This is a genomic window from Streptomyces sp. NPDC107546, assembly GCF_055639175.1.
Genome location: NZ_JBVKBA010000007.1, coordinates 55,222 through 167,108 on the forward strand (window position 1 = coordinate 55,222; position 111,887 = coordinate 167,108).

General features: G+C 71.6%; 105 protein-coding genes, 1 tRNA gene and 3 pseudogenes (2 of these 109 only partly in view). 58 read left to right on the forward strand and 51 right to left on the reverse strand.

The window, feature by feature from the left end; genetic code table 11:
- The 3 genes in view from ACZ7L1_RS12395 to ACZ7L1_RS12405 are tightly spaced (at most 46 nt apart) and all read right to left on the reverse strand, a layout consistent with a single transcriptional unit that may run on beyond the window.
- Positions 1-456, reverse strand: partial view of an LLM class F420-dependent oxidoreductase gene (locus ACZ7L1_RS12395; RefSeq protein ID WP_471436510.1) — the 5' portion only. It extends 435 nt beyond the left edge of the window; 456 of the gene's 891 nt are visible here — the first part of the coding sequence; the start codon lies at positions 454-456; its stop codon lies off the left edge, out of view.
- Between the two features lie 46 nt (positions 457-502).
- On the reverse strand, positions 503-3,076 hold the full coding sequence (locus tag ACZ7L1_RS12400; protein ID WP_471436512.1) for an ABC transporter permease: 2,574 nt from the start codon (positions 3,074-3,076) through the stop codon (positions 503-505).
- A gap of 21 nt (positions 3,077-3,097) precedes the next feature.
- A complete protein-coding gene (locus ACZ7L1_RS12405; RefSeq protein ID WP_471436514.1) occupies positions 3,098-3,907 on the reverse strand; it encodes an ABC transporter ATP-binding protein in 810 nt (269 codons plus the stop codon).
- A 577-nt stretch (positions 3,908-4,484) separates the two neighbouring features.
- On the opposite strand from ACZ7L1_RS12405, the pseudogene ACZ7L1_RS12410 reads away from it, so the two are divergent.
- Positions 4,485-4,686 (forward strand): annotated as a pseudogene (locus ACZ7L1_RS12410) (fic family toxin-antitoxin system, toxin component); the annotation flags it as partial.
- A gap of 3 nt (positions 4,687-4,689) precedes the next feature.
- On the opposite strand, the gene ACZ7L1_RS12415 reads toward ACZ7L1_RS12410, so the two are convergent.
- The 4 genes from ACZ7L1_RS12415 to bioB form a co-directional block, all read right to left on the reverse strand.
- Positions 4,690-5,376, reverse strand: coding sequence for a class I SAM-dependent methyltransferase (locus tag ACZ7L1_RS12415; protein ID WP_471436516.1), 687 nt, complete (start codon positions 5,374-5,376; stop codon positions 4,690-4,692).
- A gap of 155 nt (positions 5,377-5,531) precedes the next feature.
- Complete coding sequence (gene bioD / locus ACZ7L1_RS12420; protein WP_471436517.1) at positions 5,532-6,248, reverse strand: dethiobiotin synthase; 717 nt, start codon at positions 6,246-6,248, stop codon at positions 5,532-5,534.
- Position 6,249: 1 nt separating this feature from the next.
- Positions 6,250-7,530 (reverse strand): adenosylmethionine--8-amino-7-oxononanoate transaminase, encoded by a 1,281-nt coding sequence (locus ACZ7L1_RS12425; protein WP_471436519.1) that lies wholly within the window; start codon positions 7,528-7,530, stop codon positions 6,250-6,252.
- A complete protein-coding gene (bioB, locus tag ACZ7L1_RS12430) occupies positions 7,523-8,713 on the reverse strand; it encodes a biotin synthase BioB (protein WP_471436520.1) in 1,191 nt (396 codons plus the stop codon). Before bioB ends, ACZ7L1_RS12425 begins: the two co-directional genes overlap by 8 nt.
- A gap of 146 nt (positions 8,714-8,859) precedes the next feature.
- Here bioB and ACZ7L1_RS12435 point away from each other — a divergent pair, with 146 nt between their 5' ends.
- A complete protein-coding gene (locus ACZ7L1_RS12435) occupies positions 8,860-9,987 on the forward strand; it encodes an 8-amino-7-oxononanoate synthase (protein ID WP_471436522.1) in 1,128 nt (375 codons plus the stop codon).
- Between the two features lie 172 nt (positions 9,988-10,159).
- Here the strand turns inward: ACZ7L1_RS12435 and ACZ7L1_RS12440 are convergent, their stop codons facing one another.
- Positions 10,160-10,378 carry a DUF397 domain-containing protein gene (locus ACZ7L1_RS12440; RefSeq protein ID WP_471436523.1) on the reverse strand — a complete coding sequence of 73 codons (219 nt, stop codon included), beginning with the start codon at positions 10,376-10,378 and terminating at the stop codon, positions 10,160-10,162.
- Between the two features lie 9 nt (positions 10,379-10,387).
- Positions 10,388-11,248: a helix-turn-helix domain-containing protein gene (locus ACZ7L1_RS12445; RefSeq protein WP_471436525.1), complete on the reverse strand. Its 861-nt coding sequence runs from the start codon at positions 11,246-11,248 to the stop codon at positions 10,388-10,390.
- A gap of 251 nt (positions 11,249-11,499) precedes the next feature.
- On the opposite strand from ACZ7L1_RS12445, the gene ACZ7L1_RS12450 reads away from it, so the two are divergent.
- Positions 11,500-11,961: an ATP-binding protein gene (locus ACZ7L1_RS12450; protein ID WP_471436527.1), complete on the forward strand. Its 462-nt coding sequence runs from the start codon at positions 11,500-11,502 to the stop codon at positions 11,959-11,961.
- 53 nt (positions 11,962-12,014) lie between these two features.
- On the opposite strand, the gene ACZ7L1_RS12455 is transcribed toward ACZ7L1_RS12450, so the two are convergent.
- The 4 genes from ACZ7L1_RS12455 to ACZ7L1_RS12470 all read right to left on the reverse strand — a co-directional run bounded on the left by ACZ7L1_RS12455 (position 12,015) and on the right by ACZ7L1_RS12470 (position 14,746).
- Positions 12,015-12,560, reverse strand: coding sequence for a DUF6328 family protein (locus ACZ7L1_RS12455; RefSeq protein ID WP_471436528.1), 546 nt, complete (start codon positions 12,558-12,560; stop codon positions 12,015-12,017).
- Positions 12,561-12,809: 249 nt separating this feature from the next.
- Entirely contained in the window at positions 12,810-13,283 is a 474-nt protein-coding gene (locus ACZ7L1_RS12460) for a C40 family peptidase (protein ID WP_471436530.1), read from the reverse strand.
- A 514-nt stretch (positions 13,284-13,797) separates the two neighbouring features.
- Entirely contained in the window at positions 13,798-14,103 is a 306-nt protein-coding gene (locus ACZ7L1_RS12465; RefSeq protein ID WP_471436531.1) for a hypothetical protein, read from the reverse strand.
- A gap of 7 nt (positions 14,104-14,110) precedes the next feature.
- Entirely contained in the window at positions 14,111-14,746 is a 636-nt protein-coding gene (locus ACZ7L1_RS12470; RefSeq protein ID WP_471436532.1) for an ATP-dependent Clp protease proteolytic subunit, read from the reverse strand.
- Positions 14,747-14,912: 166 nt separating this feature from the next.
- On the opposite strand from ACZ7L1_RS12470, the gene ACZ7L1_RS12475 reads away from it, so the two are divergent.
- The 8 genes from ACZ7L1_RS12475 to ACZ7L1_RS12510 all read left to right on the forward strand — a co-directional run bounded on the left by ACZ7L1_RS12475 (position 14,913) and on the right by ACZ7L1_RS12510 (position 21,907).
- Positions 14,913-15,188 (forward strand): type II toxin-antitoxin system Phd/YefM family antitoxin, encoded by a 276-nt coding sequence (locus ACZ7L1_RS12475; protein WP_471436533.1) that lies wholly within the window; start codon positions 14,913-14,915, stop codon positions 15,186-15,188.
- A 297-nt stretch (positions 15,189-15,485) separates the two neighbouring features.
- On the forward strand, positions 15,486-15,788 hold the full coding sequence (locus tag ACZ7L1_RS12480; protein WP_103838990.1) for an urease subunit gamma: 303 nt from the start codon (positions 15,486-15,488) through the stop codon (positions 15,786-15,788).
- Positions 15,789-15,801: 13 nt separating this feature from the next.
- Complete coding sequence (locus tag ACZ7L1_RS12485; RefSeq protein ID WP_200422093.1) at positions 15,802-16,113, forward strand: urease subunit beta; 312 nt, start codon at positions 15,802-15,804, stop codon at positions 16,111-16,113.
- Positions 16,106-17,827, forward strand: a complete 1,722-nt coding sequence (locus ACZ7L1_RS12490; RefSeq protein ID WP_471436535.1) for an urease subunit alpha — start codon at positions 16,106-16,108, stop codon at positions 17,825-17,827. The genes ACZ7L1_RS12485 and ACZ7L1_RS12490 overlap by 8 nt, the downstream gene beginning before the upstream one ends.
- Complete coding sequence (locus ACZ7L1_RS12495) at positions 17,827-18,501, forward strand: urease accessory protein UreF (protein ID WP_471436537.1); 675 nt, start codon at positions 17,827-17,829, stop codon at positions 18,499-18,501. Before ACZ7L1_RS12490 ends, ACZ7L1_RS12495 begins: the two co-directional genes overlap by 1 nt.
- 238 nt (positions 18,502-18,739) lie before the next feature.
- The gene (gene ureG, locus ACZ7L1_RS12500) at positions 18,740-19,417 is read left to right on the forward strand and encodes an urease accessory protein UreG (protein ID WP_471436931.1); all 678 of its coding nucleotides are present in this window, start codon (positions 18,740-18,742) and stop codon (positions 19,415-19,417) included.
- Positions 19,405-20,169, forward strand: coding sequence for an urease accessory protein UreD (locus tag ACZ7L1_RS12505; RefSeq protein ID WP_471436538.1), 765 nt, complete (start codon positions 19,405-19,407; stop codon positions 20,167-20,169). The genes ureG and ACZ7L1_RS12505 overlap by 13 nt, the downstream gene beginning before the upstream one ends.
- Before the next feature lie 139 nt (positions 20,170-20,308).
- On the forward strand, positions 20,309-21,907 hold the full coding sequence (locus tag ACZ7L1_RS12510) for an alpha/beta hydrolase (protein ID WP_471436540.1): 1,599 nt from the start codon (positions 20,309-20,311) through the stop codon (positions 21,905-21,907).
- 75 nt (positions 21,908-21,982) lie between these two features.
- On the opposite strand, the gene ACZ7L1_RS12515 is transcribed toward ACZ7L1_RS12510, so the two are convergent.
- Positions 21,983-22,708: a lysophospholipid acyltransferase family protein gene (locus tag ACZ7L1_RS12515; protein WP_471436541.1), complete on the reverse strand. Its 726-nt coding sequence runs from the start codon at positions 22,706-22,708 to the stop codon at positions 21,983-21,985.
- Positions 22,709-23,017: 309 nt separating this feature from the next.
- On the opposite strand from ACZ7L1_RS12515, the gene ACZ7L1_RS12520 reads away from it, so the two are divergent.
- From ACZ7L1_RS12520 to ACZ7L1_RS12560, 9 genes are all read left to right on the forward strand, one after another.
- Entirely contained in the window at positions 23,018-23,206 is a 189-nt protein-coding gene (locus ACZ7L1_RS12520) for a hypothetical protein (RefSeq protein ID WP_471436542.1), read from the forward strand.
- A 315-nt stretch (positions 23,207-23,521) separates the two neighbouring features.
- Positions 23,522-23,986 carry an SRPBCC family protein gene (locus ACZ7L1_RS12525; protein WP_471436933.1) on the forward strand — a complete coding sequence of 155 codons (465 nt, stop codon included), beginning with the start codon at positions 23,522-23,524 and terminating at the stop codon, positions 23,984-23,986.
- A complete protein-coding gene (locus ACZ7L1_RS12530; RefSeq protein ID WP_471436544.1) occupies positions 23,983-24,321 on the forward strand; it encodes an ArsR/SmtB family transcription factor in 339 nt (112 codons plus the stop codon). Before ACZ7L1_RS12525 ends, ACZ7L1_RS12530 begins: the two co-directional genes overlap by 4 nt.
- Before the next feature lie 85 nt (positions 24,322-24,406).
- Entirely contained in the window at positions 24,407-24,847 is a 441-nt protein-coding gene (locus tag ACZ7L1_RS12535) for an SRPBCC family protein (RefSeq protein ID WP_471436545.1), read from the forward strand.
- Positions 24,848-25,146: 299 nt separating this feature from the next.
- Positions 25,147-26,232, forward strand: coding sequence for an S-(hydroxymethyl)mycothiol dehydrogenase (locus ACZ7L1_RS12540; RefSeq protein WP_471436547.1), 1,086 nt, complete (start codon positions 25,147-25,149; stop codon positions 26,230-26,232).
- Positions 26,232-26,861 carry an MBL fold metallo-hydrolase gene (locus tag ACZ7L1_RS12545; protein WP_471436549.1) on the forward strand — a complete coding sequence of 210 codons (630 nt, stop codon included), beginning with the start codon at positions 26,232-26,234 and terminating at the stop codon, positions 26,859-26,861. The genes ACZ7L1_RS12540 and ACZ7L1_RS12545 overlap by 1 nt, the downstream gene beginning before the upstream one ends.
- Positions 26,862-27,106: 245 nt before the next feature.
- The gene (locus ACZ7L1_RS12550; protein WP_471436550.1) at positions 27,107-27,469 is read left to right on the forward strand and encodes a bifunctional 3-phenylpropionate/cinnamic acid dioxygenase ferredoxin subunit; all 363 of its coding nucleotides are present in this window, start codon (positions 27,107-27,109) and stop codon (positions 27,467-27,469) included.
- A complete protein-coding gene (locus tag ACZ7L1_RS12555) occupies positions 27,466-28,668 on the forward strand; it encodes an NAD(P)/FAD-dependent oxidoreductase (RefSeq protein WP_471436552.1) in 1,203 nt (400 codons plus the stop codon). The genes ACZ7L1_RS12550 and ACZ7L1_RS12555 overlap by 4 nt, the downstream gene beginning before the upstream one ends.
- Positions 28,669-28,797: 129 nt before the next feature.
- Positions 28,798-29,931 (forward strand): aromatic ring-hydroxylating oxygenase subunit alpha, encoded by a 1,134-nt coding sequence (locus ACZ7L1_RS12560; protein ID WP_471436553.1) that lies wholly within the window; start codon positions 28,798-28,800, stop codon positions 29,929-29,931.
- Positions 29,932-29,979: 48 nt separating this feature from the next.
- Here ACZ7L1_RS12560 and ACZ7L1_RS12565 read toward each other — a convergent pair whose 3' ends face one another.
- Positions 29,980-30,777, reverse strand: coding sequence for an IclR family transcriptional regulator (locus ACZ7L1_RS12565; RefSeq protein ID WP_471436555.1), 798 nt, complete (start codon positions 30,775-30,777; stop codon positions 29,980-29,982).
- Between the two features lie 155 nt (positions 30,778-30,932).
- On the opposite strand from ACZ7L1_RS12565, the gene betA reads away from it, so the two are divergent.
- The gene (gene betA, locus ACZ7L1_RS12570) at positions 30,933-32,603 is read left to right on the forward strand and encodes a choline dehydrogenase (protein ID WP_471436557.1); all 1,671 of its coding nucleotides are present in this window, start codon (positions 30,933-30,935) and stop codon (positions 32,601-32,603) included.
- 3 nt (positions 32,604-32,606) lie between these two features.
- Positions 32,607-33,440, forward strand: coding sequence for a methylenetetrahydrofolate reductase (locus ACZ7L1_RS12575; protein ID WP_471436559.1), 834 nt, complete (start codon positions 32,607-32,609; stop codon positions 33,438-33,440).
- 105 nt (positions 33,441-33,545) lie between these two features.
- Here the strand turns inward: ACZ7L1_RS12575 and purU are convergent, their stop codons facing one another.
- A complete protein-coding gene (gene purU, locus ACZ7L1_RS12580; protein ID WP_471436561.1) occupies positions 33,546-34,418 on the reverse strand; it encodes a formyltetrahydrofolate deformylase in 873 nt (290 codons plus the stop codon).
- Between the two features lie 207 nt (positions 34,419-34,625).
- On the opposite strand from purU, the gene ACZ7L1_RS12585 reads away from it, so the two are divergent.
- From ACZ7L1_RS12585 to ACZ7L1_RS12635, 11 genes and pseudogenes are all read left to right on the forward strand, one after another.
- A complete protein-coding gene (locus tag ACZ7L1_RS12585; protein WP_471436562.1) occupies positions 34,626-36,095 on the forward strand; it encodes an aldehyde dehydrogenase family protein in 1,470 nt (489 codons plus the stop codon).
- Positions 36,096-36,115: 20 nt separating this feature from the next.
- On the forward strand, positions 36,116-37,207 hold the full coding sequence (locus ACZ7L1_RS12590) for a quaternary amine ABC transporter ATP-binding protein (protein WP_471436564.1): 1,092 nt from the start codon (positions 36,116-36,118) through the stop codon (positions 37,205-37,207).
- Positions 37,207-39,183 carry an ABC transporter permease gene (locus tag ACZ7L1_RS12595; RefSeq protein ID WP_471436566.1) on the forward strand — a complete coding sequence of 659 codons (1,977 nt, stop codon included), beginning with the start codon at positions 37,207-37,209 and terminating at the stop codon, positions 39,181-39,183. Before ACZ7L1_RS12590 ends, ACZ7L1_RS12595 begins: the two co-directional genes overlap by 1 nt.
- 13 nt (positions 39,184-39,196) lie before the next feature.
- On the forward strand, positions 39,197-40,162 hold the full coding sequence (locus tag ACZ7L1_RS12600) for an ABC transporter substrate-binding protein (protein WP_471436567.1): 966 nt from the start codon (positions 39,197-39,199) through the stop codon (positions 40,160-40,162).
- A 207-nt stretch (positions 40,163-40,369) separates the two neighbouring features.
- A complete protein-coding gene (locus tag ACZ7L1_RS12605) occupies positions 40,370-42,808 on the forward strand; it encodes a GcvT family protein (protein WP_471436569.1) in 2,439 nt (812 codons plus the stop codon).
- Positions 42,809-42,830: 22 nt separating this feature from the next.
- A complete protein-coding gene (locus ACZ7L1_RS12610; protein WP_471436571.1) occupies positions 42,831-43,691 on the forward strand; it encodes a bifunctional methylenetetrahydrofolate dehydrogenase/methenyltetrahydrofolate cyclohydrolase in 861 nt (286 codons plus the stop codon).
- Positions 43,688-44,974 (forward strand): serine hydroxymethyltransferase, encoded by a 1,287-nt coding sequence (gene glyA / locus ACZ7L1_RS12615; protein ID WP_471436573.1) that lies wholly within the window; start codon positions 43,688-43,690, stop codon positions 44,972-44,974. Before ACZ7L1_RS12610 ends, glyA begins: the two co-directional genes overlap by 4 nt.
- Entirely contained in the window at positions 44,971-46,203 is a 1,233-nt protein-coding gene (locus ACZ7L1_RS12620) for a sarcosine oxidase subunit beta family protein (protein WP_471436574.1), read from the forward strand. The genes glyA and ACZ7L1_RS12620 overlap by 4 nt, the downstream gene beginning before the upstream one ends.
- A gap of 11 nt (positions 46,204-46,214) precedes the next feature.
- On the forward strand, positions 46,215-49,532 hold the full coding sequence (locus ACZ7L1_RS12625) for a sarcosine oxidase subunit delta family protein (protein ID WP_471436576.1): 3,318 nt from the start codon (positions 46,215-46,217) through the stop codon (positions 49,530-49,532).
- Positions 49,525-50,127 (forward strand): sarcosine oxidase subunit gamma, encoded by a 603-nt coding sequence (locus ACZ7L1_RS12630; RefSeq protein ID WP_471436577.1) that lies wholly within the window; start codon positions 49,525-49,527, stop codon positions 50,125-50,127. Before ACZ7L1_RS12625 ends, ACZ7L1_RS12630 begins: the two co-directional genes overlap by 8 nt.
- A 48-nt stretch (positions 50,128-50,175) precedes the next feature.
- Positions 50,176-50,433 (forward strand): annotated as a pseudogene (locus tag ACZ7L1_RS12635) (L-serine ammonia-lyase, iron-sulfur-dependent, subunit alpha); the annotation flags it as partial.
- Positions 50,434-50,465: 32 nt separating this feature from the next.
- Here ACZ7L1_RS12635 and ACZ7L1_RS12640 read toward each other — a convergent pair.
- The 3 genes from ACZ7L1_RS12640 to ACZ7L1_RS12650 all read right to left on the reverse strand — a co-directional run bounded on the left by ACZ7L1_RS12640 (position 50,466) and on the right by ACZ7L1_RS12650 (position 52,059).
- On the reverse strand, positions 50,466-50,660 hold the full coding sequence (locus tag ACZ7L1_RS12640) for a hypothetical protein (protein WP_471436579.1): 195 nt from the start codon (positions 50,658-50,660) through the stop codon (positions 50,466-50,468).
- A gap of 46 nt (positions 50,661-50,706) precedes the next feature.
- The gene (locus ACZ7L1_RS12645; protein WP_471436580.1) at positions 50,707-51,075 is read right to left on the reverse strand and encodes a hypothetical protein; all 369 of its coding nucleotides are present in this window, start codon (positions 51,073-51,075) and stop codon (positions 50,707-50,709) included.
- A gap of 138 nt (positions 51,076-51,213) precedes the next feature.
- Entirely contained in the window at positions 51,214-52,059 is an 846-nt protein-coding gene (locus ACZ7L1_RS12650) for an anti-sigma factor antagonist (protein WP_471436582.1), read from the reverse strand.
- Between the two features lie 169 nt (positions 52,060-52,228).
- Between ACZ7L1_RS12650 and ACZ7L1_RS12655 the strand changes: the two genes are divergently transcribed.
- The 4 genes from ACZ7L1_RS12655 to ACZ7L1_RS12670 all read left to right on the forward strand — a co-directional run bounded on the left by ACZ7L1_RS12655 (position 52,229) and on the right by ACZ7L1_RS12670 (position 57,337).
- Positions 52,229-52,558, forward strand: a complete 330-nt coding sequence (locus ACZ7L1_RS12655; protein WP_471436584.1) for a helix-turn-helix transcriptional regulator — start codon at positions 52,229-52,231, stop codon at positions 52,556-52,558.
- Between the two features lie 58 nt (positions 52,559-52,616).
- A complete protein-coding gene (locus tag ACZ7L1_RS12660) occupies positions 52,617-53,648 on the forward strand; it encodes an SDR family oxidoreductase (protein WP_471436585.1) in 1,032 nt (343 codons plus the stop codon).
- A gap of 137 nt (positions 53,649-53,785) precedes the next feature.
- Positions 53,786-56,854: an FAD-binding and (Fe-S)-binding domain-containing protein gene (locus ACZ7L1_RS12665; protein ID WP_471436935.1), complete on the forward strand. Its 3,069-nt coding sequence runs from the start codon at positions 53,786-53,788 to the stop codon at positions 56,852-56,854.
- 6 nt (positions 56,855-56,860) lie between these two features.
- A complete protein-coding gene (locus tag ACZ7L1_RS12670; protein WP_471436587.1) occupies positions 56,861-57,337 on the forward strand; it encodes a TIGR00725 family protein in 477 nt (158 codons plus the stop codon).
- A 297-nt stretch (positions 57,338-57,634) separates the two neighbouring features.
- Here ACZ7L1_RS12670 and rocD read toward each other — a convergent pair whose 3' ends face one another.
- The 3 genes from rocD to ACZ7L1_RS12685 form a co-directional block, all read right to left on the reverse strand.
- Complete coding sequence (gene rocD / locus ACZ7L1_RS12675) at positions 57,635-58,855, reverse strand: ornithine--oxo-acid transaminase (protein WP_471436589.1); 1,221 nt, start codon at positions 58,853-58,855, stop codon at positions 57,635-57,637.
- Positions 58,852-59,673 carry a dimethylargininase gene (ddaH, locus tag ACZ7L1_RS12680; protein ID WP_471436591.1) on the reverse strand — a complete coding sequence of 274 codons (822 nt, stop codon included), beginning with the start codon at positions 59,671-59,673 and terminating at the stop codon, positions 58,852-58,854. The genes rocD and ddaH overlap by 4 nt, the downstream gene beginning before the upstream one ends.
- Positions 59,674-59,797: 124 nt before the next feature.
- A complete protein-coding gene (locus tag ACZ7L1_RS12685) occupies positions 59,798-60,313 on the reverse strand; it encodes an Lrp/AsnC family transcriptional regulator (RefSeq protein WP_471436593.1) in 516 nt (171 codons plus the stop codon).
- A gap of 122 nt (positions 60,314-60,435) precedes the next feature.
- On the opposite strand from ACZ7L1_RS12685, the gene ACZ7L1_RS12690 reads away from it, so the two are divergent.
- The 4 genes from ACZ7L1_RS12690 to ACZ7L1_RS12705 are packed head-to-tail and all read left to right on the forward strand — an operon-like array spanning position 60,436 to position 64,485.
- On the forward strand, positions 60,436-61,191 hold the full coding sequence (locus ACZ7L1_RS12690; protein WP_471436595.1) for a LytR/AlgR family response regulator transcription factor: 756 nt from the start codon (positions 60,436-60,438) through the stop codon (positions 61,189-61,191).
- A gap of 9 nt (positions 61,192-61,200) precedes the next feature.
- Positions 61,201-61,560, forward strand: coding sequence for a hypothetical protein (locus ACZ7L1_RS12695; RefSeq protein WP_471436597.1), 360 nt, complete (start codon positions 61,201-61,203; stop codon positions 61,558-61,560).
- Positions 61,561-61,570: 10 nt separating this feature from the next.
- Positions 61,571-63,283 carry a sodium/solute symporter gene (locus ACZ7L1_RS12700; RefSeq protein ID WP_471436598.1) on the forward strand — a complete coding sequence of 571 codons (1,713 nt, stop codon included), beginning with the start codon at positions 61,571-61,573 and terminating at the stop codon, positions 63,281-63,283.
- Positions 63,280-64,485 (forward strand): sensor histidine kinase, encoded by a 1,206-nt coding sequence (locus ACZ7L1_RS12705; protein WP_471436599.1) that lies wholly within the window; start codon positions 63,280-63,282, stop codon positions 64,483-64,485. The genes ACZ7L1_RS12700 and ACZ7L1_RS12705 overlap by 4 nt, the downstream gene beginning before the upstream one ends.
- Before the next feature lie 15 nt (positions 64,486-64,500).
- On the opposite strand, the gene ACZ7L1_RS12710 is transcribed toward ACZ7L1_RS12705, so the two are convergent.
- The 7 genes from ACZ7L1_RS12710 to ACZ7L1_RS12740 all read right to left on the reverse strand — a co-directional run bounded on the left by ACZ7L1_RS12710 (position 64,501) and on the right by ACZ7L1_RS12740 (position 72,585).
- Complete coding sequence (locus ACZ7L1_RS12710; RefSeq protein ID WP_471436601.1) at positions 64,501-64,662, reverse strand: hypothetical protein; 162 nt, start codon at positions 64,660-64,662, stop codon at positions 64,501-64,503.
- A gap of 13 nt (positions 64,663-64,675) precedes the next feature.
- Positions 64,676-66,496 carry a serine/threonine-protein kinase gene (locus tag ACZ7L1_RS12715; protein WP_471436603.1) on the reverse strand — a complete coding sequence of 607 codons (1,821 nt, stop codon included), beginning with the start codon at positions 66,494-66,496 and terminating at the stop codon, positions 64,676-64,678.
- A gap of 56 nt (positions 66,497-66,552) precedes the next feature.
- The gene (locus ACZ7L1_RS12720) at positions 66,553-68,109 is read right to left on the reverse strand and encodes a DUF6777 domain-containing protein (protein ID WP_471436604.1); all 1,557 of its coding nucleotides are present in this window, start codon (positions 68,107-68,109) and stop codon (positions 66,553-66,555) included.
- A gap of 127 nt (positions 68,110-68,236) precedes the next feature.
- Positions 68,237-69,187, reverse strand: coding sequence for a cytochrome c oxidase assembly protein (locus tag ACZ7L1_RS12725; protein ID WP_471436606.1), 951 nt, complete (start codon positions 69,185-69,187; stop codon positions 68,237-68,239).
- A 120-nt stretch (positions 69,188-69,307) separates the two neighbouring features.
- Positions 69,308-70,333 carry a 6-phosphofructokinase gene (locus ACZ7L1_RS12730; RefSeq protein WP_471436607.1) on the reverse strand — a complete coding sequence of 342 codons (1,026 nt, stop codon included), beginning with the start codon at positions 70,331-70,333 and terminating at the stop codon, positions 69,308-69,310.
- Positions 70,334-70,598: 265 nt separating this feature from the next.
- Entirely contained in the window at positions 70,599-71,327 is a 729-nt protein-coding gene (locus ACZ7L1_RS12735) for a type 1 glutamine amidotransferase (protein ID WP_403617653.1), read from the reverse strand.
- A gap of 19 nt (positions 71,328-71,346) precedes the next feature.
- Complete coding sequence (locus ACZ7L1_RS12740; RefSeq protein WP_471436609.1) at positions 71,347-72,585, reverse strand: MurT ligase domain-containing protein; 1,239 nt, start codon at positions 72,583-72,585, stop codon at positions 71,347-71,349.
- A 142-nt stretch (positions 72,586-72,727) separates the two neighbouring features.
- Here ACZ7L1_RS12740 and def point away from each other — a divergent pair, with 142 nt between their 5' ends.
- A complete protein-coding gene (gene def / locus ACZ7L1_RS12745) occupies positions 72,728-73,267 on the forward strand; it encodes a peptide deformylase (RefSeq protein ID WP_471436610.1) in 540 nt (179 codons plus the stop codon).
- 125 nt (positions 73,268-73,392) lie between these two features.
- Here the strand turns inward: def and ACZ7L1_RS12750 are convergent, their stop codons facing one another.
- Positions 73,393-74,037 (reverse strand): TetR/AcrR family transcriptional regulator, encoded by a 645-nt coding sequence (locus tag ACZ7L1_RS12750; RefSeq protein ID WP_200422164.1) that lies wholly within the window; start codon positions 74,035-74,037, stop codon positions 73,393-73,395.
- A 188-nt stretch (positions 74,038-74,225) separates the two neighbouring features.
- Between ACZ7L1_RS12750 and ACZ7L1_RS12755 the strand changes: the two genes are divergently transcribed.
- Positions 74,226-75,452 carry an acyl-CoA dehydrogenase family protein gene (locus ACZ7L1_RS12755; protein ID WP_471436612.1) on the forward strand — a complete coding sequence of 409 codons (1,227 nt, stop codon included), beginning with the start codon at positions 74,226-74,228 and terminating at the stop codon, positions 75,450-75,452.
- Positions 75,453-75,471: 19 nt separating this feature from the next.
- Here the strand turns inward: ACZ7L1_RS12755 and ACZ7L1_RS12760 are convergent, their stop codons facing one another.
- The 3 genes from ACZ7L1_RS12760 to ACZ7L1_RS12770 are packed head-to-tail and all read right to left on the reverse strand — an operon-like array spanning position 75,472 to position 78,388.
- On the reverse strand, positions 75,472-76,011 hold the full coding sequence (locus ACZ7L1_RS12760; RefSeq protein ID WP_471436614.1) for a cupin domain-containing protein: 540 nt from the start codon (positions 76,009-76,011) through the stop codon (positions 75,472-75,474).
- 6 nt (positions 76,012-76,017) lie between these two features.
- Complete coding sequence (locus tag ACZ7L1_RS12765; RefSeq protein ID WP_471436616.1) at positions 76,018-77,265, reverse strand: cytochrome P450; 1,248 nt, start codon at positions 77,263-77,265, stop codon at positions 76,018-76,020.
- A 1-nt stretch (position 77,266) separates the two neighbouring features.
- Positions 77,267-78,388 (reverse strand): type III polyketide synthase, encoded by a 1,122-nt coding sequence (locus tag ACZ7L1_RS12770; protein ID WP_471436937.1) that lies wholly within the window; start codon positions 78,386-78,388, stop codon positions 77,267-77,269.
- Positions 78,389-78,529: 141 nt separating this feature from the next.
- On the opposite strand from ACZ7L1_RS12770, the gene ACZ7L1_RS12775 reads away from it, so the two are divergent.
- Positions 78,530-79,195 carry a transcriptional regulator gene (locus tag ACZ7L1_RS12775; RefSeq protein ID WP_471436618.1) on the forward strand — a complete coding sequence of 222 codons (666 nt, stop codon included), beginning with the start codon at positions 78,530-78,532 and terminating at the stop codon, positions 79,193-79,195.
- A gap of 21 nt (positions 79,196-79,216) precedes the next feature.
- On the opposite strand, the gene ACZ7L1_RS12780 is transcribed toward ACZ7L1_RS12775, so the two are convergent.
- The 5 genes from ACZ7L1_RS12780 to ACZ7L1_RS12800 all read right to left on the reverse strand — a co-directional run bounded on the left by ACZ7L1_RS12780 (position 79,217) and on the right by ACZ7L1_RS12800 (position 83,933).
- The gene (locus ACZ7L1_RS12780) at positions 79,217-79,447 is read right to left on the reverse strand and encodes a DUF6213 family protein (RefSeq protein ID WP_471436620.1); all 231 of its coding nucleotides are present in this window, start codon (positions 79,445-79,447) and stop codon (positions 79,217-79,219) included.
- Positions 79,448-79,472: 25 nt separating this feature from the next.
- Positions 79,473-80,858 (reverse strand): NADP-dependent succinic semialdehyde dehydrogenase, encoded by a 1,386-nt coding sequence (locus tag ACZ7L1_RS12785; RefSeq protein ID WP_471436622.1) that lies wholly within the window; start codon positions 80,856-80,858, stop codon positions 79,473-79,475.
- A gap of 83 nt (positions 80,859-80,941) precedes the next feature.
- The gene (locus tag ACZ7L1_RS12790) at positions 80,942-81,424 is read right to left on the reverse strand and encodes an NUDIX hydrolase (protein WP_471436624.1); all 483 of its coding nucleotides are present in this window, start codon (positions 81,422-81,424) and stop codon (positions 80,942-80,944) included.
- Positions 81,421-82,968 carry an ATP-dependent DNA ligase gene (locus ACZ7L1_RS12795; RefSeq protein ID WP_471436626.1) on the reverse strand — a complete coding sequence of 516 codons (1,548 nt, stop codon included), beginning with the start codon at positions 82,966-82,968 and terminating at the stop codon, positions 81,421-81,423. The genes ACZ7L1_RS12790 and ACZ7L1_RS12795 overlap by 4 nt, the downstream gene beginning before the upstream one ends.
- A 29-nt stretch (positions 82,969-82,997) precedes the next feature.
- Positions 82,998-83,933: an NAD(P)/FAD-dependent oxidoreductase gene (locus tag ACZ7L1_RS12800; protein WP_471436628.1), complete on the reverse strand. Its 936-nt coding sequence runs from the start codon at positions 83,931-83,933 to the stop codon at positions 82,998-83,000.
- A gap of 78 nt (positions 83,934-84,011) precedes the next feature.
- Between ACZ7L1_RS12800 and ACZ7L1_RS12805 the strand changes: the two genes are divergently transcribed.
- The 5 genes from ACZ7L1_RS12805 to ACZ7L1_RS12825 all read left to right on the forward strand — a co-directional run bounded on the left by ACZ7L1_RS12805 (position 84,012) and on the right by ACZ7L1_RS12825 (position 88,336).
- Complete coding sequence (locus ACZ7L1_RS12805; RefSeq protein WP_471436630.1) at positions 84,012-84,584, forward strand: helix-turn-helix domain-containing protein; 573 nt, start codon at positions 84,012-84,014, stop codon at positions 84,582-84,584.
- An 84-nt stretch (positions 84,585-84,668) separates the two neighbouring features.
- Positions 84,669-85,640 carry an NADPH:quinone oxidoreductase family protein gene (locus ACZ7L1_RS12810; RefSeq protein ID WP_471436631.1) on the forward strand — a complete coding sequence of 324 codons (972 nt, stop codon included), beginning with the start codon at positions 84,669-84,671 and terminating at the stop codon, positions 85,638-85,640.
- A complete protein-coding gene (locus ACZ7L1_RS12815) occupies positions 85,637-86,818 on the forward strand; it encodes an acyl-CoA dehydrogenase family protein (RefSeq protein WP_471436633.1) in 1,182 nt (393 codons plus the stop codon). The genes ACZ7L1_RS12810 and ACZ7L1_RS12815 overlap by 4 nt, the downstream gene beginning before the upstream one ends.
- Positions 86,815-87,921 carry an acyl-CoA dehydrogenase family protein gene (locus tag ACZ7L1_RS12820; protein WP_471436635.1) on the forward strand — a complete coding sequence of 369 codons (1,107 nt, stop codon included), beginning with the start codon at positions 86,815-86,817 and terminating at the stop codon, positions 87,919-87,921. Before ACZ7L1_RS12815 ends, ACZ7L1_RS12820 begins: the two co-directional genes overlap by 4 nt.
- Before the next feature lie 220 nt (positions 87,922-88,141).
- Positions 88,142-88,336 (forward strand): hypothetical protein, encoded by a 195-nt coding sequence (locus ACZ7L1_RS12825; protein WP_471436637.1) that lies wholly within the window; start codon positions 88,142-88,144, stop codon positions 88,334-88,336.
- A 3-nt stretch (positions 88,337-88,339) separates the two neighbouring features.
- Here ACZ7L1_RS12825 and ACZ7L1_RS12830 read toward each other — a convergent pair whose 3' ends face one another.
- The 3 genes from ACZ7L1_RS12830 to ACZ7L1_RS12840 all read right to left on the reverse strand — a co-directional run bounded on the left by ACZ7L1_RS12830 (position 88,340) and on the right by ACZ7L1_RS12840 (position 91,758).
- Positions 88,340-89,566, reverse strand: coding sequence for a phosphodiester glycosidase family protein (locus ACZ7L1_RS12830; protein ID WP_471436639.1), 1,227 nt, complete (start codon positions 89,564-89,566; stop codon positions 88,340-88,342).
- Positions 89,567-89,641: 75 nt separating this feature from the next.
- Positions 89,642-89,998, reverse strand: coding sequence for a DUF779 domain-containing protein (locus ACZ7L1_RS12835; protein ID WP_471436938.1), 357 nt, complete (start codon positions 89,996-89,998; stop codon positions 89,642-89,644).
- A gap of 47 nt (positions 89,999-90,045) precedes the next feature.
- Positions 90,046-91,758, reverse strand: a complete 1,713-nt coding sequence (locus ACZ7L1_RS12840) for a helix-turn-helix domain-containing protein (RefSeq protein ID WP_471436641.1) — start codon at positions 91,756-91,758, stop codon at positions 90,046-90,048.
- 119 nt (positions 91,759-91,877) lie between these two features.
- Here ACZ7L1_RS12840 and ACZ7L1_RS12845 point away from each other — a divergent pair, with 119 nt between their 5' ends.
- The 5 genes from ACZ7L1_RS12845 (at position 91,878) to ACZ7L1_RS12865 (ending at position 96,932) form a co-directional block, all read left to right on the forward strand.
- On the forward strand, positions 91,878-93,653 hold the full coding sequence (locus ACZ7L1_RS12845) for an FAD-dependent oxidoreductase (RefSeq protein ID WP_471436643.1): 1,776 nt from the start codon (positions 91,878-91,880) through the stop codon (positions 93,651-93,653).
- Between the two features lie 54 nt (positions 93,654-93,707).
- A complete protein-coding gene (locus ACZ7L1_RS12850) occupies positions 93,708-94,580 on the forward strand; it encodes a dioxygenase family protein (RefSeq protein ID WP_471436645.1) in 873 nt (290 codons plus the stop codon).
- Complete coding sequence (locus tag ACZ7L1_RS12855) at positions 94,577-95,659, forward strand: maleylacetate reductase (protein ID WP_471436647.1); 1,083 nt, start codon at positions 94,577-94,579, stop codon at positions 95,657-95,659. The genes ACZ7L1_RS12850 and ACZ7L1_RS12855 overlap by 4 nt, the downstream gene beginning before the upstream one ends.
- A 175-nt stretch (positions 95,660-95,834) precedes the next feature.
- A complete protein-coding gene (locus ACZ7L1_RS12860) occupies positions 95,835-96,749 on the forward strand; it encodes a YceI family protein (RefSeq protein ID WP_471436649.1) in 915 nt (304 codons plus the stop codon).
- Positions 96,750-96,858: 109 nt separating this feature from the next.
- Positions 96,859-96,932 (forward strand) — tRNA-Pro (locus ACZ7L1_RS12865).
- A gap of 104 nt (positions 96,933-97,036) precedes the next feature.
- Here the strand turns inward: ACZ7L1_RS12865 and ACZ7L1_RS12870 are convergent.
- Entirely contained in the window at positions 97,037-98,269 is a 1,233-nt protein-coding gene (locus tag ACZ7L1_RS12870; protein WP_471436651.1) for an FAD-dependent oxidoreductase, read from the reverse strand.
- A 136-nt stretch (positions 98,270-98,405) separates the two neighbouring features.
- Here ACZ7L1_RS12870 and ACZ7L1_RS12875 point away from each other — a divergent pair, with 136 nt between their 5' ends.
- Positions 98,406-99,638: a cytochrome P450 family protein gene (locus tag ACZ7L1_RS12875; protein WP_471436652.1), complete on the forward strand. Its 1,233-nt coding sequence runs from the start codon at positions 98,406-98,408 to the stop codon at positions 99,636-99,638.
- 8 nt (positions 99,639-99,646) lie between these two features.
- Here ACZ7L1_RS12875 and ACZ7L1_RS12880 read toward each other — a convergent pair whose 3' ends face one another.
- Positions 99,647-101,008 (reverse strand): MptA/MptB family glycosyltransferase, encoded by a 1,362-nt coding sequence (locus ACZ7L1_RS12880; protein ID WP_471436654.1) that lies wholly within the window; start codon positions 101,006-101,008, stop codon positions 99,647-99,649.
- A gap of 394 nt (positions 101,009-101,402) precedes the next feature.
- Here ACZ7L1_RS12880 and ACZ7L1_RS12885 point away from each other — a divergent pair, with 394 nt between their 5' ends.
- On the forward strand, positions 101,403-102,521 hold the full coding sequence (locus tag ACZ7L1_RS12885) for a PP2C family protein-serine/threonine phosphatase (RefSeq protein ID WP_471436656.1): 1,119 nt from the start codon (positions 101,403-101,405) through the stop codon (positions 102,519-102,521).
- A gap of 36 nt (positions 102,522-102,557) precedes the next feature.
- On the opposite strand, the gene ACZ7L1_RS12890 is transcribed toward ACZ7L1_RS12885, so the two are convergent.
- The gene (locus tag ACZ7L1_RS12890; protein WP_471436658.1) at positions 102,558-104,054 is read right to left on the reverse strand and encodes an FAD-dependent monooxygenase; all 1,497 of its coding nucleotides are present in this window, start codon (positions 104,052-104,054) and stop codon (positions 102,558-102,560) included.
- Positions 104,055-104,142: 88 nt separating this feature from the next.
- Between ACZ7L1_RS12890 and ACZ7L1_RS12895 the strand changes: the two genes are divergently transcribed.
- Positions 104,143-104,784, forward strand: coding sequence for a TetR/AcrR family transcriptional regulator (locus ACZ7L1_RS12895; RefSeq protein WP_471436659.1), 642 nt, complete (start codon positions 104,143-104,145; stop codon positions 104,782-104,784).
- 327 nt (positions 104,785-105,111) lie between these two features.
- On the opposite strand, the gene ACZ7L1_RS12900 is transcribed toward ACZ7L1_RS12895, so the two are convergent.
- The 6 genes from ACZ7L1_RS12900 to ACZ7L1_RS12925 form a co-directional block, all read right to left on the reverse strand.
- Positions 105,112-105,828, reverse strand: a complete 717-nt coding sequence (locus tag ACZ7L1_RS12900) for a GntR family transcriptional regulator (protein ID WP_471436661.1) — start codon at positions 105,826-105,828, stop codon at positions 105,112-105,114.
- Positions 105,829-105,919: 91 nt separating this feature from the next.
- Complete coding sequence (locus ACZ7L1_RS12905; RefSeq protein WP_471436663.1) at positions 105,920-106,921, reverse strand: proline racemase family protein; 1,002 nt, start codon at positions 106,919-106,921, stop codon at positions 105,920-105,922.
- A 14-nt stretch (positions 106,922-106,935) separates the two neighbouring features.
- Complete coding sequence (locus ACZ7L1_RS12910) at positions 106,936-107,832, reverse strand: dihydrodipicolinate synthase family protein (protein ID WP_471436665.1); 897 nt, start codon at positions 107,830-107,832, stop codon at positions 106,936-106,938.
- Between the two features lie 33 nt (positions 107,833-107,865).
- On the reverse strand, positions 107,866-109,272 hold the full coding sequence (locus tag ACZ7L1_RS12915; protein WP_471436666.1) for an FAD-dependent oxidoreductase: 1,407 nt from the start codon (positions 109,270-109,272) through the stop codon (positions 107,866-107,868).
- Positions 109,262-109,561 (reverse strand): (2Fe-2S)-binding protein, encoded by a 300-nt coding sequence (locus tag ACZ7L1_RS12920; protein ID WP_471436668.1) that lies wholly within the window; start codon positions 109,559-109,561, stop codon positions 109,262-109,264. The genes ACZ7L1_RS12915 and ACZ7L1_RS12920 overlap by 11 nt, the downstream gene beginning before the upstream one ends.
- Positions 109,558-110,709, reverse strand: coding sequence for an NAD(P)/FAD-dependent oxidoreductase (locus ACZ7L1_RS12925; protein ID WP_471436670.1), 1,152 nt, complete (start codon positions 110,707-110,709; stop codon positions 109,558-109,560). Before ACZ7L1_RS12925 ends, ACZ7L1_RS12920 begins: the two co-directional genes overlap by 4 nt.
- 31 nt (positions 110,710-110,740) lie before the next feature.
- On the opposite strand from ACZ7L1_RS12925, the pseudogene ACZ7L1_RS12930 reads away from it, so the two are divergent.
- A pseudogene (locus tag ACZ7L1_RS12930) lies at positions 110,741-111,385 on the forward strand (aldo/keto reductase); the annotation flags it as partial.
- Between the two features lie 104 nt (positions 111,386-111,489).
- Here ACZ7L1_RS12930 and ACZ7L1_RS12935 read toward each other — a convergent pair.
- Positions 111,490-111,887, reverse strand: the 3' portion of a protein-coding gene (locus ACZ7L1_RS12935; protein WP_200422004.1) for an NUDIX hydrolase family protein. The gene runs 139 nt beyond the window's last position; 398 of the gene's 537 nt are visible here — the last part of the coding sequence; its start codon lies beyond the right edge, outside the window; the stop codon is at positions 111,490-111,492.

The window sequence follows — 111,887 nt, forward strand, 5'->3', positions numbered from 1 at the left end:
GACCAGCAGCGGCACCCGCGGTCGCTGTACGGGGCGCGGCCGGTGGTCCTGCGAGCCCAGCAGCCGGTCCAACTCCTCCACCGTGCGCCGCAGATGGTCCACGCGCTCACGCGGCGAGCCGTACGGCAGCCCCGCCTGCTCGTGCTCCGCCCGGACGTAGCCGGTGCCGAGCCCCAGCTCCAGCCGGCCACCGGTCAGCGCGTCCGTCGTCGCCACCTCGCGGGCCAGCAGCACCGGGTTCCAGAAGCCGGCGTTGAGCACGAACGTCCCCACCCGGGGACGCTCGGTCGCCTCCGCCGCCGCGACCAGCGCCGGGAACGGAGCCGGCCAGCCGAGGTGGTCCGGGACGAGGATGACGTCGTAGCCGATCTCTTCCGCCCGCCGGCACTTGGCGCGCCACTCCGCGGCCGGTGCGGGTTCGAGCATGTTGACGCCGAAGCGGAACGGACGTGGCATGAACTCTCCTCGTCTCGAAGCGACTTGAGTACCCCACGCGATTCCATCACTCGTGCGCGATCGCCGCCAGCACATTCATGCGCGACGCACGCAACGCCGGCAGCAGCGCCGCCACCACCCCCACGACCGCCGACCCCACCATGACGGCGGCGATGGTGCCCCACGGGATCGCCAGCGCCTTCATGCCCTGCAACGCCAGTACCCGCTGTGTGCACAGACCCCACACGATCCCCAGTGCCAGCCCGAGGACGGCGCCGAACACCGCGATCACCACCGACTCCAGCCGGATCATGCGCCGCAACTGCCCCCGGGCCAGTCCGATCGCGCGCAGCAGGCCGATCTCCCGCGTGCGCTCGACGACGGACAGGGCCAGGGTGTTGACGACCCCGAGCACCGCGATGACGATCGCGAGGCCCAGCAACGCGTAGACCAGGTAGAGCAGCACCGCGATCTGGTTGTGCACCAGCTTCTTGTAGTCGGCCTGGTCGCGGGCCTGGACCTGTGGGTAGGGGGCGAGGGTCTTCTCCAGCCGGTCGCGCAACCGGTCCTTTGAGGTGCCGGGTGCCGCGTTCACGAAGAGCGCCGTGTCCTGCCCCTGCGGTACGTACCTCTGGAGCGTCCCCATGCCGAAGAACAGCCCGCCCCGCGTACTGAAGTTGTTCGAACCGGCCTGGTCGGTGAGCGCGCCGACCCTCAGATCGGTGCGGCGTTCGCCCGGGAACCGCACAGGGATCGTGGACCCCAGGCGGACGCCGTGGTCCCTGGCGAACGCCACGTCCATGGCGAGGGCGCCGTCCCCGAGCGCGGTGGCCGTGCCGCCCCGGACGTAGGTGAGGTGGGCGACCTCGTCGAGCCGCCGGTCGAAGGCCGTGGCCGTGGTCGTGATCCGCTCGCCGTCCGGCAGCACGATCGCCACGGGCGTGTACCGCTGCCGGACGACGAGCCCGGCACCCTCCGTGGCACGGACCCGGTCGGTGATCTCCTGGGGGAAGGGCTCGGGTGTTCCCGATCTGCTCTGCACCACGAAGTCCGCGCCCAGCGTCTTGTCGATCTGCTGGTCGAACGACCTGGACATGGACGTGCTCGCCACCGACATCCCGGCCACCAGCGCGAGCCCGACCATCAGGGCGGAGGCGGTGGCCCCGGTGCGGCGCGGATTGCGCAGGGCGTTGCGCTGGCTCATCCGGCCGATCGAGCCGAACAGGGCGGGGAAGGCCGCCCCCAGCACCCGGATCAGCGGACGCACCAGCAGCGGGCCCGCGATCACGGTCGCGACGAGTGTGAGCACCACACCGATGCCGAGCAGCGCGGTGGCGGGCGCGGTCCTCGTCGCCCGGGCGCAGCCCGCCAGCGCGGCCACGCCGAGTGCGCCGACGATCGCCCCCGCCACCGCGCGCAGCGTCAACGGCCGGCCGACACCGGCGACCTCGGCGTCCGCGAGGGCCGCCATGGGGGAGACGCGGGCCGCGCGCCGGGCCGGGAGGTAGGCGGCGACGAAGGTGACGCCGACCCCGACCGCGTAGGCGGCGACGGGAGTGACCCAGCCGATCACCATCTCGGTGGACCTGATGTTCATGCCGAACACGCTCATCAGCCGGATCAGCCCGGCCGCGAGCCCGATCCCCGCGGCCAGCCCCAGCGTCGAGCCGACCAGGCCGAGCAGTAGCGCCTCGGTCAGCACGGACCGGCGCACCTGCCGCCGCTCGGCGCCCAGGGCGCGCAGCAGCCCCAGCTCGCGGGTGCGCTGGGCGATCAGCATCGAGAACGTGTTGACGATGAGGAACACGCCCACCAGCACGGCGATCCCGGCGAAGCCCACCATCACGTACTTGATCACGTCGAGGAACGCGCCGAGCCGGTCGGTGTCGGACTTGGCCTGTTCGGCCGCGGTCCTCAGGTCGTAGGAGGTCGTGCCGATCGTCGCGGCGATCCGCTGCCTGAGCCGTGCGTCACCCACGCCCGGTGCCGCGTCGACGGAGATGCTCGTGGCCACGTCCGGGCGGCCCAGCAGCCTGGTCTGCGCGGTCGGGGTGTCCAGGAAGACCAGGGCGGCGCCAGGGTTGGTGGTGGTGAAGGTGGCGATCCCGGTCACGCGCACCTTGAACGACCCGGGACGGGCGACCACCGTCAGCGTGTCGCCGATCCGCACGTGCTTGTGCCGGGCGGTGTCCGCGTCCAGCAGCGCCTCGCCGGGACCCTGCGGGGCGTGCCCGGACGTGAGCCGAACGGGACTGTGCTTCGTGACGGACCAGTTCCTGGCGATGGTGGGCGCGCCGGTGGTGGGACCCACCGGATCGTTCCTGCGGTCGACGACCGTGATGTTCTGAACGGCGACGTCGGCCTGCGCGGCGGCGACGCCGTCCACCCGGGCCACCCGGGCGGCCAGCGAGGCCGGAAGGGTCGGCGTCGCCCCGGACGGGATCCGGGACGGCAGGTCCTGTCGCGGGCTCACGGTGACATCGGCCGCCGTGGAGGCGAACAGCCGGTCGAATGTCCGGGAGACCGTGTCCGAGAAGATCAGGCTGCCCGCGACGAACGCCACCGACAGGAGCACGGCCAGCGCGGAGAGCGCGAGCCGTCCCTTGTGCGCGAGGAAGCTGCGCAGCGTCGCCTTCAGCATGGTCGCACCAGTCCGACGTCCTCAGTTCTCGCGGCCGGACGCGCCGTCGAAGACCGCCCGGACCGTGTCGAACCGCTTCATGCGCTCCAGCACGGCCTCGGCCGTGGGCCGCTCCATCTCGTCCACGATCCGCCCGTCCGCCAGGAACAGCACCAGATCGGAGTGGGCCGCCGCGCCCGGATCGTGGGTGACCATGACGACGGTCTGTCCCAGTTCGTCCACGGCCCTGCGCAGGAACCCCAGCACCTCGAGCCCCGCCCGGGAGTCCAGGTTGCCCGTCGGCTCGTCCGCGAAGATCAGCTCGGGGCGGGAGGCGAGCGCCCGGGCGCAGGCGACGCGCTGCTGCTGCCCGCCGGACAACTGGGAGGGACGGTGCCCGAGCCGGTCCCGCAGCCCCAGCGTGTCGATCACCTGGTCGAGCCACTCCGGGTCGGGTTTCCTGCCCGCGATGTCCATGGGCAGCGTGATGTTCTCGGCCGCGTTCAGCGTCGGGATCAGATTGAACGACTGGAACATAAAGCCGATCCGGTCCCGGCGCAGGCGCGTCAGCTCGCGGTCCTTCAGGCCCGTGATCTCGGTGTCGCCGAGCCACACCTGGCCCGCCGACACGGTGTCGAGGCCCGCCAGACAGTGCATCAGCGTGGACTTCCCGGAGCCGGAAGGGCCCATCACCGCGGTGAAGCGGCCGCGCGCGATGTCCACGTCGACCGAGTCCAGGGCGAGCACCGCCGTCTCACCCGAGCCGTACGCCTTCGTCAGGCCCCGGGCACGGGCGGCGATCCCGTCCGCCTCCGCGCGCCCCGGGGCGTGCTCCGCTGCAGCAGTGGACAAGAGGGCCTCCTTCGTCGTGGACGTCCCGACGCTTTGGTCTTCCCCGTCCCGGCCGAGCGTAATGTGATGCACCGCACACCGGGTATCCCCCCAGGCCGGGCCGGTCTCCCGATCGCCCTCTTGGCGGTGCCGGCAACCCGGCGCTGGCGTCGAGGTGTTTTGTTTCCGGGGCCGGGTCTCTGTCGGTGGCTCCTGTCAGGGTCCGCGCCGTGACGTCAACCGATCATCTGCTCGCAGTCCTGTGTCACGACGAGGGCGGGCACCGACCTGTGGTGTTGCGCGACTGCGAAACGCGGTGGCGAGGACCGAACCGGGCCATGTGGCGGTCACTGAGTCGGGCGAAGAGTACGGGTCGCTCTTCGGGGCGTTCGTGCCCACTGACAACCCGGCCTGGCGATGATCGATGACTGGGCTGGCGATGTCAGTCACCGTCTCCTGGCGGTCTCGGGCTGATGACTGTCCGCCCGACCACGCGGCTGAGGTCTGGGTGCGGTATTCCTCGCCGGGGCGGACGGTCCGGAGGCGAGCGATGAAGGCCCAGGCGCCATTCGGGCCGCGGACTCGGCTGACGATGGAGCTGCTCCAGCTGCTGCTGCACGTTCCGGCACCGGAGGCTCCAACACGCTGTTCGCGTCCGCGGTCGCCTACGCCCGTCTCGTCGCCGGCGACGTCAAGGTCGTCACCTCACCGGAACAGGTGCGGATCTGGCCCGGCTGGTCAAGAGCGGGGACGCCTCCGTGCACGACATCGCGCAGGAGCTGCGCCAGTGGAGCCTGTGACGGCTACTCTGGGAGGCCCGGCCGCCAGGCGGTGCCCAGCACGCAGTACGAGGTGGGCAGGGGCGGTCCCTTCTCCGGCATGAGCAGCCGCCGGTATGGGCCCAGTTCGAAACCGGCGGCGCGCAGGGCCGCCACCGGGTCCCGGGAGAGGTGGCAGCCGCCGCTGAGCGGGGGCCACACCGTGCGGTCCAGGGCGCGCTGGGCGTACCGCATCACGGGCCCGCCGCCCGCGCCGTGCTCGTAGAAGCGCAGGGTGCCGCCGGGCCGCAGCACCCTGCGCACCTCGCCGAGGGCCCGGGACACGTCCCGCACGCTGCACAGCACCAACGAAAGGACCGCCGCGTCGAAGGCCTCGCTCTTGACCGGCAGCGCCTCCGCCGCGCCCGGCACCACGTCCACCGGGACGTCGGCACGCAGGGCGGCCTCGACCGCCTTGTGCCGCAGCAGCCGCTCCGGTTCGATCGCGACGACCTCGGAGACGGTGCTCGGGTAGTGGGCGAAGTTCAGGCCGTTGCCGGCGCCGATCTCGATGACCCGGCCGGAGAGCCCGGCGAGCAACCGGTCCCGTACGGCGCCCAGTCCGAGGCGCGTCTCGGCGGCGACGCTGAGCCGGGCGTAGGAGCGGGCGAAGATCGGATGGTGCACGGAGTCCCGCGGCACCGCGCGGGAGCGGACGGACCGCAGCGGCATGGAGCACCTCCCGGACAGGACGGGCGTAACCGCATTCTGCCCCGCGCACGTCCCAGGCATCCGCGCCGCGCGGACCCTCGTGCATCCCGGCCGGTCACCGACCGACGCCGACGCGAGCGTCTCCTCGCTCGGCCCAGGAGACGGCCCGCCGGCCTCTACGGCGCGAATCTCGACGCGAAGCTCTCGGCGTCCCACGTCCCGCCCAGTCGGGGCGCCAGCCAGTCGGCGGCCTCGGCCCGGAATGCGGCAGGTGCGCGGGACCCGGCCCCCGCGGGCAGCGCGCCGAGCAGCGGGGTTTCGGTCACCGTCGGAAGGTCCGCCAGGTTGCAGCGGGAGGCGAGGTCAGGGGACTTCGGCCAGCTGCCGATGACCACGCCCGCCGGCTCCAGCTGCCGGCGGCGGAGTTCACGTACCGTCAGCTCCGTCGAGTTCAGCGTGCCGAGGCCCGCCGACGCCACCACCAGCACCGGCGCGTCCAGCAACCGTGCCGCGTCCGCCAGGGTGCCGCCCTCGTCGTCGAACCGCACGAGCAGCCCGCCGGCCCCCTCCACGAGGACCAGGTCGTGCTCGACGGCCAGTTTCGCGGCGGCCTCCGCCACCTCGTGCGGCCGCACGGGCGCCGTCCCTGCCCGCCGGGCGGCCGTCGCGGGCGCCAACGGCTCGGGGTAGCGGGCGAGTTCACGCGTCCTCACGGCCCCCGCGAGCCGGACCACCTCGTCGGCGTCCCCGCGCTCGTCCGGCCCTACCCCCGTCTGCGCGGGCTTGAGCACCGCCACGGACCGCCCGGCGGCGACGGCCACCGCGGCGACGGCGGCCGTCGTGACCGTCTTGCCGATCTCCGTGCCGATCCCTGTGATCACCAGTACCGTCATGTCACCCTTCCCGTGCCGCCGCGCACACCGCGCGCGCGATCCGTGCCACGTCCGCATCCCCGGTCACATACGGCGGCATCGTGTAGACGAGGTCCCGGAACGGCCGCAGCCACACTCCCTCGCGCACCGCGGCCCGGGTCGCCGCCGCCATGTCCACCTCGTGGCCGAGCTGCACGACGCCGATGGCGCCGAGCACCCGCACATCCCGCACCCCCGGCAGGTCCCCCGCCTCGGCGAGTCCCTCCCTGAGGCCCGTCTCGATCCGCTTGACCTCCGAACGCCAGTCCTGGCCGAGCAGCAGGTCCACCGAGGCGCACGCCACGGCGGCCGCGAGCGGGTTGCCCATGAACGTGGGCCCGTGCGCGAGCACCGGCACCTCGCCCCGCGAGATCCCCTCGGCCACCCGAGGCGTGCACAGCGTCGCGGCCATCGTCAGGTAACCGCCGGTCAGCGCCTTGCCCACGCACATCACGTCCGGTGTCACCGCCGCGTGCTCCGCCGCGAACAGCGCGCCCGTACGCCCGAACCCGGTGGCGATCTCGTCGAACACCAGCAGCACGTCGTGCGCGTCGCACGCCTCCCGCAGCACCCGCAGGTACGCGGGGGAGTGGAACCGCATCCCGCCCGCTCCCTGCACCACCGGCTCCACGATCACCGCGGCCAGCTCGTCCGCGTGCCGTTCCACCAGGGCGCGCAGACGCTCCGCGTACCCCTCCTCGTACTCCACCGGCGGCGCGTCGGCGAACACCTGGCGGGGCAGCACGCCCTGCCACAGCTGGTGCATCCCGCCCTCGGGGTCGCACACGGACATCGGCTGCCAGGTGTCGCCGTGGTAGCCGCCGCGCCAGGTCATCAGGCGCCGCTTGCCGGGGCGGCCGAGCGAGCGCCAGTACTGCAGGCACATCTTGACCGCGACCTCGACCGACACCGACCCGGAGTCCGCGAGGAACACATGCTCCAGACCCTCGGGCGCGATGTCGACCAGGAGCTTCGCCAGCCGGACGGCGGGCTCGTGGGTGAGCCCGCCGAACATCACATGGCTCATCCGCGCCAGCTGCTCGCGCGCGGCCTCGTTGAGGACCGGGTGGTTGTAGCCGTGGATCGCCGACCACCAGGACGACATCCCGTCGACCAGCTCTCCCGAGCCGTCCGCGAGCCGCAGCCGCACCCCGCTCGCCGACTCCACGACGAGCGGCTCCTGCCGTCCCGGCATGGGACCGTACGGATGCCAGACGTGCTGCCGGTCCAGCGCCAGCAGCACGTCCACGGGCAGGTCAGGCATTGGGCGCGAGGTCCGTTCCGGCACCGCGACGGCGTACGGCGACCAGGTCCGTACGGGGCTCGTCGACGGACGGCACCGCGGCGGAACCGCACACACCGCCACCCTCGTGGGACCCGCACCCGGCGCCCTCGTGGGACCCGCACCCGGCGCCCTCGTGCGAGCCGCATCCGCCCGTCGCGGCCCGGTGCCCGGGCAGGGTCACCTGGTCCGTGCCCTCCACCTCGAACCCGGCGTCCGCGATCATCTCCAGGTCCGCCTTGCCCGCCTGGCCCTCACTGGTGAGGTAGTCGCCCAGGAAGATGGAGTTGGCCAGATGCAGGGCGAGCGGCTGCAGCGTACGGAGGTGGACCTCGCGGCCGCCCGCGATGCGCACCTCGACGTCCGGGCACACGAAGCGGACCATCGCCAGGATCCGCAGACACCGCTGCGGCGTCAGGTTCCACTCCTTCGCGAGCGGGGTGCCCTCGAACGGGATCAGGAAGTTCACCGGAACGGAGTCCGGGTCCAGCGCACGCAGCGCGAAGACCACGTCGACCAGGTCCTCGTCGCTCTCGCCCATGCCCGCGATGAGACCGGAACAGGCCGACAGGCCGGCGGCGTGCGCCTTTTGCACCGTGTCCACCCGGTCGGCGTAGGTGTGCGTGGTGGTGATGTCCCCGTACGTCCCCTCGGAGGTGTTCAGGTTGTGGTTGTAGGCGTCGGCGCCTGCCGCGCGCAGCCGTTCCGCCTGGCCGTCGGAGAGCAGGCCGAGGCAGGCGCACACCTCGACGCCCTCGTTCTGCTCCTTGATCGTCTTGATGGTGTCGGAGACCCGCTCCACGTCCCGGTCGGTGGGTCCGCGACCGCTGGCGACGAGGCACACCCGCTTCGCGCCGCCCGCCACACCGGCCGCCGCGGCCTGGGAGGCCTCGTCCGGCTTCAGCCAGGTGTACTTGAGGATGTCCGCCTTCGAGCCGAGCCGCTGGGAGCAGTAGGAGCAGTCCTCGGGGCACAGGCCGGACTTGAGGTTGACGAGATAGTTGAGTTTCACCCGTCGGCCGAACCAGTGGCGGCGCACCTTGCCGGCCGCGGCCACCACATCGAGCACGTCGTCGTCGGAAGTGGCGAGAACGGCGAGAGCCTCCTCGCGGGTCGGCGGCTCGCGCCGCAACCCCTTGTCCACCAGCGTGTTCAGCAGGTCCATGAGAGCCGATCCTGTCCTACAGGACCGCCCCGGGCCAAGGAGAGTTTGCACAACAGAGACGGTTCGACGTGTGGGTATTGCCACATCCTGGGCGGCTGATCATCCCGCTAGGGTCTGTGCACTGCCTACAAAACCGCGGAGGAGCCATGGCGTTCGGCTGGATCGACGAGCAGGCACAGGCACGCCGCCGGGCCGGACTGGTCCGCACCCTGCGCCCCCGCGCCGCCGACTCCCCGCTCCTGGACCTCGCGAGCAACGACTACCTGGGCCTCGCCCGTCACCCGGAGGTCATCGAGGGCGCCGCGGAGGCGGCCCGGCGGTGGGGCGGCGGCTCGACCGGCTCGCGGCTCGTCACCGGCACCACCGAGCTGCACGGCGAGCTGGAACGCGAACTGGCCGAGTTCTGCGGCTTCGAGGCGGCTCTCGTCTTCTCCTCCGGGTACGCGGCCAACCTCGCGGCCGTCACCGCGCTCGCCCCGCACGGCTCCCTGATCGTCTCGGACGCGGGCAACCACGCCTCGCTCATCGACGGCTGCCGGCTGGCGCGCGGCACCACCCAGGTCGTCGCGCACGCCGACCCCGACGCCGTGCGCAAGGCGCTCGACACCCATGAAGGGCCCGCGGTCGCGGTGTGCGACACGGTCTTCTCGGTGGACGGCGACGCGGCACCGCTGGCCGAACTGGCGTCCGCCTGCCGCGCCTACGGCGCCGGGCTGGTCGTCGACGACGCGCACGGACTCGGCGTCCTCGGGGCCGGCGGCCGGGGCGCCCCGCACGCGGCCGGGCTCGCGGGCACGCCGGACGTGGTGGCGACGGTGACGCTGTCGAAGTCACTGGGCAGCCAGGGCGGCGCCGTCCTCGGACCGGCGCATGTGATCGACCATCTGGTCAACGCGGCCCGGACGTTCATCTTCGACACCGGGCTCGCCCCGGCCGCGGCGGGCGCGGCACTCGCGGCGCTGCGTCTGCTGCGCCGCGAGCCGGAGCGCGCCGAGCGGGCCCGCACGGTGGCGGCGGCCCTGCACGCCCGTCTCACGGCCGAGGGCCATGAGACGGTGCGTCCGGACGCCGCCGTGGTCTCCGTGCGGGCACCCTCCCCGGAGCAGGCCGTACGGTGGGCGGCCGACTGCCGGGCGGCCGGGGTCGTCGTCGGCTGCTTCCGCCCGCCGTCCGTGCCGGACGGCATCTCACGGCTGCGGCTGACCGCCCGTGCGGATCTCACCGATGGGCAGGTCGAGCACGCCGTGCGGGTGATCGGCGAGACGCGACCGTGAGTCGGCGAGACGCGACCGTGAGTCGGCGAGACGGCCGTGCATCGCGCGTCACGGGGACCTGACCCGTACGCCGTCGTACGGAGGCGGTCCCACGGAAGTGCCCTTGGCGAAGCGACCCGGAATGTGGCTCGAAATCGGCTCACTCACCGCCGATTTCCGCCGATGGACGTGGTCAGTTCAGCCCTTTCAGGAACTCCTTCCACGCTTCGGGGCTGAACGTCAGGGCCGGCCCGGTCACCCTCTTGGAGTCGCGTACGGCCACCCGTCCGGCCCAGGGACCGGGGCCCGGACGGGCGGTCTCGACGCAGTTGTTCATTCCCGTACTACGGCTGCTGCGCAACCACCGCACACCGTCGAGACAGGTGCTGGAAGGGATGTGGGGGGCTGACATGGTGCCTCCTTACGCGTCGCCGGCCAACGCGGCGATGTAATCCAACGATTCCTCGGGCGAAAGGGCGTGGATCTGAAGGGACGTGAAGGCCTCGCTGTAGGCCTGGAGGTCTTCTTTCCGCTCGAGATAGAGGCTACTCGTCAAGTGGTCGAGAACGACTACATCCAGATCGGATCTGCTCGGAAATGAGAAGATAACGAAAGGCCCGGTGATGCCGATGTGGGCCCCGGCGGTGAACGGCAGGATCTGGAGCCGTACTTGGGGCAGCCGGGCCGCCTCCAGCAGGCGCCTCAGCTGCCGCGCCATGACCCCCGGCCCGCCGATCTCCCGCCGCAGCACCGCCTCGTCCAGGACCGCGCTCAGTTCCAGCGGGGGATCCGCGCGCAGCACGTCCTGGCGGGCCAGCCGCACCTCCACCAGGGCGTCCAGCTTGGCGTCCTCCAGGGTGCCGACGGCCGCCCGGGTCACGGCCCGGGCGTACTCGGGCGTCTGCAGCAGGCCCGGCACCACGGACGTCTCCAGGGTGCGCATGCCGCTCGCCTGGGACTCCAGGCTGATGAAATCCCGGTAGGTCGGCGGCAGCACGCCGCGGTAGGCGTGCCACCAGTTCTGCCGGCCGCCGCCGTCCTCCGAGCCCGCCAGTACCAGCAGCAGGTCCCGCAACTCGGGGTCCTGGACGCCGTACGCGTCCAGCAGCAGGCGTACGTCCGCCGGCTTGACCCCGCTGGAGCCCGTCTCGATCCGGCTCACCTTCGACTGGTGCCAGCCGACGAGGCCGGCCGCCTCCCCGCTCGTGAGCCCCTTCCGGGCGCGCAGGGCGCGCAATTCGGCGCCGAGCTTGCGGCGGCGCACCGCTGGTCCGTACTGCATGGCCGACTCCTTCCGCACGGCGCGCTGTCTCACGGCGAGACGGTAGAGGATGAGCCCGAGCGCACCCCAAACTCGCTCGGTCGTCGCAGAGTTCACCGCTTCGAGCGACAGATATATGCATATCGCGGGGGATCGGGCCCGACAGAGCCCAGGTGGTGGCAGGCTGGCGCGCAGCACCAAGTCCGGGACCGTTACTCAAACCAACCGCTCCGTGTCGGACTCCGGTCCCGTGGGAAAGGGACGACGTCGCCATGGCAGACCATCAGGAAGCATCCGTCACTCTGCCGAGCGATCCCGCCTCGGTCTCCACCGCCCGAAAATACGTCTCGAGCGTTCTCGTCGAATGGGGAATGCCCGGCGACGCCGAAGTCGCCGACACCGTCCGCCTGATCGTGTCCGAACTCGCCACCAACGCCGTGCAGCACACCCTCGGGCAGTCGCCCACCTTCACGGTCGACATCGCACTCGACCGGGACGAGTTACTGCGCATCGGGGTCACCGACAGCCACCCGCGCTTCCCCAAGCGCCTACCGGCTGCAGTGCAGCAGGACAACGGGCGGGGCATGGTGATCATCCGGTGTCTGACCGCCGAGTGCGGCGGGAGGCTCAGCGTGCGGCCCACGCGCGAGGGCGGCAAGACGGTCGCGATCGAACTGCCGTGGACCAAGCCGATGCAGCCGGTCGCGGCATCACCGGGACCGGGAGAGGCGTGAACGGTGCCGACGCCGGGCCGCCGAGGTGCGTACCACGGCCGAGGGACAGGCGGTCACCGAAGCCCCTCGGGCGGCTCTCGGCCCGCCGAGTGCTCCGACCCTCCGGAAGCCCGCCGTGGTGCGACGACCGCGCGCCGCACCACCCAGGGCAGGACGCGCCACAGCCCCACGCACACCAGCAGCGTTCCCGCGCCGGCCGCGATCCCGGCCGCGCGGCCGAGGGACACGTCCACCACCAGCAGGACCGATCCGGTGAACGCCAGCATCAGCACGCCCATCCCGATCGTGGCCAGACGGGAGGAGACCTTCACGATGGCGGCCTTGGCGTTCTGCTGGAACAGCGACCGGTGCAGTGCGGCGGGCGCCGTGAACAGGGCCGCGGCCAGCATGGCGAGCAGGAGCGTCGTCACATAGGTGGCGCGCTGGACCGTGTCCAGGGTCGGGAAGCGCTGGGTGAAGGCCAGCGTCAGCAGGAACGCGAACAGGATCTGCACCCCTGTCTGGGTGACACGCAGCTCCTGCAGCAACTCGGAGAAGTTGCGGTCGGCACGCTCCAGGGGGGTCTCGCGTCGTGCCTGTTCGGGAGGTCGATCGGCCATGGTCAACGAGTATCCGCTTCCCCTCTCCTCACGCCCGTCCCGGGGCGTCCGCACCGGTGCGTCCGTTCCTGGGGGACGGGCGGGCGCGCGCCCGCGACACGGTCGCGCGCCGCGATGGGGGTTTTTCAGCGCCCTGTGCGCCGTGTGCACCCCTGTGCGAGCTGTGCGCCCTCGTGCCCTTGCGCCAGGCGGGGCTGGAGTGCGTCGTGGGGTGACGGCGGACAACCGCCGTCACCCCGCCGTACGGCCTCAGCGGACGCGGCCGTACCAGACGCTCTTCGTCCAGATCTTCTCCAGCCTGACGACCGCCCCGGTCTTCGGGGAGTGCCAGATCTTGCCCTTCCCGGCGTAGATGCCGACGTGGTAGACGTTCCGGCCCGAGTGGAAGAACACCAGGTCCCCGGCCTGCCGCTGGGCGGCGGAGATGTGCCACGTCTTGTTGTACTGCGCCGCCGCCGTCCGGGGCAGGGTCTTGCCCGCCTTCTTGAACGCGTACACCGTCAGCCCGGAGCAGTCGAAGCGACGCGGCCCTGCGGCGCCGTACTGGTAGGGGGATCCCTTCTTGGACGCCGCGACCTGCAGTGCCTTCGTCGCCGGGGCCGCGGCGGAGGCGTCGGAGGCGATGCCGGGAACCGCGATGCTGCCGCCGACGGCGGCGATGGTGAGGGCGGAGGCCGTTCCGGCCCGGCCCAGCAGCGACGGGACTCGATTGAGCGCAGTCATGCGCAACCCTTCGTCAGCCGCCTGTGAAGGATGACCTGTCGGATTCGGACTGGCGAAGTAGCCCGGCCGCTGACGCGGCTTCACCCCAAGGGCCGCCCGGATCTCTCCGGCGGCCCGCCTTGCTGGGTCCTCCACTCCTGCCGATCCACTCCTGTCGACCTGTCATCCGGACGGCGGCAGGACTCGGCGTCCGCCCGGACCGCCCCGCCGCGGTGGCGGGGGCTTGTCGTCAGGAAGGGATCTTCACCTAAAGGCGTCGGAAAATCACAACGGAATCGGGGCTTTGTGGCATTACTCACCACTCGCCCGTTCGGGTGGACAACCTTTTGTTCGAAGGGCGTTGAGGGGGTGGACGAGGCCCGGACCTGCACCGGAGCAGATCATTCCGCCCTGGCGCTCCACACGTTGTGCGACTTCTCCGGGCTCCGGGGAGGAGAGAGAACTACCCAGCCGGCGGTACCCCGTTCGGCCTGCTCGGGCAATCGCGCGCCGCACGTGGAGGGCTCACTTTCCGTCAGCCGGGGTCCGGCGGCACGGTGACGCGGGCCGCGCGGCGCTCGCCGTCGAGGACGCGGAGGGCCCGGGCGAGGGTGGGACCGTGCAGCTCGTCCTCCCCGCGCTGGTGCATCAGCGTCAGCGCCTCGCGCAGCGCGGTCGCCTTGGTCACCAGGGCCTGGGCGGCGCGCAGACCACGGTAGGTGTCCCCGGAGTGTGCCGGGTTGATACGGCCGAGCAGGTCGACCACGTCGAGATAACGGTCGATCAACTCCGCCTCGGCCCGGGTCAGCGCGGGCAGCGGGGGCAGTTCCGGTGGCAGCATCCGCGGCTCACCTCGCGCCGGGTGTGGTGCCCGAGGCCCTGCGGCTCGGGATGACGCGGTCGATCAGGCCGTACTCCACCGCCGCCGACGCGTCGAGGATCGTGTCCCGCTCGATGTCGGCGGCGATCCGCTCCGGGCTCTGCCCGGTGTGCCGGACGAGCATCTCCTCCAGGCGGCTGCGGATCCGCGTCAGCTCCTCGGCCTGGATGAACAGGTCGCTGGCCTGCCCCTGAACGGGCTCCGGCAGGGACGGCTGGTGGATGACCATACGGGCGCCGGGCAGTGCGAACCGCTTGCCGGGTGTGCCCCCGGCGAGCAGGACGGCCGCGGCCGACGCCGCCTGTCCGAGGCAGATCGTCTCCACGTCGCAGCCGACGTACTGCATCGTGTCGTAGATGGCGGCCATCGCGCTGAAGGAGCCGCCGGGGGAGTTGATGTACAGCGAGATGTCCCGGTCCGGATCCAGGTACTCCAGGTGCATGAACTGCGCCATCACGTCGTTGGCCGACGTGTCGTCGACCGGCGTTCCGAGGAACACGATCCGCTCCTCGAGAAGCTTCGCGTACGGATCGAGGGTCCGCTGCCCGTAGCCGGTGCGTTCGGTGAACTCGGGCAGGACATGGCGGGCGGACGGTCGGTTCATGACATGCGCCTCCTCGGGCTGGCTCCGTAAAAAATGTACAGGACGTACGTTCTCTGTGGTGGGAAGCATGCTGTCAGCGAAAACGGCTGCGCGTCGGATCCCGCCCGTCCCCGGCCCCGCTTCCACCCCGGGAGGCCGGTGGAGGCCTCGGTCTAAGCTGGACGTCATGGCCTACGAGATTCCGGTGACGCAAGCCAGGGCTGAGCTCGCCGATCTGATCAACCGCGTGGTGTACGGCGGCGAGCGCGTCGTCGTGACGCGGCACGGAAAGCCTCTCGTCGCCCTGGTCTCCGCCGCCGACCTCGAGCGGCTCGCCGCCCTGGACGCGGCGGAGGAGCAGGTGATCAGCTCGGTCTCCAGCGTCCGCGAGGCCGGCTCCGCCCCCCGCGAACGCCACCGCTTCGGCATCGCTGCGGAACACCGGCGACCGGGCGCCTCCTGACGGCGGGCCGGCGACCGGGCGCCTCCCGACAGCGGGCGAAGCCCCCGCAGGACGTCCGCGGGCCACGCACGGCGCGCCGCCGGACCCGGGCCCGGTGAGCGGCGCCGCGCCGCAGGATTTTTTTGCGCTCGTCGAGCGACCCGCCGGAGACCCACCCGGCGCGGTGGCCGCAGGCACCGGTTAACGTGCTCGAAACCCGGTGCAATTAGCCTGCCCCTCCACGCCACCAGGGACTTTGCCCCGTGGCTGCGGCAACCGGGCCCCGCACGGTCCGGAGCGAGGACTGTGAGGTGGGACGTGCAACTGACCCCGCACGAGCAGGAGAGGCTGCTGATCCATGTGGCGGCCGACGTCGCCGAGAAGCGCCGGGCCCGGGGGCTGAAGCTCAACCACCCCGAGGCGGTCGCGCTCATCACGTCGCACATCCTCGAAGGCGCACGGGACGGACGGACCGTCGCCGAACTCATGGCCTCCGGGCGCAAGCTGCTCACCCGGGACGACGTCATGGAGGGGGTCCCCGAGATGATCCACGACGTCCAGGTCGAGGCGACCTTCCCGGACGGCACCAAGCTCGTCACCGTCCACGACCCGATCGTCTGACGGGGGAGGCCGCATGATTCCCGGAGAGATCCTGTTCGACGACGGCCCGATCGTCTACAACGAGGGCCGCGAGGTCACCCGGCTCACCGTCCTCAACGCCGCCGACCGGCCCGTCCAGGTCGGCTCCCACTACCACTTCGCCGAGGCCAACCCCGGTCTGGACTTCGACCGGGCCGCCGCGCGCGGCAAGCGGCTGAACATCGCCGCCGGGACCGCCGTGCGCTTCGAGCCCGGCATCCCCGTGGACGTCGAACTCGTCCCGCTCGCCGGAGCCCGTGTCGTGCCCGGACTGCGCGGGGAGACCGGAGGTGCCCTCGATGCCTGAGATCTCGCGCGCCGCGTACGCCGACCTGTTCGGTCCGACCACCGGGGACCGCATCCGGCTCGCCGACACCGACCTCCTGATCGAGATCGAGGAGGATCGTTCCGGTGGTCCCGGGCTCGCCGGTGACGAGGCGGTGTTCGGCGGGGGCAAGGTCATCCGGGAATCCATGGGCCAGTCCCGTGCCACCCGCGCGGACGGCACCCCCGACACCGTCATCACCGGTGTCGTCATCATCGACCACTGGGGCATCGTCAAGGCGGACGTCGGCATCCGCGACGGCCGCATCACGGCCATCGGCAAGGCGGGCAACCCGGACACCATGGACGGGATCCACCCGGACCTGGTGCTCGGCCCGGAGACGGAGATCATCGCCGGCAACGGCCGCATCCTCACCGCCGGTGCCATCGACGCGCACGTCCACTTCATCTGCCCCCAGATCGCCGACGAGGCCCTCGCCGCCGGTGTCACCACACTGGTCGGCGGCGGCACCGGACCCGCCGAGGGCTCCAAGGCGACCACCGTCACGCCCGGCCCCTGGCACCTCGCCCGGATGCTGGAGGCCATGGAGGGCTACCCGCTCAACATCGGCCTGCTCGGCAAGGGCAACACCGTCTCGCACGACGCGATGCTCTCCCAGATCCGCGGCGGCGCCCTCGGCCTGAAGCTGCACGAGGACTGGGGCTCCACGCCCGCCGTCATCGACGCCGCCCTGACCGTCGCCGACCGCACCGGCATCCAGGTCGCCATCCACACGGACACGCTCAACGAGGCCGGCTTCGTCGGTGACACGCTCGCCGCGATCAACGGACGCGGCATCCACGCCTATCACACCGAGGGCGCGGGCGGCGGGCACGCGCCGGACATCATGACCGTGGTGTCCGAGCCGCACGTGCTGCCCAGCTCCACCAACCCCACCCGGCCGTTCACCGTCAACACCGCCGAAGAACACCTCGACATGCTGATGGTCTGCCACCACCTGAACCCCGCCGTGCCGGAGGACCTGGCCTTCGCGGAGTCACGGATCCGGCCGTCCACGATCGGGGCGGAGGACATCCTCCACGACCTGGGCGCGATCTCGATCATCTCGTCCGACTCCCAGGCCATGGGGCGCGTCGGCGAGGTCGTCCTGCGGACCTGGCAGACCGCCCACGTGATGAAGCGGCGCCGGGGCGCGCTGCCGGGCGACGGCCGCGCGGACAACCACCGCGTACGTCGCTATGTCGCCAAGTACACGATCAACCCGGCTCTCGCGCAGGGCCTCGCCCGCGAGATCGGGTCCGTCGAGACCGGCAAGCTCGCCGACCTCGTGCTGTGGGAGCCCGCGTTCTTCGGCGTCAAGCCACAGCTCGTGATCAAGGGCGGGCAGATCGCGTACGCCCAGATGGGCGACGCCAACGCGTCCATCCCGACCCCGCAGCCGATCCTGCCGCGCCCGATGTACGGGGCGATCGGGCGGGCGCCCGCGTCCAACTCGTTCAACTTCGTGGCGCCGCTCGCGATCGAGGACGGGCTGCCGGAGCGGCTGGTACTGGGGAAGAAGTTCGTGGCCATCGAGTCGACGCGCGGCGTCACCAAGGCGGACATGCGCGAGAACGACGCCCGGCCGCGGGTCGAGGTCGACCCGGACAGCTTCGCCGTCCACATCGACGGCGAGCTGGTCGAGGCGACACCCGCCGCCGAACTGCCCATGGCCCAGCGTTACTTCCTCTTCTGATGTCCCGGGCAGCGCTTCTCGTCCTGGCCGACGGCCGTTTCCCCGCCGGAGGGCACGCCCACTCCGGCGGGGCCGAGGCGGCCGTCCGCGCGGGGCGGATCACCGGGGCCGCGAGCCTGGAGGACTTCTGCCGCGGGCGGCTGCACACGGCCGGGCTGGTGTCCGCCTCGCTGGCCGCGGCGGCCGCGCTCGGTGTGGACCCGACGGCGCTGGACGCCGCGGCGGACGCCCGTACGCCGTCGGCCGCGCTGCGTGTCGCCGCGCGCAGGCTGGGGCGGCAGCTGATGCGGGCCGCTCGGGCCGCGTGGCCTTCCGGGGAACTGGACGCGGTGGCGCGGGAGTTTCCCAAGGGGGCGCACCAGCCGGTTGTGCTGGGCGTCGCGGCTCGGGCGGCGGGGTTGGGGGCCGAGGACGCCGCGCACTGCTCCGCGTACGAGAGTGTGAGTGGGCCGGCCACCGCCGTGGTGCGGTTGCTCAGTCTTGATCCCTTCGATGCCACGGCGGTGCTCGCGCGGTTGGCGCCGGAGCTGGATCTGGTGGTGGACCAGGCGAGCGAGGCGGCGCGGCGTGTGCTCGACGACGGGGTCGGCGCGTTGCCTGCGGCGTCCGCTCCGCTGTTGGAGGTCGGGGCGGAGGCGCATGCCGCTTGGCCTGTACGTCTGTTCGCATCGTAGGAGGTTCGCCCCCGCCGCCCCTGCCCATCCCCGTCCCTCAGGGGCGAAGCCCCTCGACCCCGCCAGGGGACCTCGCCCCCTGGACCCCCATCGGCCCGAACGGCCTCGTCCTCGATCTCTCCCAAGCTCCGAGCGGGTGGCATCCCCAGACGGGCTGGTGGTGCCGGACCCGGCTGAGAAGGCGCCGCCCTCAGAGCTTCCCCTGTAAACCCCGGCCATGAAATCCAGGAGCCGCTTCATGCACCTCGACCACACTCACGACGGCCCCGCCGCCCTCAGCGCCGACGCCCACCGCCCCGACGGATCCCGGCGTGCCCTGCGTATCGGGCTCGGCGGGCCCGTCGGATCAGGGAAGACCGCCACCGTCGCCGCGCTCTGCCGGGCCCTGCGGGACGAGTTGTCGCTCGCTGTCGTGACCAACGACATCTACACCCGGGAGGACGCCGAGTTCCTGTTGCGGGAGGCCGTGCTGCCGCCCGAGCGGATCACCGCCGTCGAGACCGGCGCCTGTCCGCACACCGCCATCCGGGACGACATCTCCGCCAACCTCGAAGCCGTCGAGGACCTGGAGGACGCCGTCGGGCCGCTCGACCTCATTCTCGTCGAGTCCGGCGGGGACAACCTCACCGCCACCTTCTCCAAGGGGCTCGTCGACGCGCAGATCTTCGTCATCGACGTCGCCGGCGGGGACGACATCCCGCGCAAGGGCGGTCCCGGGGTCACCACCGCCGATCTGCTCGTCGTCAACAAGACCGACCTGGCGCCGTACGTCGGTTCCGACCTCGCCCGGATGGCCGCCGACGCCAAGGAACAGCGGGGCGAACTGCCCGTCGTCCTCCAGTCGTTGCGCAGCGAGGCCGGCGTCGGCGCCGTCGCCGACTGGGTGCGGCAGCGGCTCGCCGCATGGTCGGTGTGACCACGGGGGTACGGGCCACCGCGCGGATCGTGGCCCGGGACGACGGCCGCGGCGGTACGGCCCTGCCGGTGCTGACCGGCGAGGGGCCGCTCGCGCTGCGCCGGACGCGGGCGCGGGGCGAGGAGGCGCGCGTGATGCTCGTCGGCGCGATGAGCGGGCCGCTCGGCGGGGACCACTTCGCCGTCGAGGCCGAGGTGGGAAGCGGCGCCCTGCTGCACGTCGGATCCGCCGCCGCGACCATCGCGCTGCCCGGCCAGGCGAAGGGCGAGGCCCGTTACGACGTCCGGCTCGGCGTGGCCGCCGACGGCGAATTGCGCTGGCTGCCCGAACAGTTGATTTCGGTCAACGGAAGCGAGCTGTACGTCTCCTCACGCATCGACCTCGCGCCGGGCGCCCGTCTCGTCTTCCGCGAGGAACAGGTCCTCGGGCGTGCCGGTGAGGAGCCCGGACGGCTCACCAGCCGTCTCACCGTGCGCCTCGGCGGACGGCCGTTGCTCGACCAGGAGGTGGCCTGCGGACCGGGCGCCCCCGGCGGCTGGGACGGGCCCGCCGTGCTGGCGGGACATCGGGCGCTCGGGCAACTGATCGTCGTACGGCCCGAGTTCGAGCGAACGCCCGCGACGGCACGGCCGCTCGGCGAGTGCGCCGCGCTCACCCCGCTTGCCGGGCCCGGTGTGCTCGTCACCGCGGTCGCGCCCGACGCGCTGCGGCTGCGGAGGACGCTGGACGAGGCGTTGCACGCACTTGGCTGAGACCCGACTCTCCGCTCAACGGACAGCGCTGTACCGGTTATCGGATTGGTAAAGAAAGTCAAATACCCCCTGTTCTCAGGGAGCTCACAGCCGAAAGGATCCCCCGTACCCATCGCAACGACGTACGGGGAGGTCCCACTTGAGGGGAATCAGACCGACGAGGCGAGCGTCCGCGCTCGGCTCCGCGGGGGCGCTCGTCACGGCGACGCTGATAGCCGGCGCCGTGGCGGCACCGTCGGCCACCGCCGACTCGCGCCACGGCCAGGACCGGGAGGCCCGCGGCGCCGCGATCGCCGCCGCGCGGGCCGCCAGGGACGGGATCGACTGGCAGGACTGCCCGGCCGACTGGGGACTGGAGAAGCCCATCCAGTGCGGCTGGGTGACCGTCCCGCTCGACTACGCCCACCCGAACGGCAAGCAGATCAGGCTCGCCGTCGACCGCATCGGGAACACGGGCACCAAGCAGGAGCGCCAGGGCGCCCTCGTCTACAACCCGGGCGGACCCGGCGGTTCCGGGCTGCGCTTCCCACGCCGGGTCACCACCAAGAACCCCGTCTGGGCCAACGTGGCGAAGGCGTACGACTTCGTCGGCTTCGACCCGCGCGGCGTCGGCCACTCCGCGCCCATCTCCTGTGAGGACCCGCAGGAGTTCGTGAAGGCGCCGAAGGCGGATCCGGTCCCCGACTCCGAGGCGGACAAGCTCGCCCAGCGCAAGCTGGCGCGCGAGTACGCGGAGGGCTGCCTGGAGCGCACCGGCCGCGCGATGCTCCAGCAGATGACCACGCCCAACACCGCCCGTGACCTGGACGTCATCCGTGCCGCGCTCGGCGAGATGAAGCTCAACTACCTGGGTGTGTCGTACGGCACCTACCTGGGCGCCGTCTACGGCACGCTCTTCCCGGGCCACATCCGGCGCATGATCGTCGACAGCGTGGTCAACCCGTCGCGCGAGAAGATCTGGTACCAGGCCAACCTCGACCAGGACGTCGCCTTCGAGGGCCGCTGGAAGGACTGGGAGGACTGGGTCGCCGCGAACGACGCCTTCTTCCACCTGGGCACGACCCGGGCGGCGGTGCAGGAGAAGTGGCTGAAGCTGCGCGCCACGGCGAAGAAGAGCCCGATCGGCGGTGTCGTCGGCCCGGCCGAGCTGATCTCCTTCTTCCAGAGCGCCCCGTACTACGACTCCTCGTGGGTGCCGGTCGCCACCGTGTTCAGCAAGTACGTCGCCGGAGACACCAAGGCGCTCGTCGACGCGGCGGCGCCGGACCTGTCGGACACGGCGGGCAACACCGCCTCGGAGAACGGCAACGCCGTCTACACGGCCGTCGAGTGCACCGACGCCAAGTGGCCGAAGAGCTGGCGGAAGTGGGACCGGGACAACACCCGGCTCAACAAGGACTACCCGTTCATGACCTGGGCCAACGCATGGATGAACCTGCCGTGCGCCACCTGGCCCGTCAAGCAGCAGAACCCGGTCGACGTGGGGACCGGCAAGGACCTGCCGACCGTCCTGATCGTGCAGTCCACCCGTGACGCCGCGACGCCCTTCGACGGCGCGGTCGAGCTGCACAAGCGCTTCAAGGGCTCCCGCCTGATCATCGAGAAGGACGCGGGCTCCCACGGCGTGACCGGCCTGGTCAACCCGTGCATCAACAACCGGGTCGACACCTACCTGCTCACCGGCAGGACGGACGGCGCCGACGTGACGTGCACGCCGCACGCCACGCCGAAGCCGTAGTAGGCGGTCCTCGCCGCACGCACGCGCGAAGGGGCGGCCGATCCCGGCCGCCCCTTCGTCGTCCGCCTACGCGCCTCAACTCAGAGGGAGCCGCGGAAGCTTGCGAGTCCGCTCCACGTTCTTCGCCGCCTCCTCCGCCTTGGCAGCCGCCGCGTACTGGTCGACGTACTCCTGATCGGACAGGGAGAGGATGGCGTACATGATCTCGTCGGTGATGGCGCGCAGGACGGCCTTCTCGTTCTCCATGCCGGCGTAGCGCGAGAAGTCCAGGGGCTTGCCGAATCGGATCACCACGGGGTGGATGCTCGGGATGACCTGGCCCGGGGGCTGTGCCTCGAAGGTGCCGATCATCGCGCAGGGGATGACCGGCACCTTCGCCGTGAGGGCCATCACCGCGACGCCCACCTTGCCCTTGTAGAGGCGGCCGTCGTGGGAGCGGGTGCCCTCCGGGTAGATGCCCAGCAGTTCACCCTTGCCGAGGACGCCGAGGCCCTCGCGGATCGCGGCCTGCCCGGCCTCCTTGCCGGAGCGGTCCACCGGGATCTGACCGGCGCTGCGGAAGAACGCGGCGGTGAGCCGGCCCTTGATGCCGGGGCCGGTGAAGTACTCGGCCTTGGCGAGGAAGGTGATGCGCCGTTTGAGGATCGCGGGCATCAGGAAGTGGTCGGAGAAGGAGAGATGGTTGCCGGCGATGATGGCCGGCCCCTGGGCCGGAACGTGTTCGAGGCCCTCGATGCGCGGCCGGAAGACCAGTCTCAGCAGGGGTCCGAGAAGGACGTATTTGAGCAGGTAATAGAACACGGCGGGGCCCCTCACTCTGCCAGGTCGGCTTCGAGCCGGCGCTTTTCCCAGGTCAAGGCCAGGATCCCGAGGGTTGGCCCAGGTGCGACTGTAGTCATCTGTAACCGCCTTTGGTCGGGCTCATGCTGCTTCAGGGGCTTCCTTCGGAAGCCGGCCGCACCGCCCGCTTCGAAGTGACGTCAGGGCGATGATGCCCCGTCCAGGTCTGCGTTCCTCCGGCCCCACCGGGGGAGCGCGGCTGCGCACGGTGAAGCAGAGGCGACCGGGCGGACGGAGGTCCCGGCCACGTCGTGGGCCGATCGGCGGACAGTGGCATGCCCGCCGCTCCCCGCAGCGCAGTGCGTCAGCCCCCTGGCGGCGCGATGCGGTGCGTGGTCGAACTCCCGGGTCATCGACGGCAGCCTCATCGACACCGTCAAGCGCGAGGAGCGCGATGTGATCATCACCGGCAGCGTGAGCGTCGTACGGGCGCTGATGGCCGAGGAACTGATCGACTAATACCGGCTGCTGACCTTTCCCACCGTCCTCGGCATCGGCCAGAGGCTGTTCCCCGACGACGGCCCGCGCGTTGACCTGGAGTGCCTGTCGGCCGAGCGGGCCGGTGCCGCCGTCCTCGTCCAGTACCGGAGGGCGGCAGGATGACGGTTCGCTTCCTCGCCCTGTACGGGACGCCGGACGACCCCGAGGCGTTCGACCGGCATTACCACCAGGTCCACACGGCTCACTGCTTAGAGCAACCAAAGGTTGCCCATGACCGGAAGGTGGCTCTACAGTGATATGCAACCAAAGGTTGCGAGAGGTTGGGTGAGCGGGATGGAGTACGGCAGCATCGAGCGGGAGATCCGCATCGACGCCAGGCCCGAGGTGGTCTACGAGGTCATCAGCAGGCCCGAGCACCTGCGGGAGTGGTGGCCGGACGAAGCAGAACTCGAGCCGGTGCCCGGTGCCACCGGGCTCATCACGTTCGGTGACAGAACCTCGCCGGAGGCGAAGGTCGTAGCGCTGACGGTGATCGAGGCCCACCCACCCCGGCGGTTCTGCTTCCGGTGGGTGTACGACGAGGATGAGGCCGCGACGCCGACCAACTCACTCCTGGTGACGTTCGAGCTGATCCCGTCGGGTGCCGGCACGCTGCTGCGTTTCACGGAGACGGGGTTCCGGGAGAAGGGCTGGGAGGCTGCCGTGCTCGAAGAGCAGTACCGCCAGCACGTCACCGGCTGGGACCACTTCCTGCCCCGCCTCGTCGCATACGTCGGACGGCTGGTGTCGACGTCGTGAGCGTCACCATCGACGACGAGCTGTGGTCGGCCGTGGGGGACCCGACTCGGCGCCGGATGCTCGACCTGTTGTTGACCGGCGGCGGCGGGACGGCGACCACGCTGAGCGATCAGTTGCCGGTCACGCGGCAGGCGGTCGCCAAACACCTCGGCGTACTGCACCGGGTCGGGCTGGTCCAGGTGAAGCCGTCCGGACGCGAGCGCCGCTACGAGGTGGACGAGGCACAGTTCGCCCGCGCGGTCGCGCAGCTGTCGTCGGTCGGGGCCGCCTGGGACGCGCGGCTGCAGCGCATCAAGCGGATCGCCGAAGCAATCCAGCGCAGCCAACAGGGCTGACCCTTCACCAACGCACGTTGCCGCATCCAATGCGGTGCTGTGAACGCGCCTGAGCGCGGGCGCCCACACGAGAAAGGGCATCGAGATGGTGGACATCCTGCACAGGATCGGAGTCACGTCATCTCCCGACGCTGTCTACGCAGCCTTGACCACGATCGAGGGGCTGGCGAGCTGGTGGACGGAGGAGACGAACGGTGACGCCGACGTCGGGGGAGTGATCCGGTTCCGCTTCGAGCCCGGCGGGTTCGACATGAAGGTCCTGGAGGCTCAGCCCGCCGAGCGGGTGGTCTGGGAGGTCGTCGACGGCCCCGAGGAGTGGATCGGCACGCAGATCCGCTTCGAGCTCAAGCAGGAGGACGGCTTCACGATCGTGTTGTTCCGGCACGAAGGCTGGAAGGAGCCGGTGGAGTTCATGTACCACTGCAGCACCAAGTGGGCGACCTTCCTGATGAGCCTCAAGAAACTCGTCGAAACCGGCAAGGGCGAGCCGGCGCCGTACGACGTCAAGATCAGTGACTGGCACTAGCTAGGCCTGTCCGGCGAATCTTGGCTTGGCAGCGCCCGGTCGCCTGCGGCAGCAGCCGCGACCATTCGCTGTTCGTGATCACCCCGCCCCATGACCATGCGAACGGACCGGGGCGCGAGGCGGTTCAAGAATCCGCCGGACAGGCCCTGGCCCGTGCCCGGACCGACGCTGACGGCCTCCGTCGGATTGCGTGACGGATCCTTGACCGCTGGTTCGCTCTCCACGATGCTGTGTTGCGAAATACGAGATGCGTGTCGTAATAGGCAACGTCTCGACCTTCTGTCAGCCGAGGAGTGGCCATGGCTCACCAGGTCCGTGCTGTCGTCGCCCGGGGCAAGGGCGCCCCCGTCAGCCTGGAAACGATCGTTGTGCCCGACCCGGGTCCGGGTGAGGCGCTGGTCAAGATAGAGGCCTGCGGGGTCTGCCACACCGATCTGCACTACCGCGAGGGCGGCATCAGCGCGGACTTCCCCTTCCTGCTGGGCCATGAGGCCGCGGGTGTGGTGGAAGCGGTGGGCGAGGGTGTCACGGACGTGGCGCCCGGTGACTTCGTCATCCTCAACTGGCGTGCGGTGTGCGGCCAGTGCCGTGCCTGTCTGCGCGGCCGGCCGTGGTACTGCTTCGACACGCACAACGCCAAGCAGAGGATGACCCTGACCGACGGCACGGAGCTGTCGCCCGCGCTCGGCATCGGCGCCTTCGCGGAGAAGACTCTGGTGGCGGCCGGGCAGTGCACCAAGGTGGACCGGGCGGCGTCGGCGGCCGCCGCCGGACTGCTGGGGTGCGGAGTGATGGCGGGCATCGGCGCGGCGATCAACACCGGGAACGTGGGACGCGGTGACAGTGTGGCCGTCATCGGCTGCGGCGGTGTCGGGGACGCGGCGGTCGTCGGATCGAACCTGGCGGGTGCGGCGAAGATCATCGCGGTGGACATCGACGACCGCAAGCTGGCCACCGCGAAGAAGCTGGGCGCGACCCACACGGTCAACTCCAGCCAGACCGATCCGGTGGCGGCGATCCGGGACCTCACCGGCGGATTCGGCGCCGATGTCGTCATCGAGGCGGTGGGCCGCCCGGAGACCTACCGGCAGGCCTTCTACGCCCGCGACCTGGCCGGCACGGTCGTTCTGGTCGGCGTACCGACCCCGGACATGCAGTTGGAGCTGCCGCTGCTGGACGTCTTCGGCCGGGGCGGGGCGCTGAAGTCGTCCTGGTACGGCGACTGCCTGCCCTCCCGCGACTTCCCCATGCTCATCGACCTCTATCTGCAGGGCCGGCTGGATCTGGACGCCTTCGTCACCGAGACCATCGCGCTGGACGAGGTCGAGAAGGCCTTCGAGCGCATGCACCACGGCGACGTGTTGCGCTCGGTGGTGGTGCTGTGATGGAAGCGCGCATCGAACGGCTCGTCACCTCCGGGCGGTTCACCCTCGACGGCGGCACCTGGGACGTCGACAACAACGTGTGGATCGTCGGCGACGACCACGAGGTGATCGTCATCGACGCCGCGCACGACGCCGACGCCATCGCCGCCGCTGTCGGCGACCGGCGCCTGACGGCGATCGTGTGCACCCATGCCCACAACGACCACATCGACGCGGCCCCCGCCCTGGCTGAGCGCACCGGCGCCCCGGTCCTGCTGCACCCCGACGACCTGCCGCTGTGGAAGCAGACCCATCCGGACCGGGCGCCCGACGCGGAACTGACCGACCGGCAGACCGTGGCGGTCGCGGGCGCCGAGCTGACCGTGCTCCACACGCCCGGCCACGCCCCGGGCGCCGTCTGCCTGTACGCCCCGGCCCTCGGCGTCCTCTTCAGCGGCGACACGCTCTTCGCCGGCGGTCCGGGGGCGACGGGGCGGTCGTACAGCGACTTCCCCACCATCATCGACTCGATCCGTCGACGCCTCCTCGCGCTGCCCGGCGACACCGTCGTGCACACCGGCCACGGGGAGACGACCACCATCGGCGCCGAAGCGCCGCACCTTCAGGAGTGGATCGACCGCGGCTTCTGACCGCCGCTTGACGGCCTCGCCCCGGCGACGTCCGACGACGGCGCCGGCGGCGAGGCCGTCGCTGCCCCGCGCCACACCTGTCGCGCCTGCTCACCTCCGCTTTCGAGGCCGCTTCGGCGTGCGCGGAAAACCGGCCTCGGGCCCGGCTCAACCCGGGCCTTGGACGCCTTGACAACGGTTCAGGGCGGCCCGCAGACTGACGTTGCGCTAATCGCAATCCGTTTCGCTATACGCACCGAGGTGTCATGATGATTCCCGCGTGCCGTCTCGCGGATCTGCCGCGAGGCGAGGCCCACCGGCTCGACATCGACCCGCCGGTCTCGGTGTTCCACACCGATGACGGCGAGGTCTTCGCCATCGACGACACCTGCACCCACCAGGACGCCTCGCTCGCCGACGGCTGGCTGGAGGGCTGCGAGGTGGAATGCCCGCTGCACGCCTCGAAGTTCGACCTGAGGACCGGAGCGGTGGACGCCCCGCCGGCCAAGCTGCCGGTGCGGACCCACGAGGTCCTGGTCGAGGACGGCATGATCTACGTCCAGCTGTCGACCGAGGCCCCCAACCTGCCGCCCTGCCTCGCCTCCCGCCTGGCCGGAGGCCCCGCGTGAGGACCGTCGCCGTGGTGGGCGCCTCGCTGGCCGGACTGTCGGCCGCGCGCTCGCTGCGGAAACGGGGGTACGACGGTCGGCTGGTCGTCATCGGTGACGAGCCCCACCGCCCGTACGACAGGCCGCCGCTGTCCAAGGAGTTCCTCGCCGGCGCCCTCGGCGAAGCGGATCTCGCGCTGGAGAGGGACGACGAGGACCTGCAGGCGGAATGGGTGCTCGGCACCCGCGCCACCGGGCTCGACCGCGCAGAGCGGGCGATCCGGCTCGCCGACGGCCGGGAGATCCGTGCCGACGGTGTCGTCATCGCGACCGGTGCGGCCGCGCGCACGCTGCCCGGCACCGAGGGCCTTGCCGGCGTCCATGTGCTGCGCACCCTGGACGACGCCCGCGCCCTGCGCGACGACCTGGCCCGCGGCGGACGGCTGGTGGTGATCGGCGGTGGATTCATCGGCGCCGAGGTCGCCTCCACCGCCTACGCCCTCGGAGTGGACGTGACGGTGGTCGAAGCGGCCCCCACCCCGCTTATCGGACCGCTCGGCGAGACCATGGGCGGCGTCGTCTCCGCCCTCCACACGGACCACGGCGTACGGCTCCTGTGCGGAGTGGGGGTCAAGGGGCTGAGCGGGGGCGAGGGAAGCGAGATGGGGGTCCCCCCGGACGGAGTCTGGGGGAGGGTGGACGCGGTCCTGCTCGAGGACGGCCGCAGCATCCCCGCCGACACCGTCGTCGTGGGTGTGGGCGCGCGTCCCTGCGTCGAGTGGCTGGAGGGATCCGGCGTAGCGCTCGACAACGGCGTGAAGTGCGGGGCCGACGGCCGCACCAGCCTCGCCCAAGTCGTCGCCGTCGGCGACTGCGCCAACTGGTACGACCCGCATGCCGGGACCCACCGCCGCGTGGAGCACTGGACCGGCGCACAGGAGCGCCCCGACGCCGCTGTGGCCACGCTGCTCGCGTACGGCGCGACGCAGCCGGGCGTGCCGCGACCGCCGTACTTCTGGTCCGACCAGTACGGCGTGAAGATCCAGTTCGTCGGCCATGCCGCCGGCGCCGACAGTGTGACGGTCGAGGAAGGCGCCACCGACGACCGGAGTTTCCTGGCCGTCTACCGCAGGGCCGGTACTCCGGTCGCCGTGCTCGGGATGAACCAGCCGAGGCTGTTCACCCGTTGGCGCAAGCAGTTCACCGCGGCCAGGCCTTGACACCGCTGAGGCGGCCTCTCATGCTGCGTTGCATATGACGCGCAGCGTTGCTCCATACACAACGACGCCTGAAGTCGCTCTTCCCGGCGCGTGCCCGCCCCTTCCACGACGTTTCCCGAGGAGTGCAGCGTGACCTCGACAAGCCTGCCGGACAGCCTGATCGCCACCCTCCCCGGCTCGTCCTACACGGACCCCGGCATCTTCGCCCAGGAGCAGGAGCGCATCTTCGAGACGATGTGGTTCTGCGTCGCCCGGGCGTCCGACCTGCCCAAGCCCGGCGCCTTCCGCACCGTCGACGTGGGCCGCGAGAGCATCCTCGTCACCCGGGCCCGGGACAACTCCATACGCGCCTACTTCAACGTCTGCCGGCACCGCGGCGCCAAGCTCTGCACGGAGGAGACCGGCGAGGTCAAGCGCGCCTTCCAGTGCCCGTACCACGCGTGGACCTACGACCTGAACGGCAAGCTCGTGGCGGCGCCCAACCTCACCAAGATGCCCGACGTCGGCCGCACCGAGTACGGCCTGGTGAGCGTGGCCGTCCGCGAATGGCTCGGCTACGTCTGGGTGTGCCTCGCGGAGAACCCGCCCTCCTTCGAGGAGGACGTCATCGGCGAGGTGATCACCCGCCTCGGTGACGTGGAGTCGATCGAGCGCTACGACATCGACAACCTGGCGGTGGGCAAGCGGATCGTCTACGACGTCAAGGCGAACTGGAAGCTCATCATCGAGAACTTCATGGAGTGCTACCACTGCGCCACGATCCACCCGGAACTGACCGAGGTGCTCCCCGAGTTCGCGGACGGTTACGCCGCCCAGTACTACGTCGGCCACGGCGCCGAGTTCGGCGAGGAGATCCAGGGCTTCACCGTCGACGGCTCCGAGGGCCTCGACCGTCTCCCCGGGGTCTCCGAGGAACAGGACCGCCGCTACTATGCGATCACCGTCAAGCCGCAGGTCTTCATCAACCTGGTGCCCGACCATGTGATCTTCCACCGCATGTACCCGGTGGCGGTCGACCGCACGATCGTCGAGTGCGACTGGCTCTACCTGCCGGGCGTGGTGGAGAGCGGCAAGGACGTCAGCCGGTCCGTGGAACTCTTCGACCGCGTCAACCGCCAGGACTTCGACGCCTGTGAGCGCACGCAGCCCGGTATGAGCTCCCGGCTGTACGCCAAGGGCGGCGTCCTGGTGCCCAGTGAGCACCACATCGGCGCCTTCCACGACTGGGTGCACGAGCGCCTCGGCACCCGGCAGCCTCAGTAGCACCGGCGAGGCGCAGGGCCCGCGGCCGGCGCCTACGTGCGAGCACGCTCAGCCGAGGTATCCCATGCGGTGGCTGATCTCCTCCGCGCCCTTGAGGAGCACCGGAGCGAGCTCGTGCATGCGCTCCTCGGTGAACCGGTAGGAGGGACCGGAGGCGCTGATCGAGGCGATGACCTGGCCTTCGCGGTCGCGGATCGGCGCCGCCATCGCGTGCAGTCCGATCTCCAGCTCCTCCAGCGTCCAGGCGTAGCCGCGCTCCCGGGCCTCCGCGAGGTTCTTCTCCAGCTTCGTCTTGGCGGTGATCGTGTGCGGGGTCACCTTCTTCAGGCCGGCCTCCGCCAGCAGCGCGGCGCGCTCCTTGGCGGGCAGGTGGGCCAGCAGGATCTTGCCGCTCGAGGTGGCGTGCAGCGGGGTCAGCTCCCCGACCCAGTTGTGCGCGGCGACGGCGGCGGGACCGCGCACCTGGTACAGGTTGATCGCGTAGTGCTCCTGCATGACGGCGATGTTGACCGTCTCGCCGATTTCCTCCGCGAGGCGCTCGCACACCGGACGGCCCTGCTGGGTGAGGTCGAGGCGCCCGGTGACCGCGCCCGCCAGGCGCACGATGCCGAAGCCGAGCCGGTACTTGCCGCGCTCGCCCGACTGCTCCACCAGACCGCGTGCCTCCAGGGCTCCGAGGAGCCGGAACGCGGTGGACTTGTGGACATCGATCTCGGCGGCCACCTCGCTGACGCCCGCCTCGCCGCGTTGGGCCAGGATCTCGAGCACACTGATGGCGCGGTCGACGGACTGCACCCCGCCGGCGTGTGAACCGTTCGTTTCGGTATCCGGACTGAAGTTGCTCATGGTGAAACTATACGCGCAGTAAACAACGGCCATGCAAGTAACCCCCGCGAAACGAAGACCGTGCAAGTTGCGCGTTCCGCAACCTAGTGCGTATAGCGATACCCGTACTAGCATGCCCCGCGTATCGACGGCGCGAGCGAGCGAGACGAGGCACCATGGCTCCCCTGCACTACGACTTCGTCATCGTCGGCGGTGGATCAGCCGGCAGCGCACTGGCGAACCGGCTCTCGGCCGACCCCGGAAACCGGGTGCTCGTGCTGGAGGCGGGCCGCTCCGACTATCCCTGGGACGTGTTCATCCACATGCCCGCGGCGCTGACCTACCCCATAGGCAGCCGCTTCTACGACTGGAAGTACGAGTCCGAGCCCGAGCCCCACATGGGCGGCCGGCGCATCTACCACGCCCGCGGCAAGGTGCTGGGCGGCTCCAGCAGCATCAACGGCATGATCTTCCAGCGCGGCAACCCGATGGACTACGAGCGCTGGGCCGCCGACCCCGGCATGGAGACCTGGGACTACGCACACTGTCTGCCGTACTTCCGGCGGATGGAGAACTGTCTCGCGGCCGACCCCGACGACGAGTTCCGCGGCCACGACGGCCCCCTCGTCCTGGAGCGCGGCCCGGCGACCAACCCGCTCTTCACCGCCTTCCTCAAGGCCACCCAGGAGGCGGGCTACGCACCCACGGACGACGTCAACGGCTATCGGCAGGAGGGTTTCGCCAAGTTCGACCGCAATGTCCATCGTGGGCGTCGGCTGTCGGCCTCGAAGGCGTACCTCAAGCCCGCGATGAAGCGGCCGAACCTCACCGTGAGGACCCGCGCCTTCGTCACCCGGGTCCTCTTCGAGGGCAGGCGCGCCGTCGGCGTCGAGTACCGGCACGGCCGTGGCGCCGCCCAGCAGGTCCGGGCCGGTGAGGTCATCCTGTGCGGTGGCGCCATCAACTCCCCGCAGCTGCTCCAGCTCTCCGGCGTCGGCAACGCCGCCGAGCTGTCCGCCCTCGGCATCGACGTCGTCCACGACCTGCCGGGGGTCGGCGAGAACATGCAGGACCACCTGGAGGTGTACGTCCAGTACGCCTGCAAGCAGCCCGTCTCCATGCAGCCGTACATGGCGAAGTGGCGCGCCCCCTTCATCGGCCTGCAGTGGCTGTTCCGCAAGGGCCCGGCGGCCACCAACCACTTCGAGGCCGGTGGTTTCGCACGCAGCAACGAGGACGTCGAGTACCCCAACCTGATGTTCCACTTCCTGCCCGTCGCGGTCCGCTACGACGGCTCCTCACCGGCCGGCGGCCACGGCTACCAGGTGCACGTCGGGCCCATGTACTCCGACGCCATCGGCTCCGTGAAGATCAAGAGCAAGGACCCGCGCGAGCACCCCGCGCTGCGCTTCAACTACCTCTCCACCGAGCAGGACCGCCGCGAGTGGGTCGAGGCCATCCGCGTCGCCCGACAGATCCTCGACCAGCCCGCGCTCGCCCCCTACAACGGCGGCGAGATCTCGCCCGGACCCTCCGTCGAGACCGACGAGGAGATCCTCGCCTGGGTCGCCAAGGAGGGCGAGACCGCCCTGCACCCCTCGTGCACCTGCAAGATGGGCACCGACGAGATGTCCGTCGTCGACCCGCTGAGCATGAAGGTGCACGGCCTGGAGGGGCTGCGCGTGGTGGACGCGTCCGTGATGCCGTACGTCACCAACGGCAACATCTACGCTCCCGTGATGATGATCGCCGAGAAGGCGGCCGACCTCATCCTCGGCAAGGAGCCGCCGGCGCCCTCCAAGGCCGCCTACTACCGGCACCGCGACGCCCAGAAGCAGGCCGGGTAGGTCTTGGGCGCCGAGGCCCTGCGGGCGCTGCTCGGCCGCGTCCGCTACGAGGTGCTGCCGGCGAAGGCGACCGAGGAGAAAGTCCTCGCCCATGTCCCGCGCGACGTCCAGGTCACGGTCACGGCGTCGCCGGTCAAGGGTCTGGAGCCGACCCTCGCCCTCACTGAGCGGCTCACCGCGCACGGCTTCCGCGTCGTCCCGCACGTGCCCGCACGGCTGCTGCGGGACGACACGCACCTGAAGGACGTCGCCGAGCGGCTGCGTGCGGCGGGGGTCGACGACGTGTTCGTGCCGGCGGGGGACGCCGATCCGCCGGCCGGGCCGTACGACGCGGCCCTGCCGGTGCTGCGCCGGCTCGGCGAGCTGGGCAGGCCCTTCGCGGAGACGGGGATCACCGGCTATCCGGAGAGCCATCCGCTCATCCACGACGACACCACCGTCCAGGCGATGTGGGACAAGCGCGCGCACGCCACGTACATCGTCAGCAACCTGTGCTTCGACCCGCGCGTGCTCGGCCGTTGGATCGCCCGGATCAGGCGCCGGGACGTCATGCTGCCCCTGTACGTCGGGGTCGCCGGGCCGGTGCAGCGGGCCAAACTGCTGTCCATGGCGACGAAGATCGGCGTGGGGGAGTCGACGCGCTTCCTGACCCGGCACCCGTCGTGGTTCCTGCGGTTCGCGACGCCGGGCGGGTACGCGCCCGAGAGACTGCTCACGCGCGCGGCGGAGACGCTCACGGCGCCTTCGGCGGCGGTGGCGGGCCTGCACCTGTTCACCTTCAACCAGATCGCGGAGACCGAGAGCTGGCGCCGCGCACTGCTCGACAGGCTCGGCTGAGCCCGGACAGCCGTATGTGCCGGCAGCCGTATACAACAGCCGTGTACGAACGCCGGGCGGGGCCGGAACCCCGGAGGTTCCGGCCCCGCCCGTTCGGCAGGGTGCTCAGCGGAAGACCACCGTGCGGTTGCCGTCCACCATCACGCGGCTCTCGGTGTGCCACTTCACCGCGCGGGCCAGGACCTGGGCCTCCACGTCGCGGCCGACCGTGACGAGTTCGTCGGGGTCGAGGGAGTGGTCCACCCGGACCACGTCCTGCTCGATGATCTGGCCCTCGTCCAGATCCGGCGTCACATAGTGGGCCGTCGCGCCGACCAGCTTCACGCCGCGCTCGTACGCCTGCTGGTAGGGCTTCGCGCCCTTGAAGCTCGGCAGGAAGGAGTGGTGGATGTTGATGGCGCGGCCCTCCAGCTCCTTGCACAGGTCGTCGGAGAGCACCTGCATGTAGCGGGCCAGGACCACGAGGTCGACGTCCAGCTCCCGGACCAGCTCCAGCAGGTGCGCCTCGGCCTCGGACTTGGTCTCCTTGGTCACCGGGACGTGGTGGAAGGGGATGCCGTAGGTCTCCGCGAGGGCCTCGAAGTCCCGGTGGTTGGAGACGATGGCCGGGATCTCGATGTTGAGGGCGCCGGTGCGGCGGCGGAAGAGCAGGTCGTTGAGGCAGTGACCGAACTTCGAGACCATGATCAGCGTCCGGGTCGGCGTCGCGGCGTCCTGGAGGGTCCAGGAGATGCCGTGGGCCTCGGCGACGGGGCCGAAGCGGTAACGCAGTTGTTCCAGGGTGATGTCCGGATCGGACACATCGAAGTGGACCCTCATGAAGAAACGGTCCTGAAGGCGGTCGTCGAACTGCTGGCTCTGCAGGATGTTGCCCGAGTTCCTGACGAGGAAGCCGCTCACGGCATGGACCAGTCCGGCCCTGTCCGGGCACGAGAAAGTGAGGACGTACTCGTCGCCGGGTTGCGGTCGAGGGGACATGCGCAGGCCTCCGTCGATGCGTAATGCACAACACGATGAGCAATACGCAACATGGTTGGGGTGAAGGCGGTCGGGGGTCAAGACCGGGGACGTTCGTCCCTTGTGAAAACGGCGGGACCTCTTGACGTACGTCGGCCCTTCGGTCAGGGTTCCCCCACAAGCAATTCGATGCGCTATGCGCAACGAAACGGTCGAAGGGCTCCGCGCGTGGCAGACCTGTATGTGGACGGAGAATGGCGCGAGGCGGTGGCCGGAGGCCACCGGGAGATCCGCTGTCCCGCCGACGGCACGCCGGTCGCGACCGTGTCCGAGGGCACACGCGCCGACACCGAGGCCGCGATCGCCGCGGCCCGGCGCGCCTTCGACAAAGGCCCCTGGCCGCGCACCCCCGAGCGCGAGCGCGGCGCCCTGCTGCTGCGCACCGCCGACATCCTCGAGCGCGACGCCAAGGAGTTCGCCCGCGCCGAGTCGCTCGACACCGGCAAGCGCCTGGTCGAGAGCGAGTACGACATCGCCGACGTCGTCTCCTGCTTCCGCTACTACGGCGGCATCGCCGGCACCAGCGCCGGCCGGGTGGTCGACACCGGGCGCGAGGACGCCCTCAGCCGGGTCACCTACGAACCCGTCGGTGTCTGCGGACTGATCACCCCCTGGAACTACCCGCTGCTGCAGGCGTCCTGGAAGGTCGCCCCGGCCCTCCTCGCGGGCAACACCATCGTGCTCAAGCCCAGCGAGCTCACGCCCTCCACCTCGATCCTGCTGATGAAGGCGCTCGAGGAGGCCGGGCTCCCGGCCGGCGCGGCCAACCTCGTCCTGGGCGCCGGAGCGGAGGTCGGCGCACCCCTGTCGGAGCACCCGGCCGTCGACATGGTGTCGTTCACCGGGGGCCTCGGGACGGGGCGCCGCATCATGGCCACCGCCGCCGCGACGGTCAAGAAGGTCGCCCTGGAACTCGGCGGCAAGAACCCCAACGTCGTCTTCGCCGACGCCGACTTCGACACGGCGGTCGACTTCGCGCTCACCGCCGTCTTCCTGCATTCCGGGCAGGTCTGCTCGGCCGGCGCCCGTCTGATCGTCGAGGACTCCCTGCACGACGCCTTCGTCGACGAGATCGTGCGCCGCGCACGGCTGATACGCCTCGGCGGCCCGTTCGACCCCCAGGCGGAGACCGGGGCGCTGATCTCCGCACAGCACCTGGAGAAGGTCGAGGCGTACGTCGCCGCGGGGCTCGCCGAGGGCGCCGTACTGCGCTGCGGCGGCGAGCGCCCCGACGACCCCGCGCTGGCGGGCGGCTTCTACTATCCGCCCACCGTCCTCGACGAGTGCCGCCAGGACATGCGCGTGGTGCACGAGGAGTCCTTCGGCCCCGTGCTCACCGTCGAGCGCTTCCGTGACGAGGAAGACGCCGTCCGCATCGCCAACGACACGGAGTACGGACTCGCCGGCGCCGTCTGGGCGCAGGACGCCGGCAAGGCCCAGCGGGTCGCCCGCCGGCTGCGCCACGGCACGGTCTGGATCAACGACTACCACCCCTATGTGCCGCAAGCGGAATGGGGTGGCTTCGGGCACTCGGGCGTGGGCCGGGAGCTGGGACCGACCGGCCTCGACGAATACCGAGAGCCAAAGCACGTCTGGCAGAACATCCAACCCCGGCCGCAGCACTGGTTCCGCGGCTGAACGCCGAAAAGAGGTCGATCGTGACCCCCACACAGACCGAGGTGCCGCAGCGGCGCGGCACGTCCCAGGACCCCCAGGACCGGACCCCGGTCATCTCCGTGCGCCGGCTGTGGAAGGTGTTCGGGCCGAAGGCCGACCAGGTGCCGGACTCCGAGGAACTGTGCGGGCTGACCCGCCGCGAGCTCATGGACCGCACCGGGTGCACCGCCGCCGTCCGCGACGTGAACTTCGACGTGTCGCCCGGCGAGGTCTTCGTCGTCATGGGCCTGTCCGGCTCCGGCAAGTCCACCCTGGTGCGATGTCTGACCCGGCTGATCGAACCCACCGCCGGGGAGATCGTCTTCGAGGGCGACGACATCCGTGGCGCCGACGCCAGGCGGCTGCGCGAACTGCGGCGCAGCAAGTTCTCCATGGTCTTCCAGCACTTCGGCCTGCTGCCGCACCGCAGGGTCGTCGACAACGTGGCGTTCGGCCTGGAGATCCGGGGCATGGGCAAGGCCGAGCGGACCAGGCGCGCTCTGGAGGTCGTGGAACTGGTGGGCCTGGCCGGATACGAGAACTCCTATCCCGACCAGCTCTCCGGCGGCATGCAGCAGCGTGTCGGCCTCGCCCGCGCCCTCGCGGGCGACCCCGACGTCCTCTTCTTCGACGAGCCGTTCTCCGCCCTCGACCCGCTGATCCGCCGCGACATGCAGAGCGAGGTCATCCGCCTGCACCACGAGGTCGGCAAGACCATGGTGTTCATCACCCACGACCTCTCCGAGGCCCTGAAGCTGGGCGACCGCATCCTGATCATGCGCGACGGCAAGATGGTCCAGTGCGGCACCGGCGACGAACTCGTCGGCGCCCCAGCCGACGACTACGTACGGGACTTCGTCAAGGACGTGCCGCGCGGGGACGTCCTGACCCTGCGCTGGATCATGCGCCCCGCGCAGCCCGACGACGCACTCGACGGCCCCGAACTGGGCCCGGACGTCGTGGTGCGTGAGGCCACCCGGGCGGTGCTGGCGGCCGAGAAGCCGGTCAAGGTGGTCGAGGGCGGCAAGCTGCTCGGCATCGTCGGCGACGAGGAGATCCTCTCCGTCGTCGCCGGGCAGGAAGGCGGTGCGTGATGGCCGTCGCCGCCGACGCGGCCGCGCCGGTCGCGACCGTACGCAGAAAGGTCGGCCGTCCCATGGTGGTGGCGGCGATCCTGATCGCCTGGGTGGCGCTCTTCGCCGTGCTGCGCGGCCGGCAGACGCTGGCCCTCGCCGCGGCCGACCTCACCGGCCTGCACCGCTGGTTGAACGACGTCAACGACAGCATCGGCGCCAACCGCAACTCCAACCCGCTCTTCCTGTACTTCTTCAACGAGATCCGCCTGGCCATCGACAACCTGGTGACCTTCGTCCAGTCCCTGATCTCGCAGCCCACCGGCGGCCGCCCGGTCCCGCAGATCGGGTGGCTCGGCGTCGTCGGCCTCACCGGCTACCTCTCCTGGGCCGTGGGCAACTGGCGGGTCGCCCTGCTGGCCGTGGCCGGCTTCACCTTCTTCGGGCTGCAGGGGCTGTGGCAGGAGAGCATGGACACCCTGGCGCTGACCCTGTCGGCCGTCCTCGTGGCGTTGCTCATCGGCATCCCGCTGGGTGTGTGGGCCGGTCTCTCCGACCGGTTCAACCGGATCATGACGCCGTTCCTGGACTTCATGCAGACGATGCCGACCTTCGTCTACCTCGCCCCGCTGACCCTGGTCTTCCTCATCGGCGGGGCCTCCGCCGTGATCACCACGGTGATCTACGCGGCACCGCCCGCCATCCGCATCACCGCGCACGCCATCCGCTCCGTGCCCGAGACCACCGTCGAGGCGGCGGACTCGCTCGGCACCACGCGGACGCAGCAACTGCTGAAGGTGCTGCTGCCGATGTCCAAGCGCACGGTGGTCATGGGCGTCAACCAGACCATCATGGCCGCCCTGGCCATGGTGACCATCGCCGCCCTGATCGACGCGCCCGGGCTCGGCAAGACCGTCGTCCAGGCCCTGCAGTCGCTCGACGTCGGCACCGCCTTCAACGCCGGCCTCGCCATCGTCGTCATGGCCATCGTCCTCGACCGGGTCACCACGGCGGCTGCAGCGCGCACCGAGGCGGCCCGCCGCACGGGCGGCCACCTCCTCAAGTGGCGCCGGCCGCTGCTGGTGGCCGGCGGGATCACGGCAGCGGTCCTGGTCTATCTGTCCCACACCTACCTCTGGGCGGCCGATTTCCCCGGCAACGGCAGCACCGGCAGTCACATCGCGAGCGCGGCCGACACCACGACCACCTGGCTGCAGGACCATCTCTCGGGCCTGACGAACGCGCTTCGGGACGTCATCACCAACGGCCTGCTCAACCCGTTCCAGACGCTGCTCACCGACTCCCCGTGGTGGCTCGTCGGCGTCACCCTGGTCGCGCTCGGCGCGGTGCTCGGCGGCTGGCGCGCCGGGGCGACGGCCGCCGTGTGCGTCGGGCTGCTCGTCGGCACGGGTCTGTGGTCGGACGGCATGACGACCCTCGCCTCCACCGCCGTGGCCACGGTGCTGGTCATGCTGCTCGGTGTCGTCTTCGGCGTGTGGATGGGACGCAGCCTGCTCGTGGACCGGCTGGTGCGGCCCACCCTGGACGCCGCACAGGTGATGCCGCCGTTCGTCTATCTCGTGCCGTTCCTGGCCCTCTTCGGCGCCACCCGCTTCACCGCGATCGTCGCAGCCGTCGTCTACGCGGCACCCGTCGCGATCAAGATCATTGCGGACGGTGTGCGGAACGTGTCCGAGTCCACCGTGGAGGCGGCCACCTCGGCCGGGTGCAACACCTGGCAGATCATCACCAAGGTTCAGCTGCCGATGGCACGCAGCGCCCTGACTCTCGCGACCAACCAGGGGCTGATCTACGTGCTGTCGATGGTTGTGGTGGGCGGCCTGGTAGGGGCCGGCGCCCTCGGCTACGACGTCGTGGCCGGATTCTCTCAAGGAGAGCTGTACGGCAAGGGGCTGGCGGCGGGACTCGCCATCGTACTGCTCGGAGTCATGTTCGACCGGATCACTCAGGCTGCGGCGCGACGCACCAGGGCATAAGGAGCACGACACCATGGCAAGACACTGGCAAGCCGGCGCGGCCGGCCTGGCCGTCCTCGGCCTCACCCTCACGGCGTGCGCAGGGGCGAAGGTCGGCGACAGCTCCTCCGCGGGCGCGAAGTCCTCGGGCGGCAAGTGCGGCACGTTCAACCTGGCCGTCAACCCGTGGGTGGGCTACGAGGCGGACGCGGCGGTCGTCGCGTACGTCGCGCAGCACGATCTCGGCTGTACGGTCCACAAGAAGGATCTGAAGGAGGAGATCGCCTGGCAGGGCTTCGGGACCGGCGAGGTCGACGCCGTCCTGGAGAACTGGGGCCACGACGATCTGAAGAAGAAGTACATCACCGAGCAGAAGACCGCCGTCGAGGCCGGGCAGACGGGCAACAAGGGCGTCATCGGCTGGTTCGTGCCGCCGTGGCTGGCCAAGGCGCACCCGGACATCACCGACTGGAAGAACCTCGACAAGTACGCCGACAAGTTCAAGACCTCCGAGTCGGGCGGCAAGGGCCAGCTGCTCGACGGCGACCCGTCCTATGTCACCAACGACGCGGCGCTGGTGAAGAACCTGAAGCTGAACTTCAAGGTGGTGTACGCAGGCAGCGAGACCGCGCTCATCCAGGCGTTCCGGACCGCCGAGAAGAACAAGCAGTGGATGATCGGGTACTTCTACGAGCCGCAGTGGTTCATGTCCGAGGTGCCGCTGGTCAAGGTGAACCTGCCGGCGTACAAGACGGGCTGTGACGCGGATGCGGCCAAGGTGGCGTGCGACTACCCCGTCTACAACCTGGACAAGATCGTCAGCGCGAGCTTCGCGAAGTCCGGCAGCCCCGCGTACAACCTGGTGAAGAACTTCAACTGGACGAACGACGACCAGAACACCGTGGCCAAGTACATCGCGGTGGACAAGATGTCCGACGACGCGGCGGCCAAGAAGTGGGTCGACGCCAACCGCGACAAGGTCGACGCCTGGCTGAAGTAGTCGAGCCCGGACGAGCAGGTCGAGCACGCCCGGCGGGCGGTGCGCACAGGCGCGCACCGCCCGCCGGGCATTGCCGTGTTTCGGGCTGTTTTCCGACGTCACGCACCCCTTGACACCCCTCATCGGCGACAGGCACATTGAGTTGCGCAGCCTGAATCGAGTTGCGCACACAGCAACTGAACCGGTTTCAAGTTCGGAGGTTGGGCGATGGCGGGACCCCGAGTGGTCATCATCGGAGCGGGCGTCGTGGGAGCGGCCCTCGCCGACGAGATCTCCGCACGCGGCTGGACCGAGGTGACCGTGGTCGACCAGGGCCCCCTCCCGGCCACCGGGGGATCCTCCTCGCACGCCCCGGGCCTCGTCTTCCAGACGAACCCCTCGAAGACCATGACGGAGCTGGCCCGCTACACCGTCGAGAAGTTCTGCTCCCTGGACGTCGACGGCAAGCCCTGCTTCCTCCAGGTCGGCGGCCTGGAAGTGGCGACGACCCCCGAGCGCCTCGCCGAACTCCACCGCCGCCACGGCTGGATCACCGCCTGGGGCATCGAGGCGCGCCTGCTGACCGCCGACGAGTGCGTGGAGCAGCACCCGCTGGTCGACCGCGACAAGGTCCTCGGAGGTCTCCTGGTCCCCACCGACGGCCTCGCCAAGGCCGTCCTCGCCGTCGAGGCGCAGATCCGCCGGGCCACCGAGCGCGGCGTGCGCTTCCTCGCCCGCCACGAAGTCCTCGACGTGCGGCAGAGCGAGGGCCGGGTGACCGGCGTGCTGACCGACCGGGGAGAGATCCCCGCCGACGTCGTCGTGTGCTGCGCCGGCATCTGGGGCCCGAAGATCGCCCGCATGGTCGGGATGAACCTGCCACTCACCCCGCTCGCCCACCAGCTGGCCTGGACCGGCCCGATTCCCGCCCTCGCCGGCCAGACCCAGGAAGCGGTCCGCCCGATCCTGCGTCACCAGGACGCCGACCTCTACTACCGCGACCGCTTCGACGGCATCGGCATCGGTTACTACGGCCACCGCCCCATGCCCGTCTCCGCCGACGACATCCTCTCCGTGGACGAGGCCGAACAGATGCCCTCGGTCCTGAAGTTCACCGAGGACGACTTCGAGGACGCCTGGACCGAGACCCAGTCGCTGCTCCCCGCGACCCGCGAGGCCAAGGTCGAGGAGGGCATCAACGGCCTGTTCTCCTTCACCACCGACGGCTACCCGCTGCTGGGTGAGTCCCCGGACGTCAAGGGCTTCTGGGTCGCGGAGGCCGTGTGGGTCACCCACTCCGCGGGCGTCGGCCGGGCCGTCGCCGAATGGCTGGTCGACGGCTACTGCTCCTCCTTCGACCTGCACGAGTGCGACGTCAACCGCTTCGAGCCGCACCAGCTCTCCCCGGAGTACGTCCTTGCCCGGGACTGCCAGAACTTCGTCGAGGTGTACGACATCCTCCACCCCCTCCAGCCCTCGGGCAGGCCGCGCCCGATCCGCACCAGCCCCTTCCACGCCCGCCAGCGGGAACACGGCGCGTTCTTCCTGGAAGCGAACGGCTGGGAGCGCCCCCAGTGGTACGAGGCCAACGCCTCGCTCGTCGAAGGCCGCTCCATCCCCACGCCCAACGACTGGGCCGCGCAGTACTGGTCGCCCATCGTCGGCGCCGAGGCCCAGGTCACCCGAGAGACGGTCGCCCTGTACGACATGACGGCCCTCAAGCGCCTGGAGGTCAGCGGCCCCGGGGCGGCCGACTTCCTGGAGGGCCTCGTCACCGGCAAGGTCGCCAAGTCCGTCGGCTCGGTGACGTACACGCTGCTGTTGGACCACGACGGCGGCATCCGCAGCGACATCACCGTCGCCCGCCTGGCCCGCGACCTCTTCCAGGTCGGCGCCAACGGCAACCTGGACCTCGACTGGTTCACCCGCCACCTCCCCGCCGACGGCACGGTCCAGGTCCGCGACATCACCGCCGGCACCTGTTGCATCGGCCTGTGGGGCCCGCTGGCCCGCAAGGTGCTCCAGCCCCTCACCGACGACGACTTCTCGGGCGAGGGCCTGAAGTACTTCCGCGCCAAGCGCGCCCACATCGGCTCCGTCCCCGTCACCGCGATGCGCCTCAGTTACGTCGGCGAACTGGGCTGGGAGCTGTACACCACCGCCGACCTGGGCCAGAAGCTGTGGGACACCCTGTGGGCGGCGGCCGAACCGCTGGGCGGCATCGTCGCCGGCCGCGGCGCCTTCAACAGCCTGCGCCTGGAGAAGGGCTACCGCTCCTTCGGCACCGACATGACCTACGAGCACGATCCCTACGAGGCCGGCGTCGGCTTCGCCGTCAAGCTCGACAAGGGCGACTTCATCGGCAAGGCCGCACTGGAGCGCCGCAAGGCGGACGTACGGCGGAAGCTGACCTGCCTCACCATCGACGACCCGCACTCGGTCGTCATGGGCAAGGAGCCGGTGTACGACGGCGACCGCGCCGCCGGCTACGTCACCAGCGCCGCCTACGGCTACACGATCGGCAAGGGCATCGCCTACGCCTGGCTGCCGGCCGAGCTCGCCACCCCCGGCACCACGGTCCACATCGGCTACTTCGACCAGCGCGTCGAGGCGGTCGTCGCCGAGGAGCCCCTGTTCGACCCGACCATGTCCCGACTTCGTGGCTGACCGTGGGGAAGAGGTATCGCCGGTGACCGCACAACTGCTGGACGGCAAGGCGACCGCGGCCGCCATCCGTCGCGAACTCGCCGAGCGCGTGGCCAAGTCGTCCGCCGCAACCGGCCGCCCGCCGGGTCTCGGCACGGTCCTGGTCGGCGACGACCCGGGCAGCCGCGCCTACGTCGCCGGAAAGCACCGCGACTGCGCGCAGATCCAAGTCGCCTCCCTTCGCCGCGAGCTGCCCGCCGACGCGACCCAGCGGCAGGTCGAGGACGTCATCGACGAACTCAACGCCGACCCCGCCTGCACCGGCTACATCGTCCAACTCCCGCTCCCACGCCACCTGGACTCGGGCGCCGTCCTCACGCGCATGGACCCCGCCAAGGACGCCGACGGACTGCACCCGGTCAACCTCGGCCGGCTCGTCCTCGGCGTCGACGCCCCCCTGCCCTGCACCCCGCGCGGCATCGTCGAACTGCTCCGCCGGTACGAGGTCCCGCTCGCCGGAGCACGCGTGTGCGTGATCGGCCGGGGCATCACGGTCGGACGGCCGATCGGGCTCCTGCTCACCCGCAGGTCCGAGAACGCCACCGTGACCCTGTGCCACACCGGAACCAGGGGCCTGGCCTGGCACGTACGCGAGGCGGACATCGTCGTCGCCGCGGCCGGCTCGCCCGGACTGATCACCAAGGACATGCTGCGCCCCGGCGCGGCCGTCCTGGACGTCGGCATCACCCGCACCGAGCACGGGCTCGTCGGCGACGTCCACCCGGAGGCCGCCCAGGTCGCCGGATGGCTCGCGCCGATGCCCGGGGGAGTGGGACCCATGACCCGGGCGATGCTGCTCGCCAACGTCGTCGAGGCCGCCGAGAGGAACGCGAACACCGTATGAACGTGCTGAACACCCCGCTGGCGGAGCTGGACCCCGAGGTCCACGCCGCCCTCGGCGCCGAGCTGCACCGCCAGCAGTCCACCCTCGAGATGATCGCCTCCGAGAACTTCGCGCCCTCCGCCGTCATGGAGGCACAGGGCTCGGTCGCGACCAACAAGTACGCGGAGGGCTACCCCGGCCGCCGCTACTACGGCGGCTGCGAACACGTCGACGTCACCGAACGCCTGGCCATCGAGCGCGTCAAGTCCCTGTTCGGCGCGGGCTTCGCCAACGTCCAGCCCCACTCGGGCGCGCAGGCGAACACGGCGGTCTTCTTCGCCCTCCTCCAGCCCGGCGACACCATCCTCGGTCTCGACCTCGCGCACGGCGGTCACCTCACCCACGGCATGCGCATCAACTACAGCGGCAAGATGCTCAATGTCGTGCCGTACCACGTCTCCGAGGCGGACAACCTCGTCGACATGGACGAGGTGGAGCGGCTCGCCAAGGAACACCGCCCCAAGATGATCATCGCGGGCTGGTCGGCGTACCCGAGGCAGCTGGACTTCGCGGCCTTCCGCCGCATCGCCGACGAGGTCGGTGCCCTCCTCATGGTCGACATGGCGCACTTCGCGGGCCTGGTCGCCGCCGGACTGCACCCCAGCCCCGTCCCGCACGCGCACGTGGTCACCACCACCACGCACAAGACGCTCGGCGGTCCCCGCGGCGGAGTGATCCTGACCAACGACGCCGACCTCGCCAAGAAGATCAACTCGGCGGTGTTCCCCGGCATGCAGGGCGGCCCCCTGGAGCACGTCATCGCCGCGAAGGCGGTCTCCTTCAAGGTCGCCGCCTCGCCCGAGTTCGCCGAACGCCAGGCCCGCACACTGACCGGCGCCCGCATCCTCGCCGAGCGCCTCACACAGCCCGACGCGGCCGCCGCCGGAGTGAAGGTGCTGACGGGCGGCACGGACGTCCACCTCGTCCTCGTCGACCTGCGTGAGTCCGAACTCGACGGAAAGCGGGCCGAAGACGTCCTTCACGAGATCGGCATCACCGTCAACCGCAACGCCGTCCCCTTCGACCCGCGCCCGCCCATGGTCACCTCCGGCCTGCGCATCGGCACCCCGGCGCTCGCCACCCGGGGCTTCACCGAGGAGGACTTCACGGAGGTCGCCGACGTCATCGCGCTCGCCCTCCAGCCCGAGCCGGACGTGGCCGCGCTGCGCGCCCGCACAGCCGCCCTGGCCGCCGAGCACCCGCTCTACCCGCACCTTTCCGGTCCTTCAGGAGACGTCCGATGAGCCCCCGCACCCCCGGCGCCGACCTCCCCGACCACCCCGACCGGCTGTGGCGCAGCCCCGAGCCCAGGCGGTCGTACGACGTGGTGATCGTCGGCGGCGGCGGGCACGGCCTGGCCACCGCCCACTACCTGGCGAAGAACCACGGCATCGCCAACGTCGCGGTCCTGGAGAAGGGCTGGCTCGCGGGCGGCAACATGGCCCGCAACACCACGATCATCCGCTCCAACTACCTCTGGGACGAGAGCGCCGGCATCTACGAGCACGCCCTCAAACTCTGGGAAGGGCTGGAGGAGGAGCTCGACTACCCGATCCTCTTCTCCCAGCGCGGCGTGCTGAACCTCGCCCACAGCCTGCAGGACGTCCGCGACAGCGTGCGCCGGGTGGAGGCCAACCGGCTCAACGGCGTCGACGCCGAATGGCTGGACGCGCAAGCGGTCAAAGAGGTCTGCCCGATCGTCAACACCTCGCCCGACGTGCGCTACCCGGTCCTCGGCGGCACCTACCAGCCGCGCGCCGGTATCGCCAAGCACGACTACGTGGCCTGGGGCTTCGCCCGCTCCGCGGACGCCGCCGGCATCGACATCATCCAGAACTGCGAGGTCACCGGCCTCGACGTGGTCGGCGGCCGGGTGGTCGGCGTGCAGACCACGCGCGGCCCGATCGCGGCGGGCAAGGTGGCCCTGTGCTCCGCCGGTCACACCTCGGTCCTCGCCGCCATGGCTGGCATCGAACTCCCGCTGCAGAGCCACCCGTTGCAGGCCCTGGTCTCCGAACTCCTGGAGCCCGTGCACCCGACGGTCGTCATGTCCAACGCCGTCCACGTGTACGTCAGCCAGGCGCACAAGGGCGAGCTGGTGATGGGCGCCGGCATCGACGCGTACAACTCCTACACCCAGCGCGGCGCGTTCCACATCATCGAGGAGCAGATGTCCGCCGCCCTGGAACTCTTCCCGGTCTTCGCCCGCGCCCACGTGCTGCGCACCTGGGGCGGCATCGTCGACGTCAGCCCGGACGCCTCGCCCATCGTCGGCCTCACCCCGGTCGACAACCTCTACCTCAACTGCGGCTGGGGGACGGGCGGCTTCAAGGCCACCCCGGGGGTCGGCTGGGTCTACGCCCACACCATCGCAAACGACACACCCCACCCGCTGAACGCCCCCTTCTCGCTCGACCGTTTCACCACCGGCGCGCTCGTCGACGAGCACGGCGCGGCCGCGGTGGCCCACTAGGGAGCCGAACCATGCTGCTCATTTCCTGCCCGTGGTGCGGGCCCCGTGACGAGGCCGAGTTCCACTACGGTGGCCAGGCCCATGTGCCCTACCCCGAGGACCCGGCGGCCCTCACCGACGAGGAGTGGGCGCGCTACCTGTTCTTCCGCGCCAACCCGAAGGGCCCGTTCGCCGAGCGGTGGAGCCATGCGGCGGGCTGCCGCAAGTGGTTCAACGCGGTACGGGACACGGCGACGAACGAGATCCTTGCGGTGTACCGGGCGGGGGAGCCTCGCCCGGAAGCGGGTGGGCTGCGTCCGGCCGCCACGACGGGGCCGCGCCCGGCCACTGCGCCGGCGCGTCCGGCCACCATCGAGCCACGTTCAGCAACATCAGCCCGTCCGGGGGTACCGCCCCTGGGGGAGCTTGAGGACGAGCCCGAAGGGCGATCCGGGGGTCCGGGGGCGGAGCCCCGGGCGGGGGTCCAGGGGAACGTCCCCCTGGTTTCGGGAAGGGGCGGGGTGGGGGAGGAAAACCAACCGCTCCGCCTCCCCACCGGCGGCCGCGTGAACCGAGACACCCCCCTGACCTTCGTCTTCGACGGCACCGAATACCAGGGCTACCGCGGCGACACCCTCGCCTCCGCCCTCCTCGCCAACGGCCTCATCGCGGCAGCGACCAGCATCAAACTCGGCCGTCCGAGAGGCATCTTCTCGGCCGGCGTCGAAGAACCCAACGCGGTCGTCCAGATCGAGGCCCCCTTCCCCGAGCCCATGCTCCCCGCCACGACCGTCGAGCTCTACGACGGACTGGTCGCGAGCAGCCTCCCCGGCCAGGGCCGCCTCGCCACGGAACCCGACCCCGCCCGCTACGACGCCGTACACGCCCACTGCGACCTGCTGGTCGTCGGCGCAGGCCCCGCCGGCCTCGCAGCCGCAGCGGCGGCGGCGAACAGCGGCGCCCGCGTCATCCTCGCCGACGACCAGCCGGAACTCGGCGGCAGCCTGCTCGGCACCGGCGAACACCTCGACTGGGTGCAGGCGACGCGCGCTCAACTCGAAGCCGTTGCCGAGGTACGCGTCCTGCGCCGCACCACCGTCTTCGGTCACTACGACGACAACCACCTCCTGGCCGTGGAGCGCCGCACCAACCACCTCGGCGCCCAGGCCCCGGACCACGTCTCCCGCGAGCGCGTCTGGCGCATCCGCGCCCGCCGCGTGGTCCTCGCGACCGGCGCCCACGAGCGTTCGCTGGCATTCGGCGACAACGACCGCCCCGGCGTGATGCTGGCCGCCTCGGCCCGGACGTACCTCCACAAGTACGCCGTTCTGCCCGGCCGTCACGCGGTCGTGTTCACCACCAACGACAGCGCCTACGCCACCGCACTCGACCTGGCGGCGGCGGGAGTGGACATCGCGGCGATCGTCGACACCCGCCCCGAGCCGGGGGAGTGGGCCGAACGTGCCCGCACCGCCGGGATCGAGGTGCTGGCCGGACACGCCGTCACCGGCACCGAGGGCGGGGCCCGCCTCACCGCCGTGACGGTTGCCCCGTACGGGGAGCCCGCCGGGCAACGGGAGTTCGCCGTCGACCTGCTCCTGGTCTCCGGCGGCTGGAACCCGGTGGCGCACCTGTTCAGCCAGGCCGGCGGCAAGCTCCGCCACGACGAGGCACTGGGCACGTTCGTTCCCGACAGCTGCCGTCAGGCGGTGGAGGTCGCAGGCAGCGCGAACGGGGCCTTCGAGCTCGTCACGGCTCTCGCGCAGGGCGCGGCGGCCGGCGCCCGCGCGGTCGAGGCGGAGGGATACACCGCCGAGGTGCCGACCCTCCCGGCCGTGGCCGCCCAGCCGCACACCCCGCCCATGCAGGTGTTCACCGTCCCCACCTCCACCGGTGCCCCCCGGTTCGTCGACCTCCAACGCGACGTCACGGTCGACGACCTGGCGCGGGCGACCGGGGCGGGCCTGCGCTCGGTGGAGCACACCAAGCGCTACACCACGGCCGGCACCGGGGGCGACCAGGGCAGGACGGCCGGCGTCCTGGCGAGCGGCGTCGTCGCCGAACTTCTCGGCGTGGACATCTCGGCGCTCGGCCTGCCCACGTTCCGGCCGCCGTTCACCCCCGTCTCCTTCGCCACCCTCGCCGGCCGCGACCGCGGTCCGCTGCACGACCCGATCCGCACCACCGCCCTGCACGCATGGCATGTCGAGCACGGCGCGCTCTTCGAGAACGTCGGCCAGTGGAAGCGGCCCTGGTACTACCCGCAGGACGGCGAGGACATGGAGTCCGCCGTACTGCGCGAGTGCCGCGCCGCCCGCGAGGGCGTGGCCTTCATGGACGCCTCCACCCTCGGCAAGATCGACGTGCAGGGCCCGGACGCCGCGCTCTTCCTCGACCGGCTCTACACCAACATGATGAGCACCCTGAAGGTCGGCATGATCCGCTACGGCGTGATGTGCCGCCTGGACGGCATGGTCTTCGACGACGGCACGGTCATCCGGCTCGCGCAGGACCGCTTCCTGGTCACCACGACCACCGGCAACGCGGCCGCCGTCCTGGACTGGATGGAGGAGTGGCTCCAGACCGAGTGGCCCGAACTACGGGTCCACTGCACCTCGGTCACCGAGCAGTGGGCGACCGTGGCCCTCGTCGGCCCCCGCTCCCGCGAGGTCCTGGGTTCGCTCGCGCCCCGACTGGCCGTGGGCAACGACGACTTCCCGTTCATGGCGTGGCGTGAGACGACCGTCGCCGGCATCGACGCGCGCGTGTGCCGGATCAGCTTCTCCGGCGAACTCGCCTACGAGATCAATGTCTCGCCCTGGGACGCCCTCGCCCTGTGGGAGGCGCTGTACGACGCCGGCGCCCCGTACGGCATCACCCCGTACGGCACCGAGACCATGCACGTCCTGCGCGCCGAGAAGGGCTACCCGATCATCGGCCAGGACACCGACGGCACGGTCACCCCGCAGGACCTCGGCATGAGCTGGGCGGTGTCGAAGAAGAAGCCGGACTTCATCGGCAAGCGCTCCTACGCCCGCGCCGACACCGTGCGCCCCGACCGCAAACACCTCGTCGGTCTCCTCCCCGAGGACCCGGCCGCCTTCCTCCCCGAGGGCACCCACCTGGTCGCCGACAGCGAACTGCCCGCCCCGCCCATCCCGATGCTCGGCCACGTCACCTCCAGCTACCGCAGCGCGGCACTCGGCCGGACCTTCGCACTCGCCCTGATCAAGGGCGGCCGCGACCGCATCGGGGAACGCCTCTACGCACCCGTCGGCGACCGGCTGGTCCCGGTGACCGTCGCCAACCCCGTCCTCTACGACCCCGAGGGAGCCCGCCGCGATGGCTGACACCGCCCTGACCGCACGGCAGCGCAGCCCCCTGGCGCACGCCGCCGACCGCCTGGCCGCCGCGACGCGCTCCTGCGGGGGCGCGGTCCGCCTGGCCGAACTCCCCTTCCTGGCTCAGGTGAACGTCCGCCTCGACGCCAAGAGCCCGGCGGCGGACGCCGTGGGTCTCGCCCTGGGGTGCCAACTGCCCCTGGAGCCGAACACCGTGGTACGGGCCGGCGACCTGACCGCGGTGTGGCTCGGTCCCGACGAATGGCTGCTGGTGGGCCCGCCCGGAACCCAGCGGGAGCTGGAGGGCCGGATCCGTGCGGCGGCCGGAGACGAACCCGTCTCCGTCACCGACGTCTCCGCCCAGCGCACCACTCTCCTGGTCGCCGGACCCCGCGCCCGTGACCTGCTGTCCCACGGCTGCGCCCTGGACCTGCACCCACGCGCCTTCGGCCCCGGTCGCTGCGCCCAGACGACGCTGGCACGTACGCAGGTCGTCCTGGTCGCCCGCGACGAAGCCAGGGCGGGCTTCTGGGTAGTGGTGCGCTCCTCCTTCGCCGGCTACCTGACGGACTGGCTGCTGGACGCGGCCGTGGAATACGGGTGAGCGGCCCTCCCGGACGGTAGGGAGGGAGGTCGCTCGGTGACGTAGACCGAGATCGGCATGGAGCACAACCTGGGCCTGACCTGCGACCCGGTCGGCGGCCTGGTCCAGATCCCCTGCATCGAGCGCAACGGCATGGCGGCGGTCAAGGCCGTGACCGCCGCCCGGATGGCCCTGCGCGGCGACGGCCGACATCACGTCTCCCTCGACAAGGGCATCAAGACCATGAAGGAGACCGGAGCCGACATGAAGGTCAAGTACAAGGAGACCGCCCGTGGCGGCCTCGCCGTCAACGTCATCGAGTGCTGAAGAAGCGGTCGGTCACAGCACGGGAACGGCCCTCACAGATAGTCGTCGTCTCCCTGGTCGAAGAGCTCCGGGTAGGTGGACTCGTCGTCCGCCCGGCGGCCGCTCTGCTGCTCGAGCCGGTGCTGACGCTCCTGGCGTGCCTGTTCCTGGGCGCCGAGGGTTTCCTCGGTCATGTCCTTGAGGTGGCCGGAGTCGTCCGCGTACCGGCCATGCTCTCGGTCGGTCATATCGGCTCACTCCTGTCATATCGATAAATTTCATGTTATGTCCATATTATGTCTCTTCCTCCATGCGGATCGACTCCTTGAGCTCCCTCAGGGCGCGGCTGTCCCTGTCCTCGTTCATGTCCAGCAGGGCACGCGCGATGGCGTCGAGCTTGCGTTGGATGGCGTGCTCCGCCCGCATCTCCGAGTTCTTGAGCAGGGCGAGAAGGAGGAGGGTGACCCCGGTCATCGACTCCCCGGCGAGCAGCAGCAGCTCCAGGGGCAGATGTGCGGCGTGCGCGGCGATGAAGAAGCCGACGAAGGCCAAGCAGATCAGGAAGAAGAGGGGAGAGCTGGTCAAGTTTGAGGCTCTCTCCGCCAGTTCCTCGAACATCCCGCGCTCGGGGCCGCCGCGGTGGGCGGGGCTCTTGAAGGTCATGGGGAAGGCTTACCCTGCCGCTGTTTCCGAGGCGGCGCGCGCAGCGCCGACGGGTGGTGGCGCCCCCCGGGTATGCACCCGGGCGGGGGAACGGCACCTCCCGAACCGCCCCCCCGACACCCCACCGGGCGGCGGACCTCAGTCCGCGGGGCGCGCGCTCGAGGGCTCCTTGAGCGCGGTGACCGCGGCCGCCAGCTCCAGGCGGAGCGGGCCGGGCGGAGCGTCGCCGTTGACGGCCGCCACCAGGTCCTCGGCGACGTTGTGCAGCTTCGTGTTGGTCTTCTGGGAGACGGTGACCAGGACGTCCCAGGCGTCCTGTGCGCTCAGCGCGAAGGAAGCCATCAGCACCCCCCGGGCCAGGTCGATCACCGGCCGCGTCTGCATGGCCCGTCTGAGCTGGACCAGCTCGATGTGCAGGTCCCGCTCGTTCGCCGGGTCCAGGCCCAGGTCCCGGTGCTGGTCATCGGCCGGGTCCGGGGCGCTGTCCGGGTCCAGGTCGGGGTCCTCTGGCCGCTCCTGTCGCCGCAGAGGGCCGTGCCGCTGCCGGAGCCGCCTGTCCTGGCCGTCTCCCGCGGCCGTACCGACGGTGGGGGAGGTGTCGAACAGGGCCCGCGTGCCGGTCAGCGACAGCAGTCTGTCCACGGAGGGGCCGGTCGGGCCGAGCGTGAGCGTCTTGGCGTCGGTCAGGGCCTGGCGCCTGGCGCTCAGCAGCACGTTGAGGCCGGAGCAGTCGCAGAAGTCCACGTCGGCGAGATCCACGTCGACACCTCTCACCGAGCGCCGGAGGGCCTCCCGCAGGGCGTCCTGCAGAGCCTGCTCGGTGTCGATGTCCAGTTCACCGGACACGGTCACGGCCACCCGGTCCCCGTCCTGGTGGCTCTCGACCCGCAGGCAGGGGGGCAGGAGGTGCTGCGGCGGGTGCGCCCAGGTGACCCGGACGTCACCGTCCGAGCTGTCGGGCTCGGGAAGTACGCGCTCGTCCATGGCAGCCTCCCGAGCTCGCCCATACCGCGCCCCCGACCCAGGGGTGTCCGTCGATTCCCGCCGGGCACCCCCTAGCCAGGCTCTGCCCGCCCCGGGTCATATGTCAAGGGATACACGAATTCGAATTCACCTTTTTGTATTCGTGAATCGCAGCGCATACTCTCTATGCATGGGTGGAGTGCGTGAGCCGCATACGGGATGGACGTTCCTCACCAACCACGCACGCGTGCTGGCGGCCATCGCCGACGATCAGAGTGTCCGCATCCGTGACATCGCGGCCCACTGCCGGCTGACGGAACGTGCCGTTCAGAAGATCATCGCCGATCTCGAGCAGGACGGCTATCTCACGCACACCCGTGAGGGGCGCAGCAACACGTACCACATCCAGCCCGGTACGCCGCTGCGCCACCCCGCGGAGGCCAGCCTGACCGTGGCCGAGCTGCTCGCCCTCCTCGTCCAGCAGGACGCCGAACACAGCAGGCAGCGCCAACAGCAGTAACGCCCCTCACCATGGGTACTCGCAGGTCCCGGTCACCGGCCACCGAGAGGAGCCCGAAGTGAGCACCGAAGCAGGCAGGAAGATCGTGGTGACGGGTGCCACCGGCAACGTGGGCACCAGCCTCGTGCGGCTGCTCGCCGAGGATCCGGCCGTCGCGAGCGTACGGGGCCTGGCGCGCCGCATCCCCGACCTCGGCCCGGACCGCGTGGAGTGGTCGAAGGTCGACCTCGCGGCGAAGGACGTCGATCTCGTACGGGAGTTCCGGGGCGCCGACGCGGTGGTGCACCTGGCGTGGGCGTTCCAGCCGACGCACGATCCGGTCGCGACCTGGCGGACCAACGTCCTCGGCAGCATCCGGGTCTTCGAGGCCGTCGCCGCCACCGCCACGGTGCCCACACTGGTGCACGCCTCCTCGGTGGGGGCCTACTCCCCGGGGCCCAAGAACCGCTCCGTGGACGAGTCCTGGCCCACACACGGCTGGCCCGACGCCGCCTACACCCGGGAGAAGGCCTATCTGGAGCGGTATCTCGACACCTTCGAGTTCCGGCACCCAGGGATCCGGGTCGTACGGATGCGGCCCGCCTTCCTGTTCAAACGTGAATCGGCGAGCGAACAGCGGCGCATCTTCGGCGGAAAGTTCCTGCCCGGACCGCTGGCCCGCCCGGAACTGCTGCCCTTCCTGCCGGACATCCACGGGCTCCGCGTGCAGGCCCTGCACACCGACGACGCGGCCCGTGCCTACCAGCTGGCCATCCACACCGAAGTCCGGGGCGCCTTCAACCTGGCCGCCGATCCGCCCCTCGACGCCGAGATCCTGGGCGAGTTGCTGGGGTCCCGCCCCGTACGGCTGCCGCGCACGGCCGCACGATCGGCGATCGCCGCCGCCTGGGGACTGCGGCTGCTGCCCGCCTCACCCCACCTCTTCGACGCCGTCCTGAGGCTGCCCCTCATGGACTGCGCCCGCGCGCGCACCGTGCTCGGCTGGCAGCCGCGGCGGACGGCGACCGAGGTGCTGGAGGAGTTCCTGCACGGGCTGCAGGAGGGCGCCGGCGCCCCGACGGCACCGCTGCAGGGCCGCAAGGTCGGCTGATCCCCGTGGGGGCCGCCAGGGGGCCCGCTGTCGCCCATCTGCGCCCGTTTGGGCGGCACGGATCGCGAAACTCCCTTGCATAGTCCAACGGTGCAGGAAGGCGGTCTCGATCCATGGCCCTGACATCCCGCAACGACATGTCCCCGGCCCTCGGCCGGGCGGGAACCGCCCTCGACGTGGCCGGGCTGGAGGCGGCGCTGCGCAGTGCCGTGGACGGGGAGATCCGGTTCGACGCGGGCAGCAGGGGCGCGTACTCCACGGACGGCTCCAACTACCGCCAGGTCCCCATCGGCGTCGTCGTCCCGCGCGGTGTGGAGGCGGGCGCCCGGGCGGTCGAGGTGTGCGCGCGGTTCGGCGCGCCCGTCCTGTCCCGGGGCGGCGGCACCAGTCTGGCCGGCCAGACGACGAACAAGGCCGTCGTCATCGACTGGACCAAGTACTGCGACGCCCTGGTGTCGGTCGATCCCGACGCCCGCACCTGCGTCGTGGAGCCCGGCCTGGTCCTGGACGAGCTCAACCGCCAACTCGCCGATCACCGCCTCCAGTTCGGTCCCAAACCCTCCACGCACAGCCACTGCGCGCTCGGCGGCATGATCGGCAACAACTCGTGCGGGGCGTCGGCACAGGCGTACGGCAAGACGGTGGACAACGTACGCCGTCTGGAGGTCCTCACCTACGACGGGACCCGCATGTGGGTGGGGCCGACCTCGAAGGCCGAGCGGGTGCAGATCGCCGCCGAGGGCGGGCGCCGGGCGGAGATCTACGACGGCCTCGACCGCATCGTCACCGAGTACCTGGCGGACATCCGCAAGGGCTACCCGAAGATCCCGCGCCGCGTCTCCGGATACAACCTGGACTCCCTGCTCCCGGAGAACGGCTTCGACGTCGCCAAGGCCCTGGTCGGCAGCGAGGGAACGCTGGTGACCGTGTTGCGCGCCGAACTCGACCTGGTCCCGGTGCCCCGCTACCAGTCGCTGCTCGTCCTCGGATACGAGGACATCTGCGCCGCCGCCGACGACGTCCCCCACCTCCTTCAGCACTGCTCACCCAGCCAGCTGGAGGCCCTGGACGGGCGGATGGCTCAGCTGATGCGCGAGGAGCACGCCTACCTGGAGTCCCTCAACTCCCTTCCGGAAGGGGACAGCTGGCTGCTGCTGCAGTTCAGCGGCGACAGCCGGGAGGAGGCCGACGAGAAGGCGCACGCGCTGCTGCGCGCGGCCGGCCGGAACGAGAAGGAATCCACCGTCGCCTTCTCCGACGACCCCGAGCGCGAGCAGAGGATGCTCAAGGCCCGCGAGGCCGGACTCGGGGTCACCGCGCGGCCCCCGGACGACCGCGAGACCTGGGAGGGCTGGGAGGACTCCGCCGTACCGCCCGACCGCCTCGGCGACTACCTACGCGACCTCAAGGGGCTGTTCGAGGAGTTCGACTACGACCACCCCTCGCTGTACGGGCACTTCGGGCAGGGCTGTGTGCACACCCGCATCCCGTTCGGGCTGAAGACCGCCGAGGGTGTGGCCGACTTCCGCCGCTTCCTGGAGCGCGCCGCCGACCTCGTGGCCTCCTACGGCGGCTCGCTGTCGGGCGAGCACGGGGACGGCCAGTCCCGTGGCGAGCTGCTCACCCGCATGTTCGGCGAGCGGCTCGTGGCCGCGTTCGGGGAACTCAAGGCGCTCTTCGACCCCCACAACCGGATGAACCCCGGCAAGGTCGTCGACCCCAACCCCGTCGACGGCCAGCTGCGGCTCGGCTCCGCCTGGCGGCCCGCCACCCTGGACACGCACTTCGGCTACCCGGAGGACGAACACTCCTTCACCCGCGCCGTGCTGCGCTGCGTCGGCATCGGCAACTGCCGCAGCCACCAGGGCGGGGTGATGTGCCCGTCCTACCGGGCCACTCAGGAGGAGGAGCACTCCACGCGAGGCCGGGCGCGGCTGCTGTTCGAGATGCTCGAGGGCCACGCGGACTCCGCCGTGACCGACGGCTGGCGCTCCACCGAGGTCCGCGACGCCCTGGACCTGTGCCTGGCGTGCAAGGGCTGCAAGGCGGACTGCCCCACCGGCGTCGACATGGCCACCTACAAGGCGGAATTCCTCGCCCACCACTACGAGGGCAGGCCCCGCCCGGCCGCCCACTACTCCATGGGCTGGCTGCCGGTGTGGGCCCGGCTCTCCCGCCTCGCCCCGCCGGTCGTCAACAGCCTGCTGCACGCGCCCGGACTGGCCGCCGCCGGCAAACGGCTGGCCGGCGTCGACGGCGCGCGCCAGGCCCCCGTGTTCGCCGAGGAGTCGTTCCTGCAGTGGTGGCGGGCGCGCGGCAGCGAAGAACCGGACCCCGGCGACCCGCGGGCCGTCGTGCTGTGGCCCGACACCTTCAGCACCTACTTCCACCCCGCGATCGCCCGGTCCGCGGTGCGGGTCCTGGAGGACGCCGGCTTCCGGGTCGCCGTACCCACCAGGCCCGTCTGCTGCGGCCTGACCTGGATCTCCACCGGGCAGCTCACGGTGGCGAAGAAGGTCCTACGGCACTCCCTCGACGTCCTGCGCCCGTGGATCGAGGCGGGCACCCCCGTCATCGGCCTGGAACCGTCCTGTACGGCCGTCTTCCGCGCCGACGCGCCGGAACTGATGCCCGCCGACCAGGACGTGCAGCGCCTGGCCGGGCAGTTCCGCACCTTCGCCGAACACCTCGTCCACCACGCCCCCGACGACTGGCGGCCACCCGCGCTGTCCCGGCAGGCGACCGTGCAGACCCACTGCCACCAGCACGCGATCATGAAGTTCGACGCCGACCAGGAGCTGATGCGGCGCGCCCACCTCGACGCCGAGGTCCTCGACGAGGGCTGCTGCGGGCTCGCCGGCAACTTCGGGTTCGAGCGCGGCCACCACGAGGTGTCCATGGCCGTCGGGGAACAGGGCGTCCTGCCCTCCGTGCGTGGGGCCGCCCCGTCCGGCCTGGTCCTCGCGGACGGCTTCAGCTGCCGGACCCAGATCGAGCAGGGCGGCACGGGCCGTCGGGCCCTGCACCTGGCCGAGGCGCTGGCCCTCGGCCTGGACGGAACCCTGCCCGCGGACCTGCCCGAGCGTCTGGCGCAGCGCCCCGCGCCGCCCTCACGCCTCGGCGCCTGGGCGGCGACGGCCGTCGCCGCCGCGCTGACCGCGGCCCCCGCGGCAGTCCTCGCCCGCCGCCTGAGGCGGCGTACCTGACCTGCCATGGCGGTACAGGTGGCGGTGTGCGGGCCCGCGCAGTGCGGGGAAAACGAGCGGGCCCTCGCGTACGAGGTGGGCCGGCTGCTGGCGGAGCGCGGGGCCGTGGTGATCTGCGGTGGGCACGGCGGGGTGATGGCCGCGGTCGCGGCGGGTGCCCGGTCGCGCGACGGTGTCGTCGTCGGGGTGCTGCCCGGGGCCGACCGTACCGGCGCCGGGCCGGACCTGAGCGTCGCGATCGCCACCGGCCTCGGGCAGGCACGCAACAGCGTCATCGTGCACAGCGGGGACGCCGTCGTCGTGGTCGGCGGCTCCTGGGGGACGCTCTCGGAACTGGCCCTGGCGATGCGCCGGGGCGGCGTGCCCGTCGTCCAGCTCGGCGACGGCTGGCGCCTCGTGGACGCGGACGGGCGTGAGGTGCCCGGCGTACGGTACGCGCGGACGCCGGCGGAGGCGCTGGACGTGACGGGGCTCTGGCCCTGACCGACATGTTCTCGCCCCCGCCGCCCCTACCCTTCCCGTCCCTGGGGCCAGCGCCCGGACCCCCGCGGTCGGCCTTGCGGCCTCGTCCTCGAACTCCCCCCAAGCTCTTCGAGCAGGGGGACCCCCAGACGGTTTGAGAATTCAGCCCCTCCGGCGTTCGAGGAGCGGGGGTCCGGGGGCCGGCCACCGAAAACGGGGTCTGGGGCGAAGCCCCAGCGGGGTCGAAGGGCGGAGCCCCCTGGGGACGGGAGGGGTAGGGGGGGCCGGGGGCGAATCAACCCCAGTGCGGCACGGCGCTCAAGCCGTCAGCACCTTCTCCAGCGCCCCGAGCGCCGACCGCAGCTCCTCCTCGGTGATCGTCAGCGGCGGCGCCAGGCGGATCGTCGAGCCGTGGGTGTCCTTGACCAGGATCCCCTCCGCCATCAGACGTTCGCTGATCTCGCGCCCCGTGCCGATCACCGGGTCGACGTCCACGCCCGCCCACAGCCCGCGCGAGCGGAAGCCCACGACGCCCTTGCCGACGAGCGAGGTGAGCCCGTCCCGCAGCACCACACCCAACTCGGCGGCCCGCAGCTGGAAGTCGCCCGTCTTCAGCAGCCCGACGACCGCCGAACCGACCGCCGCGGCCAGCGGGTTGCCCCCGAACGTCGATCCGTGCTCGCCCGGCCGCAGCACCCCGAGCACCTCCCGGCGCGCCACCACCGCGGACACCGGCACGATCCCGCCGCCGAGCGCCTTCCCGAGCAGCAGCACGTCCGGCAGCACGCCCTCGTGCTCCACGGCCAGGGTGCGACCGGTGCGCCCGAGACCCGACTGGATCTCGTCCGCGACGAACAGGCACCCTGCCCGGCGCGTGAGCTCCCGGACCCCGGTGAGATAACCCTCGTCGGGGATGACCACACCCGCCTCGCCCTGGATCGGCTCGATCAGCACGGCCGCCGTCGTCTCGTCGACCGCCGCCCGAAGCGCCGCCAGGTCGTTGTACGGGACGATCCGGAAGCCCGGCGTGAACGGCCCGAATCCCGCCCGCGCCGTCTCGTCCGTGGAGAAGCTGACGATCGTCGTCGTACGGCCGTGGAAGTTTCCGGCCGCCACCACGATCGTCGCCCGGTCGGCCGGCACGCCCTTGACCTCGTACGCCCACTTCCGGGCCACCTTGACGGCGCTCTCCACCGCCTCCGCGCCCGTGTTCATCGGCAGCACCATGTCCAGGCCCGTCAACTCCGCCAGGGACTCCGCGAACTCGGCCAGCTGGTCGTTGTGGAAGGCCCGCGAGGTGAGCGTCAGTCGGTCCAGCTGACGGTGCGCCGCCTCGATCAGCACCGGGTTGCGGTGACCGAAGTTGAGGGCCGAGTACCCGGCGAGCATGTCGAGGTAGCGGCGGCCCTCCACGTCCTCCACCCAGGTGCCCTCGGCGCGGGCGACGACCACGGGCAGCGGGTGGTAGTTGTGCGCGAGGACGGGCTCCTCGGCCTGGATCAGCTCGGCGGACGTACGCGTACGGGCGGGTGCGGTCATGAACGGGTCTCCCGGATCTCCTGGGTGCAGCACTTGATGCCTCCGCCGGCCTTGTGGAACTCGGACAGGTCGACGGGGACGGGGTCGTAACCCTGGTCGGCGAGGCGTGAGGCCAGCGCCTCCGCCTTCGGCGCGATGAAGACATGGCGTCCGTCGGAGACGGAGTTCAGGCCGAACGCCATCGCGTCCTCGTGCGTCGCGAGCACCGCGTCCGGGAACAGCCGCGCCAGCACCTCCCGGCTGCCCGGCGAGAACGCCTCCGGGTAGTACACGACGTTGTCGTCGTCGAGGACGAACAGCGCGGTGTCCAGATGGTAGAAGTACGGGTTCACCAGCGTCAGGCTGATCACGGGGTGGCCGAAGAACTCCTGCGCCTCACGGTGCGCCTCCCGGGTCGTACGGAACCCGGTGCCGGCCAGCAGGTACCGGCCGGTCCACACCAGGTCGCCCTCCCCCTCGCAGACGGACTCCGGGCGGTGGACGTCGTAACCGGCCGCCTTGAACCACGTCTCGTAGTGGAGGGACTCGGGGCGCCGCTCGGGCGCGTGGAAGAGGGAGCCGAAGACCCGGCCGTCGACGACGACCGCCGAGTTCGCGGCGAACACCATGTCCGGCAGACCGGGGACCGGGTCCACGGCGTCGACGGCGTGGCCGTGGGCGCGGTAGGTGCGGATCAGCCCCTGCCACTGCTCATGGGCCAGATCCACGTCGACCGTGGTGTCTGGATGCATCCAGGGGTTGATCGCGTACTGCACGGCGAAGTGTCTGGGTTCGCAGACGAGGAAGCGCCGCCGGCGCGGCACACGGCTGTCAGGCACAGAGGGGTTCCTCCGTTTCCTGGAGTGTCGACTGAGGGTTGACACCAAGGTAGGAAGCGGTGGATACGGACGACAAGCAACGAGAGCTGCGTGTTCGCGCAGCAATGCTGCGTCTTGGGGCCCGTCAGCGCACGTCTGCTGCGTCGTCCGCGGCGCCGTCCGGCGCGGCCTGGGTCGCGCCCGCCTCCGGGCTTTCCGGGAGCAGGTGGGACAGCACCATCACACTGATCGTCTTCCGGATGAACGGCTCCGCGCGGATGCGCTCCAGCACCTCCTCGAAGTGCTCGACGTCCCTCGCCCGCACGTGCAGCAGTGCGTCCGCGCCGCCGGTCACCGTCATCGCCGCCGTGATCTCCGGATGGTTGCGCACCACCTCCGCCAGCCGCCGGGGCGGCGCCGCGCCCTCGCAGTACACCTCGACGTACGCCTCGGTGCGCCAGCCCAGCGCCGACGGCTTCACCGTGGCCGTGAACCCGGTGATCACACCCGTCTCGCGCAGCCGGTCCACCCGGCGCTTGACCGCCGTGGACGACAGGCCGATGGCCGCGCCGATCTCGACGAAACTGGTCCTGGCGTTCGCCATCAGAGCGGTGATGATCTTCCGGTCGAGTTCGTCGAACGATGCCGGCCTGCTGTTCATGCGGGCACTGTAACGAGACCCGGACCACCGCCGTGCCCGGCGCCGCGCCGCCATCGATCCAGCGAGCACGTCCGTGCTCCGCACATGCCCCCAACTGAGGATTGCTCCTAGACTCCACCTTCATGCTGCGCGCCCTCGCCGTCGACGACGAACGCCCCTCGCTCGAGGAACTGCTCTACCTGCTCCGCGCGGACCCCAGGATCGGCAGCGTGGAGGGCGCGGGCGACGCCACCGGGGCGCTGCGCCGCATCAACCGCGCCCTGGAGTGCGGGCCCGACGGCCCCGACGCGATCGACGTCGTCTTCCTCGACATCCACATGCCCGGCCTCGACGGCCTGGAGATGGCCCGGCTGCTCACCGGGTTCGCGAAGCCCCCGCTCGTCGTGTTCGTGACCGCGCACGAAGGCTTCGCCGTGCAGGCGTTCGACCTCAAGGCCGTCGACTACGTCCTCAAGCCCGTACGCCGTGAGCGGCTCGCGGAGGCGGTGCGCCGCGCCGAACAGCTCAGGGAGACCACGCCGCTGATCCCGGTGCACGAGCCGGATCCCGATCACATCCTGGTGGAACTCGGCGGCGTGACACGGTTCGTGCCCGTGGAGGACATCACCCATGTCGAGGCGCAGGGCGACTACGCCCGCCTGCACACCGCCCAGGGCAGCCACCTCGTGCGGATCCCGCTGTCCACGCTGGAGGAGCGGTGGCGCTCGCGTGGATTCGTCCGCATCCACCGCCGCCACCTCGTCGCCCTGCGGCACATCGAGGAACTCCGGCTGGACACCGGCACCGTGAGCGTCCTCGTCGACTCCGTCGAACTCCAGGTCAGCCGCAGGCACGCCCGCGAACTGCGGGAGATGCTGATACGCCGGACCGCGGGCTAGGGGGACGGCGTGCCGCAAGATCCCACCGAACGCCGCGTCGTCGTCACCGGGCCGCCCCGGAGCGGACGCCGCCGCGCCCTGGGCTACTACCGCCCGCGCACCGAGATCGACGAGCAGACCACCCTGGGCCACACCTACGTCCGATCACTGATCCGCAGCCAACTCCGCGTGGCCCTCGTCGTGTTCACGGTGCTGGTGCTCCTGATCGGGCCCCTTCCCCTGTTCTTCGCCGCCACCCGCACGGGCGGTCTGCAATGGGCGGTGCTCGGGTTCGGCCTCTACCCGCCGCTGATCCTGCTCGCCCGCTGGTACGTGCGCCGCGCCGAACGCAACGAGAAGGACTTCGTCCGGCTCGTCGAGGACCGCTGAGGCCAGGGCAGTGAACCAGAACTACGCCGTCCCCGCCGTCGCCCTCGTCGTCCTCGCGACCGTCCTCGTGGGCGCCTTCGGGTTGCGCGTCTCCCGCACCACCTCGGACTTCTACGTCGCCTCCAGAGCCGTCGGCCCCCGCCTGAACGCGGCCGCGATCAGCGGCGAGTACCTGTCCGCGGCCTCCTTCCTCGGCATCGCCGGACTCGTCCTCGTCCAGGGCCCGGACATGCTCTGGTACCCGGTCGGCTACACCGCCGGCTACCTCGTCCTGCTGCTGTTCGTCGCCGCGCCGCTGCGCCGCTCAGGCGCCTACACCCTGCCCGACTTCGCCGAGGCCCGGCTCGCCTCCCAGCCGGTGCGGCGGCTCGCCGGGGCGTTCGTCGTCGGCGTCGGCTGGCTGTACCTGCTGCCCCAGCTCCAGGGCGCCGGACTCACCCTGACCGTGCTCACCGGGGGTCCCCAGCAGCTCGGCGGGATCATCGTCGCCGTCGTGGTGGTGGCGACCGTCGCCGCGGGCGGCATGCGCAGCATCACCTTCGTCCAGGCGTTCCAGTACTGGCTGAAACTCACCGCCCTGCTCGTCCCCGCCCTGTTCCTGGTGCTGGCCTGGCAGGGCGACGGCGCACCCCGCGAGGCGTTCGCCGAACCGGCGACCTTCCGCGAGCACCGCGTGGTACGCATCGACGACACCCTCGACCTGATCCTGCCCCGCCCGCTCGCCGTCACCGCCTCGGGCACCGTCGACGGCCGCCGGTACGACGGACAGCGCGCGGACCTCGCCGCCGGCACCCATCGCATCGAGCGCGGCACCCGGCTGACCTTCACCCGGGGCGACCCCGTCCCCGTCGCCGAGCACGGCAGCAACGGCGGCATGTCCACCTCGCTCGTCTCCGGTCGCGCGGAACGCCCGCTGTACGCCACGTACGGGCTGATCCTCGCCACCTTCCTCGGCACCATGGGCCTGCCCCACGTCGTCGTCCGCTTCTACACCAGCCCGAACGGGGTCGCCGCCCGCCGTACCACCGTGGCCGTACTCGCCCTGATCGGTGCGTTCTACCTCCTGCCGCCCGTCTACGGCGCCCTGGGCCGGCTCTACGCCCCCGAACTGACCCTGACCGGCGACGCCGACGCCGCCGTCCTCCTCCTGCCCGACCGGATGATCGGCGGATTCGGCGGTGACCTGCTGGGCGCACTGCTCGCGGGCGGCGCCTTCGCCGCGTTCCTGTCCACCGCCTCCGGGCTGACCATGGCGGTGGCGGGGGTGCTCGCCCAGGACGTGCTGCCGACGCGGGGCGTGCGGCACTTCCGGCTCGGCACGCTGCTGGCGATGGTGGTGCCGCTGGCGGCGAGCGTGCTGGTCGGCGGGCTGCCGGTGGCCGACGCGGTGGGCCTCGCCTTCGCGGTGTCCGCGTCGTCGTTCTGCCCGCTGCTCGTGCTCGGCATCTGGTGGCGCCGGCTCACCCCGCCGGGCGCTGCGGCCGGGATGCTCGCCGGCGGCGGTGCGGCGTTCCTCGCGGTGGCGGCGACCATGGCGGGCTATCCCGGCAGCGGCACCCTGCACGCCCTGCTCGCCTGGCCCGCGCTGTGGTCGGTGCCGCTGGGGTTCCTGACCATGGTGCTGGTGTCCCTGGCCACGCCCGGGCGGGTGCCGGCCGGGACGGCGGCGATCCTGGCCCGGTTCCACCTGCCCGAGGAACTGCGGACGGAGGTGACGGCGTGAGCGGCTTCCTCGCCGGGCTGTGCGTGGCCGTCCTGCCCCTGCTGGCCGCAGGGTTCTGGCTCGGCCGGCGCACCGCCCGCCCCGAGCGCCTCGGCGGGCTCGGCACCCCCGTCGAGCACGCCACCTTCCAGACCCTGCACACCGCCTCCCTGGCCGCACCCCCGCTGCGTGCCGGGCTCACCGAGGAGACCGCCCGCAAGTCCGCGCGACGGCTGCGCTCCCTGCTCGGCACCGACGCGCTCTGCCTCACCGACCGGGAGACCGTGCTGGCCTGGGACGGCGCGGGGGAGCACCACCGGGAGGAGGTGCTCCAGCGGCTTTCGGGGCCCTTGGAGACCGGCCGCGGCGAGGCCTTCCGGCTGACCTGCGACGCACCCGACTGCCCGCTGCGCTGGGCCGTGGTCGCACCGCTCACCGTCGACGACCGCGTCCACGGCGCGCTGGTCGCCTGCGTGCCCCGCGAGTCCGCGGTCCTCGTCCGCGCCGCGGGGGAGGTGGCCCGCTGGGTCTCCGTACAACTGGAGCTGGCGGACCTCGACCGGTCCCGTACGCGGCTCATCGAGGCCGAGATCAAGGCCCTGCGCGCCCAGATCTCCCCGCACTTCATCTTCAACTCGCTGGCCGTCATCGCCTCGTTCGTGCGCACCGACCCCGAGCGCGCCCGTGAACTCCTGCTGGAGTTCGCGGACTTCACCCGTTACTCGTTCCGCCGGCACGGCGACTTCACCACGCTCGCCGACGAACTCCACGCCATCGACCACTACTTGGCGCTGGTCAGGGCACGCTTCGGCGACCGGCTCACGGTCACCCTGCAGATCGCGCCGGAGGTACTGCCGGTCGCCCTGCCCTTCCTCTGCCTCCAGCCGCTCGTCGAGAACGCCGTCAAGCACGGCCTGGAGGGCACCACCGACCAGCGGCACATCGGCATCACCGCGCAGGACGCGGGCGCCGAGGCCCTGGTCGTCATCGAGGACGACGGCGCGGGAATGGACCCGGAGCTGCTGCGCCGCATCCTCGCCGGGGAGATCAGCCCGTCCGCCGGCATCGGACTGTCCAACGTCGACGACCGGCTGCGCCAGGTCTACGGCGATGAGCACGCACTTGTCATCGAGACCGCGCCGGGAGCGGGCATGAAGATCACGATCCGGTTGCCGAAGTACCAGCCGGGGGTGCACTCGGCGGGGCGGCTGCCGCGCCCGTGAGAGCCGGTGTCTGAGTCAGGGACTGCGGGTGGTGACCGCCATGCCCAGCGTGATCAGGCCGAGGACGACCCAGCCGAACCACAGCCAGCCGCTGCTGCCGAGCGCCACCGTGTAGGCCGTCACCACAACGAGCGCACCGACGGTGAGCACCCCCATCGCCTTCGTGGAACCGGGCATGGCAACACCCTCCTCATGGTTCGTCCTTACCCATGGTGCCCCCGTTCTGCTTGCGCACGGTGCAGACGACCAGATGAGTTCCGGACAACCAGGCGCTCGTGCCCGTCCAGGACGCGGCTTCGTAGCGGGAGGGATCGAAGCCGTAGTCCTTCGGCGGCACGTCCCGCGCGCACGCCGCGTCGGACAGACTCTTGGCCTCGGTCAGGGTGGTGTCGGGGCCGAGCCGGGTGAAGCCGAGCACCTGCTGGTCGTGTGTGCCCGTGCAGGAGACGAGGCGGGCGACCCGCAGGGAGGGCGCGTCCAGGCAGTCCCGTTTCTGCATGTCGGCGGTGTCCACGAACGGCATCCCCGGCTTGCGGTGGTCCCCGAGCGGCCCGTACACCGGCCCGTGCGCGCCCAGCACCAGACACGCGGTGCGCCGCCCGGCAGCCTCGAACCCGGACCGGGTCGGGACGATGGCGTACCCGCGCACGTCGGCGAGCTTCTCGCGGACCTCCTGCGTGCGCTGCTCGCACGCGTCGGGCCCGTGCCGACGGGCCTCGTCCGCGGACGGGCTGGTGACGAGCGCCATCACCTGCCCGTCCGGAGTCCTCTCGGAGCAGGACGGATCCACGGTCAGCCGCGGAGGACCGCCCTGGAAGGGGCTCCCGGGCCAGTCGGCGACCACACAGTCACCGTCCTTCAGGGGCCGCGCGAGGCCGACGGCGTCCCCGTACGGCTTGGCCGCCCCACCGCCCGACGGGTGCACCACCGCGTACCAGACCCCGCCCAGGGCGAGCACCAGACCCAGGGCGCAGGCCAGGAGGGCGCGCAGGAGGTGCGCGCGTCGGGGGTGGTGTGCTTGCCCGTTCGGCGGGGAGGGCGCGGCCGGGGACGTCGGCAGGCCGCCTGCCGTCGGGCTGTGCGAGGTCCGCGTCGGCGCGTGCGGACGTGCCCATCGCGTCCGCGTGCCCGGGACCGGGCGGCTCGGAGCCGCGATCGCCGTCAGGGCGGTTGCCGTGTCCGCCGCCGTGATCCGCAGGGCCGGGTCCTTGACCAGTACGGCGGACAGCAGCGGCCCCAGAGCCCCGGCCCGCAGTGGGGGCCGGGGCTCTTCCAGGACCACCGCGGTGATCTCGGCGAGCTGGGTGTCCCGTTCGAAGGGCCCGCACCCCTCGACCGTGAAGTACAGGGTGCAGCCCAGCGAGAACAGGTCGGCCGCCGCGGTGGGCGGCCCGCCGGTCGCACGCTCGGGCGCCAGATAGCCGGGCGTGCCGACGAGTGCGGACGTCAGTGTGTACCGGGGCTCGCCCGCGTCCGGCTGCACCGAGATGCCGTAGTCGGTGAGCAGGACCCGGGCGTACGGGGCCCCGCCGCGGTCCGGTGCCAGCAGGATGTTCGCCGGCTTCACGTCCCGGTGCATGACGCCCCGCTCGTGCCCGGCGGTCAGGGCGTCCAGCACGGCGAGCCCGACGCGGGCGCACTCCGCGGGGGCCAGCGGGCCGCGACGACGGACCAGTTCGCGCAGGTCGAGCGCGCCCGGGACGTACTCCATGACGATCCACGGCAGGCCCTCGTGCTCCAGCACGTCGTGCACGGTCACCACGTGCGGATGCCCGCGCAGCCCGGCCGCGTGCCGGGCCTCGGCCCGGGCGCGGGCGACCCGGGTGGCCCGCTCCTCGATCGCCTCCACCGGGTTGCGGAACGCGACCTCCTTGAGGGCGACCTCGCAGTCCAGCCGCTGGTCATGGGCGCGCCACACATGGCCCATGGCGCCGCTGCCGAGCCGGTTCAGCAGGAGGTAACGACCGGCGATGGTCCGGCCCACTCCCGACTGCGGTGATCCTGATGGCATCGCGTCGCTCCCCGGTCTGATGCGGCGGTGGTGCGGGACGTCCGTGGGCCGGCCGATCACCCGCTGTGTGCGACCGGTGGCGCGCTGGTGGCCGGTGCGCCGGTGGTGGGTGCGCCGGTGGCGGGCTTGCTCGTGGCGGGTCTGCCGGTCGGTGGCGTGCCGGTCGACGGCCTGCTGGTTTCGGGCGCCGAGGTGCCGGGCTTCGATGGCTTGGACGGGTCGGGTGGCTTGGACGGGCCGGGGGGCTCCGACGGGTCGAGCGACTTCGACGGGCCGGGCGACCTGGGTGAGCCGGGCCTCTTGGAAGGGCCGGGCGCCGACGTCGCGGGCGCGCTGCTCGAGCCCGGTGTGCCGGTGGTCGGGGGACCGCTCGCCCCGGGCGCCGTACCGGACGGAGCCGCGCTGCTCGACGCGGGCGGGTGGGTGGTCCTGGACGGTGAGGAACCGCCCGAGGTGCTTGCGCCGCTCCCCGGGGATGAGGAGGAGCCGCTTGTTGGCGAGGAGGAGCCGCCCGACGCCGGCGGGGAGGAGACCTTCCCGCTGTCGGCCGGCGTCGAGGGCGAGGTGCTGCCGCCCTTCCCCGGTGTCGTCGTCCCGCCCGACGACGGGGGAGTGGACGTCGCCCTGGTGCCGCGGCCGGTTCCGTCCGCCGTGGCGGTGTCCACCGACAGCGTGACGTACTGCCCGAACGCCAGCTCGGTGCCCGGCCCGGGATCCGAACCCGTGACCACGGCCTCGTCGGGCGGCGCCCCCTTCCCGGCGTAGGCGACCGCGAGTCCCAGGTCCGTCAGCCGCCGGCCGGCCTCGGCGAACGGCATCCCCGTCACCCGGGGTACCCGGTGCCGCACCCGGACGTCGAACGGGGAGTCGTGACCACCGGCCGTCCCGACAGGGCGGCTGATCCCGCGGCCCGGGTCGTCGACGTCGACGAGCACCAGCCGGGTCAGCGGCCGCGTAGCGGGCCTGACCGCCACGACAGAGGAACGGTCATATCCGGCCCATTTCCTGGTGCCGTCCTCGAATGTGACCGAAATCCGTGTGGGGTCGCCCTGGAACGGGCGCAGAGGGTTTCCGCAGGAGCATTTCACCGTGGGCTGCCCCTGGTCGTTCACCAATACGGCGATTCCGGCCTCGAGCAGCGAGTTGAAAGGGGTGGCCCTGCCCTTCTTGTAGTCGTGGTTCTGAACGAGAGTGTCGTGACGCAGCAGGACCGGTGTGAGCCGGTCGAGATAGTCGGGGATCTGTGCCCGGGTAATTCCGAGGACCTGCGCCCAGACCTTTGCCTTGCGGTCGTTCGCGGGATCGGTGAGGAATTCCTTCAGCCGTTCGACGTCACAGATCGTGGGCTGCCGGGAACCGCCGTAGAGCCCGGGCGTGTCCCCGGCCTGCAGGCCTCCGGGCACCTCCCGGATACGGATCCTGGCGTCGTGCCCGAGACCGCTGTGCTCGTCGAAGAAGGGGTTCAGCGACGGAATCCCGACGGCGACGGCCTTCACCACGAACGTCTGTGCGCTTTTTCCACATCCGGCGACGACCAGTACCGCGACCAGCAGAACGCCGATCCTTCGGGCCAGGGATTTACCCGCCCTGTGCAGAGACGCGCGCATCGTCATCACCGCTCCCCCCTGCGGTCCCCCGCGCCCTGCAGAGCGGCGGCAGGGCGTCACCGCACCAGGCTACCGAATGGAGCGGTACTTCAGGCAGCCTGAAAAGAAAGGGAATTCAGCGGTGTGACGGAACTCAGCGGCCGCGTGCGTTGAGTGAGGCCAGATAGGCGTTGTACGCCTCGAGTTCCCTGTCGCCGTCGCGGTCCGCGGCCCGGTCCTGCCGCTTGGCCTGCCGCTGCTCGGACCGGTACCACTGGAACAGCAGCGCAAGCAGCACGAGCACGGACGGGACCTCGCTGAACGCCCAGGCGATGCCACCGGCCGACGTCTGGTCCGCCAGGGCGTCGATGCCGAGTGAGGCGGGCGGGTGCCGGTAGGCGTCGACCATCGGTGTGGACGCCATCATCAGCGCGATGCCGAAGAACGCGTGGAACGGCATACCCGCGAACAGCTCCAGCATCCGCATCAGATGCCCCGGTCGGTGCGGGCCCGGGTCGATGCCCATGATGGGCCAGAAGAACACCAGGCCGACGGCGAGGAAGTGCACCATCATCGCGATGTGCCCGGCCTTGGACGCCATCAGGAAGTCGAAGAGCGGGGTGAAGTACAGCCCGTACAGGCTCGCGATGAACAGCGGGATGGTGAACGCCGGGTGCGTGATGATCCGCAGGTAGCGGCTGTGCAGCAGCATCAGCAGCAGCTCGCGCGGCCCCTTGCGGCCGCGGCCGGCGGTCGGCAGGGCGCGCAGGGCCAGGGTGATCGGCGCACCGAGCAGGATCAGGATCGGCGCCAGCATGCTGGTCAGCATGTGCTGCACCATGTGCACGCTGAACATGACCATGCCGTAGTCGTTCAGCCTGGTGCACATCGTGAGCAGCACGATCAGTACGCCGACGACGTAGGCGAGGGTCCGGCCGGCCGGCCACTTGTCCCCGCGGCGCACGAGCCGGACGACGCCCCACCCGTACAGCCCGAGCCCCACCAGGCAGGCGACGAGGAAGAACGGGTCCGTCGACCAGACGAGCCCCCGCCCCAGCGTGAACGGCGGCAGATCCATGGTCATGCCGTGCCCGCTGTGATCCATCCGCCGGCTCCTGTTTCGTGGGGGTTGTGCGCTGTCTGTCCACAGCTGTCTGTCCGCACCCAGAGTAGAACCGCCCCCGGCCGGGGCTGCGACCGGGGGCGGCTGAAGTCTGCCGATGCGTTACAGAACACACTCCGCCTCGGCGTACCGCTCCATCGGCACCGTCTTCAGCGTCTGCACCGCCTCCGCCAGCGACACCATCACGATCTTCGTGCCGTGCAGCGCGGTCATCATGCCGAACTCGCCCCGGTGCACGGCCTCGACCGCATGCCACCCGAACCGCGTCGCCAGCACCCGGTCGTACGCCGTGGGCGTACCGCCACGCTGCACATGGCCGAGGATCACCGGACGGGCCTCCTTGCCGAGCCGCTGTTCCAGCTCGAGCGAGAGCTGCCGGGCGATCCCCGCGAACCGCTCGTGCCCGTAGATGTCCTTGCCGCCCTCGTCGAACTCCATCGTGCCGGGCTTGGGCTTGGCACCCTCCGCGGCGACGACGATCGCGAACCGCTTGCCCGCGGCGAACCGTTCGCCGACCCGGGCCGTCAACTCCTCGATGTCGAAGGGGCGTTCCGGCACGACGATCGCGTGCGCGCCGGCCGCCATCCCGGAGTGCAGCGCGATCCAGCCGGTGTGGCGGCCCATGACCTCGACGATCAGCACCCGCTGGTGCGACTCCGCGGTGGTCTTCAGCCGGTCCAGCGCCTCGGTGGCCACACCGACGGCCGTGTCGAAGCCGAAGGTGACGTCCGTGACGGCGATGTCGTTGTCGATGGTCTTCGGCACGCCGACGATCGGCAGACCGTTGTCGGACAGCAGCCGGGCCGCCTTGAGCGTGCCCTCACCGCCGATCGGGATGATCGCGTCGAGACCCAGCTCCTCGACATGGCCCCGGGCCCGCTCCACGCCGTCCCGAAGGTGCTCGGGACGGACCCGGGAGGAGCCGAGGATGGTGCCGCCGCGGGCCAGGATGCCGCTGACCGCGTCCAGGTCGAGCTTGAGGTAGTCGCACTCCAGGAGACCCTTCCAGCCGTCCCGGAAGCCGATGACCTCGTCGCCGTGGTCGGCGACGGCGCGGTGCACGACGGACCGGATGACGGCGTTCAGACCGGGGCAGTCACCGCCGGACGTGAGGACACCAATGCGCATAGCCCGAAATACCTTCTCAACGTGGGCACGGGACCGGACCGCGCTGTCCGGCTCGATCCCCGCCACCCTACCGGCGAAGGGGGGCGGGGCCGCACCGTGCGTCCGCCTGCTGGACGCGCCCGCTCAGCTGTGCGGACGCACTGTCAGACGGGCCGGTTGCCGCAGGTTGGCCGACCGGTGTACGGGCCTGCGGACGCGACCCCTGCGGAACCGTTTCCGTCGGGCTGTGGCGGGGCCGTACCTACGCCGGCTCGCCCGGCTGCACCTACGCGGGCTGCTGCGCCGCCGCGATGCGCTCGTTGCGCAGCGCCTCGTACCAGCGGTCGTCGACCGGCGGCAGCGCGTTGACGTCCAGCGCCAGCTTCAGCAGCAGGTCCGCGATCTGCGGGTTGCGCGCCAGCACGGGACCGTGCATGTACGTGCCGAAGACCGTGTCGTTGTACGCGCCCTCCGTGCCGTCGCCCGTGCCGTTGCCCTTGCCGAGCTTCACCTGCGCGAACGGGCGGGCGGTCGGGCCGAGGTGGGTGACGCCCTGGTGGTTCTCGAAGCCGGTGAGCGGGGGCAGGCCGAGGCGCGGGTCGATGTCCGCGAGGACGTCGCCGACGCACCGCTCGCCCTCGCCGCGCACCGAGACCACGTCGAGCAGGCCGAGGCCCGGCTCGCGCTGCCCGAGGTCGTTGATGAACTCGTGGCCGAGGATCTGGTAGCCGGCGCAGACCGAGAAGACGATCGCGCCGTTCTCCACGGCCCGGTACAGATGCCCGTCGCGCCGCAGCCGCTCGGCCGCGAGCCGCTGCGGACGGTCCTCGCCGCCGCCGATCAGGTAGATGTCCCCGGAGGTCGGGATCGGCTGGTCGCTGCGCACGTCGAGGCGGGCCACGTCGAGGCCGCGCTGACGGGCCCGGCGCTCCACGACGAGCGCGTTGCCCTGGTCGCCGTAGGTGCTCAGCAGGTCCGGGTAGATCCACACCAGACGCAACTGGTTGTCACTCATCGATGATCGTCCTTCGTGCTCAGTTGCCGACGCGGCGGCGCAGGTCCTGGAACGCGGTGTAGTTGGCGATGACCTCGATCCGGCCCGGCGGCGCGACCTGCACGGCCTGGTCGAGGTTCTCGCAGACCTGGAAGGACTGGTTCGCGACCTCCAGGCGCACGGCGAGGTCCAGCTTGCGGTCGCCGATGACGAAGATCGGGTGCCCGGTCAGCCGTGTGTAGTCGACGTCCCACAGCCAGGAGGTGTCGGTGCCGTCGGCCGAGCGCGCGTTCACGGAGAGGATCACCGGGGTCGGCGGCGGGTCGATCAGCGAGAACGTCTCCAGCCAGCCGGCCGGGTTCTTCGCCAGCAGCAGCCGCAGGTCCCGGTTCTGGAACTGGACGACGTCGTAGCGTCCGGCCACCGCCTGCACCTGGTACATGCGCTCCAGCGCGACCTGCGGGGGCACGCCGAACACGGCGGCGACGGCGGCCGAGGTCGTGGCGTTCGCCTTGTTGGCGCGGCCAGGCAGCTGGAGGTGGATCGGCCAGGCGGAGCCGTGCGGGTCGAGGACGTGGTCCCCGGACAGCGCCCAGCTCGGGGTCGGCCGGCGGAAGCCGCACTCGCCGCAGTACCAGTCGTCGCCGGGGCGCTGCATCACGCCGCCGCAGGACGGGCAGGACCAGGCGTCGTCCTTCCACATCTGGCCGGCGGCGACCCAGATCACATTGGGCGAGGAGGACGCGGCCCACACGACCAGCGGGTCGTCGGCGTTCGCGACGACGACGGCCTTGGACCCGGCCAGGCCCTCTCGCCAGTTCTCGGCGAGCATCCGGGTCTCGGCGGCGCGGTCGAGCTGGTCCCGGGAGAGGTTCAGAAGCGCGATGCACTTCGGGTCGGTGTCGCGGGCGACCCCGGCGAGGTACTTCTCGTCGACCTCGATCACGGCGAACTTGGCGTCCGAACCGCCCGCCAGCGCCGAGGTGATGCCGGCGGGCATGTTGGCGCCGAGCGCGTTGGAGACGACCGGACCCGCGGCGCGCAGCGCCTCCGCGATCAGCCGGGTGGTCGTGGTCTTGCCGTTGGTCGCCGAGACCAGGACGACGTCCAGGTTCTGGGCGAGCCGGGCGAGGAGGTCGGGGTCGAGCTTCAGCGCCACTCGGCCGCCGATCACCGAACCGCTGCCGCGCCCCGCGGCGCGCGATGCCGCAGCGACCGCCTTGCCCGCGGTCACGGCCAGCTTGGCCCGCGGCGTCAGCGGGTCCGAGTTGCCTGCCATCAGTTCTCGATCCTCCTTGCGTACAGCGCCGCGCCCTGTTCCGGCAACGTGTGGGCCTCAGCCTATCGAGATCCCCGCACGCCCCCGAACCGCGGCACCACCCCGGCACCCGCGCGGCCCTGCCGACCGTACCCTTGCCGGCATGCCACATCGCACCATCCCGGGCGCCCGAGGGCGCGTCCGGCCCATCACCGTGCTCGGCGACCGCGTACTTCGCGAGCCGTGCAGGGACGTCACCGACTTCGGACCCGAACTCGCCCGGCTCGTCGAGGACATGTTCGCGACGATGTACGCCGCACGGGGCGTCGGCCTGGCCGCGAATCAGGTCGGCGAGCCGTTGCGGGTGTTCGTGTACGACTGTCCGGACGACGAGGACGTCCGTCATCTGGGACATATGGTCAACCCACGCCTTGTGGCGGCGGACGGTGTGGTGCTGCGGGGTCCGGAGGGGTGCTTGTCCCTGCCGGGCCTTGAGGCGGGGACGGAGCGGTACGACCGGGCTGTTGTAGAGGGGTTCACGGTGGAGGGGGAGCCGGTGCGGGTGGAGGGCACCGGGTGGTTCGCCCGGTGCCTGCAGCACGAGTGCGATCACCTGGCCGGTGGGCTGTACGCGGACCGGCTCAGTGGCTGGCGCCACCGTCGGGTGATGCGACAGGTGGCGCGAGCGCCGTGGGGGCGATGAACGTCGGCGACCACTGGCGGGTTGTGGCTGGTCGCTGCCCCAAGTGCTCGGCTTCGCTCGAACAGGGGCCCCCATCGCGGCGGAGCCGCATATCGACACAGGTCCCGCACCCCTTTCGGGGCGCTTCAGAACCCGGGGCCTCCTATGCGATCCCCGGCCGCGGCCAAACGACCCCACAACAGGTCCGCCAAGCTCCGGACCAACTCCGCCCGCGAGCAAGGCCGTTCCCCTAGCCACCAGTCGCCGGCGGCGTGCATCATGCCGACGATGCCGTGGCCCCACACCCGCGCCAGCTGGTGGGTGTCCGGGCCGAGGTCCAGGCGTTCCTCGATGACCTGGGCCAGCTCCTCACCCATGCGGCGCAGCAGCGGGATCGAGTGGCGGCCGGTGTCGAAGCCCTGGTCGTTCTGCGAGCCGCCCTCCGCCGGATGCATCAGGAAGCGGTACACCTGCGGCCGTGCCTCGATCGCCGCCAGGTATGTGTCCAGCGTGGACTCCACCCGCTCGCGCCGGTCCGCCGGGGCGTCCAGCGCCGCCCTCAGCGAGTCGAGCAGCGCGTCCGTGTGGCGTTTGGCGAGCGCCGCGTACAGCCCGCCCTTGTCGCCGAAGTGGCGGTAGAGGATCGGCTTGGTGATGCCGGCCTCGGCGGCGATGGCGTTCATCGAGGCCCCGGGGCCGTCGCGAAGCACCACTCGGTCGGCGGCCTCGAGCAACTCTCGCCGTCGGCGGTCGGCGGACCGCTCCTGATCGGTCCGCTGCGTGGTGTCCATCATCTCTCCCCACCCGTCCTGATTCGGTGACGCCTGCGCAAAGTAACACTGAATGGCGGGTCGGTATCGAACGAGCTGCCGACTCGCCAAGGAGGCGCACCGGCGGGTCCGGGAGTTGACTTCTCCTACTGGTGAGTAACAGACTGCTGTTACCGCAAGTAACATGTTAGCGCAGTGCTGGAGGGGACATGGCCGAGTTCACCATGGAGCTCAACGACGAACAGAAGGAGGTCCGGGACTGGCTGCACGGCTTCGCCGCCGATGTCATCCGCCCCGCGGCCGCCGAATGGGACGAGCGTGAGGAGACTCCCTGGCCGGTCATCCAGGAGGCCGCGAAGGTCGGCATCTACTCCCTCGACTTCTACGCCCAGCAGTACTTCGACGCCACGGGTCTCGGCATCCCCGTGGCGATGGAGGAGCTGTTCTGGGGCGACGCGGGCATCGCGCTGTCGATCGTCGGCACCGGACTGGCCGCCGTGGGCGTCCTCGCCAACGGCACCGAGGAGCAGATCGGTACCTGGATCCCCCAGATGTACGGCGACGCCAGCGACGTCAAGGTGGCCGCCTTCTGCTCCTCCGAACCCGACGCCGGCTCCGACGTCGCCTCCATGCGCACGCGCGCCGTGTACGACGAGGCCAAGGACGAGTGGGTGATCAACGGCACCAAGACCTGGGCGACCAACGGCGGCATCGCCAACGTCCACGTCGTGGTCGCGGTCGTCGACCCGGAGCTCGGCTCCAAGGGCCACGCGTCCTTCATCGTCCCGCCGAACACGCCGGGCCTCGCCCAGGGCCAGAAGTTCAAGAAGCACGGCATCCGTGCCTCGCACACCGCCGAGGTCATCCTCGACAATGTCCGGGTTCCCGGCTCCTGTCTGCTCGGCGGCAAGGAGAAACTGGACGAGCGGCTCGCCCGTGCCCGGGAGAGGGCGAAGAAGGGCGGTGAGCGCTTGAAGAACGCGGCGATGGCGACGTTCGAGGCGAGCCGCCCCGCGGTGGGAGCCATGGCGGTGGGCACCGCCCGCGCCGCGTACGAGGTGGCCCTCGACTACGCCAGGACGCGCGAGCAGTTCGGGCGGCCGATCATCGACAACCAGGGCGTCGCCTTCCAGCTCGCGGACATGCGGACGCAGATCGACGCCGCGCGGCTGCTGGTGTGGCGGGCGTCGTGGATGGCGGTCAACGGCAAGCCGTTCACCGCTGCCGAGGGGTCGATGTCGAAGCTGTTCGCGAGTGAGACGGCGAAGAAGGTCACGGCGCAGGCGATACAGATCCTCGGGGGCAACGGGTACACGCGGGAGTACCCGGTGGAGCGGATGCACCGGGATGCGGCCATCTACACCATCTTCGAGGGCACGAGCGAGATCCAGCGGCTGGTGATCGCCCGGACGCTTTCCGGCATGCCCATTCGCTGAGGGCCCGCCACCACAGGCTCTAACGGTGCTTGAGCGGCGTCAGCTGCTCGATGTCGTACCGCCTCCGCAGCGCCTCGATCGCCTCCTGGTCCGGTGGGCCCCCGTCGCCGAGGATCTCCAGGAGTTCCTCGAAGTAGCGTTCGTGGTCCGGAGGCGGGGACGCCTGGAAGAACATCTTCGCCGGGGTCTCCGTCGGGTTCGCGAAGGCGTGGGGGCAGCCGGGGGGTACGACGATGACCGTGCCCGGGGTGGCGCGGAGCACCCGGCGGCCCGAGCTCGACTCCCACTTCTGCCAGTTGTCGGGGGTCCGTACGCGGGGCTCGAAGGCGAGCACGTCCAGCTCGCCCTCGAGCACGTAGAACAGCTCCTCGCTGCGCGTGTGCACATGGGCGCCGACGTCGAAGCCCGGCGGCACGATCACCTCGAACGTGGATGCCATGCGCGAGTGCGAGCCCGTCACCTTGAACGTCACGTGCTGGGCCGGTGTCTGGACCACGCGTCCATGACCCGGCGGCACGAACAGTCCCTCGGTGGCCACTGGTCTGTCAGTCGTCGTCATGAGCGCTCACCACGTCACGGGAAGGGCCTCGGGGCCGCGGGTCGGCGCGCCCCTGCGGAACGGGACCTCATCGGGCGGCACCGCGAGCCGCAGCCCCGGCACCCGGTCCAAGAGGGCGTCCAGCAGCATCTCGGACGCCAGCCGGGCCGGGATGCCGCCCGGGCAGCGGTGCGGGCCGGAGCCGAACGCCACATGGGGGTTCGGGTAGCGCGCGAAGTCGATCGTCTCCGGGTCCGGGAAGACGCCCGGGTCGCGGTTCGCCGCCGCGTACGACACATACACCGCCTCACCCGTCCGGATCCGTACGCCCCCGACCTCCACGTCCTGCGTCGCGACCCGGGGCGGTCCCACGGCGTTGCGGTGTGGGATGTAGCGCAGCAGTTCGTCGACGGCCTGCGGACGGATCGTCGGCTCGGCCCGCAGGCGTTCGGTCAGATCCGGGCGGGTCAGCAGCAGGTGGAAGATCCGGCCGGTGTGGTCGGTGACCGCCTCCGCGCCGATCTGCAGCAGCACCGCGAGGCCGGCCGCCTCGTCGAGTGCCACCTCACCCAGGCCGACGGCGGCCCCGAGCAGCGAGACGACGTCCTCGCCGATGCCGCTCTCGCGGGCGCCGATCAGGCCGGTGAAATACGCGCTCATCTCGTCCCTGGCCCGCTCGCCGGCCTTCGTGCCCTGGGCGGGGGAGAGGATGAGCCGGGTCCAGGTGCGCATGTCGTGCCGGTCGGCGGCCGGGACCCCCATCAGCTCGCAGATCACGGCGCCGGGGAACGGGCCGAGGACCGCCGCGGTGAGGTCGGCGGGCGGCCCGTCCTGGAGCAGTTCGTCGACCAGTTCGTCGAGCATGCGCCGCGCCGTCTCGCGCACCCGCTCGACGCCGCGCGCCGTGAGGGCCGCGGCGACCGAGCGGCGCGGCCGGGCAGGGTCGGACGGGTTCGGGAAGGCGACCGCGTCCCGCTGCGCGACGACGTGCGGGGCGAGCCGGGCCGGCCGACCGTCCCTGACCGGCTCATGGCCGAACCGGGGGTCGTTCGTGACCGCACGCACATCGTCGTAGCGGGTCACGAGCCAGGCCCAGCCCTCGCCGTCGGGCCGCCCGACCCGGATGACCGGGCCTTCGCGCACCAGCTCGGCCAGGTCCGGGTCGAAGTCCGGGCCGGGCGGGTGGAGGGCGGGCCAGGGGCGGACCGGCGGCAGGCTCCCGCCGCTCGTCCCCCCGGCCGCGGCGCGCCGCCTGTCGTCCGTGTCGGTGGTCATCTCATTTCTTCCCGTTCCCGGAGATGTGCCAGCGGCCCAGCGCCATCTCCGCCGTGATGCCCGGTCCGAAACCGGCGAGCAGCCCGCGCGCCGCGTGTTCGGCACCGCCCGACTCGAACAGCCTGCGCAGCGCGTCCAGGACGACGGCGCTCGCGATGTTGCCGTACTCGGTGAGCGTGGCCCGGCTGAACCGGAACGCCTCCGACGGCACGTGCAGGAACTTGCTCAGGTCGTCCAGGATGCGCGGGCCGCCCGCGTGGACGATGTAGAAGTCCAGCTCGGAGGCGTCCCAGCCGTGCTGCCTGGCCAGTCCGTCGAGCGCCGGGGCGAGCGGTTCCATCGTGGTGGGCACCCGCTTGTCCAGCAGGAAGTGGAATCCGGTGGCCCGGACGTCGTACGCGATCCACTCCTCGGTCTTCGGGATCAGGTACGAGGCGTTGCGCTCCAGCTTCACGCCGGTGCCGCCCTGGCCGCGCACGACCGCCGCCGCGATGCCGTCGCCGAACAGGCCGTTGGACAGCAGGGAGCCGACGCCCAGGTCGGTGGGCTGGTAGCACAGCGAGCAGAACTCGCAGGCCACGATCAGTGCGTTGGCGTCGGGGTAGGCCGTGCAGAAGTCGTGCGCCCGGTTGATGGCCGCGCCGCCTGCGGCGCAGCCCAACTGGGCTATGGGTATCTGCCGGGTGTCGGTGCTGAAGCCCATCGAGTTGATCAGCCACGCGGTCAGCGAGGGCATCATGAACCCGGTGCACGACACGTAGATGATCACGTCGATGTCGGTGGTGAGCAGTTCGGCGTCGTCCAGCGCCTGCTGCACCACCGCGGGCACGCGGGCCTTCGCCTCGGCCTCGTAGATGTTGTTGCGCTCCTCGAAGCCCGGGTGCTTCAGGGTCTCCTCGATGGGCTGCACGATGTGCCGGGTCTTGACCCCGGTGTTCGCGATGAGCCGCAGCGCAAGAGGGAGTTGGGGGTGGTCCGGGTGGCGGGAGCGCGCCAGGTCCAACGTCTCCTCCATCGTGATCACGTGTTCCGGGACAGAAACCGCGGGCTTGCACAGAGTCGCCATGGAGCGCGCCTTCTTTCGCCTTGGCGGAGGACTCCTCGTCCCCCGGCGGAAGGGGATTCGTCACCCGTACGCGGGTGGTCCACCCACGATCACCCGGCACAGCGGGGATATCTCGCGGTGCTACTCCGATCCAGTGGTGGACGTACAGTGACGATGTAAGTGCGCAGAGTGACAGACCGTGGTCCGAGGAGGAGCGTCATGACACGTACGGCCGGGGAACTGCTGGAGACGGCCACTGAGAGGCTCGCCCCCGATCCGCACGCCAACCGGCTGCTTCCGCTGATCGCCCGCGGGGCGGCCCGGCCCGCGACGCTCGCCGCCCTGGCCGCCGAACAGCGGGATGTGATCGCCTCCGACCGCCGTGCCTTCCAGCACCTCGCCGAGCGCAGCCGGGACCAGCCGGCGTGCGCGGACTTCTTCACCGCGCTCGCCGAGGCCGAGGCCGTGGCCCAGGATCGTCTGGGCGCGTACGCCGCCGCCTGCCAGGAGGCGAAGCCGGCCGGGTACGAGCCGATGGCGGACTGCCAGGGGTATGCCGCCTACGTGGCCTGGCTGGCCCTGAACGGGGAACCGGCCGACGTCGTCCTGGCCCTGAGCGCCAACTTCGCGACCTGGGGCGACTACTGCGCCAGAATCGCGCAGGCGCTACGCAGCTACTACGGCTTCACCGACGAGGCCTGCGCCTTCTTCGACCTCTTCGCGCAGCCGTCCCCGGACCTGGACCGGAAGGCGAGCGCTGCGATCCAGGAGGGCCTTGACACCGCCAGCCTGAACGAGGAGCGCGCCCACCGCTACGGCCGCCTTCTCCAGTACCACGAGACCAGTTTCTGGCACGCGCTGTGGGAACTGGACGGCAAGGGCTGACCGCAGTGGCCCCAGGCAGCCCTACGAACCACTGCTGTGCGCGATGCACGCGACGTCGATCCGGTCCGCGAGCTTCGCCAGCTCGATGGCCAACTCGGCCACCGTGTCCTCGTCCAACCCCTGCTCCCCCTCCTCCACAAGCCGCACCCATCGACCGCCCAGCCTGCGCAGCAACTTGCTCACATCGGCGGCAGCCACCTGCAAGGTCCCGCGGTCGTCGACGATCAGAGGCAGGGTCACTTCGCGGTTCACAGAGGCGATCGTAACCGCGCGACGCTCACACCCCGTGCCACACCGTGGTGATGTTGCAGAACTCGCGGATTCCGTGCTCGGCCAGCTCGCGCCCGTAACCGGAGCGCTTGGCCCCGCCGAACGGGAACGCCGGGTGGGACGCCGTCATCCCGTTGACGTAGACCCCGCCGGCCTCCAGGTCCTGCACGAAACGGTCGACTTCGACCTCGTTGCGGGTCCAGACGTTCGAACTCAGTCCGAACGGTGAGTCGTTCGCGATTGCCACCGCCTCGTCCAGGTCCGTGGCCCGGTACAGCGTGGCCACCGGGCCGAACGCCTCCTCGTGGTGGATCCGCATCTGCGGGGTGATGTCGGCGAGGACGGTCGGCGGGTAGTACCAGCCGGGCCGGTCGGGCCGCTCGCCGCCGCACAGCACCGTCGCACCCGCCTCCACCGCGTCGTCGACGAGTTCCTCGAGGTCGGTGCGGCCCCGCTCGCTGTACAGCGGCCCGACCTCGGTCTCCTCGTCCATCGGGTCGCCGACCTTGAGCGCCTGCATCCCGGCCGTGAACCGCTCGGCGAACGCGTCGAACACGTCCGAGTGCACAATGAACCGCTTGGCGGCGATGCAGGACTGCCCGGTGTTCTGCACCCTGGCCGTCACCGCGACCTGCGCGGCCCGGTCAAGGTCCGCGGACGGCATGACGATGTACGGGTCGCTGCCGCCCAGTTCCAGCACCGTCTTCTTGATCTCGTCCCCGGCGACCGAGGCGACGGAGCGGCCCGCCGGCTCGCTGCCGGTGAGCGTGGCCGCCTTCACCCGCGGGTCGCGCAGTACCTTCTCGACCTCACCGGAGCCGATCAGCAGGGTCTGGAAGCAGCCCTCGGGGAAGCCCGCCCGGCGGAACAGGTCCTCCAGGTAGAGGGCGGTCTGCGGGACGTTGGAGGCGTGCTTGAGCAGGCCCACGTTGCCCGCCATCAGCGCGGGCGCGGCGAACCGGATCACCTGCCACAGCGGGAAGTTCCACGGCATCACGGCGAGCACCGGGCCGAGCGGCCGGTAGCGCACGATCACCCGGGAGGCGCCCGAGTCCTTCACGTCGACGTCGGCGGGCTCCTCGTCGGCGAGCAGCTCCTCGGCACGCTCGGCGTACCAGCGCATCGCCTTGGCGCACTTGGCGGCCTCGGCGCGGGCCTGCTTGACCGGCTTGCCCATCTCGGTGGTGATCACCCGGGCGATGTCCTGCTGGCCCTCATCCAGCAGGTCGGCCGCCTTGCGCATGAGCAGCGCCCGCTCGGCGAACGTCGTGGTGCGATGGGTGCGGAACGCGGCCTCGGCGGCGGCGAGCCTGCGCTCGATCTCCTCCGCGCCCAGGGCGTCGTACGTCTTGAGCGTCTCGCCGGTCGCCGGGTTGACGGTGGCGATGGGCATGGCTGACCTCCTGGAAAGGCTTGCTTCGACCTTCCCGCGCGGCGGTGGCGGCCGCAACGCGGGCGGCGTTGTCCCGGTGTCGCTCAGACACCGCCCAGGCCCGAGTGCTCCGCGAGCCGGTCCAGAAACGCCCTCTGGGCGCTCACGATCACCTCCCTGGCCCGGTCGAGGCCGAACCACGCCACCCGGTCCACCTCGGGGAACTCCTCAAGGCGTCCCGACTTCGGCGGCCACTCCATCGTGAAGGTGCCCGGCTCGACGGCCGCCGGGTCGAGATCGGCCTCGACCGCCCAGGCCGTGACGGTCTTGCCGCCGCTCTGCCGCACCTCGCCGAGCGGGACGGCCCCGCCGTCGGGCGGTGGCAGCCCCAGCTCCTCCCGGAACTCACGGCGGGCCGCGTCCCAGGAAGCCTCGTCGGGGTCGTACTCGCCCTTGGGCACGGTCCACGCGCCGACCTCGCGGCGCGCGAAGAACGGGCCGCCCATATGGGCCAGCAGGACCTCCGGACCGTGGTCGGTGCGCCGGAACAGCAGCAGACCCGCGCTGCGCCTGCTCCCCCCGCTCACGACGCCACCTCGGGGTGGGCGGCCAGCAGCGTCGCCACGGTGTCGGCCTCCTCGGGGCGCTTGTCCTCCCGGTAGCGCACCACCCGGGCGAAGCGCAGGGTGACGCCGGCCGGATAGCGGGTGGAGCGCTGCAGCCCGTCGTAGGCGATCTCGACCACGAGTTCGGGCCGTACCTTCACCACCCAGCCGTTGTCCTCGACGGCCAGTTCCTTCAGCCGCTCGGTCTGCCAGGCGAGCATCGCGTCCGTCATGCCCTTGAACGTCTTGCCGAGCATCGCGAAGGAGCCGTCGGGGCTGCGGGCGCCGAGGTGGAGGTTGGACAGCCTGCCGGTGCGGCGACCGTGGCCCCACTCGGCGGCCAGCACCACCAGGTCGAGGGTGTGCACCGGTTTCACCTTGAGCCAGGACGCGCCGCGCCGGCCCGCGTTGTAAGGGGCGTCGAGCGCCTTGACCACCACGCCCTCGTGGCCGCGCTTCAGTGTCTCGGTGAGGAAGGTCTCCGCGGCGGCGACGTCCTCGGGGTCCCCGGGGTCGTGCACGAGCGTGCGCCGCACCCGCATGGGTTCCGGGACCAGCCGGGCCAGCTCGGTGTGGCGGTCCGTGAACGGCAGGTCCAGCAGGTCCCGGCCGTCCACGGACAGCGCGTCGAAGAAGACAGGGGAGACGGGGACGGACGCGGCGGCCGTCGCCACGTCCACCCGGGAGCCGACACGCCCTGAGGTCTCCTGGAACGAGCGCGGCCTGCCGTCCTCGTCCAGGGCGATGACCTCGCCGTCCAGGATGAACCGCTCGCCGCGCAACTCAAGGGCGGCCGAAGTGATCTCCGGCAGCCGGTCGGTGATGTCGTCCAGGGTCCGGGTGTGGATGCGCACCTCGTCGCCGTCCCGGTGGACCTGGACACGGATGCCGTCGAGCTTCTCCTCGACGGCGCACGCACCCAGCTTCCGGACGGCCTCGGCGACCGAGGACGCGGTCTGTGCCAGCATCGGCAGCACCGGGCGGCCGACCGTGAGCCGGAACGCCTCCAGGGCCGCCGGGCCATCGGCGAGCAGGGCCCGCGCCACGGTCTGCAGCGATCCGGCGAGCATGACGGCCCGCCGTACGTCCGCCGCATCGGCGCCCGTCGCCCCGGCCAGCCCCTCCACGGCGTGGGCGTCCAGCGCCCCCTGCCGCACCTCCCCGGTGAGCAGTCCGAACAGGAACCGCTGTTCCTCGGCGGTGGCCGCCGCCAGCAACGCGCCGACCAGCCTCCTGCGTTCCGCCTGCGAGCCGGTGCCGGTGACCGAGCCGATCCGCGTCAGCCGGGCGTCCACGTCCCGCACGGTGAGCGTGGCCTCCTCGGCCGGCGGTACGCCCTGGTCGAGGAGCTTCCAGCCGATGCCGAGCCTTCCCTGGGGCAGGCGTCCGGCCAGATACGGGATGACGATCGGCACGTCGTCCGCGTCGGAGGCCCGGAACAGCTCGGCGAGCAGCGCGATCTTCCGGGACCGTGCCGACGTGGCGGCGACCTCCTGGGACACACGGGCGAGCCGGCTCAGCAGCATGCAGTCATGGTGCACCGGAGGCGGCCTGCCTACACCCCGACGGCCGCGTCCAGATCGGCCATCAGCAGCTCCGCGTTGATCGCGGCCCCCGCCCGGTGACCGCGGCTCGCCGCGTTCACCACCTGCTCCGCGAAGCCGATGGCATTGCCCGCCGCCCACAGCCCTGGCACGGTGGTCAGACCTCGCTCGTCGACCACGGGGTACGTGCCGAAAGGGGTCTCTCGCAGCTCGGCGCCCAGCCGCTCGAACAGCCCGGTGCGGGGCAGGGCGCGGGGCGCGAGGAAAAGAACCGAACAGCCGTGGACCGTGTCATCCGCGAGCCGGATTCCGGCGAGCCGGTCGCCGTCGACCACCAGCCCCGCGACCTGCCCGGACACCACGGCAACGCCGGCCGCGGCAAGCCGGCGCAGGTCGCGGTCCGTCAGCTCCTCCTCGGGGACCGTGTGCAGGAACAAGGTCACGTCCTTCGACCACTGGGAGACAAGCAGCGACTGGTGCACGCTCAGCGGCGTCGTCGCCAGCACGCCGAAGGCCCGGTCGCGCACCTCCCAGCCGTGGCAGTACGGGCAGTGCAGCACATCCCGCCCGAAGCGCTCGGCCACACCGGGCACGTCGGGCAGCTCGTCCCGCAGGCCTGTGGCCAGCACCAGCTGCCGGGCCTGTACGGTCCGCCCGCCTGCGAGCGTCACGGCGAACTCCCCGTCCGCACCCCGGGCCGCGTCCACCGCCAGGTCCCGGACCAGCTCGACGCCGTATCGCGCGATCTCCTTCCGGCCGGCGGCCAGGAAGTCCGCCGGCGGCATGCCGTCCCGAGACAGATACCCGTGCATGTGCGCGGCGGGCGCGTTGCGCGGCTCGCCCGCGTCCACGACGAGCGTGCGGCGCCGCGCCCGCCCCAGGACCAGCGCCGCCGACAGCCCGGCCGCGCCACCACCGACGACGACCACCTCGTACTTCTCGGTCATGGTGACCACCTCCGCACCCGAAGGTCGCCCACACGCTGCCGCATTGACAAACATGTTTGCCGAAAGTGCAATACGACCATGAGTACGGACGACGTTCTGGCAGGCGTGGGCCCGAGGCTGCGACGGATCCGCAAGGAACGGGAGGTGACGCTCGCGGCGCTGTCGGAGGCCACCGGCATCTCCGTCAGCACCCTCTCCCGACTGGAGTCGGGCCTGCGCAGACCCAGCCTCGAACTGCTGCTGCCGATCGCTCAGGCCCACCAGGTAGCGCTGGACGAACTGGTGGGTGCGCCGCCGGTGGGGGACCCGCGGGTGCGCGCCGAGCCGATCGTCCGGGGTGGCCGCACCCACTGGCCACTGACCCGGCAGCCCGGCGGCCTCCAGGCGTTCAAGGTCCTCGAACCGCAGCGCAATCCGGCACCGGATCCGCGGACGCACGAGGGCTACGAGTGGCTGTACGTGCTGTCCGGAAAGCTGCGGCTGGTGCTGGGTGAGCACGACGTGGTGCTGACCGCGGGGGAGGCGGCGGAGTTCGACACGCGGGTGCCGCACTGGTTCGGGTCGACGGGGGAGGGGCCGGTGGAGTTCCTCAGCCTGTTCGGGCCGCAAGGAGAGCGGATGCACGTACGGGCGCGGCCCGCCCGTCCGTGACGCATCCGACTGTTCCCTCATGGGCAAGCGACCGCTTAGTATGCGGTGAGCCCGGTCGGACAGAGCAGTCGGTGGAGGCCCCGCATGCAGGCATGGCAAGTGCACGAGAACGGTGAGCCGAGTGAGGTGATGCGCCTCGCGGAGGTGGAGCGGCCCACGCCCGGTGACGGCCAGGTCCTGTTGAAGGTACGGGCCGCCAACGTCAACTTCCCGGACGCGCTGCTGTGCCGCGGGCAGTACCAGGTCCGGCCGCCGCTGCCGTTCACGCCGGGCGTGGAGATCTGCGGCGAGACCGAGGACGGGCGCCGCGTGATCGCCAACCCGGCGCTGCCGTACGGCGGCTTCGCCGAGTACGCGCTCGCGGACGCCGCGGCCCTGCTGCCCGCCCCGGACTCCCTCGACGACGCCGAGGCCGCCGCCCTGCACATCGGCTACCAGACGGGCTGGTTCGGTCTGCACCGCCGGGCCGGCCTGGAAGCCGGCGAGACGCTGCTCGTCCACGCTGCCGCAGGAGGGGTCGGCAGCGCGGCCGTGCAGCTCGGCAAGGCGGCCGGTGCGAGGGTCATCGGCGTCGTCGGGGGCGCGGACAAGGCGGCCGTCGCCCGGGAGCTGGGCTGTGACGTGGTGATCGACCGGCGCGCCGAGGACGTCGTCGCCGCGGTGAAGGAGGCCACCGGCGGCCGGGGCGCCGACGTGATCTACGACCCGGTGGGCGGGGAGGCGTACGCACAGTCCGCGAAGGTCGTCGCCTTCGAGGGCCGGATCGTCGTCGTGGGCTTCGCCAGCGGTTCCATCCCCAGCCCGGGGCTGAACCACGCACTTGTCAAGAACTACTCGATCCTCGGCCTGCACTGGGGCCTTTACAACACCAAGAACCCGAAGCTGGTCCAGCACTGCCACCAGCAGCTCACCGAGCTGGCCGCCCGCGGCGCCATCAGGCCCCTGGTGAGCGAGCGTGTCCCGCTGAGCGGTGCCGCGACCGCCGTGCAGCGCGTGGCCGACGGCGTGACGACCGGCCGGGTCGCCGTCGTCCTGGAGAACGGAGCTGCCGCATGACCGACGCCGCCGAACTGCGCCGCCGTACGCAGGAGTTGCTCGCTGCCCACCCGCCGGCGACCACCGACCGCCTCGAGTTCCTCAGGGCCCGCTTCGACGCCGGACTCGCCTGGGTGCACTACCCGGAGGGCCTCGGCGGCCTCGGCGCCACCCGCTCCCTCCAGGCCGTCGTGGACGCCGAGTTGGAGGCAGCCGGCGCCCCCGACAACGACCCCCGTCGCATCGGCATCGGGCTCGGCATGGCCGCGCCGACGATCCTGCGCTACGGCACCGAGGAGCAGAAGCGGCGCTACCTCAGGCCGCTGTGGACGGGCGAGGAGGTGTGGTGCCAGCTGTTCAGCGAGCCCGGCGCAGGATCGGACCTCGCCGCCCTCGGTACGCGGGCCGTCCGGGACGGCGAGGACTGGGTCGTGGGCGGTCAGAAGGTGTGGACGTCCAGCGCCCACATCGCCCGCTGGGCCATCCTCATCGCCCGCACGGACCCGGACGTGCCCAAGCACCAGGGCATCACCTACTTCATCTGCGACATGACCGACCCCGGCGTCGAGGTCCGGCCGCTGCGCCAGATCACCGGTGAGGCCGAGTTCAACGAGGTCTTCCTCACCGGGGTCCGCATCCCCGACGCCCGCCGCCTCGGCGAGGTCGGAGACGGCTGGCGGGTCGCGCAGACCACGTTGATGAACGAGCGGGTGTCCATCGGGGGGATGCGCATCCCACGCGAGGGCGGCATGATCGGTCCGGTCGCGAGGACCTGGCGCGAGCGCCCCGAACTGCGCACCCACGACCTGCACCAGCGGCTGCTGAGGCTGTGGGTCGAGGCCGAGGTCGTCCGGCTCACCGGCGAACGGCTGCGCCAGCAGCTCGCCGTGGGCCAGCCCGGCCCCGAGGGCTCCGGCATGAAGCTCGCCTTCGCCCGCCTCAACCAGGAGATCAGCGGCCTGGAGGTCGAGCTGCGCGGCGAGGAGGGCCTGTTGTACGACGACTGGACCCTTCGCCGGCCCGAACTCGTCGACTTCACCGGCCGTGACGCCGGCTACCGCTACCTCCGCTCCAAGGGAAACAGCATCGAGGGCGGGACCAGCGAGGTCCTGCTGAACATCGTCGGCGAGCGCGTCCTGGGCCTGCCCGCCGAGCCGCGCACCGACAAGGACGTCGCATGGAAGGACCTGGCCCGATGAGCGCGACGAGCACACAGCCCGATCTGCTCTACTCGGAGGAGGAAGAGGCGCTGCGCTCCGCCGTCCGCGACCTCCTCACGGACCACTGCGACCCCGCGGGAGTGATCGCGCGCATCGAGTCGGACGCCCCGCACGACCGCTCGCTGTGGCAGGCACTCGCGGACGGCATGGGTCTCGCCGGTCTCCTGGTCCCGGAGTCCCTGGGCGGCCATGGCGCCTCGCACCGCGAAGCCGCCGTGGTCCTGGAGGAGTTGGGGCGCGCGGTCGCCCCGGTGCCGTACCTGACGAGCGCGGTGGTGGCGACCGAGGCCCTGCTCGCCTGCGACAGCGACGAGGCCGCCAAGCTGCTGACGGAGCTGGCGTCCGGGCGGACCGTGGGCGCGCTCGCGGTGGGGCTGGCCGCCGGGCCCGGCGGCGCCCACGGCGTCGTACGACACGAAAACGGCGCGCTGCACGGGGAACTGAGTGCCGTCGCGGACGCGGCCGCAGCCGATGTGCTGCTGGTTCCGGCGGACGACTTCGGTCTGTACGCCGTCGACGCGGCCGCCGTCACGATCACCCCGCAGGTTGCCCTCGACCTCACCCGCCCGCCGGCCACGGTCGCCCTCGACGGCGCGCCCGGGCGCCTGCTCACCACGGACGCCGGACCGGCCGTACGACGAGCCCTGCGGGTCGGCGCGGGACTGCTCGCCTCCGAGCAACTCGGCGTCGCCGACTGGTGCCTGACCGAGACCGTGCGCTATCTGAAGGAGCGCAAGCAGTTCAACCGGCCCGTCGGTGGCTTCCAGGCGCTCAAGCACCGGCTCGCACAGCTGTGGCTGGAGATCGCGGGTCTGCGGGCCGCCGCCCGCCACGCGGCCGACGCGCTCGCCGCGGGCAGCGAGGACACGGACATCGCGGTCGCCGTCGCCGAGGCGTACGCGGCACCCGTCGCCGTCCGTGCCGCCGAGGAGGCCCTGCAACTGCACGGCGGGATCGGCATGACCTGGGAGCACCCGGTCCACCTGTATCTGAAGCGGGCCAAGGCGGATTCGATCGCCTACGGCACGGCGGGCGCCCACCTCGAGGCGCTGGCCGACCTGGTCGACCTCCAGGCCCCCTGATGTGACGCCCGGGAGAAGCCCGCCCTGCCCGGGGCGGGCTTCTCCGTGTGCGCCCGGCGAGTCGACACGGAGACCTCGTGGGCCTCGAGGCATACCTCGACGCCCACGAACGGTCCTAGAACCACACGTTCGGCGGACACGTCAGCCGCCCGGATGAACCCTCCGCTACGCCACACTTGCGGCCGAAAGCCGCGAAGTGGCGTGGCGGAGGAGGATGATGATGGCCGTTTCCATCTCGATGGTGCTGCTGCTCCTGATCATTGCGGTGATCTTCCTGCGCAACGGGGCGATGAAGATCTCGCACGCGCTGGTCTGCATCCTGCTCGGCTTCTTCCTGGCCAGCACGAGCATGGCCCCCACCATCCACCAGGGGCTCGCGACGACCGCGCAGATCGTCAGCAGCCTGCGCCCCTGACGCTCAGGAACTGAACACCCCGATCCCGTCCGGGACGGGGCGTTCGACCCCTCCACTGGGGTGGTTGCGCACGCTCACCGCGCCCGTGTCCGACGACCGGGTGACCAGGGTCGTGGAGCCGCCGCCGTCGAGGTCGAAGCCGTCCGTGGCACCCAGCCACCGCAACGTCCGGGCGACTTCCGAGACGGTCAGGCCGCTGCGATAGGCGGCCGAGCCGTCCAGGGCGAGCAGCAGCAGGCGGCGGCCGCCGTCCTCGATGCCCACCGCGGTGCGCACGGCGGATGTCGTGCCGTCGAGGCCGGCCAGTGGCGTGCCGTGCCGCAGCACCGGGAAGCCGCCGACGGCGAAGCGGTACGGAACCCCGGACGCGGCCGCCACCAGCCGGTGCCGCACCTGAACCTTCTCCCCCTTGAAGAGCTTGCGCAGTTGCTGCGCCCCCGCTTCACGGCCCACCAGGACCGTGCTGCCTGCCGCGATGGGGCCGCTGCCCGGATGATCGGCCGTGGCGGCCACCCGGCCGCCCTGGACGGTCACCTCGTACGAGTCCGCGCTGCACGGCCCACCCCGGTCGGAGTCGGTCCCGCAGATGGCGCGCAGCCGCGAGACGCTGCCCCAGTCCGAGGTGTACGCCCCGATCGACCCCTCAGGCAGCGCGTACTGGTTGAGCCCGCGCAGCGGCAGTTGCTCGCCCGGTGTGGTCACGGAGCCGTCGAGGGTCAGCCGGTCGAGGCGCGCGGTACGGTCCGTGCCCACACCGAGCACGTCCTCGGTGCTCGTGCCGGGCGGCAGGGCCGGCCCGAAGCGCTGCCCGCGCGGCACGGCGGCCTTGAGCGGGTGCCCGCCCGCGACGGCCGGGCCCACGGCCGAGCCGGTCGCCGGGACCCACGGATGCTGGGTCTCGGTGATGTTGAAGAAGTCGCCGTTGATGCCCGCCACCGCACGCTGTGCGCCGACGAGTTGCGAGACGGTGGCGCGGGCGGCCACGGCCCGCGGATGCAGCAGGTCGACCCGTACCCGCGGATCGCGCAGGTCCACGGTGACGAGGTGCGCGCGCGTCACCCCGTGGGCCGCGGAGATGTCGAACTCGCTGTACTGGACACCCGGCGCGATCCTCCGCGCGCCCGGCGCGGCACTGGCCGGTGCGGCCCCCGCGAGGGCGGCACCGGCCAGTGCGCTCCATGCCAGCAAAGCCGTCAGTACGGTTCTGAACCGTCTGTCGCGACGCGTCACAGCTCCCCCTGATGTCTCGTCAACTTGCGCAGGACTCGGGGGAAGTGCACCAGACGGTGGTGTCCCGCGCGGTGCTCAGGCGTCGACGACGCGGGAACGGATGAGAAAACGCACTCCTTCGGGTGCTTCCAGGGAGAAGCCGCTGCCACGGCCCGGCACCACGTCCACGATCAGCCGGGTGTGGCTCCACGCCTTGTACTGGCTCCTGGACATCCAGAAACCGACCGGTTCGCCGACCCCGTCGACCTCCAGTTCCGCGAGCAGCACGTCCGAGCCGCCGGTGCGGAACTCGCCCTCCGGGTAGCACATGGGCGCGCTGCCGTCGCAGCAGCCGCCGGACTGGTGGAACATCAGTGGCCCGTGGACCTCCCGCAACCGCCGCACCAGCTCGGCGGCCGCGGGGGTCAGCTCCACGCGCGGAATCATGTCCATGGTCACGCCACGATCCCAGCACGGGACACGTTGCAACGACGTTGCGGTCAGCCCCGGTAACCGCGCAGCTTGCGGTAGAGCGTCGCGCGGCCGATGCCGAGCGCCGCCGCCGTACGCGCCTTGTTGCCGCCGTGGCGGCGCAGTGCCTCCAGGATCGTGGTGCGCTCGGCGTGCTCCATCGGGCTGAGCGGGCGGACCGCGGGTCCGTCGCGCACGGGATCCGGCAGCTCGGCCCGGCGGACCGGCCCGGACGCCCGGCGGTGCTCCGCCAACGCTCGTACGACATGCGCGAGTTCGGTCACGTTCCCGGGCCACGGATACCGCTCCAGGGCGCGCAGGGCGTCCAGTGCCCAGGTCAACGGCGGCCGGCCGGGTGCGGGCCGCGGGGCCAGCACCGGCAGCAACTCCCTTATGTCCTCGGGGCGCTCGCGCAGCGCGGGCAGGGTGACCGAACGGGCGGCCAGCGTGTCGAGGAGCCGCTGGAGACACGGGCCGGGCGGCGCGCCGGGCGTGTAGGTGACCAGCAGCGGTGCCTCGGGGTGCGCGTCGAGCAGGGTGTTGAGTGCGGCCACACCGGACTGGGCGAGCCGTTCGGCGTGGCGGAGCAGGAGAGGACGGCCCCGGGCCAGCTCGGCGAGCGCGCGGTCGAGTTCCCCGTTCTCCGCCGCGTCGACCACCCGTGCGGCGCGCTCGCCCAGCAGCTCCCGGGCGAGCGCGGTCTTCCCCGTGCCGCGCTCACCGGTCAGCAGCAGCGGCTCCCGGGAGCGGGCCAGCTCGACGGCGCGCCCCGCGGCATGGCGCCAGGGGACCGAGCGGCCGACCAGGGCGACGGCCGGGCGCGGCACCGGCGGTGGGGTGTCGGCCAGCGGCTCCAGTACGGCCACGATGCCGATGGCCGCGCCGTCCCGGCGTACCGGAGTGATCCGCGCGGTGCACCCCGTGCCCTCGGGCAGGACGGCCTCGGCGGGCAGGTCCTCCTGGTGCCGTGCCGCCACCGCCGTACGCTCCAGGGCGTGAAGGGACTCCGGCGCCAGCATGCGTTCCGCCGCCGCGCTGACCAGGCGGCTGAGACCGTCCAGCGCGGCCACCGCGGCCTCCGGCCGGCGCGCCGCCCGCAGATAGGCGTCCAGCAGGACCCGCTCGGGGGGCCGTGCCCGGGCGAGCAGTTCGGCCTCCACCGCCGCGGCGGCCGCCTCCGCGAGCGCCGCGCCCGGGTGCGGCGGACACCCGGCGCACAGCTGTGACGCCACGGTCACCGTGCCGAGCGTCTGCCCGGTCCAGGGCGCCGACACCGGGACGCTGACCGCCGACACGTCCTGCCACCGGTCGAGGAAGTGCTCCGGCCCGTGCACCTCGGCCCGGCGCCGAGTACGCAGGGCGAGCGCCGCGCTGTTGTGGCCGACCGCCCGCTCCGACAGATCCGGCCAGGGATCGAGCCCGACCACGCTCCCGGCCGTCCACAGCACCCGCAGCCGCTCGTCGGTGAGGACGAGGACCGACCGTCCTCGGCCGAGCGCCGGGGCGATCCGTCCGAGCACGGGCCGGGCCGCCTCCAGCAGCGCAGACTCCACCGGATGCACCGGATCGGCGGACGGCTCCTTCAAGTCGTGTGGCACCCCGAAGAACCTCGCACGCCGCCAGGCGGCGACGACCTCCTCCGGTACGCCGTCGGGCAGCGGACGCCCCGACAGGAACCGCTCGCGTGCCAGACGCAGCGGGTCGAGCGCGGGGCGTGCGGGGGAGTCCTCTGTGGTGGTCACAACGCCACCACCGTAGCGGGTCGGTTGAAGACGCAACAACCGCCCCCTCCTCACGAGGGACGGGCGCAATGTCTCGTAATGAGACACCCGCACGCTCTCGCGCGGATCCATGATCACGAATGCTTGGTGTCCGTCCCCCCCATCAGGAGCGCCCCGTGTCCACCGTCGTCGAGACCGACGTTCTGATCGTGGGCAGCGGCCCGGCCGGTGCCTCGGCCGCGCTCGCCCTGAGCACCTACGGCGTGCCCAACCTCGTCGTGACCCGCTACGCGAGCCTCGCCGACACGCCCCGCGCGCACATCACCAACCAGCGCACGATGGAGGTGCTGCGCGACCTCGGCGTGGAACAGGACGTCATCCGGCAGGCCACCCCGCAGCACCTCATGGGCAACACCACCTTCTGCACCAGCCTCGCCGGGGAGGAGCTGGGCCGGGTGCGCTCCTGGGGCAACGACCCGCTGGTCCAGGCCGCGCACGAACTCGCCAGTCCCACCCGTGTGTGCGACATGCCGCAGCACCTCATGGAGCCGGTCCTCGTGAGCGCGGCGGTCGCCCGCGGCACCCGGCTGCGCTTCCAGACCGAGTACCTCTCCCACACCCAGGACGCCGACGGCGTCACGGCCACCGTCCACGACCGGCTGCGCGGGGACACCTACGAGATCCGCGCCAAGTACCTGATCGGCGCGGACGGCGGCCGCTCGAGGGTCGCCGAGAACGCGGGCCTGCCGATGGGCGGTCAGATGGGCGTCGCCGGCAGCATCAACATCGTCTTCGACGCCGACCTGACGAAGTACACGGCCCACCGCCCCTCCACCCTCTACTGGGTCCTCGCACCCGGAGCGACGGTCGGCGGCATCGGCGCCGGGCTGGTGCGCTGCGTGCGGCCCTGGACCGAGTGGCTCATCGTGTGGGGCTACGACGTCGAGGCGGGCGCCCCCGACCTGACCACCGAGTACGCCGAGTCCGTGATCCGCAAGCTGGTCGGCGACGACGAGATACCGGTGACCGTCAAGTCGTCCTCGGCGTGGACCGTCAACGAGATGTACGCGGAGACCTACTCGAGCGGGCGTGTCTTCTGCGCCGGGGACGCCGTGCACCGCCACCCGCCGTCCAACGGCCTCGGCTCCAACACCTCCATCCAGGACTCCTACAACCTGGCCTGGAAGCTCAAGCTGGTCCTCGACGGCACGGCGAGCCCCCAGCTGCTGCAGTCCTACACCGCCGAGCGCGCCCCCGTCGGCAAGCAGATCGTCACCCGCGCCAACCAGTCCATCGGCGAGACCGCGCCCGTCTTCGAGGCGCTCGACGGGCTGTCCCCGCAGACCCCCGAGCAGCTGTGGGCCAACATCGCCGCACGCAAGGAGGCCACCGAGGCCGCCGAGAAGCAGCGCGCGAGGCTGCGCGAGGCGATCGCCTTCAAGGTGTACGAGTTCAACGCGCACGGCGTCGACCTCAACCAGCGCTACGTCTCCGACGCGATCGTCCCGGACGGCACCCCCGACCCGGGCTTCACCCGCGACCCCGAGCTGTACCACCAGCCCTCCTCCCGCCCCGGCGCGAGGCTCCCGCACGCCTGGATCACCTCCGGAACCCGCACCCTGTCCACCCTCGACACGGTCGGCAAGGGCCGCTTCACCCTGCTCACCGGTATCGGCGGCGAGTGCTGGGTGCGGGCGGCGAAGGCCCAGGAGACCGGGATCGCCACCGTGGTGATCGGTCCGGGCCAGGAGTACGAGGACCCCTACGGAGACTGGGCGCGGCTGCGCGAGATCTCCGACGCGGGCGCCCTGCTGGTGCGGCCCGACGGCTTCGTCGCGTTCCGGCACGCGTCCGCCGCCCCGGACGCCCGGGAACTGCTGTCCGAGGCGTTGCGGCGCATCCTCGGACACGCCTGAACGCGGGATCATGGAGGAAGCGGCAGGTACGTCGTGGACGACGAGGAGCACGGCATGACCATCGACAGCACCGCCGAGGACACGGTCACCGAGGAGGCCGTCGCCAGTATCGGCGCGAGCGCCGACTCCCGGCTCCGCGAGCTGCTCACGGGCCTGATCCGCCATCTGCACGCCTTCGTGTGCGAGACGCGACTCACCCAGGAGGAGTGGGAGAAGGCCGTCGGCTTCCTGACGGCGACCGGGCAGGCCTGCACGGACACCCGTCAGGAGTTCATCCTGCTGTCGGACGTCCTCGGCGTCTCCATGCTCGTCGAGACCCTGAACGGCCACCGCGCACCGGGCGCCACCGAGTCGACCGTCCTCGGCCCCTTCCACATGACCGAGTCGCCGGTGCGTGAACTCGGCGACGACATGGACCTGGTGGGCAGTGGCGAGCCGTGCGTGGTCAGCGGCCGGGTGCTGTCCGAGGACGGCACACCCCTGCCAGGCGCCGTCCTCGACGTGTGGCAGGCCGACGCCGACGGCCACTACGACGTGCAGCAGCCGGACCGCCGGCCCGCGGGCAACGGACGCGGGCTGTTCACCGCCGACACCGAGGGCCGCTTCTGGTTCCGCACCTGCGTACCGGCCCCGTATCCCATCCCCACCGACGGCCCGGTCGGCGCACTGCTCCGGGCCACCGGCCGGCACCCGTACCGCCCCGCACACATCCACTTCATCGCCACCGCCGACGGACACACCCCCGTCACCACGCACATCTTCGTGGCCGGCAGTGACTACCTGGACTCCGACGCCGTGTTCGCCGTGAAGAAGAGCCTGGTGCAGGACTTCACGGTCACCGACGACCCGTTCAAGGCAGGGGAGTTCGGGGTACCCAACCCGTTCCGGCAAGCCCGCTTCGACCTCGTCCTGGAGCGTGCGACATGACCTTCACCACCGACTTCACCTACGAGACGCGGCCCGTGCGGGTCGTCTTCCGGCCCGGCGCCGCCGTCACCGCGACCCCGGACGAGGCCGCGCGCCTGGGCCTGCGGCGGCTGCTCGTGATCTCCGGCAGCCGCGGCGAGCCCACCGCACGGGCGGTCGCCGACGCCCTCGGCGACGCCTGCGCGGGACTGCACGCCGAGGCCCGTATGCACGTACCGGCCGACGTCGCCGACCGGGGCGTCGAGGCGGCGCGGGCGGCCGGGGCCGACGGGTGCGTGGCGGTCGGCGGCGGCTCCGCGATCGGCCTCGGCAAGGCGATCGCGCTGCGCACCGGGCTGCCGCTGATCGCCGTGCCGTCGACCTATTCGGGTTCCGAGATGACCCCCGTGTGGGGGCTTACCGAACACGGGGCCAAGCGCACCGGCCGCGACCCGCAGGTCCAGCCCCGCAGCGTCGTCTACGACCCCGAACTGACCCTCTCCCTGCCCGTACCGCTCACCGTGACCAGCGGCATCAACGCGCTCGCCCACGCCGTCGAGGCGCTGTACGCCCCCGACACCTCCCCGCTGGTCCAACTGATGGCGGAGGACGGCACCCGGGCGATGGCCGAGGCGCTGCCGCTGCTCGTCGCCGACCCGGGCGACCTCGAGGCACGCAGCCGCGCACTGTACGGGGCGTGGCTGTGCGGGGCGTGCCTCGGCTCGACCACGATGGGGCTGCACCACAAGCTGTGCCACGTGCTGGGCGGCACCTTCGGGCTGCCGCACGCGGAGACGCACACGGTGGTGCTGCCGTACGTCCTCGCCCACAACGCCCCCGCGGCCCCCGAGGCGGTGACCGCGTTGCGCCGGGCGCTGGGCGCCGAGGACGTCGCGCGCGCCCTGTGGGAGCTGGGCGGGCGCCTCGGCGCGCCGCGCTCCCTCGCCGAACTCGGCCTGGCGGAACCCGACGTGACGGCGGCCGCCGCCCAGGTGACGGCCCAGTCGTACGCCAACCCGCGCCCGGTGACGGCGGACGGGGTGCGGGGCGTGCTGAGGGCGGCGTACGAGGGACGGCCACCCGAGACCGCCGCGGCATAGGGGCTTCACGACGGCGCGCACCCCGTCGCCTGAACTGTCTCGTAATGAGACACCCGCGGCGGCGCGATCCGGCCCAAGATCGAGAAGGGGGGGACCGCATGCAGGCGCGGCCGCTTCGGCGTGCCCCGAGCCGCCGCTCGCACGGCTGCGCCACCGTGACGAAAGGTGAAACATCATGGCCCTCGCACTGCTCCGGCGTCGGCGGACCCGGGGCGCCTCGGCCGAGGCGGCGGGCCTCTCGCTCCCCCTCCCGCCCGGCGCGGGTGCCGTCGCACGCGAGATCGTCGACCCGATGGGCTCGCCGATGGGATCCGCGGACGTCACCGTCACCGCCCTGGACACGCACCGCGTCGCGGCGCGTGGCACGACCGACCCCTACGGCTTCTTCCTCGCCGCGCTGCCGCCCGGCCACTACAGCCTGCTGGTCGCGGCGGAGGGCCTCAGGCCGCACCGCGAGACCGTCGAGATAGTGGCGGGCACGGCGGCGCGCACCGAGCGGATCTGGCTGCAGCCGGCCGAGGCCCAGCAGCTGCCGATGCCGGGCGCCTGGCTCTTCGACCCGCCGCACACGGCGATCCGCTTCATCGCCAAGCACGTCGGCATGGCCAACGTCCACGGCCGCTTCGAACGCTTCGACGGCGGCATCCAGATCGTCCAGGACATGACGCAGTCCCGCGTCCACGTCCGGATCGACGCCTCCAGCATCAACACCGGCAACACCACCCGCGACAACCATCTGCGGTCCGCCGACTTCCTGGACGTCGAGCGCTTCCCGTACATCGACTTCACCAGCACACGCTTCGCGTACCGGGGCGGCAGCAAGTGGACGCTGCAGGGTTCCCTCACGATGCACGGCGTGAGCCGCTCGGTGGCGCTGGACACGACGTACCTCGGCATGGTGAACGGCGGTTACGGCGAGGAGCTGCGCTGCGCGGCCCTGGCCAAGGCGGAGCTGCACCGCGAGGACTTCACGCTGAACTGGCGCTCCATGCTGGCCCGGGGCATCGCGGTGGTCGGCCCGACGGTGCAACTGGAGCTCGACGTCCAGGCGATGTACCGCACCCACGACACGCCGACGCCGCCGGAGTAGGGCGCCACGGGCGGCGGCCGGCCGCCGGTGCCGGCCGCCGGATGAGGGTCCCTCAGCAGGGTGCGGTAGGGTTTACCTGCGCGCTCCAGCGGTACACGCGGGAGCGCGACGGGACGTGGCGCAGCTTGGTAGCGCACTTGACTGGGGGTCAAGGGCTCGCAGGTTCAAATCCTGTCGTCCCGACAGTGATGTCGGACGCTTCCGCAGGCCAGGGACGGCTCCCGGCCGGAACGGCTCGGGCGGGAGCCGGCGGTGTCCCTCCGCTTCGACGGAGAACGAACCGCCCCTCAGCGAACCGCCGCAGCAGGCGGCCGCTCGCGTACGGCGCCGTAGGCGAGGAAGTACGCCGGAACCCGATTCAGCCACCGCGAGGTGGTGAGCAGGCCGGCCATACGCTGTGCCCGCCCGGGGTTGCCGAAGGGCGGGCGGCCCGCCAGCAGCGGCTCGATGACCCGGGCATGGGCGGTCCGCTGCAGCGCCTGGGTGGCGGCCGTGGTGGGCCGGCGGCGGCGCTGCACGGCGCGTACGTCACGCAGGCCGACCGTGCCCGCGCGCAGCGGCTCGACGAGGTGCCGCGCGGCGGCCACGGCGTCCTCCACGGCCAGGTTGATGCCGATGCCGAAGACCGGCGACATCGCGTGCGCCGCGTCGCCGATGCACAGCAGACCCGGGCGGTGCCAGCGCCTGAGGCGGTCCAGGCGCACGTCGAGCAGCTTCACCTGGTCCCATGACCGCAGCGTGTGCACACGGTCGGCGAGCCAGGGGACGGCGGCCGTGAAGTCGGCCGTGAACCGCGTGAGGCCGGCCGCACGGCGTCGACCATCGGATCCCTTGGGGATCAGCACGGCGCACTGCCAGTAGTCCCCACGGTCGATCATGGCCGTGAGGAACCGGTCGCCGACGCCTCCCACGAGCCCCTGTGGGTCCTCCTGCCGCCGCGGCAGCCGGAACCACCAGGCGTCCATGGGGCAGGGGAAGTGCCGCAGCCGCAGTTCGGGCAGTGCCCTGGCCAGCGAGCCCCGGCCGTCGCAGGCGACGGTGAGGGCGGCCCGCAGCTCACCGGTACGGCCGTCGGACGTGCGGTACCGCACCCCCGTGACCCTTCCGCGCTCCACCAGGAAGGACGTCGCCTCGGTGTTCATCCGCAGCGAGAAGGACGGCTCCCGTCGGGCCTCGTCCGCCAGGAGGTCGAGCAGGTCCCACTGCGGCACCATGGCGATGTAGTTGTACGCGCCCCTCAGCGCGCCGATGTCTCCGACGGTGACCAGCGAACGGTCCGGGCCGATCGGCAACTGAACGGTCGTCACCCTCCGTTGCGGCAGCCGGGCGAACCGCTCGGCGAGCCCCAACTCGTCCAGCAGGGCCAGGGTCGAGGGATGCACGGTGTCACCGCGGAAGTCGCGCAGGAAGTCGCCGTGCCTCTCCAGGACGGTGACCTCCACGCCGGACCGGGCCAGCAGCAGGGCGAGGACCATTCCGGCGGGGCCGCCACCCACCACGCAGCACGTGGTCCGCTCCATCAGGTGCTCCCTTCGGCGTGAACGGCAGCCTCACCATACTGGGACATATATCTTCAAAGTCTGCTGAATCCGCCACACAGTCCGTGGCCACCCCAGACGTTCCGTGAAGCACTTCGACGCACTTCGGGAGACCACGATGAGCGAGCAGCCGATCCTCCTTCCCTATGCCGACCCGGCCTTCGTGGCAAACCCGTTCCCGTTCTACCGGCAGCTGCGCGAGGAAGGCCCGGTGCGTCGCGCGGTCATCGCCGGCGGCCTGGAGGCCTGGCTGGTCACGCGCTACGAGGACGGCCTCGCCGCGCTCTCCGACCCGCGGCTGTGCAGCGACGTCCGCGACGCGTCGGACCCCCGGCTCCTGCAACAGCTGCCCGCGACGGAGCGCGAGTCCATGCTGCGCACCATGCTCCGGGCGGACCCGCCCGACCACACCCGCCTGCGCCGGCTGGTCTCGAAGGCGTTCACCGCGCGCCGGGTGGCCGAGCTGCGGCCCCGCGTCCAGGCCATCACCGACGGGTTGCTCGACGCGATCGTGCAGCAAGGCCACGCGGACCTCGTCGCGGACTTCGCGCTGCCGCTTCCGGTCACCGTGATCAGCGAACTGCTGGGGGTGCCCACGACGCACCGCTACGACTTCCAGCGGTGGACCGACGACATGATCCTCCGGGGACCCGAGCCGCCGGACCCCGCCGTGGTCGACGGTGCCTGGCAGCAGATGCGCGCGTACCTGACCAAGCTTCTGGAGGCCAAGCGTGCCAACGCGGAGGACGACCTGCTCAGCGCTCTGATCACCGCGCGTGACGAGCAGCAGCGGCTGGACGAGGACGAGCTGATCGCCATGGCGTTCCTGCTCCTGGTGGCCGGATACATCACCACGGTCAACCTGATCGGCGGCGGCATCGCCGCACTGCTCGCCCATCCGGACCAGCTTCAGCTGCTACGGGACGATCCGGCGCTGCTGCCGGACGCGATCGAGGAGTTCCTGCGCTACGACGGACCGGTCAACCCCGGCATCGCCCGTTTCGCGCGGGAGGACGTCGAGATCGCGGGCGTGACGATCCCGCGCGGCGCCACCGTGCTGGTGGCCTCCGCCATCGCCGACCGGGATCCGGCACGGTTCCCCGATCCCGATCGTCTGGACATCACCCGTGGCGACAACGCCCACCTCGCGTTCGGGCACGGCATCCACTACTGCCTGGGCGCACCGCTGGCCCGGTTGGAGGGCCAGGTCGCCATCGGAACAGCCCTGCGCCGCCTCCCCGGTCTCGCCCTGGCCGTCCCGCCGGAGGAGCTGCGATGGAGGCCCGGCGGCCTGCGCGGCCCCGAGCGTCTGCCCGTCACGTTCACTCCCAGTCCCACCGACGCCCGGTGAAGACTGGCTCACAGGGTCCAGCCGTGACCGCCGCTGTTGTGGGACAGGGCCAGGAGCGCGGTGGTCACGACGAGGTACTGGGTGAGGCGGCCCTGGCGGAACAAGGCCGCCGACGCCCAGGCGACAGCCGTGTACCAGGGCATCGTCCACGGTGCGGTGAGCACCCAGGCGAAGGTGAGCACGAACGGTACGGCGACGACGGCGGGAACGCCCGCCGGGACGCGGCGGTGCAGTGCCCAGGCCAGCGCGAGCATCACGACGGGCCACAGGACACCGGTGGCGGTCGCGGCCCCACGAGGGCCCAGGAACCAGGCGCCGAACTTCTCGAACACGGCCCACAACGACGGTGTGGAGACCAGTTGGGAGGCGTCGGAGAGCGGGGCGAGGGCGTGCACACCGTACGCGCTGTAGACAACGGCGAGCGTCAGCGTGGCCGCGAACGTCATCCGGGCAGCCTGTCGCCAGGCGCCTGCACGCAGCAACGGCCAGGCCAGTCCGACGCCGAGCAGGGCGGCACTTATCTTGACACCGCAGGCCAGGCCGACCAGGCTCCCGACGATCAGGTCGTGGTGCCATCGGGTGGCCCGGCGGACGAAGTGGATCGCGCAGACGGTCAGGCACGCGATGATGGTGTCCAGGTGCCCGCCCGCCACCAGCACGCCGATCAGGAGCGGGTTGGCGATCCACAGCAGTCCGGCCCGGACCGGATCGTCGGCCGTGCGGATCAGCAGGTAGCCGGTGCCCAGGAACGCGGCTGCGTTGGCGAGCATCAGCGCCCATATGGTCAGCCACGGCCGGTCACCGCCGACGAACGCCCCAGCGGCCTGCCACCAGGTTGCGACCGGCCCGTACACGGACGGGGTGTACCGCCACCCCTCGCTCACCAGATGGGCGTAGGCGCCGCCCAGTTGGGCGGGGGTCGTCACGTACGGATCGGCGCCGAGCGCGGCGATACGGCCGTACGCGGCGTAACTGGCCATGTCGGAGGAGCCGACCGGGGTGAGGTTGGCGACGACGAGCACGGCGAGTGCGCCGGCGCCGTACAGGATCCGTGGGTGTGGCCTCCAGCCCCGCCCGTGCGCGCGGAGAAGGCCGAGCGTCCCGAGACACGACAGCACGATGGCCGCGTAGGTGACCGCCGCGGACACGGCGCCGGGCATGGCGGGCAACCGAAGCCAGGTGATCGGCGCCCTGAGTGTGTTGTGGTTCGGCGCGCTCGCGCCGACCAGCGCGAACAGTGCGATGCCTGCCACGGCCGTCCATACGGCCGTGCGCGGCCGGAACTGCCCGACGACCGTCAGCCCCGGCGAGGGAGTTGTCCGCATCCGGCCCGCGGAACGCGGAGTCCACTCGTCGTTGTCGGTCGTCACGGTCACTCGCTGAGTCGCTGTCGGGTTCTGTCCGGCCGGGGCCTGAGGCGGTCGAGGGAACCGCGGGCAACAGCCACACGGTCACCGAGATCCACATCCGGCCCGGGTTGGGAGCCTGGCAGCGGTACGCGAAGGAATCAAGCCCGAGCGTCGGCGCGGTCGCCTTCTGTGCCCGGGTTGGTCGCTGCCCCGGCTTGCAGCGCGTCACCTTGACGACACGCCGAGCACAAGGATGCCCGGCGGGGAGTTGTCCCGAAGCCGGGCGGAGCGCCGGACGGAGCACGCGCCGTTCACCGGAGGGACGTGGCGGGCCGCGGCACGGGATTCCATGCGGCTGATCGGCCGCGCACCCAACGCGGCTCGGTGTCTGCTTCGCCCCGATAGGATGCATTTTGTGATCAGGTCAGGACGGCTCCGGCGCCGCCGCCCTCCGTACGGTGGCCGGCGGGACACCGTACTGCTGTCACCGGTCGTCGTCACCGTCCTCGTCACCAGTCTGGCGTTCGCCACTCCCAGGCAGATCGCCTTCAGTCGCCTCCTGCCCGCGGCGCCCGCGCTCGCCGCCGCGATGTGGCCCGTGCTCCCGACGGTCCTGCTGGGGGCGTTCTGCCTGCTGGTGATGATCGGGCTCAGCTTCGTCTACTCCGATCTGGGGACGCCGTACACGGCTGCCGCGATCGTCGCGGTCACGTTGGCGGCCGCGTACGCGAGCCACCTCAGACTTCAGCGAGAGGAGGCGCTCTTCCAGATCCGGCTCGTCGCCGACGCGGCCCAGAAGGTGCTGCTGCGCCCGCTGCCGCGCCGCATCCAGCACGTCGAGGTCGAGTCGCTGTATCTGGCTGCCCAGGAGCAGGCCCGGATCGGAGGCGACTTCTACGAGGCGGTCGACACGCCGTACGGGGTCCGGCTGCTCATCGGCGACGTGCGGGGCAAGGGGCTGTCGGCGGTGGGGGCGGCCTCTGCGGTGATCAACTGCTTCCGGGAGAACGCGTACGACCAGCCCGACCTGATGGGGATCATCCATCGCCTGGAGATCAGTCTGGCCCGCTACAGCGCCGCGACACACGCCCAGGACCGGCCGGAGCACTTCGCCACCGCTCTCATCGCCGAGATCCGTCACGACAGCGGGCACGCCAGAATCCTCAACTGCGGGCACCCGCCACCGGTGCTGGTGCGCCACGGGGAGATCCAGATCCTCGAACCCAGCCTCCCCTCGCCACCCCTCAACCTCGCGACGCTCCTCGGGAACCACTACTACATCGACACCATCGCCTTCGCCTCGGGCGACCAGATGCTGCTCTACACCGACGGCGTCACGGAGACCCGGGACCGCAGCGGCACGTTCTTCCCGCTCCCGGAGTGGATGCGGCAGCACGGCCCGACGCCGCCCCGCGAGCTGCTGGACCGGCTCCATCAGGACCTGCTCCACTACAGCGGCGGAAGGCTCGACGACGACATCGCGGCCCTCGCTGTGCGCTGCCGGCACACTCCGGCTCGAGTGCACTCCGCGTAAGGGGCGAGCGCGGTCAGGCCGTGGCGGGCACCCGGCTCAGTGCGCCTTCGCAAGGTGGCCGGCGATGGTGGTGAGCAGCGAATCGTCGCCGGCGGCGGAGCTGTCCGCGGCCCAGCACACGTAGCCGTCGGGGCGGATGAGCAGGGCAGCGGCGCCCAGGTCGTCGGTGCAGGTGGCACGGACGAGGTCGACCCGTGGCGGGAGCGCGAAGTCGGCCGGGACGGCCCCGGCCAGATCGAGCAGGACGGCGTGCCCAGAGCCGAACAGCGTCGACAGCCGGGTGGGGCCGGCCTCGGTGACCAGGTCGGCGTCCGGTGTGCGCTGTCCGGTGAGCGGATGCCTGCCAGGCAGTTCGTAGCTCAGCGAGAGGCCGGACATCAGTCCCGCGACGTGCCGGTTGGCATCGGGCAGACGCAGCAGGTCGATGAAGATGTCACGCAGGGCGGCCACGTCCTCGCTCGGGTTCGGATCCGCCAGCACGCGCTGCGCCGACGTGTGATGCAGGACCTGGGCTCCGACCGGATGCCGTTCGGCGTGGTAGCTGTCCAGGAGGCCGCTCGGCGCCCGGTCCTGGACGGCGGCGGCCAGTTTCCAACCGAGGTTGAACGCGTCCTGTATGCCGAGGTTGAGGCCCTGGCCGCCCAGCGGCGGGTGGATGTGGGCGGCGTCGCCCGCGAACAGGATCCGGCCCGCGCGGTAGTGCTCCAGTTGCCGAGTGGCGTCGCTGAACCGGGACGCGTTGTCCACGGCACCGAGGGTGGTCTCAGGGCCGTACACGGCGTGCAGCGCCGCAGTGATCTCCTCTTGCGGGACGGGGAGGTCACGGGTGGTGTCCGCCTGGTCCGCGCGACCGAAGGTGAGCCGGTACCGGTCGCCGCCGAGAGGGACGAGCATGGCCCAGTAGTCGCCCGCGTGACGGGTCAGGCTGCTCATATGGCCCATCTGCCGCGGCACCAGCGACGACACGGCGGACAGGCGGATGTCGGCCACCACCGCCTGATGCGTTCCGGGCCTGCCGGGAAACGGCAGCCCGAGCAGTTTCCGCACCGTACTGTGGGCGCCGTCGCACGCCGCCAGGTAGCGGGCCCGCACCTTCAGATCGTCCGACGCCACGACCACGCCGTCGTCGTCCGACTCGATCCCCGAGACGGCGGTGCCGCGCACGACCCGCGCACCGACGGCGATCGCCCGCTCCTCGAGCACTTCCTCGACCTCCCACTGCGGGATCGCGATCGGGAAAGGGTGCCTGGTCCGCCAGGGGGTGCAGTCCAGGTGCACGGGCAGGGCCGCGAAGTGCCCGCCCACCGGCTCACGCGGTGTGGCCCGCAGCAGCAGCGGCTCCAGCAGCCCACGGGACTGAAGGAGCTCAGCGGTACGGGGCTGGATCCCGCCGCCCTTCACCTGCTGGATGCGCTGGGGCAGCTTCTCCAGCACCAGGGTCTCGACCCCGGCCAGAGCCAGTTCGTACGCCAGCATCAGCCCGGTCGGGCCGGCGCCCGCGATGACGACCTCGGTCGTGCGCTCCGTCAACACCGTCGCTCCCTCTCATTCCTCGTCTCGGGCTATATGTATACCAGGTGTAGAAATCGTCTGAGTGTAGATCTCTGGTACCGTGGGGGCCGTGGACGGCAAGCCAGGACTACGGGAACGAAAGAAGCAGCGGACCCGCGCGGCGATCTCCGAGGCGGCGATCACGCTGTTCCTCGAACACGGCTTCAACCAGGTCTCGGTGGCCCAGGTGGCCGAGGCGGCGGAGGTGTCCAAACGCACGCTCTTCGCCTACTTCCCGACGAAGGAAGACCTCGTGGTGCACCGCCTCGCCGACCACGAGAGCGAAATCGCCCGCGTCGTGCGGGCCCGCCCGCCCGGCACCGCACCGCTGACCGCAGTGCGCGAGCACTTCCTCAAGGGGCTGCGTGAGCGGGACCCGATCACCGGGCTCAACGACCACCCCGCGGTACGCAGGCTCCACCGGATGATCCTCGACACGGCCTCGCTGGTGGCCCGGATGGAACGGTTCAAGGCCGGCGCCGAACGCGCACTCGCTGAGGCGTTGCAGGAAACGGCGGGGACTGCGGAACTCACCGCGCGGCTGGCTGCCGTCCAGATCGTCTCGGTCCACTGGGCGCTGGCACAGGACAACGCCGAACGCCTGGCGTACGGGGAGCCGGCCGAGGAGCGCTATGCGGGTGCGGTGGCCGACGCTGAACACGCGTTCGCGCTGCTCGAGAACGGGTTGCTGCACCTGACCCCGCAGCGGTGAATCTCATCGGGGCAGCCCGTACACGCGGCAGGCGTGGCTCGTCCTCCTCCGCCAAGCCGACCGGCCGGCTCGACATCGCCTCCGGCAACCCGTACTACGACATGCAGGACGGGCTGCTGCTGCCCGACCCCACACCCGACGACCACGAGCAGATCTGGAAGACCACCGGCGTGTGGGCGATGTACCGGACCGCGGACTGGATGTTCCACCGCATTGATGTGGGATGCGGCTACGACACGCCGCTGATACGGGACGGGCCGGCCACCGTTCTGCGTCCGCCACCGAGCGGTGGGCCGCCGACCGCAGACCGGGGCCGCGCGGGCGTGGTCAGTCGCGCGCTCGGTCCTGGTCCCGGGCGTGGGCCGCCCACAGGCCGCGGACATGTCCGATGTGACGGGTCATCACCGCCCGTACGGCGTCCTCGTCCCGTTCGAGCAGGGCATCGAGGAGTTCGAGGTGCTCCTGGGCGGAGGCGAGCAGCCGGCCGGCCTCGACGAGCGCGGTCAGTCCGTACAGACGTGACCGCTTGCGCAGATCACCGACCACCTCGACGAGGTGCGCGTTGCCGGCGAGGGCCAGCAGCCCGAGATGGAAGCGGGTGTCGGCCTCGACGTAGGCGATGAGGTCCCCGACCGCCGCCGCGGTGACGATCTCCCGGGCGGCCGGGCGCAGGGCCTCCAGCGAGACCAGGTCGGCCGTCCGGGCCAGCGCCACAGTGGTCGGGATCTCGATGAGGGAGCGGATGTGGGTGTATTCGTCGAGCTGCTTCTCGGAGACCTCCGTGACGCGGAAGCCCTTGTTGGGGACGGTGTCGACCAGGCCCTCCTTGACCAGGTCGAGCATGGCCTCGCGCACCGGGGTCGCCGAGACGCCGAAGCGGGCGGCGAGCGTCGGCGCCGAGTACACCTCGCCGGGGCGCAGCTCGCCCGCGATCAGCGCGGCTCGCAGGGCGTCGGCGACCCGCTCGCGGTAACTGCTCTTCTTGCCGCCGAGCGTGGGCAGGGCGGGAGCGGGGGAGGGCGAGCTGGGGCGCGGGGCGGCCATGGTGTTTCTGTCTCCTCGAAAGGTGCAATGTCACGCGGCACCAGTGTCCCAGTGCTCCGGCGTTCCCGTACCGGGCAGCTGCGGCAGGTGACTACAGCACGAACCCCGCCGGGAACGGGTCCTCCGGGTCCAGAAGGTACTGCGCCGTGCCGGTCACCCACGCCCGCCCGGTGAAGCTGGGCAGCACCGCGGGGCGTCCGGCGACCTCCGTGGTCCCGAGCAGGCGCCCGGTGAACCGCGTCCCGATGAAGGACTCGTTCACGAACTCGGTGTGCAGGGGCAGTTCGCGGCGCGCGTGCAGCTGAGCCATGCGCGCGCTGGTACCCGTGCCGCACGGGGAGCGGTCGAACCAGCCCGGGTGGATGACCATCGCGTGCCGGGACAGCCGGGCGGTGGCCCCCGACGCGTACAGGTGGACGTGGTGGCAGCCGCGGATCGTCGGGTCCTCGGGGTGGACGGGCTCCTCCTCGGCGTTGATCGCCTCCATCAGTGCGAGCCCCGCCGCGAGGATGTCGTCCTTGCGGGCGCGGTCGAACGGCAGCCCGAACTCCGCCAGCGGCAGGATCGCGTAGAAGTTGCCCCCGTACGCGAGGTCGTAGGTCACCGTGCGCCCGTCGGGCAGGGTGGCCTTGCGGTCGAGGCCCACGCAGAAGGAGGGAACGTTTCTGAGGGTGACCGCCTTCGCGGCGCCGCGCTGGACCGCGACCTCGGCGACGACGAGGCCCGCCGGAGTGTCGAGGCGGATGGTGGTCACCGGCTCGACGACCTCCACCATGCCCGTCTCCACGAGCACGGTCGCCACCCCGATCGTGCCGTGCCCGCACATCGGCAGATAGCCGGAGACCTCGATGTAGACGACGCCCCAGTCACAGTCGGGACGGGTGGGTGGCTGGAGGATCGCGCCGCTCATCGCCGCGTGCCCGCGCGGCTCGTTCATCAGCAACTGCTTGACGTCGTCACGGTGTTCACGGAACCACAGGCGCCGCTCGTTCATGGTCGCGCCGGGGATGGTGCCGATGCCGCCGGTGATCACCCGGGTGGGCATGCCCTCGGTGTGGGAGTCGACGGCGTGCAGGACGAGTTTGCTGCGCATGACCGGCCTCCCTGCTACGCGAGCCCCGCCGCGACGGCCTTCTCCGTGGCGGCGCGCACGGCGGCCTCCTGCTCGGGCGGCAGTGGCATGCGCGGCGGGCGTACGGGACCGCCGTACCGGCCGACGACGTCCATCGACAACTTGATCGCCTGCACGAACTCAACGCGGGAGTCCCAGCGCAGCAGCGGGTGCAACTGCCGGTACAACGGCACCGCGGTGTCGAGGTCGCCCGCGACCGCAGCACGGTACAACTGCACCGAGGCACGGGGGAGGGCGTTGGGGTAACCGGCCACCCACCCCTTGGCGCCGGCGACCGCGAGCTCCAGCAGGACGTCGTCGGCACCGATCAACAGATCCAGCTCCGGGGCGAGTTCGGCGAGGCGGTAGGCGCGGCGGGGATCGCCCGAGAACTCCTTGACCGCGTGGACGAGCCCCTCGCCGTGCAGCTTCGCGAGCAGTTCGGGGACGAGGTCGACCTTGGTGTCGATGGGGTTGTTGTACGCCACCACCGGCAGTCCGGCCTTCGCCACCTCCTCGTAGTGGGCGAGCACGGACCGCTCGTCGGCGCGGTAGGCGTTCGGCGGCAGCAGCATCACCGACGCGCAGCCCGCGTCGCGTGCCTGCTCGGCCCAGCCTCGGGCCTCCGCCGATCCGTACGCGGAGACACCGGGCATCACCCGGGCCCCGCCGATCGCGGACACGGCGGTCTCCACGACCCGGGCGCGCTCCTCGGGGGTGAGCACCTGGTACTCGCCGAGCGAGCCGTTCGGCACGACACCGTCGCAGCCGTTCTCCACCAGCCAGGCGCAGTGGTCGGCGAACCTGGCGTGGTCGACGGCGAGTGTGTCGGTGAACGGAAGGGCGGTGGCGACGAGAACGCCGCGCCAGGGGCGGTGCTGCGGGACGGTCATACGCGATACCCCATCTCGATGACGTGTGACATGTTACTGATGGTCGTCATGTCGGCGGTCCTCTCCGGGTTCCCCGGCCAGCACCCCCAGCGGCACCGGCCGCGCGAACGGCCTCCGGGCCACCGCCTCCGCGTACCCGGCGATCCCGGCCACCCCGGGCCCGCACACCCGGCCCTGGCACCAGCCCATTCCGGCCCGGGTCAGCAGCTTCACCGTCCGCAGATCACCGGCGCCCAGCTCGGCGACGGCCTCCCGTACGCTCCCGGCACGTACCTCCTCGCAACGGCACACCACGGTGTCGTCGGTGACCTGCTCGGCCCAGCGGGCCGGCGGCCCGTACGCGTCGTCGAGCGCCGAGGCGAACCCGCGCAGCGCCGCCCGGCTCCGCGCGGCGCGTTCCCACCCCCGTGGATCGGGCACGGCACCGGCGAGCCGCGCGGCGATGGACCGCCCGGCGATGTGCCCCTCGGCGAGGGCGAGCGCCGCGCCGCCGATCCCGGTGGCCTCGCCCGCCGCCCAGACCCCCGGGACGTCGGTGCGCTGTTCGTCGTCGACGGCGACGTTCGTCCCGTCGATGCGGCAGCCGAGGGTTTCGGCGAGGTCCGTGTGCGGGAGCATGCCGTGCCCGACGGCGAGGGTGTCGCAGGGGACACGGCGCGCGGTGCCCGCCCGGACCCGTCCGCCCGCGTCGAGCGCGGTGACGGTCACCGCCTCCAGCCGATCGGTGCCCTGGGCCTCGACCACGGTGTGCCGGGCGAGGATCCGCACCCCGTGCCGCAGCAGCCGGGCCGCGTACGCCGCCGCCTCCACCGCTTTGCCGGGCTGGGCGGCCAGGGCCCCGGCGCACCGTACGAAGGCCCTCGGGTCGGCCGACTCCACGAGCGCGGCGACCGTCACCCCCGCCGCCGCGAGCCCGGTCGCGACCGGTAGCAGCAGCGGCCCCGTCCCGGCCACGACCGCCCTGCGGCCCGGTACCACCAGTGAGCCCTTGAGCATGGCCTGGGCACCGCCCGCGGTGACGACCCCGGGCAGCGTCCAGCCGGGGAAGGGCAGCACCCGCTCGTAGCCGCCGGTGGCCAGAAGCACGGCGCGGGCCCGCACGGCGACCGACCGCTCCTGCTCGGGCCCGAGCAGGGCGTGCACGGTGAACCCCTCGGACTCCTTCTCGACGCACCACACATGGTGATCCGCCAGGTGGTTGACGCGTCCGGCCGCGAGGTGCCGGTCGAGTCCTTCGCGCAGCCGCAACCAGGTGCGCCACTGGTGGTGCAGGGCCCGCGCCCGCCGCGTGCCGAGTCCGGCGGCGGGCTGCCGGTAGAACTGGCCGCCCGCCTCGGTGGCCGCGTCGACGAGCGTGACGCGTACGCCGCGCGCCCCGGCCGCGAGCGTCGCGGCGAGCCCCGCCGGGCCCGCGCCGATCACCGCGAGGTCAGTCCGCATGGCCCGTCCCCTCCTGCGTACGGATCACATCGCCCGGCCGTACCGGCACCAGACAAGCGCGCTGGTTCGGCCGGTCGTTGACCCTCACCAGGCACTCGAAGCACACGCCGATCCCGCAGAAGACCCCGCGTGGACGCCCCTCGCGCCGGGTGGTGCGCCAGGAGGTGATGCCCGCCGCCCAGAGCGCCGCCGCGACCGTCTGACCGGGCAGCGCCTCGATCTCACGGTCGTCGAAGGTCACCGTGAAGGCGGCGCCCGGCCGGGCCCGGGCCGGCTCCAGGGGATTCACACGGCCTCCCGCTCGAAACGCTCCGGCCGGAACGGCCCGAGGTCCAGCTCCGGCGCCTTGCCGCTCAGCACCCGCGCGATCAACTGCCCGGTCCCGGTGGCGAGTCCGATCCCGGCCCCCTCGTGACCGCAGGCGTGCAGCAGCCCCGGCGCCCTGGGGTCCGGGCCGATGGCGGGCAGATGGTCGGGCAGGTACGGCCGGAAGCCGAGATAGGTGCGCATCGCCCGTACCCGCTCCAGGAACGGGAACAGCCGGATCGCGCCGCCCGCCAGCGCCCGCAGGACCGGCAGGGAGAACGACCGGTCGAAGCCGACCCGTTCACGGCTCGCCCCGATCAGGACGGGACCCGCGGCCGTGCCCTCGACGACCGGCGAGGTCTGCAGCGCCGCCGAGTCGCTGGCCACGTCCGCGACATAGTCGGCGGCGTACACCTTGTGCCGCACCCGGCGTGGCAACGGCTCGGTGACGAGGACGAACCCGCGTCGGGGGAGGACCGGCAGGTGTACTCCCGCCAGCGCGGCGAGCTCCCCGGCCCACGTACCGGCGGCGTTCACCACGGCCGGGGCGAGGATGTCACCGCCGGTCGTGCGCACCCCGCGTACGGCTCCCCCCGGCGTGCGCAGCACCTCGGTCACGGTCCGCCCGGTCAGCAGGCGCGCACCGGACGTGCGTACGAGGTGCGCGGCGGCCAGCGTCGGCATCACCTGGCAGTCCTGTGGGTACAGCACGCCGCCCGCGAGGTCCGGGGCCAGGTGCGGCTCCAGGTCGTGGAGCCGGTCTGCGGCGACGACCTCCGCCTCGACCCCGGCGGCCCGCTGCCCGGTCGCGAAGTCCGCCAGGACGGTGAGCCCTTCGGGGGACGAGGCGACGACGACACCGCCCTTGGGTTCGTACTCGATCGCCGGTCCCACCTCCTCGGCCAGCTCTTTCCACAAGCGCAGGGAGGACAGGGCGAGGTCGAGTTCGGGTCCCGGTTCCTTGTCGGAGACCAGCAGATTGCCCTCGCCGGAGCCGGTCGTACCGCCGGCCACAGGGCCACGATCCACGAGGACGACGTCCATACCGCCGCGGGCGGCGTACAGCGCACAGGCGGCGCCCGTCATCCCGGCGCCGACGACCACGACATCGCAGGTCAGTCGCTGACTCACGGTCAGTACTATGTCACATGGTTCTGCACCGAGGCCAGATGCGCGACGGTGCCGGGAACGCCTCGGCGTGGACCGGCTCGACCTGCTGTACGCGCACATCGAGGACCGCACGGTGCCGCTGCGCGAGACCGTCGAGGGGTTCGCCGAACTGGTCGCGGAGGGCACGGTCGGCCTGCTCGACGTGAGCAACCACGCCGTCTGGCGGGTGGAGCGCGCCCGGGCCCTCGCGGCGGCCGCCGGGCTGCCCGGCTACGAGGTGCTGCAGTACCGGCACAGCTGTCTGCGCCCGCGCACCGACATCCCCGAGGAGATCTTCCCGGACGGCGGCCTCGGCGGCACCACGGCGGAGCTGCTGAGCTATCTGCGCGCCGAGCCGGGCCTGACCCTGGTCGCGTACTCACCGCTGCTCAAGGGCGCCTACGCACGTCAGGACGTCCCGTTGCCCCGCGACTTCGACCACCCGGGCACCCCGGCGCGGCCGGCGGTGCTGCGGGAGGTGGCGCGGGAGACCGGGGCGAGTGTCAACCAGGGGGTGCCGGCCTGGCAGATCGGTGGTGACCTGCCGGTGATCCCGCTGGCCGGAGCCTCGTCGGTGGCGCAGCTGGAGGAGAACCTGGCGGCGATGGAACTGGAACTGACCGCGGAGCGGAGGGCGCGGTTGGACGCGGTGCACTGAGAGCCCCGGGGCTCTCATACGCGACACCGCCGTTGACGCGCCCACCGGCCCGGCACCGTCGGGGCACCTGGCCGGCGGCCGCGTCGCTCAGGTCCGACAGTCGCTCAGGGCAGGCAGCCGATGTGGGCCAGGGCCTGCTTGAGCAGGACGCCCTGGCCGCCCGGCATCTCGTTCTGGACCACAGCCGACGCGGCCTCCTGGGGGCTGAACCACTCCAGGTCCAGCGCGTCCTGGCGGGGACGGCAGTCGCCGGCCACCGGGACGATGTAGGCGAGGGCCACGGCGTGCTGGCGGGGGTCGTGGAACGGGGTGATCCCCAGCGTCGGGAAGTACTCGGCGACGGTGAAGGGCTGCAGGGAGGGCGGAACGCGGGGCAGAGCCACCGGTCCGAGGTCCTTCTCCAGATGGCGCAGGAGGGCGTCACGGACCCGTTCGTGGTGCAGCACCCGCCCCGAGACGAGGGTGCGGCTGACGGTCCCGTCGGGCCCTATCCGCAGCAACA

What these genes read in the sequence shown, in the direction of transcription:
- ACZ7L1_RS12730 (WP_471436607.1), bottom strand. Translation starts at nt 70,333, where the DNA reads ATGCGCATTGGTGTCCTCACGTCCGGCGGTGACTGCCCCGGTCTGAAC.
- ACZ7L1_RS12835 (WP_471436938.1), bottom strand. Translation starts at nt 89,998, where the DNA reads ATGGACATGATTCCGCGCGTGGAGCTGACCCCCGCGGCCGCCGAGCTG.
- ACZ7L1_RS12595 (WP_471436566.1), top strand. Translation starts at nt 37,207, where the DNA reads ATGGCCGTCGCCGCCGACGCGGCCGCGCCGGTCGCGACCGTACGCAGA.
- ACZ7L1_RS12525 (WP_471436933.1), top strand. Translation starts at nt 23,522, where the DNA reads ATGGAGTACGGCAGCATCGAGCGGGAGATCCGCATCGACGCCAGGCCC.
- ACZ7L1_RS12620 (WP_471436574.1), top strand. Translation starts at nt 44,971, where the DNA reads ATGAGCCCCCGCACCCCCGGCGCCGACCTCCCCGACCACCCCGACCGG.
- ACZ7L1_RS12900 (WP_471436661.1), bottom strand. Translation starts at nt 105,828, where the DNA reads ATGGCCGCCCCGCGCCCCAGCTCGCCCTCCCCCGCTCCCGCCCTGCCC.
- ACZ7L1_RS12650 (WP_471436582.1), bottom strand. Translation starts at nt 52,059, where the DNA reads ATGGACGAGCGCGTACTTCCCGAGCCCGACAGCTCGGACGGTGACGTC.
- ACZ7L1_RS12545 (WP_471436549.1), top strand. Translation starts at nt 26,232, where the DNA reads ATGGAAGCGCGCATCGAACGGCTCGTCACCTCCGGGCGGTTCACCCTC.
- ACZ7L1_RS12605 (WP_471436569.1), top strand. Translation starts at nt 40,370, where the DNA reads ATGGCGGGACCCCGAGTGGTCATCATCGGAGCGGGCGTCGTGGGAGCG.
- ACZ7L1_RS12825 (WP_471436637.1), top strand. Translation starts at nt 88,142, where the DNA reads ATGGCCGTTTCCATCTCGATGGTGCTGCTGCTCCTGATCATTGCGGTG.
- ACZ7L1_RS12625 (WP_471436576.1), top strand. Translation starts at nt 46,215, where the DNA reads ATGCTGCTCATTTCCTGCCCGTGGTGCGGGCCCCGTGACGAGGCCGAG.
- ACZ7L1_RS12905 (WP_471436663.1), bottom strand. Translation starts at nt 106,921, where the DNA reads ATGCGCAGCAAACTCGTCCTGCACGCCGTCGACTCCCACACCGAGGGC.
- ACZ7L1_RS12720 (WP_471436604.1), bottom strand. Translation starts at nt 68,109, where the DNA reads ATGACGATGCGCGCGTCTCTGCACAGGGCGGGTAAATCCCTGGCCCGA.
- ACZ7L1_RS12535 (WP_471436545.1), top strand. Translation starts at nt 24,407, where the DNA reads ATGGTGGACATCCTGCACAGGATCGGAGTCACGTCATCTCCCGACGCT.
- ACZ7L1_RS12800 (WP_471436628.1), bottom strand. Translation starts at nt 83,933, where the DNA reads ATGACCGAGAAGTACGAGGTGGTCGTCGTCGGTGGTGGCGCGGCCGGG.
- ACZ7L1_RS12785 (WP_471436622.1), bottom strand. Translation starts at nt 80,858, where the DNA reads ATGCCCATCGCCACCGTCAACCCGGCGACCGGCGAGACGCTCAAGACG.
- ACZ7L1_RS12860 (WP_471436649.1), top strand. Translation starts at nt 95,835, where the DNA reads ATGGCCCTCGCACTGCTCCGGCGTCGGCGGACCCGGGGCGCCTCGGCC.
- bioD (WP_471436517.1), bottom strand. Translation starts at nt 6,248, where the DNA reads ATGACGGTACTGGTGATCACAGGGATCGGCACGGAGATCGGCAAGACG.
- ACZ7L1_RS12455 (WP_471436528.1), bottom strand. Translation starts at nt 12,560, where the DNA reads ATGGCCGATCGACCTCCCGAACAGGCACGACGCGAGACCCCCCTGGAG.
- ACZ7L1_RS12445 (WP_471436525.1), bottom strand. Translation starts at nt 11,248, where the DNA reads ATGCAGTACGGACCAGCGGTGCGCCGCCGCAAGCTCGGCGCCGAATTG.
- ACZ7L1_RS12845 (WP_471436643.1), top strand. Translation starts at nt 91,878, where the DNA reads ATGCTTGGTGTCCGTCCCCCCCATCAGGAGCGCCCCGTGTCCACCGTC.
- ACZ7L1_RS12540 (WP_471436547.1), top strand. Translation starts at nt 25,147, where the DNA reads ATGGCTCACCAGGTCCGTGCTGTCGTCGCCCGGGGCAAGGGCGCCCCC.
- ACZ7L1_RS12655 (WP_471436584.1), top strand. Translation starts at nt 52,229, where the DNA reads ATGGGTGGAGTGCGTGAGCCGCATACGGGATGGACGTTCCTCACCAAC.
- ACZ7L1_RS12440 (WP_471436523.1), bottom strand. Translation starts at nt 10,378, where the DNA reads ATGTCAGCCCCCCACATCCCTTCCAGCACCTGTCTCGACGGTGTGCGG.
- ACZ7L1_RS12760 (WP_471436614.1), bottom strand. Translation starts at nt 76,011, where the DNA reads ATGACGACGACTGACAGACCAGTGGCCACCGAGGGACTGTTCGTGCCG.
- ACZ7L1_RS12630 (WP_471436577.1), top strand. Translation starts at nt 49,525, where the DNA reads ATGGCTGACACCGCCCTGACCGCACGGCAGCGCAGCCCCCTGGCGCAC.
- bioB (WP_471436520.1), bottom strand. Translation starts at nt 8,713, where the DNA reads ATGGACCTGCTGAACACGCTGGTGGACAAGGGGTTGCGGCGCGAGCCG.
- ACZ7L1_RS12490 (WP_471436535.1), top strand. Translation starts at nt 16,106, where the DNA reads ATGCCTGAGATCTCGCGCGCCGCGTACGCCGACCTGTTCGGTCCGACC.
- ACZ7L1_RS12910 (WP_471436665.1), bottom strand. Translation starts at nt 107,832, where the DNA reads ATGACCGTCCCGCAGCACCGCCCCTGGCGCGGCGTTCTCGTCGCCACC.
- ACZ7L1_RS12495 (WP_471436537.1), top strand. Translation starts at nt 17,827, where the DNA reads ATGTCCCGGGCAGCGCTTCTCGTCCTGGCCGACGGCCGTTTCCCCGCC.
- ACZ7L1_RS12870 (WP_471436651.1), bottom strand. Translation starts at nt 98,269, where the DNA reads ATGGAGCGGACCACGTGCTGCGTGGTGGGTGGCGGCCCCGCCGGAATG.
- purU (WP_471436561.1), bottom strand. Translation starts at nt 34,418, where the DNA reads ATGTCCCCTCGACCGCAACCCGGCGACGAGTACGTCCTCACTTTCTCG.
- ACZ7L1_RS12710 (WP_471436601.1), bottom strand. Translation starts at nt 64,662, where the DNA reads ATGCCCGGTTCCACGAAGGCGATGGGGGTGCTCACCGTCGGTGCGCTC.
- betA (WP_471436557.1), top strand. Translation starts at nt 30,933, where the DNA reads ATGGCTCCCCTGCACTACGACTTCGTCATCGTCGGCGGTGGATCAGCC.
- ACZ7L1_RS12645 (WP_471436580.1), bottom strand. Translation starts at nt 51,075, where the DNA reads ATGACCTTCAAGAGCCCCGCCCACCGCGGCGGCCCCGAGCGCGGGATG.
- ACZ7L1_RS12740 (WP_471436609.1), bottom strand. Translation starts at nt 72,585, where the DNA reads ATGGCAGGCAACTCGGACCCGCTGACGCCGCGGGCCAAGCTGGCCGTG.
- ACZ7L1_RS12810 (WP_471436631.1), top strand. Translation starts at nt 84,669, where the DNA reads ATGCAGGCATGGCAAGTGCACGAGAACGGTGAGCCGAGTGAGGTGATG.
- ACZ7L1_RS12875 (WP_471436652.1), top strand. Translation starts at nt 98,406, where the DNA reads ATGAGCGAGCAGCCGATCCTCCTTCCCTATGCCGACCCGGCCTTCGTG.
- glyA (WP_471436573.1), top strand. Translation starts at nt 43,688, where the DNA reads ATGAACGTGCTGAACACCCCGCTGGCGGAGCTGGACCCCGAGGTCCAC.
- ACZ7L1_RS12640 (WP_471436579.1), bottom strand. Translation starts at nt 50,660, where the DNA reads ATGACCGACCGAGAGCATGGCCGGTACGCGGACGACTCCGGCCACCTC.
- ACZ7L1_RS12670 (WP_471436587.1), top strand. Translation starts at nt 56,861, where the DNA reads ATGGCGGTACAGGTGGCGGTGTGCGGGCCCGCGCAGTGCGGGGAAAAC.
- ACZ7L1_RS12470 (WP_471436532.1), bottom strand. Translation starts at nt 14,746, where the DNA reads ATGAACCGACCGTCCGCCCGCCATGTCCTGCCCGAGTTCACCGAACGC.
- ACZ7L1_RS12600 (WP_471436567.1), top strand. Translation starts at nt 39,197, where the DNA reads ATGGCAAGACACTGGCAAGCCGGCGCGGCCGGCCTGGCCGTCCTCGGC.
- ACZ7L1_RS12715 (WP_471436603.1), bottom strand. Translation starts at nt 66,496, where the DNA reads ATGCCATCAGGATCACCGCAGTCGGGAGTGGGCCGGACCATCGCCGGT.
- rocD (WP_471436589.1), bottom strand. Translation starts at nt 58,855, where the DNA reads ATGACCGCACCCGCCCGTACGCGTACGTCCGCCGAGCTGATCCAGGCC.
- ACZ7L1_RS12690 (WP_471436595.1), top strand. Translation starts at nt 60,436, where the DNA reads ATGCTGCGCGCCCTCGCCGTCGACGACGAACGCCCCTCGCTCGAGGAA.
- ACZ7L1_RS12815 (WP_471436633.1), top strand. Translation starts at nt 85,637, where the DNA reads ATGACCGACGCCGCCGAACTGCGCCGCCGTACGCAGGAGTTGCTCGCT.
- ACZ7L1_RS12820 (WP_471436635.1), top strand. Translation starts at nt 86,815, where the DNA reads ATGAGCGCGACGAGCACACAGCCCGATCTGCTCTACTCGGAGGAGGAA.
- ACZ7L1_RS12435 (WP_471436522.1), top strand. Translation starts at nt 8,860, where the DNA reads ATGGCGTTCGGCTGGATCGACGAGCAGGCACAGGCACGCCGCCGGGCC.
- ACZ7L1_RS12855 (WP_471436647.1), top strand. Translation starts at nt 94,577, where the DNA reads ATGACCTTCACCACCGACTTCACCTACGAGACGCGGCCCGTGCGGGTC.
- ACZ7L1_RS12425 (WP_471436519.1), bottom strand. Translation starts at nt 7,530, where the DNA reads ATGCCTGACCTGCCCGTGGACGTGCTGCTGGCGCTGGACCGGCAGCAC.
- ACZ7L1_RS12485 (WP_200422093.1), top strand. Translation starts at nt 15,802, where the DNA reads ATGATTCCCGGAGAGATCCTGTTCGACGACGGCCCGATCGTCTACAAC.
- ACZ7L1_RS12685 (WP_471436593.1), bottom strand. Translation starts at nt 60,313, where the DNA reads ATGAACAGCAGGCCGGCATCGTTCGACGAACTCGACCGGAAGATCATC.
- ACZ7L1_RS12475 (WP_471436533.1), top strand. Translation starts at nt 14,913, where the DNA reads ATGGCCTACGAGATTCCGGTGACGCAAGCCAGGGCTGAGCTCGCCGAT.
- ACZ7L1_RS12725 (WP_471436606.1), bottom strand. Translation starts at nt 69,187, where the DNA reads ATGGATCACAGCGGGCACGGCATGACCATGGATCTGCCGCCGTTCACG.
- ACZ7L1_RS12765 (WP_471436616.1), bottom strand. Translation starts at nt 77,265, where the DNA reads ATGACCACCGACACGGACGACAGGCGGCGCGCCGCGGCCGGGGGGACG.
- ACZ7L1_RS12755 (WP_471436612.1), top strand. Translation starts at nt 74,226, where the DNA reads ATGGCCGAGTTCACCATGGAGCTCAACGACGAACAGAAGGAGGTCCGG.
- def (WP_471436610.1), top strand. Translation starts at nt 72,728, where the DNA reads ATGCCACATCGCACCATCCCGGGCGCCCGAGGGCGCGTCCGGCCCATC.
- ACZ7L1_RS12550 (WP_471436550.1), top strand. Translation starts at nt 27,107, where the DNA reads ATGATGATTCCCGCGTGCCGTCTCGCGGATCTGCCGCGAGGCGAGGCC.
- ACZ7L1_RS12750 (WP_200422164.1), bottom strand. Translation starts at nt 74,037, where the DNA reads ATGGACACCACGCAGCGGACCGATCAGGAGCGGTCCGCCGACCGCCGA.
- ACZ7L1_RS12505 (WP_471436538.1), top strand. Translation starts at nt 19,405, where the DNA reads ATGGTCGGTGTGACCACGGGGGTACGGGCCACCGCGCGGATCGTGGCC.
- ACZ7L1_RS12805 (WP_471436630.1), top strand. Translation starts at nt 84,012, where the DNA reads ATGAGTACGGACGACGTTCTGGCAGGCGTGGGCCCGAGGCTGCGACGG.
- ACZ7L1_RS12465 (WP_471436531.1), bottom strand. Translation starts at nt 14,103, where the DNA reads ATGCTGCCACCGGAACTGCCCCCGCTGCCCGCGCTGACCCGGGCCGAG.
- ACZ7L1_RS12565 (WP_471436555.1), bottom strand. Translation starts at nt 30,777, where the DNA reads ATGAGCAACTTCAGTCCGGATACCGAAACGAACGGTTCACACGCCGGC.
- ACZ7L1_RS12665 (WP_471436935.1), top strand. Translation starts at nt 53,786, where the DNA reads ATGTCCCCGGCCCTCGGCCGGGCGGGAACCGCCCTCGACGTGGCCGGG.
- ACZ7L1_RS12735 (WP_403617653.1), bottom strand. Translation starts at nt 71,327, where the DNA reads ATGAGTGACAACCAGTTGCGTCTGGTGTGGATCTACCCGGACCTGCTG.
- ACZ7L1_RS12795 (WP_471436626.1), bottom strand. Translation starts at nt 82,968, where the DNA reads ATGCTGCTGAGCCGGCTCGCCCGTGTGTCCCAGGAGGTCGCCGCCACG.
- ureG (WP_471436931.1), top strand. Translation starts at nt 18,740, where the DNA reads ATGCACCTCGACCACACTCACGACGGCCCCGCCGCCCTCAGCGCCGAC.
- ACZ7L1_RS12400 (WP_471436512.1), bottom strand. Translation starts at nt 3,076, where the DNA reads ATGCTGAAGGCGACGCTGCGCAGCTTCCTCGCGCACAAGGGACGGCTC.
- ACZ7L1_RS12915 (WP_471436666.1), bottom strand. Translation starts at nt 109,272, where the DNA reads ATGCGGACTGACCTCGCGGTGATCGGCGCGGGCCCGGCGGGGCTCGCC.
- ACZ7L1_RS12415 (WP_471436516.1), bottom strand. Translation starts at nt 5,376, where the DNA reads ATGCCGCTGCGGTCCGTCCGCTCCCGCGCGGTGCCGCGGGACTCCGTG.
- ACZ7L1_RS12850 (WP_471436645.1), top strand. Translation starts at nt 93,708, where the DNA reads ATGACCATCGACAGCACCGCCGAGGACACGGTCACCGAGGAGGCCGTC.
- ACZ7L1_RS12775 (WP_471436618.1), top strand. Translation starts at nt 78,530, where the DNA reads ATGACACGTACGGCCGGGGAACTGCTGGAGACGGCCACTGAGAGGCTC.
- ACZ7L1_RS12450 (WP_471436527.1), top strand. Translation starts at nt 11,500, where the DNA reads ATGGCAGACCATCAGGAAGCATCCGTCACTCTGCCGAGCGATCCCGCC.
- ACZ7L1_RS12460 (WP_471436530.1), bottom strand. Translation starts at nt 13,283, where the DNA reads ATGACTGCGCTCAATCGAGTCCCGTCGCTGCTGGGCCGGGCCGGAACG.